This window comes from Pseudomonas sp. TH39(2020), assembly GCF_016650715.1.
Classification (GTDB): domain Bacteria; phylum Pseudomonadota; class Gammaproteobacteria; order Pseudomonadales; family Pseudomonadaceae; genus Aquipseudomonas; species Aquipseudomonas mandelii_C.
This window is the reverse complement of record NZ_JAEKFF010000006.1, coordinates 724,091-839,433: the sequence shown is the minus strand read 5'-3', so window position 1 is coordinate 839,433 and position 115,343 is coordinate 724,091. Positions and strand designations below refer to the sequence as shown.

At 58.7% G+C, this 115,343-nt stretch carries 91 protein-coding genes and 2 pseudogenes (2 of these 93 running past the window's edge); 41 read left to right on the top strand and 52 right to left on the bottom strand.

The features are described from left to right. The 6 genes from JFU47_RS11845 to JFU47_RS33110 all read left to right on the top strand — a co-directional run. Window positions 1-1,966, top strand: the 3' portion of a protein-coding gene (locus tag JFU47_RS11845; protein ID WP_201185221.1) for a CS1-pili formation C-terminal domain-containing protein. 557 nt of this gene lie to the left of the window's left edge; the window shows 1,966 of its 2,523 coding nt (coding positions 558-2,523); its start codon lies off the left edge, out of view; its stop codon occupies window positions 1,964-1,966. A 3-nt stretch (window positions 1,967-1,969) separates the two neighbouring features. Then, window positions 1,970-3,205: a hypothetical protein gene (locus JFU47_RS11840; RefSeq protein ID WP_201183097.1), complete on the top strand. Its 1,236-nt coding sequence runs from the start codon at window positions 1,970-1,972 to the stop codon at window positions 3,203-3,205. Window positions 3,206-3,255: 50 nt separating this feature from the next. After that, window positions 3,256-4,488, top strand: coding sequence for a hypothetical protein (locus JFU47_RS11835; RefSeq protein ID WP_242485113.1), 1,233 nt, complete (start codon window positions 3,256-3,258; stop codon window positions 4,486-4,488). A gap of 53 nt (window positions 4,489-4,541) precedes the next feature. Beyond that, window positions 4,542-5,282 (top strand): molecular chaperone, encoded by a 741-nt coding sequence (locus JFU47_RS11830; protein WP_201183096.1) that lies wholly within the window; start codon window positions 4,542-4,544, stop codon window positions 5,280-5,282. After that, window positions 5,279-5,773 carry a CS1 type fimbrial major subunit gene (locus JFU47_RS11825; RefSeq protein WP_342215372.1) on the top strand — a complete coding sequence of 165 codons (495 nt, stop codon included), beginning with the start codon at window positions 5,279-5,281 and terminating at the stop codon, window positions 5,771-5,773. The genes JFU47_RS11830 and JFU47_RS11825 overlap by 4 nt, the downstream gene beginning before the upstream one ends. Before the next feature lie 606 nt (window positions 5,774-6,379). After that, window positions 6,380-7,039 (top strand): hypothetical protein, encoded by a 660-nt coding sequence (locus JFU47_RS33110; RefSeq protein ID WP_242485112.1) that lies wholly within the window; start codon window positions 6,380-6,382, stop codon window positions 7,037-7,039. Between the two features lie 81 nt (window positions 7,040-7,120). Here JFU47_RS33110 and JFU47_RS11815 read toward each other — a convergent pair whose 3' ends face one another. Then, window positions 7,121-10,240, bottom strand: coding sequence for a transglycosylase domain-containing protein (locus tag JFU47_RS11815; protein ID WP_140677067.1), 3,120 nt, complete (start codon window positions 10,238-10,240; stop codon window positions 7,121-7,123). Window positions 10,241-10,579: 339 nt separating this feature from the next. On the opposite strand from JFU47_RS11815, the gene JFU47_RS11810 reads away from it, so the two are divergent. Both JFU47_RS11810 and JFU47_RS11805 read left to right on the top strand, forming a co-directional pair. Then, window positions 10,580-13,912, top strand: a complete 3,333-nt coding sequence (locus JFU47_RS11810; RefSeq protein WP_201183095.1) for a dermonecrotic toxin domain-containing protein — start codon at window positions 10,580-10,582, stop codon at window positions 13,910-13,912. Window positions 13,913-14,272: 360 nt separating this feature from the next. After that, window positions 14,273-15,691, top strand: a complete 1,419-nt coding sequence (locus JFU47_RS11805; RefSeq protein ID WP_201183093.1) for an amino acid permease — start codon at window positions 14,273-14,275, stop codon at window positions 15,689-15,691. A 72-nt stretch (window positions 15,692-15,763) separates the two neighbouring features. Here the strand turns inward: JFU47_RS11805 and JFU47_RS11800 are convergent, their stop codons facing one another. Next, window positions 15,764-16,888: an OpgC family protein gene (locus tag JFU47_RS11800; RefSeq protein WP_201183091.1), complete on the bottom strand. Its 1,125-nt coding sequence runs from the start codon at window positions 16,886-16,888 to the stop codon at window positions 15,764-15,766. A 238-nt stretch (window positions 16,889-17,126) separates the two neighbouring features. On the opposite strand from JFU47_RS11800, the gene JFU47_RS11795 reads away from it, so the two are divergent. From JFU47_RS11795 to JFU47_RS11785, 3 genes are read left to right on the top strand one after another with little or no spacing between them, the layout of a single operon-like run. Continuing rightward, on the top strand, window positions 17,127-17,501 hold the full coding sequence (locus JFU47_RS11795) for a GtrA family protein (protein WP_140677059.1): 375 nt from the start codon (window positions 17,127-17,129) through the stop codon (window positions 17,499-17,501). Further along, window positions 17,498-18,439: a glycosyltransferase family 2 protein gene (locus JFU47_RS11790; RefSeq protein WP_201183089.1), complete on the top strand. Its 942-nt coding sequence runs from the start codon at window positions 17,498-17,500 to the stop codon at window positions 18,437-18,439. The genes JFU47_RS11795 and JFU47_RS11790 overlap by 4 nt, the downstream gene beginning before the upstream one ends. 1 nt (window position 18,440) lies before the next feature. After that, entirely contained in the window at window positions 18,441-19,955 is a 1,515-nt protein-coding gene (locus tag JFU47_RS11785; protein ID WP_201183087.1) for a glucosyltransferase domain-containing protein, read from the top strand. A 25-nt stretch (window positions 19,956-19,980) separates the two neighbouring features. Here JFU47_RS11785 and JFU47_RS11780 read toward each other — a convergent pair whose 3' ends face one another. Then, window positions 19,981-21,600, bottom strand: coding sequence for an FMN-binding glutamate synthase family protein (locus JFU47_RS11780; RefSeq protein WP_201183085.1), 1,620 nt, complete (start codon window positions 21,598-21,600; stop codon window positions 19,981-19,983). Window positions 21,601-21,778: 178 nt separating this feature from the next. After that, window positions 21,779-22,579 (bottom strand): helix-turn-helix transcriptional regulator, encoded by an 801-nt coding sequence (locus tag JFU47_RS11775; protein ID WP_008147857.1) that lies wholly within the window; start codon window positions 22,577-22,579, stop codon window positions 21,779-21,781. Window positions 22,580-22,704: 125 nt separating this feature from the next. On the opposite strand from JFU47_RS11775, the gene JFU47_RS11770 reads away from it, so the two are divergent. Both JFU47_RS11770 and JFU47_RS11765 read left to right on the top strand, forming a co-directional pair. Further along, entirely contained in the window at window positions 22,705-23,526 is an 822-nt protein-coding gene (locus JFU47_RS11770) for a carbon-nitrogen hydrolase family protein (RefSeq protein WP_201183083.1), read from the top strand. Window positions 23,527-23,806: 280 nt separating this feature from the next. Next, window positions 23,807-25,132: an APC family permease gene (locus JFU47_RS11765; protein WP_123369261.1), complete on the top strand. Its 1,326-nt coding sequence runs from the start codon at window positions 23,807-23,809 to the stop codon at window positions 25,130-25,132. 124 nt (window positions 25,133-25,256) lie between these two features. Here the strand turns inward: JFU47_RS11765 and JFU47_RS33590 are convergent, their stop codons facing one another. The 6 genes and pseudogenes from JFU47_RS33590 to JFU47_RS11740 form a co-directional block, all read right to left on the bottom strand. Beyond that, complete coding sequence (locus JFU47_RS33590) at window positions 25,257-25,925, bottom strand: ATP-binding protein (protein WP_430539730.1); 669 nt, start codon at window positions 25,923-25,925, stop codon at window positions 25,257-25,259. A gap of 57 nt (window positions 25,926-25,982) precedes the next feature. Then, window positions 25,983-26,069, bottom strand: a pseudogene (locus tag JFU47_RS33585) (hypothetical protein); the annotation flags it as partial. Window positions 26,070-26,659: 590 nt separating this feature from the next. After that, complete coding sequence (locus JFU47_RS11755) at window positions 26,660-28,471, bottom strand: DAHL domain-containing protein (RefSeq protein ID WP_201183081.1); 1,812 nt, start codon at window positions 28,469-28,471, stop codon at window positions 26,660-26,662. Then, a complete protein-coding gene (locus JFU47_RS11750) occupies window positions 28,468-29,427 on the bottom strand; it encodes a cytochrome-c peroxidase (protein WP_201183080.1) in 960 nt (319 codons plus the stop codon). Before JFU47_RS11750 ends, JFU47_RS11755 begins: the two co-directional genes overlap by 4 nt. Before the next feature lie 44 nt (window positions 29,428-29,471). After that, window positions 29,472-31,346, bottom strand: coding sequence for a putative bifunctional diguanylate cyclase/phosphodiesterase (locus JFU47_RS11745; protein WP_201183079.1), 1,875 nt, complete (start codon window positions 31,344-31,346; stop codon window positions 29,472-29,474). Continuing rightward, entirely contained in the window at window positions 31,343-33,649 is a 2,307-nt protein-coding gene (locus JFU47_RS11740; protein ID WP_201183078.1) for a putative bifunctional diguanylate cyclase/phosphodiesterase, read from the bottom strand. Before JFU47_RS11740 ends, JFU47_RS11745 begins: the two co-directional genes overlap by 4 nt. Before the next feature lie 259 nt (window positions 33,650-33,908). Here JFU47_RS11740 and JFU47_RS11735 point away from each other — a divergent pair, with 259 nt between their 5' ends. From JFU47_RS11735 to JFU47_RS11720, 4 genes are all read left to right on the top strand, one after another. After that, complete coding sequence (locus JFU47_RS11735; RefSeq protein WP_201183077.1) at window positions 33,909-35,267, top strand: HD domain-containing phosphohydrolase; 1,359 nt, start codon at window positions 33,909-33,911, stop codon at window positions 35,265-35,267. 208 nt (window positions 35,268-35,475) lie between these two features. After that, a complete protein-coding gene (locus JFU47_RS11730; protein ID WP_201183076.1) occupies window positions 35,476-35,910 on the top strand; it encodes an NUDIX hydrolase in 435 nt (144 codons plus the stop codon). A gap of 24 nt (window positions 35,911-35,934) precedes the next feature. After that, entirely contained in the window at window positions 35,935-36,573 is a 639-nt protein-coding gene (locus JFU47_RS11725; protein ID WP_033057445.1) for a LysE family translocator, read from the top strand. A 1-nt stretch (window position 36,574) separates the two neighbouring features. After that, the gene (locus tag JFU47_RS11720) at window positions 36,575-37,072 is read left to right on the top strand and encodes a GNAT family N-acetyltransferase (protein WP_201183074.1); all 498 of its coding nucleotides are present in this window, start codon (window positions 36,575-36,577) and stop codon (window positions 37,070-37,072) included. A gap of 121 nt (window positions 37,073-37,193) precedes the next feature. Here the strand turns inward: JFU47_RS11720 and metR are convergent, their stop codons facing one another. Beyond that, entirely contained in the window at window positions 37,194-38,111 is a 918-nt protein-coding gene (gene metR / locus JFU47_RS11715; protein ID WP_076028480.1) for a transcriptional regulator MetR, read from the bottom strand. A gap of 119 nt (window positions 38,112-38,230) precedes the next feature. On the opposite strand from metR, the gene metE reads away from it, so the two are divergent. After that, on the top strand, window positions 38,231-40,543 hold the full coding sequence (gene metE, locus JFU47_RS11710; RefSeq protein WP_201183073.1) for a 5-methyltetrahydropteroyltriglutamate--homocysteine S-methyltransferase: 2,313 nt from the start codon (window positions 38,231-38,233) through the stop codon (window positions 40,541-40,543). 74 nt (window positions 40,544-40,617) lie between these two features. Here metE and JFU47_RS11705 read toward each other — a convergent pair whose 3' ends face one another. From JFU47_RS11705 to JFU47_RS11695, 3 genes are all read right to left on the bottom strand, one after another. Further along, complete coding sequence (locus JFU47_RS11705; RefSeq protein ID WP_201183072.1) at window positions 40,618-43,524, bottom strand: hypothetical protein; 2,907 nt, start codon at window positions 43,522-43,524, stop codon at window positions 40,618-40,620. A 34-nt stretch (window positions 43,525-43,558) separates the two neighbouring features. Continuing rightward, entirely contained in the window at window positions 43,559-44,671 is a 1,113-nt protein-coding gene (locus JFU47_RS11700; protein WP_201183071.1) for a hypothetical protein, read from the bottom strand. A 179-nt stretch (window positions 44,672-44,850) separates the two neighbouring features. Next, window positions 44,851-50,442, bottom strand: coding sequence for a dermonecrotic toxin domain-containing protein (locus JFU47_RS11695; protein WP_201183070.1), 5,592 nt, complete (start codon window positions 50,440-50,442; stop codon window positions 44,851-44,853). A gap of 187 nt (window positions 50,443-50,629) precedes the next feature. Between JFU47_RS11695 and JFU47_RS11690 the strand changes: the two genes are divergently transcribed. Next, the gene (locus JFU47_RS11690) at window positions 50,630-51,649 is read left to right on the top strand and encodes an alpha/beta fold hydrolase (protein ID WP_140893479.1); all 1,020 of its coding nucleotides are present in this window, start codon (window positions 50,630-50,632) and stop codon (window positions 51,647-51,649) included. A 118-nt stretch (window positions 51,650-51,767) separates the two neighbouring features. Next, complete coding sequence (locus JFU47_RS11685; protein WP_140893480.1) at window positions 51,768-52,433, top strand: DsbA family oxidoreductase; 666 nt, start codon at window positions 51,768-51,770, stop codon at window positions 52,431-52,433. Window positions 52,434-52,555: 122 nt separating this feature from the next. On the opposite strand, the gene JFU47_RS11680 is transcribed toward JFU47_RS11685, so the two are convergent. The 9 genes from JFU47_RS11680 to JFU47_RS11640 form a co-directional block, all read right to left on the bottom strand. Continuing rightward, window positions 52,556-52,885, bottom strand: coding sequence for a GlpM family protein (locus JFU47_RS11680; RefSeq protein WP_178082235.1), 330 nt, complete (start codon window positions 52,883-52,885; stop codon window positions 52,556-52,558). An 8-nt stretch (window positions 52,886-52,893) separates the two neighbouring features. Continuing rightward, window positions 52,894-54,222, bottom strand: coding sequence for a sigma-54-dependent transcriptional regulator (locus tag JFU47_RS11675; RefSeq protein WP_140677021.1), 1,329 nt, complete (start codon window positions 54,220-54,222; stop codon window positions 52,894-52,896). Next, complete coding sequence (locus JFU47_RS11670) at window positions 54,219-56,120, bottom strand: sensor histidine kinase (RefSeq protein WP_201183069.1); 1,902 nt, start codon at window positions 56,118-56,120, stop codon at window positions 54,219-54,221. Before JFU47_RS11670 ends, JFU47_RS11675 begins: the two co-directional genes overlap by 4 nt. A 158-nt stretch (window positions 56,121-56,278) precedes the next feature. Continuing rightward, complete coding sequence (locus JFU47_RS11665; RefSeq protein ID WP_140677015.1) at window positions 56,279-57,013, bottom strand: amino acid ABC transporter ATP-binding protein; 735 nt, start codon at window positions 57,011-57,013, stop codon at window positions 56,279-56,281. Beyond that, window positions 57,010-57,681, bottom strand: coding sequence for an amino acid ABC transporter permease (locus JFU47_RS11660; RefSeq protein ID WP_033053683.1), 672 nt, complete (start codon window positions 57,679-57,681; stop codon window positions 57,010-57,012). Before JFU47_RS11660 ends, JFU47_RS11665 begins: the two co-directional genes overlap by 4 nt. Then, window positions 57,681-58,427, bottom strand: a complete 747-nt coding sequence (locus JFU47_RS11655) for an amino acid ABC transporter permease (protein ID WP_123368456.1) — start codon at window positions 58,425-58,427, stop codon at window positions 57,681-57,683. Before JFU47_RS11655 ends, JFU47_RS11660 begins: the two co-directional genes overlap by 1 nt. Window positions 58,428-58,616: 189 nt before the next feature. Further along, window positions 58,617-59,531 (bottom strand): glutamate/aspartate ABC transporter substrate-binding protein, encoded by a 915-nt coding sequence (locus JFU47_RS11650; RefSeq protein WP_201183067.1) that lies wholly within the window; start codon window positions 59,529-59,531, stop codon window positions 58,617-58,619. Window positions 59,532-59,857: 326 nt separating this feature from the next. Next, entirely contained in the window at window positions 59,858-60,268 is a 411-nt protein-coding gene (locus tag JFU47_RS11645) for a DUF4440 domain-containing protein (RefSeq protein ID WP_140677013.1), read from the bottom strand. Then, window positions 60,249-61,616 (bottom strand): MFS transporter, encoded by a 1,368-nt coding sequence (locus tag JFU47_RS11640; RefSeq protein WP_140893485.1) that lies wholly within the window; start codon window positions 61,614-61,616, stop codon window positions 60,249-60,251. Before JFU47_RS11640 ends, JFU47_RS11645 begins: the two co-directional genes overlap by 20 nt. Before the next feature lie 105 nt (window positions 61,617-61,721). Between JFU47_RS11640 and JFU47_RS11635 the strand changes: the two genes are divergently transcribed. Further along, the gene (locus tag JFU47_RS11635; RefSeq protein ID WP_201185207.1) at window positions 61,722-62,609 is read left to right on the top strand and encodes a LysR family transcriptional regulator; all 888 of its coding nucleotides are present in this window, start codon (window positions 61,722-61,724) and stop codon (window positions 62,607-62,609) included. Between the two features lie 62 nt (window positions 62,610-62,671). On the opposite strand, the gene glpD is transcribed toward JFU47_RS11635, so the two are convergent. From glpD to JFU47_RS11615, 4 genes are all read right to left on the bottom strand, one after another. Next, on the bottom strand, window positions 62,672-64,210 hold the full coding sequence (gene glpD, locus JFU47_RS11630) for a glycerol-3-phosphate dehydrogenase (protein ID WP_201183065.1): 1,539 nt from the start codon (window positions 64,208-64,210) through the stop codon (window positions 62,672-62,674). 245 nt (window positions 64,211-64,455) lie between these two features. After that, window positions 64,456-65,211 carry a DeoR/GlpR family transcriptional regulator gene (locus JFU47_RS11625; RefSeq protein WP_027922833.1) on the bottom strand — a complete coding sequence of 252 codons (756 nt, stop codon included), beginning with the start codon at window positions 65,209-65,211 and terminating at the stop codon, window positions 64,456-64,458. A 95-nt stretch (window positions 65,212-65,306) separates the two neighbouring features. Next, a complete protein-coding gene (gene glpK / locus JFU47_RS11620; protein ID WP_123368459.1) occupies window positions 65,307-66,812 on the bottom strand; it encodes a glycerol kinase GlpK in 1,506 nt (501 codons plus the stop codon). A gap of 75 nt (window positions 66,813-66,887) precedes the next feature. Further along, window positions 66,888-67,739 (bottom strand): MIP/aquaporin family protein, encoded by an 852-nt coding sequence (locus JFU47_RS11615; RefSeq protein WP_129445064.1) that lies wholly within the window; start codon window positions 67,737-67,739, stop codon window positions 66,888-66,890. A 371-nt stretch (window positions 67,740-68,110) separates the two neighbouring features. Here JFU47_RS11615 and ybaK point away from each other — a divergent pair, with 371 nt between their 5' ends. Together ybaK and JFU47_RS11605 are read left to right on the top strand one after the other, a co-directional pair. Next, window positions 68,111-68,581, top strand: coding sequence for a Cys-tRNA(Pro) deacylase (gene ybaK, locus JFU47_RS11610; RefSeq protein WP_007971306.1), 471 nt, complete (start codon window positions 68,111-68,113; stop codon window positions 68,579-68,581). A 106-nt stretch (window positions 68,582-68,687) separates the two neighbouring features. Beyond that, window positions 68,688-69,470: a PhzF family phenazine biosynthesis protein gene (locus tag JFU47_RS11605; RefSeq protein ID WP_201183063.1), complete on the top strand. Its 783-nt coding sequence runs from the start codon at window positions 68,688-68,690 to the stop codon at window positions 69,468-69,470. A gap of 53 nt (window positions 69,471-69,523) precedes the next feature. On the opposite strand, the gene JFU47_RS11600 is transcribed toward JFU47_RS11605, so the two are convergent. Then, window positions 69,524-70,633 (bottom strand): ABC transporter ATP-binding protein, encoded by a 1,110-nt coding sequence (locus tag JFU47_RS11600; protein ID WP_201183061.1) that lies wholly within the window; start codon window positions 70,631-70,633, stop codon window positions 69,524-69,526. Continuing rightward, window positions 70,630-71,550 (bottom strand): ornithine carbamoyltransferase, encoded by a 921-nt coding sequence (gene argF / locus JFU47_RS11595; RefSeq protein WP_201183059.1) that lies wholly within the window; start codon window positions 71,548-71,550, stop codon window positions 70,630-70,632. The genes JFU47_RS11600 and argF overlap by 4 nt, the downstream gene beginning before the upstream one ends. A gap of 417 nt (window positions 71,551-71,967) precedes the next feature. On the opposite strand from argF, the gene JFU47_RS11590 reads away from it, so the two are divergent. The 3 genes from JFU47_RS11590 (at window position 71,968) to grxD (ending at window position 74,938) form a co-directional block, all read left to right on the top strand. Then, entirely contained in the window at window positions 71,968-72,258 is a 291-nt protein-coding gene (locus JFU47_RS11590) for a hypothetical protein (protein WP_046047088.1), read from the top strand. Between the two features lie 135 nt (window positions 72,259-72,393). After that, the gene (locus JFU47_RS11585) at window positions 72,394-74,499 is read left to right on the top strand and encodes a molybdopterin oxidoreductase family protein (RefSeq protein ID WP_201183057.1); all 2,106 of its coding nucleotides are present in this window, start codon (window positions 72,394-72,396) and stop codon (window positions 74,497-74,499) included. A 97-nt stretch (window positions 74,500-74,596) separates the two neighbouring features. Then, window positions 74,597-74,938: a Grx4 family monothiol glutaredoxin gene (gene grxD, locus JFU47_RS11580; protein WP_007943565.1), complete on the top strand. Its 342-nt coding sequence runs from the start codon at window positions 74,597-74,599 to the stop codon at window positions 74,936-74,938. A gap of 181 nt (window positions 74,939-75,119) precedes the next feature. On the opposite strand, the gene bfr is transcribed toward grxD, so the two are convergent. Beyond that, window positions 75,120-75,593, bottom strand: a complete 474-nt coding sequence (bfr, locus tag JFU47_RS11575; RefSeq protein WP_123368465.1) for a bacterioferritin — start codon at window positions 75,591-75,593, stop codon at window positions 75,120-75,122. Window positions 75,594-75,792: 199 nt separating this feature from the next. Continuing rightward, complete coding sequence (locus JFU47_RS11570) at window positions 75,793-76,011, bottom strand: bacterioferritin-associated ferredoxin (protein WP_123368466.1); 219 nt, start codon at window positions 76,009-76,011, stop codon at window positions 75,793-75,795. A gap of 313 nt (window positions 76,012-76,324) precedes the next feature. Between JFU47_RS11570 and JFU47_RS11565 the strand changes: the two genes are divergently transcribed. Beyond that, window positions 76,325-76,927: a peroxiredoxin gene (locus JFU47_RS11565; protein WP_064679479.1), complete on the top strand. Its 603-nt coding sequence runs from the start codon at window positions 76,325-76,327 to the stop codon at window positions 76,925-76,927. 73 nt (window positions 76,928-77,000) lie between these two features. Here the strand turns inward: JFU47_RS11565 and rnt are convergent, their stop codons facing one another. Then, on the bottom strand, window positions 77,001-77,678 hold the full coding sequence (gene rnt, locus JFU47_RS11560) for a ribonuclease T (RefSeq protein ID WP_123368467.1): 678 nt from the start codon (window positions 77,676-77,678) through the stop codon (window positions 77,001-77,003). Next, window positions 77,675-78,721 (bottom strand): dihydroorotase, encoded by a 1,047-nt coding sequence (gene pyrC / locus JFU47_RS11555; RefSeq protein WP_201183055.1) that lies wholly within the window; start codon window positions 78,719-78,721, stop codon window positions 77,675-77,677. The genes rnt and pyrC overlap by 4 nt, the downstream gene beginning before the upstream one ends. A 159-nt stretch (window positions 78,722-78,880) precedes the next feature. On the opposite strand from pyrC, the gene JFU47_RS11550 reads away from it, so the two are divergent. Together JFU47_RS11550 and JFU47_RS11545 are read left to right on the top strand one after the other, a co-directional pair. Further along, window positions 78,881-79,789 carry a flagellar protein MotY gene (locus JFU47_RS11550; RefSeq protein ID WP_123368469.1) on the top strand — a complete coding sequence of 303 codons (909 nt, stop codon included), beginning with the start codon at window positions 78,881-78,883 and terminating at the stop codon, window positions 79,787-79,789. 129 nt (window positions 79,790-79,918) lie between these two features. Continuing rightward, window positions 79,919-81,136, top strand: a complete 1,218-nt coding sequence (locus tag JFU47_RS11545) for an argininosuccinate synthase (protein ID WP_007898502.1) — start codon at window positions 79,919-79,921, stop codon at window positions 81,134-81,136. 180 nt (window positions 81,137-81,316) lie between these two features. On the opposite strand, the gene JFU47_RS11540 is transcribed toward JFU47_RS11545, so the two are convergent. Then, window positions 81,317-81,949 (bottom strand): hypothetical protein, encoded by a 633-nt coding sequence (locus JFU47_RS11540; protein WP_201183053.1) that lies wholly within the window; start codon window positions 81,947-81,949, stop codon window positions 81,317-81,319. Window positions 81,950-82,528: 579 nt separating this feature from the next. On the opposite strand from JFU47_RS11540, the gene JFU47_RS11535 reads away from it, so the two are divergent. Continuing rightward, entirely contained in the window at window positions 82,529-83,155 is a 627-nt protein-coding gene (locus tag JFU47_RS11535; protein WP_008155570.1) for a response regulator transcription factor, read from the top strand. Window positions 83,156-83,245: 90 nt separating this feature from the next. Here the strand turns inward: JFU47_RS11535 and JFU47_RS11530 are convergent, their stop codons facing one another. From JFU47_RS11530 to metG, 8 genes are all read right to left on the bottom strand, one after another. Continuing rightward, window positions 83,246-83,425 (bottom strand): PA3496 family putative envelope integrity protein, encoded by a 180-nt coding sequence (locus tag JFU47_RS11530; RefSeq protein ID WP_007898493.1) that lies wholly within the window; start codon window positions 83,423-83,425, stop codon window positions 83,246-83,248. A 106-nt stretch (window positions 83,426-83,531) separates the two neighbouring features. Next, window positions 83,532-84,170, bottom strand: coding sequence for an endonuclease III (gene nth, locus JFU47_RS11525; RefSeq protein WP_129438022.1), 639 nt, complete (start codon window positions 84,168-84,170; stop codon window positions 83,532-83,534). Between the two features lie 25 nt (window positions 84,171-84,195). Then, window positions 84,196-84,783: an Rnf-Nqr domain containing protein gene (locus JFU47_RS11520; RefSeq protein ID WP_201183051.1), complete on the bottom strand. Its 588-nt coding sequence runs from the start codon at window positions 84,781-84,783 to the stop codon at window positions 84,196-84,198. Continuing rightward, window positions 84,776-85,387, bottom strand: a complete 612-nt coding sequence (locus JFU47_RS11515) for an RnfABCDGE type electron transport complex subunit G (RefSeq protein WP_201183049.1) — start codon at window positions 85,385-85,387, stop codon at window positions 84,776-84,778. The genes JFU47_RS11520 and JFU47_RS11515 overlap by 8 nt, the downstream gene beginning before the upstream one ends. Beyond that, window positions 85,384-86,376: an RnfABCDGE type electron transport complex subunit D gene (locus tag JFU47_RS11510; RefSeq protein ID WP_201183047.1), complete on the bottom strand. Its 993-nt coding sequence runs from the start codon at window positions 86,374-86,376 to the stop codon at window positions 85,384-85,386. Before JFU47_RS11510 ends, JFU47_RS11515 begins: the two co-directional genes overlap by 4 nt. Next, window positions 86,363-87,373: an electron transport complex subunit RsxB gene (rsxB, locus tag JFU47_RS11505; protein ID WP_201183045.1), complete on the bottom strand. Its 1,011-nt coding sequence runs from the start codon at window positions 87,371-87,373 to the stop codon at window positions 86,363-86,365. Before rsxB ends, JFU47_RS11510 begins: the two co-directional genes overlap by 14 nt. Beyond that, window positions 87,370-87,939, bottom strand: a complete 570-nt coding sequence (locus JFU47_RS11500; RefSeq protein ID WP_201183043.1) for an electron transport complex protein RnfA — start codon at window positions 87,937-87,939, stop codon at window positions 87,370-87,372. Before JFU47_RS11500 ends, rsxB begins: the two co-directional genes overlap by 4 nt. Window positions 87,940-88,182: 243 nt before the next feature. Continuing rightward, window positions 88,183-90,234, bottom strand: coding sequence for a methionine--tRNA ligase (gene metG, locus JFU47_RS11495; protein WP_123368476.1), 2,052 nt, complete (start codon window positions 90,232-90,234; stop codon window positions 88,183-88,185). Between the two features lie 330 nt (window positions 90,235-90,564). Between metG and apbC the strand changes: the two genes are divergently transcribed. Beyond that, window positions 90,565-91,659, top strand: a complete 1,095-nt coding sequence (apbC, locus tag JFU47_RS11490) for an iron-sulfur cluster carrier protein ApbC (RefSeq protein WP_201183041.1) — start codon at window positions 90,565-90,567, stop codon at window positions 91,657-91,659. Between the two features lie 130 nt (window positions 91,660-91,789). On the opposite strand, the gene JFU47_RS11485 is transcribed toward apbC, so the two are convergent. Continuing rightward, window positions 91,790-92,548 (bottom strand): SDR family oxidoreductase, encoded by a 759-nt coding sequence (locus JFU47_RS11485; RefSeq protein WP_201183039.1) that lies wholly within the window; start codon window positions 92,546-92,548, stop codon window positions 91,790-91,792. Between the two features lie 166 nt (window positions 92,549-92,714). Between JFU47_RS11485 and JFU47_RS11480 the strand changes: the two genes are divergently transcribed. The 4 genes from JFU47_RS11480 to groL all read left to right on the top strand — a co-directional run bounded on the left by JFU47_RS11480 (window position 92,715) and on the right by groL (window position 96,224). Next, entirely contained in the window at window positions 92,715-93,446 is a 732-nt protein-coding gene (locus tag JFU47_RS11480) for a HugZ family pyridoxamine 5'-phosphate oxidase (protein ID WP_201183037.1), read from the top strand. Window positions 93,447-93,512: 66 nt separating this feature from the next. Continuing rightward, complete coding sequence (locus tag JFU47_RS11475) at window positions 93,513-93,989, top strand: FxsA family protein (protein WP_123368480.1); 477 nt, start codon at window positions 93,513-93,515, stop codon at window positions 93,987-93,989. A 248-nt stretch (window positions 93,990-94,237) separates the two neighbouring features. Then, window positions 94,238-94,531: a co-chaperone GroES gene (locus JFU47_RS11470; protein WP_007948593.1), complete on the top strand. Its 294-nt coding sequence runs from the start codon at window positions 94,238-94,240 to the stop codon at window positions 94,529-94,531. 49 nt (window positions 94,532-94,580) lie between these two features. Further along, on the top strand, window positions 94,581-96,224 hold the full coding sequence (gene groL / locus JFU47_RS11465; protein ID WP_008155543.1) for a chaperonin GroEL: 1,644 nt from the start codon (window positions 94,581-94,583) through the stop codon (window positions 96,222-96,224). Window positions 96,225-96,417: 193 nt separating this feature from the next. On the opposite strand, the gene JFU47_RS11460 is transcribed toward groL, so the two are convergent. Further along, window positions 96,418-97,161, bottom strand: coding sequence for a phosphatase PAP2 family protein (locus JFU47_RS11460; RefSeq protein WP_140893496.1), 744 nt, complete (start codon window positions 97,159-97,161; stop codon window positions 96,418-96,420). Window positions 97,162-97,215: 54 nt separating this feature from the next. Next, window positions 97,216-99,165, bottom strand: a complete 1,950-nt coding sequence (locus tag JFU47_RS11455; protein WP_201183035.1) for an LTA synthase family protein — start codon at window positions 99,163-99,165, stop codon at window positions 97,216-97,218. A 204-nt stretch (window positions 99,166-99,369) separates the two neighbouring features. On the opposite strand from JFU47_RS11455, the gene colR reads away from it, so the two are divergent. The 5 genes from colR (at window position 99,370) to JFU47_RS11430 (ending at window position 103,096) form a co-directional block, all read left to right on the top strand. Further along, a complete protein-coding gene (colR, locus tag JFU47_RS11450; RefSeq protein WP_201183034.1) occupies window positions 99,370-100,053 on the top strand; it encodes a two-component system response regulator ColR in 684 nt (227 codons plus the stop codon). Then, a complete protein-coding gene (locus JFU47_RS11445) occupies window positions 100,043-101,326 on the top strand; it encodes a sensor histidine kinase (protein ID WP_201183032.1) in 1,284 nt (427 codons plus the stop codon). The genes colR and JFU47_RS11445 overlap by 11 nt, the downstream gene beginning before the upstream one ends. A 153-nt stretch (window positions 101,327-101,479) precedes the next feature. Next, the gene (locus JFU47_RS11440; RefSeq protein ID WP_201185205.1) at window positions 101,480-102,148 is read left to right on the top strand and encodes a class I SAM-dependent methyltransferase; all 669 of its coding nucleotides are present in this window, start codon (window positions 101,480-101,482) and stop codon (window positions 102,146-102,148) included. Window positions 102,149-102,152: 4 nt separating this feature from the next. Next, the gene (locus JFU47_RS11435) at window positions 102,153-102,866 is read left to right on the top strand and encodes a lipopolysaccharide kinase InaA family protein (RefSeq protein ID WP_201183029.1); all 714 of its coding nucleotides are present in this window, start codon (window positions 102,153-102,155) and stop codon (window positions 102,864-102,866) included. Window positions 102,867-102,868: 2 nt separating this feature from the next. Continuing rightward, the gene (locus tag JFU47_RS11430; RefSeq protein WP_123368486.1) at window positions 102,869-103,096 is read left to right on the top strand and encodes a hypothetical protein; all 228 of its coding nucleotides are present in this window, start codon (window positions 102,869-102,871) and stop codon (window positions 103,094-103,096) included. Window positions 103,097-103,221: 125 nt separating this feature from the next. Here the strand turns inward: JFU47_RS11430 and JFU47_RS11425 are convergent, their stop codons facing one another. The 5 genes and pseudogenes from JFU47_RS11425 to JFU47_RS11405 all read right to left on the bottom strand — a co-directional run bounded on the left by JFU47_RS11425 (window position 103,222) and on the right by JFU47_RS11405 (window position 111,304). Continuing rightward, window positions 103,222-106,248, bottom strand: a complete 3,027-nt coding sequence (locus tag JFU47_RS11425) for a multidrug efflux RND transporter permease subunit (RefSeq protein WP_201183027.1) — start codon at window positions 106,246-106,248, stop codon at window positions 103,222-103,224. Window positions 106,249-106,261: 13 nt separating this feature from the next. Continuing rightward, the gene (locus JFU47_RS11420) at window positions 106,262-107,410 is read right to left on the bottom strand and encodes an efflux RND transporter periplasmic adaptor subunit (RefSeq protein ID WP_140676971.1); all 1,149 of its coding nucleotides are present in this window, start codon (window positions 107,408-107,410) and stop codon (window positions 106,262-106,264) included. 264 nt (window positions 107,411-107,674) lie between these two features. Then, a pseudogene (locus tag JFU47_RS11415) lies at window positions 107,675-108,771 on the bottom strand (DUF1513 domain-containing protein). A gap of 14 nt (window positions 108,772-108,785) precedes the next feature. After that, window positions 108,786-109,850: an imelysin family protein gene (locus JFU47_RS11410; protein ID WP_123369310.1), complete on the bottom strand. Its 1,065-nt coding sequence runs from the start codon at window positions 109,848-109,850 to the stop codon at window positions 108,786-108,788. Window positions 109,851-109,876: 26 nt separating this feature from the next. Next, window positions 109,877-111,304, bottom strand: a complete 1,428-nt coding sequence (locus tag JFU47_RS11405) for a di-heme oxidoreductase family protein (protein WP_201183025.1) — start codon at window positions 111,302-111,304, stop codon at window positions 109,877-109,879. A gap of 240 nt (window positions 111,305-111,544) precedes the next feature. Here JFU47_RS11405 and JFU47_RS11400 point away from each other — a divergent pair, with 240 nt between their 5' ends. Further along, window positions 111,545-111,874, top strand: coding sequence for a DUF190 domain-containing protein (locus JFU47_RS11400; protein ID WP_123369312.1), 330 nt, complete (start codon window positions 111,545-111,547; stop codon window positions 111,872-111,874). A gap of 49 nt (window positions 111,875-111,923) precedes the next feature. Here the strand turns inward: JFU47_RS11400 and JFU47_RS11395 are convergent, their stop codons facing one another. Continuing rightward, the gene (locus JFU47_RS11395; protein ID WP_201183023.1) at window positions 111,924-113,270 is read right to left on the bottom strand and encodes an imelysin family protein; all 1,347 of its coding nucleotides are present in this window, start codon (window positions 113,268-113,270) and stop codon (window positions 111,924-111,926) included. A gap of 207 nt (window positions 113,271-113,477) precedes the next feature. Continuing rightward, on the bottom strand, window positions 113,478-115,343 hold the 3' portion of the coding sequence (locus tag JFU47_RS11390; protein WP_201183021.1) for a putative bifunctional diguanylate cyclase/phosphodiesterase. It continues 186 nt past the right edge of the window; the window shows 1,866 of its 2,052 coding nt (coding positions 187-2,052); its start codon lies off the right edge, out of view; its stop codon occupies window positions 113,478-113,480.

Genomic DNA, 115,343 nt, shown 5'->3' with positions numbered 1-115,343 from the left:
CGGCAACTGGACCCAGAGTGTCAACCTGCAACTGGCTCGGCTCGGTGGGCCGGACGATCAGCTCTATCACGCGGTACACGAGCTCTACACCCAGCGCGAACTGCAAGGCCAGTTTCTGCGCCTGGGTTATTTCATGCCCAACTCCGAAGGCCTGAGTCGCCAGCCCCGTTCGTTCGGTGCCAGCCCGGACACCGCGGTCGGCGTGATGTACGGCAGTTCCGACAGCCTGGCGATCAACAACCCCAAGCCCAGCGTGTATCCGATCTACGTCACCGCCAACCGACTCGGCTCGGTGGAGATCTATCGCAATGGCCTGCTGATCAACACGCAACCGGTGCCCGCCGGTTTGCAAACCCTCGATACCCGACCGCTGCCCGGCGGAATCTACGAGGTCGAGGTGCGGCTGATCGAAGACGGCCAGATCACTTCGACCACGCAAGAATTGGTCTACAAACCGAACAACTGGCGCAACCACGACGAACGCTGGCGCTACAACCTGTTTGCCGGGCGCGAGAGCAAGCTGCTCAGCAACTGGGATCAACAGGCCGAAGGCGACATGACCGCCGGCGCCGCGCTCAACTACCTGCTGCACCCACGAGTGGTGCTGGGCTTGTCCGGGCGTCAGGTGCGCGATCAGTTGCAGTACGGCACGTCCGTGGACTGGACCGTGGCCAACAACGCCAGCCTGTTCGCCAACGTCTATCAGACCGAGGACCACGGCACCGGCCTCGATTTCCAAGGGCTCTACAGCTACGGCCTGGGCAACGTGGTGGTCAGCCACAATCGCAGCTGGCTCGACACTCGCAATACCTACGAAACCCTGCCCGACGGCACGCGCATTCGCCAGCGCAATGTGTTCAACGGCCAGACCAGCAACTCGTCGCTGTCCCTGACCCATCGCCTGAACAATCGCACCTCGCTCAACGGCCGGGTGGCCCACAGCGAAGGCAATGTCGAAGGCGTCGGCCTGGACCTGGGCTGGACCCAGCGCGGCAATCTGTTTGGCAACGACGCCAATTGGCGTTTCACCGTATTCGACCGGCCGGGCAGCACCAGCAGTGGCGACAAGCGTAATCGCGGTGTGGACCTGAGCGTGAGCCTGGCCCTCGGCGGTCCGGGCGAGCAAATCTCCGGCAGCATCGGCTCGCGCACTTCCCGCGATGGCGGGCGCGACAACAACGCCTCGCTGACCTATCGCAAAGACTTGCAGGATTTTATTCTGCAAAGCGTCTCGGCCACCGCGATCACCGACACCTACGGCCTCGGTGTGTCCGGCACCACGAGCTTCATGACCGACACCGTGCTCGGCGATGCCTTCGCCCAGCGCTCCTCCTTTAGCGGCGATGTCACCGGTGGTATGAACCTGGACAGCACCTTCGCCGTGGGCGGGCAGAAAATGGTCCTGACCAGTCAGTTCCAGGGCCGTGGCGCCGGGATGATTATCGACGTGGAGTCTGACGTGGACGCCATCGCCCTGCGCGCCGATGACCTCAGCGGCGGCAGCACCGCGTTGCGTCCGGGACGCAACTTTGTGCCAATCACGGCTTACAAAAGGGGCTCGGTGAGCTTCGATTTCGAAGGCAACCATGTGCCGGCCGCGAGCATTCAACCGGCACGCATGAGTTATCACCTGAACAAGGGCGGCGTGGCCTATCGCAAGGTCCAGGTGATGAAAACCGTGACCGTGCTCGGGCGCTTGCTCGATCCCCAGGGCCTGCCGCTCAAAGGGCACCACATCATCAACCACGCCAGCCGTGGGGTCAGCGAGGTCGACGGCTTCTTCTCCATGGAAATGAACGCCGGTTCACCGACCCTGCAAGTACGCCGGGGCGATCAGTTGCTGTGCCAGTTCCGCCTCGACCCGAGCAAGGCCCGCGTTGAGCAGGATGTGTTGATGATCGGTGACCTGCGCTGCACGCCGGACACCCTGGCCGATACCTCATTCACTTCTGAAACCGCAGGCTGAGTCATGTTGAAGAAAACACGACAGGTTCTGTTAGTGGCGGTGTTGGGCGGTGTGTTTGCGCTGCCGGCCCAGGCCCTGACCCAGGACATCACGGCGGTGTTTACGCCGGATCCGGCGAACCCGCTGAAGAACGAATTCATCAACACCACCCCGCCAAGCGGCATGTGCCCGTGGCACATGCCCGCGCGATGCGAACAATTGAAAATTTTCAGCATCCGGGTCGATGGTTTTCTCGCGCACACCCAAAGGCCTATTTCTCCCAACCCGAGAGACCCGCGGCAGGGCGCGATGTGGAAGGTGCCGTCGGAGTGGCGCAGTTTACAGGTGACGCACAAACGAACCGGGGAAGTGGCAACCGTGCAGATGCGCATCGCGGCGCTGGGGCATGCCACGTCTACCCGGCCGGGAACTCATGCCTGGGCGATACCGGGCAGTACCTGGCAATCGCGATGGCAGACTGCGCCATCCCCCTGTCAATCGACGGGCTTTCTCACCGCTAGCTCGAGGACGGCGCTGTTTTTCTGGCTCGTCCCGGAAAATGCAGGCGTTTGCAGCCGGACGCCTGGGATAGAGGTCGATGCATTCCAGTACAGCAATTTTGAATTCGCCTACGCCCTGAAAACCCCGAACCCGTTGAGCATGTCATCCGGGCAATACACCGGCAGCATCAAGTACAGCATGGGGCCGGGCGGGGATTTCGATTTCGGCGACAACGTGGCCGTGCTCACGGGCGGCGCGGAGTTCATCTTCAACTTCACCCTCGACGTGCAACACACCCTCAAGGTCGAAGTGCCGCCCGGTGGCAATCGCGTCGAGCTGATCCCGCAAGGCGGCTGGCAGGCCTGGTTGCAGCGCAATCGCAGGCCGGAACGGTTGTTCCGCGACCAGACCTTCAATATCTCGGCCTCCAGCCGTTTCAAGATGCAACTCGACTGCCAATACAGTGATGGCGGCAATCAGTGCCTGTTGTACGAACCGAATTCCGGTGGGGCGGTGCCGCTGAACATCAGCGTCACCTTGCCCTCGGGCCTGAACGACGCCACCGGCCAGCCTGTCAGCCGCCGTCCGTTGCTACGTGACGGCAGCGGCACCGAACTGTTCCAGCCGGGGCATTACCTCGATCGCAAACCCGGACAGTTGCACTTCGAAATCACCCGTGAACACGTCGAAGAAATGCTCACCGGGGTCGCCAAGACCTATTCGGGCAACGTCACGGTTATCTGGAATTCGGAAATCTGATCATGGTTGGCAGCCCGCGACATTACTCCTTCGGCACACGGAACATGCACATGAAAAAACCAATGACTGGCGCGAGGGTTTCCGTCGGCGTTTTGCTGTGGCTAGTCACGCTTTGCGCTGCTGCCGCCACGCAAGAGATTACGGCGGTGTTCAAACCTGACCCAAGCAATCCGATGGTGAACAAATTCGTCAATACCACGCCTCAAAGCGGGGTCTGTCCAGGGCACATGCCGGCACGGTGTGAGGCCCTCGGGATTTTCAGCATTCGTACATGGGATATCAATTTCACGTCCAATGCGCCATTGCTACTCAATCATGTTGGGCCTGGACCGGTAGATGTCCGTAAAGGCGTGATGTTCAAAGTCCCTTCCGAGTGGCGCAGCCTGAATGTGGTTTCTGACCGAGGCGAAGTGGAAACGGTGCAGGTCCGCATTGCCGGGATTGGCAATCGTTTTGATGTGGCCCGTCCCGCCACCATCCATTCGTGGTCGCCAAGAACCTTTGTCTACGCGCCGGCGCCTTGCTTGTCGACCGGAATGGGGACCGGCACCGGCCAATATTTACTGTGGTTCTGGGTTGTGCCTGAGGGGGCCGGGACCTGCAGTCTGAATCATGTTGTCGAGGTGCCAGGGCTCAGCTACGTCAACTTCGAATACGCCTATGAACTGAGAGCGCCCAACCCTTTGGGCATGTCCACGGGGCATTACACCGGATCGATCACCTACACGGTTGGGCCGAACCAGGATTTCGACTTCGGCGATGTCATGATTCCCAACGACAATGTCCTGACCTTCAACTTCAACCTGGACGTGCAACACACCCTCAAGGTCGAAGTCCCCCCCGGCGGCAACTATGTCGAACTGGTCCCGCAAGGTGGCTGGCAGGCCTGGTTGCAACGCAATCGCCGCCCGGAGCGCTTGTTCCGCGACCAGACCTTCAATATCTCGGCCTCCAGCCGTTTCAAGATGCAGCTCGACTGCCAATACGGCGATAGCAGCAATCACTGTTATTTGCGCGAACCGAATTCTGGCGACGCCGTGCCGCTGAACATCAGCGTCACCTTGCCCTCGGGATTGACCGACGCCGCCGGCCAGCCGGTCAATCGCCGCCCTTTGCTGCGCGACGGCAGTGGCACCGAACTGTTCCGGCCGGGGCTTTATGTCGATCGCAAACCCGGCCTGCTGCACTTCGAAATTGCCCGGGGAAAAGTCGAAGAAATGCTCACCGGCGTGGGCAAGACCTATTCGGGCAACGTCACGGTTATCTGGAATTCGGAAGTCTGATCATCGCTGCCGGGAAGTTCCCGGGCAGCGTTCAACCTGAGGGATCGAAAGCGATGAAACGTCTATGGGCACTGTTGGGTGCAAGCTTGTTACCGTTGTTGGCCGAGGCCGGGCCGGCGATCAATGTCGGGGTGGTTTACGACTACCTGGATGGCGACAAAAGCACCTACCTGAAACGGGTTTTCAACGGCGGTGACAGCACTGCCTTCGTCAAGATCAACATTCACGAAATCGTCTATGACGCCGAGGGTAAACCCACGGAACTGCCGATCAAATCCCAGGCTGACAGCAGCGCCCGGGACGGTCTGATGGCCAGCCCGGCGCGCTTGATTGTGCCGGTGAACGGCATGCAGGGCACCCGGCTGTTGTATATGGGCGAGCGTGAGCGCGAACGTTATTTTCGCGTGCGGTTCGTGCCGGTGGTGCCGGAGAAGGAAGACGAATTCGTGGTCTCCAGCGAGGAACGCGACGAGTACAAAAAGACCCTCTCGGCCGGAGTCAATGTGCTGGCCGGTTACGGCACGATTTTCTTCGTGCGGCCCAAGGAGGCGCGTTTCAACACGCAGATCGACGACCGAGCCGGCCAGTACGCGGTGAGCAACAACGGCAACACCGTGGTGGTGGTCGATGACTTCAAGGACTGCGCCGCCAGCGATGAAAACGATTGCCAGCCGATCACCAAGAACCATGTGTTGCCGGGCAAGGCGTTCCGCTTCGAAAAGCAGGCCGGGCGTCAGTACCGCTTCAAACTGGTGGAAGGTGCGGCGCAGAAAAATTATGAGGTGAAAGGGTGAAGCGCTCAGGTCTCAAGCGCGGGGTCCAGGTCACCCTGTGCACCGCTTGGCTGTTGGCCTGCAATCACGCGCTGGCGGTCCGTGAAGAGCAAACCTTCCACGTCTCGGTGACGATCCCCACTAGCGAGTTTTATGTGTTGCCGGTCAATCCGGGGTTTCTGGAGCGCGAGCAGGTCATGGCGTGGAATCCGGTCAGCGCCGAACTCTCGCCATTGCGCGAGCATTTCGACGTGAAAAACGCCAGCGGCAGCATTTCCGCACGACTGGTGGCCGAGCCGTTTCTGTTCAATGGCCGTGAGCGTATTGATCTGGCGGTGCGGTTCAATGGGCAGTTGTTGTCGTTGCTCGAGACGCCGGTAGTGGATGAGCAGCAGGCCCGGGTCGGTCAACGGGTGCGGTTGGAGATCGCCGCAACAACACCTGCCGACGGGTATGCCCCCGGCCAGTATTACGGGACGGTGCAACTGATGTTCGATGCGGTGAATCCATGAGCCCTTTCGGAACACGGAACCATGCACATGAAAAAACGAATGACTAGAGCGGGTTGTGGTGGTGTTTCAGTCGGCGCATTGCTGTGGCTATTCACACTTTGTGCGACTGCCGCCACGCAAGAAATATCGGCTGTATTCAAACCGGACCCGAGCAATCCGATGCAGAACAAATTCGTCAACTCCACGCCTCAAAGCGGGGTCTGTCCAGGGCACATGCCGGGACGGTGCGAGGCCCTTGGGATTTTCAGCATTCGTACATCGGATATCAATTTCAGGTCCAATGCGCCGTTGCTTCTCAATCATGTTGGGCCTGGGCCTGTAGATGTCCGTAAAGGTGTGATGTTTAAAGTCCCTTCCGAGTGGCGCAGTTTCGAAGTGGTTTCAGACAAAGGCGAGAGGGAAACGGTTCAGGTGCGCATTGCCGGCATTGGCAATCGCTTTGATACCCGCCCCGGAGGCACCCGATCGTGGTCGCCAAGAACCTTTGTCTTCGCTCCGGCGCCTTGTGTGTCGACTGGGATGAATACCGGCAACAGCCAAATTTTACTGTGGTTCTGGATTGTTCCTGAGGGTGCGGGGACCTGCAGTCTGACTCACGTGATGGAGGTGCCCGAGCTCACGTATGTCAACTTCGAATACGCCTATGAACTGAAAACGCCCAACCCTTTGGGCATGTCCACGGGGCGTTACACCGGATCGATCACCTACACGGTTGGGCCGAACCAGGATTTCGACTTCGGCGACATCATGATTCCCAACGACAACATCTTGACCTTCAACTTCAACCTCGACGTGCAACACACCCTCAAGGTCGAAGTGCCGCCCGGTGGCAATCGCGTCGAGCTGATCCCGCAAGGCGGCTGGCAGGCCTGGTTGCAGCGCAATCGCAGGCCGGAACGGTTGTTCCGCGACCAGACCTTCAATATCTCGGCCTCCAGCCGTTTCAAGATGCAACTCGACTGCCAATACAGTGATGGCGGCAATCAGTGCCTGTTGTACGAACCGAATTCCGGTGGGGCGGTGCCGCTGAACATCAGCGTCACCTTGCCCTCGGGCCTGAACGACGCCACCGGCCAGCCTGTCAGCCGCCGTCCGTTGCTACGTGACGGCAGCGGCACCGAACTGTTCCAGCCGGGGCATTACCTCGATCGCAAACCCGGACAGTTGCACTTCGAAATCACCCGTGAACACGTCGAAGAAATGCTCACCGGGGTCGCCAAGACCTATTCGGGCAACGTCACGGTTATCTGGAATTCGGAAATCTGATCATCGCTGCCGGGCGGTTCCCGGGCAGCGTTCAACCTGAGGGATCGAAAGCGATGTGACGGTGATCTGGGACTCCGAGGTTTAATTGCTCGCCGTGGCGGTCGGTGCCAGACATTCGGTGTTGCGCCCCGGTTGCAGATACGGCGTCAGGATCGGCGCCATGCCCTTGAGCACTTGCACTGGCAAGGCCGAGGTGAACTTGAACGCTTCGGCCGATTGCCCGGGCACGAACGCAGTCAACGTGCCGAAGTGACGATCGCCGATGTAGAACACGAAGGTTGCGGTGCGGTTTATGGATTTCGAACTCAGAATTCGCCCACCCGAACCGAAGGCTTCGATACGGTTATCGCCCGTACCGGTTTTGCCGCCCATGGCCAACGGTTTGCCATCAGGCGTTACGAAACTCCCGGAGACCCGTTTCGCGGTACCGGCGTCGACCACGTGGGACAAGGCTTCGCGCATGGCTGCGGCCACCTCGGAAGGCATCACCCGTTTGCCGGCAACCGGGTCATTGATCAGTTTGGTTTCGTACGGCGTGTTCGCTGCAAAATGCAGGCTGTCGATGCGCAGTGTCGGCATGCGCACGCCGTCGTTGAGGATGGTACCGATCAGCTCCGCCAAGGCTGCTGGACGGTCGCCGGAACTGCCGATGGCGGTGGCCAGCGACGGCACCAGGTGATCGAACGGATAGCCGACTTTCTGCCAGCGCTGGTGAATGTCGAGGAACGCCTCGATCTCCAGCATGGTGCGAATGCGGCTGTCGCGGGCAAGCTTGTGACGGCTTTTGAACAGCCAGCTGTAGACTTCCTGGCGTTCGAACTGGCTGGCTTTGACGATCTGGCTGAACTTGGCGTCGGGGTTGTTTAACAGGTAGCCCATCAGCCAAAGATCCAGCGGGTGAACCTTGGCGATGAAGCCCTGGTCCGGCAAGTCGTAGGCGCCAGGGCCGTAGCTTTCGTAGAGCCGTTGGAGGCGTTCGTCGGTCAGCTTCTCGGTGAGCTTGGCGCCGTTGAGGTGCGAGCGCACGAACATGTTGAAGCTTTGCTGGCTGGCCTGTGGCAGCAGATAACGATGCACAGCGGCCATGCGAATCGGGGTCGGGCGCATGCCGTCAAGAAAGGTTTCGAGCCGCGCCTGGGTGTCCTTGTTCTTGTACTTCTTCCAGAACTTCAGCAGGAACGATGTGCCTTCACGGTCGGCAAACGAGGCCAGGTATTCCTGACGCCGAGGGTCGCGGTCGTCCTTGAGCAATTCGGCGCTGCTGTTGGGGCCCGAATACGTGGTGTAGCGCACCAGGTCACGCATCAGCCGAATGAACGGCAGGTTGATCGACTCACGTATCGCATCGCGCAGCGTCGGCATGCGGCCGTTGTCTTCCTTGCGAAAGTTATGGAACACATGCAGCCCGCCACCGGTGAAAAAGGCTTCGCCGGGGCTGGCGGAGTATTTGCGGTCCAGCGCGGCGCCAAGCATGGCCGGCAGGTTGCGGTCTTTGTTCTGGATCAGGTAATCGACGGCCCAGCGACTCAGACGGTCCTGATCAGGGACGTCGACCTTCTTCAGTTCCGGGATGGTCATCGTTGCGTATTTATCGTGCAGCTCGGCCATGATCTGCAAATAGGTGGTCAGCACACGCATCTTGGCGGTGGAGCCCAGTTCCAGCTTGCTGCCTTCATTGATATCGAACGGCTGGTCGGTGCTGTCGGTCTGCACCCGCACCCGCGAGCCGTCCGGGGTCAGTTCGAACAGCGTGAAGCTGTAGCGCACTTGGGCGGTACTGGTGGGGGTGAGCAGGCGTTCGCCCATCAAGCCGATCTGCGTCGCAAAAACCGGGTCGGCCAGACGTTTGAGGTACTCGGTGGCTTTGGTTTGCAGCTCGCCTTGCAGGGTGCTGGTGGCGGAGAGATCAAGGCGGTCGAGGTCGTACAGCGGACGGTTGAGCAACCCGCCCAGACGACTGCGCGCCACGCTGATGCCCTTGTTGGTTTCGATCGGCTGAATGGTGGGCTGTGTTTGCCAGTCGCGATAGGTCACTGTGCTGGCCAATGCCGCTGCCTCGAGTGGCGCATCGATCACGCCGTTCTGTGCCAGCAGGCGAATATGGCTGTCGGTGAGGTCGGCCAGTTCCTCGTGCCCCTTGGTCAGGTAGTGGGAAGGGCGGCGCTGGGCAATCATCAAAGACAGCATCTCACGCAGGGCCAGACCTTTTTCCGACATGCTTTTCGGATCTGTCGCGTTGCTGGCCAGCTGTTTGTTGGCCTCGTTGAAGTCGGCGCCGTACCAGACGCGCAAACCTTCGGCCATGCCGTGCACTTCACCGTGCCCCGGTACTGCCGACAGGGGCACGCTGTTGAGGTAATCGCGAATCACGTTCTGCCGGGCCTCCAGGGTTTCCGGCCCGGCCTGATAGGCGCGCACGCTGGCGGAAATCATCTGGCGGATTTTTTCCGCGCCGGACACGGTCAGACCATCGGGCGAATGCCGGTACTTCTCAAGTTGCGTTGCCAGGGTACTGCCGCCCGCCGACTGGCCCGGCAGGTGCATCAATTTGGCGACCTGGGACCACGCCGCCATGCCGAACCGCGGCCAATCCACCGCGGGGTTGGCCCGGGGCTGACGGGGGTCGAGCAAGAAGCGGTTTTCAATGAACAGCAAACTGTTGACCACCACGGGAGGGATCGCTGCAAAGCTTGAATACAGTTGTTGTGGGTATTTGTACTGGTAGAGGGGTGCCGCACGGCAATCAGTGATCGACAATCCCGCCTGGATTTTCTCCGCGTAGGGCACGAAAAAGCCCTTGTCGGTGTAGTCCATCAATTTTTGGGAAAACCGGGTCTGTGACGCCACAACGTAGTCGCGCTTGATCAGGCGCGGCAGGAATTCATCCAGAGAGCTGTAGCCCAGACGCAGGTCGAAAGGACCCGCCCCCGGATAGCGAATGGCATCGCTGGGACCGGGTTTGAGCTCGTAGCTCAGGCTGGCGGCGTATTGGCTGAGTTCCCGGGATTGAAACTTCGACGTGCGCATTTCCTTGGCGGCGGCCAGCCCCAGGACAATCAGGATTATCAGCAACAACAACCAGAACGCCCACCAGCCGTGCTTTGTGCGACTGCTTCGGGGTTTTTCAGGTATAGGCGTTTCATCCACACGTTCAGTCGGAACCACATTTTTTCTCGAATCGGTTTGCCATAAAACGCCCATAGTCGACTGATCCATTTACGCAGATTGAGAGGACTTGTCTGAAGCTTAGACGGTGGTTGGCGTTGGTGAAAAAATTGTGAAGCGATCAGCCGTAGAGAAAGGGCGACGGTGAGGATGCCGCGCAAGGCGGGTGACCGGTGCTGCAGCGTCCGGAAAAGTTTCGCCTCAATATTCCATTCAGAAACACTATTTTGTAATTGCAGCGTTGGCGGAGTTGTTACTTGTTTTAAGTGGGGGAAGAAAGAGTGCTTAATTAATTTTGGTAATACTCATGTGCTTCTTTTTTTAATGTGCCTGTTATTTACTTTTTCTTCGTTTACCTAAATCAAGGATGATGTCATGACTGAGTTGTATGGTTTTCGCTCGAGTGCTGTTTCGGTTTTAGCTGGTCATGGGAAGTCCACGGTTTTTGAGCATATGGAAATCGTTAAGTCGGTAACGCCTGCGCCGCTGTTAACCATGTCGAAGCATAATCTGGACATGTTGAAAAGTTTTACTCCAATCGTGCCAGTCTGGCTTGATAAGGCATTACCGGAACAGCGTGTTGAAGCAAGACGACGGGTGGAAGCGAGTGTGACGGCGCACACTGCTTTGAACGACGCCATGGCGGGAGTCAAGGCGCTGAAAGAGTTTGCTGAACCGCTGTTGAAGAAGAGGATCAGTGAGTTCTTTAACCTCGATCTCGATGTGAATAAAACGTGGATTGAACTCACTCGACCGGCCCGGCTTTTTTCCTCCCCGCAAAGCGAATACTTCACCCTGCTGGAGGCAGCCCTTCATAATTTCGAGGAAGAGGAAGCTCGCCCGAGTCACTTTTACCGAACTGAGATTTTTACCTACGAGCCGCGAAAGACAGGGATCCGAAAACGCGTTTCGATGAATACAGGGCGTTTCATTGAACTGTGCAGGGAGCTGAATCTCGGCCGACAGTACCAGGCACATATAAAGGAGGTGCTGAAATGGGATGATGTCGTTGCCCAAGGTAAATGGAGAGACGTATTCGTCGGCTATCACAAAGCGGCACTGATGGCGGCGAGCCAAATCGCTTTGCTCAAAGACGATATCGAACCCAAGCATCACCATGCACTGATGGAGATAATAAGCGGCAACAAATCCGTGCGGGTCGACGGCAAACGCGTATGGAGCCGCAGTCTGAGTTTCATGGGAATGACGCTGCACCGCTGCATCATTTTCGAGTTGGCTGAACCCGATGATCAAAGCGCCCTGGACAAGTTGTGGCCATTAGCCGATGCCGGATCGCAGAAAGGTCTCATCGCTTATCTACCGGACGACCCCGACCATCCCGTCAAATATTACCCGTCACTGAGCGCGTTCAAAGCTCGACTGATCAGCCAGTTTTCGCGGAAAAATCCGGGTGCCTCTCAATCGTCTGAGGCTCCCACCGATTATCAGAACTTCTTCAGTCGTTTTGTGAAGCACAAAGACCGCGCAAAGTATTTCACCAGTTTCACTGAATTGGTTCCTCGCGAGTTTCCTGAGCATACGATGACCAAGCGTCGTCAAAAGCAGACACCTGACTTTCTGCTGCAGTTGCGAGTGCTGGATCCGTCGGGAGACCCATGGCATCAAGCGTTTGATATCTGGACAACGCTTTTCCGGGAATACAAGGCGCAGCTGTTGCTCGACGCCCGTAGCCAGGCGGTTCTCACGGAGGATGCCGATGCCAGCGGTCGCCAGGGGTTGGTCGTTCAACTGCTTGATATGGGCTTGACGGTGCTGACTCTGGCCTCGTTCCTGGTACCGCCCGTGGGCTTGGTGATGTTGGGCGTGACAGCTGTACAGTTGATGAATGAGGTTTTGGAGGGCGTTGAGGATCTGAGTCTGGGGGATAAGGAAGCGGGCTGGCGACACATCACCGGTGTGTTGGACAACCTGATCACCATGGGGGCAAGTATTCCGGCCTTTGAGTTGCTCACGGCGCCTGCTCACGCTGAATTCAACGCGATAGAACTGGCCAATGGGCAGAAGCGCCTGTGGAAGCCTGATCTTGCCGCTTACCGCAGTGACGTTTCCCTGGAGGGCCACGTACCTAATGCTCAAGGGCAGTACCGGATCGCCGATCGGCACTATGTCCGGGTTGAGGGCGATGTTTTCGAAAAGCGTCTTGATCCGGTGATCGGCAAATGGCGAATTCAGCACCCAAAAAAACCGCAGGCGTACCAACCGATCCTTGAAGCAGACACTGCCGGTAACTGGCAGCACACGCTGGATCGCACGGTGAATCAACCTGCGCTGGATGCATCCGTCACTGAAGTGACTGATCAGGACGCGGGCAGGGAATTGGTCGCTGAAAGTGACGTTGCGCCCCTTCAGTCATTACCGGTGTCCTCACAGGGAATCAGCAATGCCACCTATAAACGGTATGCAGTCAAGGCGTCGGATATTGCCGGACTGACTCCTTCGAAAGGCATCTTTCGAAGTACCGACGGGCAACAGTTTTACATCCGTAACATCGATGGAAAAGGCAAGGTTGCGGTCTATCCGATCAGGAACTCTTTCAATCTCAATGCCGACATCGTGGACGTCAACATCGTTGACCCCAACACTAATCGGGCTACGGAACTGCGACTCTGGCAAGTCGCCCCCGATCAATGGCAACAGCTTTCATTGAGGGGAGGTAACAACGCCGAAAGTATAAATAGTGCGCAGCCCTTTACTTCATCCGGGGTGGGTAATCTGGCGATTGAAGCTGCCGACATGATGGCGTTGAGCCGCCCCGTATTTACGCGCAAACAATTGCCGAACGGTTTATCGGAGCCTGTGATCGCCGTGGGTGAACAGCGATACCCGGGACACGTGCCGCTCGATTGGGGAAGGCCTCACCAAGGGCTGCCGTTTACAGCCGAACAGACCAACATCCGCCAAGCGCTATCGGTGCCGGAATTCAGCCGCGTCACGATCAACACCAATCTGTTTGAGGCAGGGAAGGTTCGTTATTCCTCTAGCGTTGCCAAGCAACTTGCGAATAGACAGGGGGGAAGCCGTTTTGTTTTTGAAATGCAGCGGATGAGGTATTCCGGTGCGGTGGAGGGTGAGTTCAATGCCATCAAAATCGTCGATATTGAAGCGGGTGAAATACCCGATCAATCCAACGCTGTATCGGGCTACTGGGCGCCTCAGGGCGGGTATGTCGACATACCGGTTCACCCCGGATGGGCAGAACCCGACTACGTTTTTACACCCGGTTTCGGCGGCTGTTCACTGGTGGTCGATCAACTTGAGGAGAACGTGTTGCGCGTCAGGCATGTCGAGGGCGGTAAAGAAGACGCCCAATACAACTCGCTACCCGGCGGCGAACACGGATGGGGACAGGCTGCTGCCATGGAATATTACGATTACGGCATCGCGGCGGATCAAAACAACAATGCCGACACGTTGTTGGGGGGCTTTGCGTTTATGAAGTACGACAGAAGAACCAAGCTATGGAATATTCATTACCAGTCTCTTCAGGGCACGCCGAATATTACCCGCTACTCCGTGGCCAAACCGGGATTGTTTGGCCAGTCGGACTCCTATGTGGCGGTATATGAACCGTCGAAAGTCAGAAAAACAATGGCCATACAAGTGGTCACGGCGAAGGTGCCTGTAGGCCAAAAAGAAGCTCACGCTGGCGATCCGCTGCGGATAGAGGATGCAAAGTCTTTCGCCTAGCCCGTACAGCTTGTTTGTTGCAATCGTTCACCCGGGACCCAGGTGCCGGGTGAACATGAGGGTGCATCAATGCTGTGCAATGCTCGATGCCGCTTAAAAGCGAAAAATCCTACAAAGCGCAGATAATCCTTCTCCGCGTATCGCCCTTTTGCCGAGATTTATGACTGAATTTTGTGGTTTATAGAGTGAAAATCTCTGTCGCCAGCTTTTTATACTGCACGCCCCCGCTGATCTTGAAGGTTTTGTCCTGCAAGACGGTTCTGCCCACGAAGCAGGCCCGGTTACGGGAAGCAATGGCATATCGGTCAGCGCTTCGACACTCGGTGGTCATATCCAATAACAAGACGAGGTTGTACCCCTATGCCAGGCAATCACCTGCCCAATGGCGAGACCGCTCAAGGCGGCCCGCTCAAACGCGAACTTGGCGAACGGCATATTCGCTTGATGGCGCTCGGTGCCTGTATCGGCGTCGGTCTGTTCCTCGGTTCGGCCAAGGCCATCGAGATGGCTGGCCCGGCAATCATGTTGTCCTACATCATCGGCGGTCTGGCGATCCTGGTGATCATGCGCGCCCTTGGCGAGATGGCGGTGCACAACCCGGTCGCCGGCTCCTTCAGCCGTTACGCCCAAGACTACCTCGGCCCATTGGCGGGCTTCCTGACCGGCTGGAACTACTGGTTCCTGTGGCTGGTGACCTGCGTCGCGGAAATCACCGCGGTGGCGGTGTACATGGGTGTCTGGTTCCCCGATGTGCCGCGCTGGATCTGGGCACTCGCTGCGTTGATCAGCATGGGCTCGATCAACCTGATCGCGGTGAAAGCCTTCGGTGAGTTCGAGTTCTGGTTCGCCCTGATCAAGATCGTCACCATCATTGCGATGGTGATCGGCGGTATCGGCGTGATCGCGTTCGGCTTCGGCAACGACGGTGTGGCGCTGGGGGTTTCCAATCTCTGGGCGAACGGCGGCTTCATGCCCAACGGCGTGCAAGGCGTGTTGATGTCGCTGCAAATGGTGATGTTCGCCTACCTCGGCGTCGAGATGATCGGCCTGACCGCCGGTGAAGCGAAGAACCCGCAGAAGACCATTCCCAATGCGATCGGCTCGGTGTTCTGGCGGATTCTGCTGTTCTACGTCGGTGCGTTGTTCGTGATCCTGTCGATCTACCCGTGGAACGAAATCGGCACCCAGGGCAGCCCGTTCGTGATGACCTTCGAGCGTCTGGGCATCAAGACCGCCGCCGGCATCATCAACTTCGTGGTGATCACCGCGGCACTGTCGTCCTGCAACGGCGGCATCTTCAGCACCGGGCGCATGCTGTACAGCCTGGCGCAGAATGGCCAGGCCCCGGCCGGCTTCGCCAAGACCTCGAACAACGGCGTGCCCCGTCGCGCGTTGCTGTTGTCGATCTTCGTGCTGTTACTGGGTGTGCTGCTCAACTACATGGTCCCGGAGAAAGTGTTCGTCTGGGTGACGGCGATTGCCACCTTTGGCGCGATCTGGACCTGGGTGATGATCCTGCTGGCCCAGCTCAATTTCCGCAAAGGCCTGAGCGCCAGCGAACGTGCCGGCCTGAAATACAAGATGTGGTTGTACCCGGTCAGCTCGTATCTGGCGCTGGCGTTTTTGGTACTGGTGGTCGGCCTGATGGCGTACTTCCCGGACACTCGCGTGGCGCTCTATGTGGGCCCGGCGTTCCTGATCCTGCTGACGGTGTTGTTCTACATGTTCAAGCTGCAACCGACCAATGTGTCGCAGGGTGCGGTGCGTTCGGCTTCGTAAGGCGTAACACCTGAAATGAAAAAGCCCCGGTCGTGATGATCGGGGCTTTTGCGTTTGGAGGGTCAAAAGATCTTAAGCAGCCGCCAACGACATTTGCCGATTCAACCGCTTGTTGAAATCCAGCCACGCCCCCAGCAACGCCATCACCCCGGCACCCACCAACGCGGTGAAAACCTGCATGGCAAACGCATCGTCGGTCAGGGCGTTGAGCATGTCCGCCAAGGGCGCCAACAGCACGCCGAGGCAGAAAACTTCCAGTGAGTAGCGCCCCATGCGGCAGCATTGCTGCGCCAGCCAGTTTTGCGTCCAGCCGTTGCCGGGCAAGAGCCTGGCGGTGACATAGGCCAGCGCCAGGAAGTGCAGTAGACGGACCGGCGACAGATCGGTCTTGCTGATCGGGTACAGCAGGTTGCTCAGGCTGGCTGGCATCAGGGCATCGTGTATTTCCGGCCAGCGCCAGGAGACAGTCATCACGCCGGTCACCACCACGTACACCGCCGCGCTGACAAACAAGGGCTGGCGCAACAGCGGACGAGTGTCGGGCAAACGTGGCCGCTGCCCGTGAATCGCCGCAAAGCCGCCGAGGATAAACAGCAGTTGCCAGGTGACGGGGTTGAAGTACCACACACCGTCCTTGATGGCCGCAAGGTTCCAGCCAAACCGCGGTGCCAGCAGGTACACCGCCAATGACACCGCGACGACCGCCCACGGCTTGCGCACCAGCAACGGCAGGACCAGTGGCAATCCCGCCAGCAGCACGATGTACAGCGGCAGCGGGTCCATCAGGTTCGGCTTGAAGCGCAGCAGTAACTCATCCGTCAACGCTTGCTGGGGGTTGGTGATGAAGTGATGCAGGCCCATTTCCTCCACCAGATCGCGGGTTTCCACATGACTGTTGGCGAAGAACACGATGCCCATCAGCATCGCCAGCAGGAAAATATGGACCACGTAGAGCACCCAGGCGCGCCGCAGAATCTTCACGCAGGCGATCAGGTAACCATCGCGCGCAAGGATTTTGCCGTAGGCCAGAACGGCCGCGTAACCGGCGAGAAACACGAATATTTCTGCGGCATCACTGAAACCGAGGTTGCGCAGGGTGATTTGGCCAAGGGGGTTGTGAGGCACGTGATCCCAAAAAATGAAGATCAGTGCCAGGCCGCGAAAAAAGTCGATTCGGTGATCGCGCTCAAACGTCATGACGGCGGGCTCGTGAACGGGTGATGAGATAGGGAGTAGCCGAGGCGCCAAAGATTGCGCGCAGCTCATCGGCGGCGCGCAGGGTGGCGTGATTCGCGGGTAATTGCAAAACCGGGATATTACGGGATGTCTCCTGGCAGCGCGGCGGACCTAACCGCTGGTCTGAAAGGCACGTACACCTGTGATTTCTGACAGTAGACAGGTTCAAAGTTTTATGAAGTGAAACGGGAGATTCACCATGAGGTTCTTGTGGAAAGGATTTTCCAGCTACACCGTGGTCGGGGTCGCCAACACGCTGATTCACTGGCAAATCTTCTTCCTGCTGAGCGTGGGTGCCGGCTTCAGTCAGGCGGTCAGTAACCTGGCTGCCTTCTGCGTTGCCGCTTCGTTTTCCTTCTACATGAACGCGCTGTACACCTTCGATGCCAAGGCGTCGGTCGGCGGTTATCTTCTATTCTTGGGATCCATGGGGGCGCTGAGTCTGGGCGTCGGCCATGCAGGCGACGTGTGGAGACTTCATGGCTTGCTGACGGTGGCTATTTTTTCAGCGTTGAGCCTGGTGCTGGGCTTTCTGTTTTCAAAGTACGTAGTCTTTCGCGAGCGTAGTGCATGAAAGTCTCGTTGATCGTTCCGGTATTCAATGAAGAACAGGCGATCAGCCTGTTTTATCAGGCCGTGCGTCGCGAGTTGAGGCTTGACCAGGCAGAAGTCGAGATCGTGTTCATCAACGACGGTAGTTCCGACCGCACGGCTGAGGAGGTCAAGGCCTTGGCGCAGGCCGATGATCAGGTCTTGCTGATCAACTTCTCGCGCAACTTCGGCAAGGAGCCGGCATTGTTCGCCGGCCTGGAATATGCCACCGGCGATGCGGTCATTCCCATGGATGTCGATTTGCAGGACCCGATCAGCGTCATCCCGCGGTTGATTGGCGAATGGCAAAAAGGTGCGGATGTGGTGCTCGCCAAGCGCCGGGATCGCGCCGCCGATAGTTATCTGAAACGCCACAGTGCGTCGCTGTTCTACCGTGTGCTGAACCGTATCGCTTACACCCGGATCGAAGAAAACGTCGGGGATTTCCGGCTGATGGATCGCAAGGTGGTCAACGTGATTCGCACACTTCCCGAGCATCAGTTGTTCATGAAGGGGGTGCTGTCATGGGCCGGGTTCACCACCGTGGTGGTGGAATACGAGCGAGCCGAGCGAGTGGCGGGTACCAGCAAGTTCAATGGCTGGAAGCTCTGGAACCTGGCGCTGGAAGGCGTGACCTCGTTCAGTACGGTGCCGTTGCGCTTATGGACTTACGTCGGTGGCGGTATTTCGATCTTCGCGGTGCTCTACGCGGTGTACATGGTGCTGGACAAGATTTTCTTCGGCAACAGCGTCCCCGGTTACCCGTCATTGATGACGGCCATTCTGTTTCTCGGCGGCGTACAACTGATCGGCATCGGCATCCTCGGTGAGTACGTCGGCCGCATCTACATCGAAGCCAAGCATCGGCCGCGCTATGTGGTGAAAGACATCGTCGGCGGCAAAGACCGGCTCGGGATTTAGCATGGGCAGGTTCAGCGACTTTTTCAGCAAGGAACTCGGGCGTCGGCAGGTCTGGCTGTTTTTTCTGTTGGCGACCTTGGTGTATGTGGTGCCGCTGATCCTTGCGGACTATCCGTATATCGATGACAACTGGCGATCCCTGTCGGCCGCGGCCGGTTCGGCCTGGGCAGAGCAGGGACGGTTATTCACCGAGTTGTTCTACAACCTGCTGACCTTCAGCAATGCCGCGCCGAATATTTTTCCGCTGCCGCTGTTGATCGCCACGCTGGCCATGGCCGCGGCGTTGACCAGCCTGACATTTCATTACTACCCGCAGCCGACGATTGCCTGCTGCCTGGTGCCGTTGCCGCTCTGGTACAACCCGTTCTTTCTGCAAAACCTGTCCTATCAATACGACGGGCCCGCCATGGCGTTGAGCGTGGTGGCGGTCATCTATGCGATCACCTTCCGTCATCCCTCGCGCATCGTTCATTGGCTGGTGCCCTCGTTCCTGATTGCGCTGGCGCTGGGGCTCTATCAGGTGAGCCTCAATGTGTTTCTGGGCCTGTGTTGCCTGGAACTGCTCAGGAGCGCGAATGACAAGCTGGCCTGGCCGCAGTGGTGCGAGTTGATCGGCTGGAAAATATCGCAGGCCATCCTGGGCTGGTTGATTTACAGCGTCAGTGCTTATCCGTTCATGAGTGGAAATCGCACCTTGTTGTTGAACTGGACGGCGCAGCCCCTGCTGCAACTTCAAATCAACATCGCCCGGGTGCTGGAAAAAGTCGTGCTGCTGTTTCACGGCGGATTTGCCTGGGTGTTCGCCGCACTGCTGCTGTGTGCCATTGCCGGCAGTGTCCGGCTGGGGCTGAACGTGTTGGAACGTCAGGACTCAGTGCTGAAGAAAATCCTGATCGGCTTGGTGTGTTTACTGACATTGCCGGTCGTGACGCTGCTGGTGTCGGGTGTCGCGCTGTTTTTCCGGGACTTCAATGAAGGCGCCAGGACCCTGATGGGCTTCGCGGTCCTGTTGGTGCTGTTGTTCTATTTGAGCCATCTGGCGCTGGCACGAATCCACGAGCGACTGCCGCTGTTGTTGGTGGTTCCACTGCTGGCGATGCTTTCGATTTCGTATGCCTATGGGCGCGTGCTGACGGTGCAGAAAGCCTTCGCATCCAGCGCGTTGTTAAGTCTTGAACACGACATCGCGTCGAATCGACAATTGCTCGAAGCCAAGCGCATTTACATGTCAGTGACCTATTCCGATCACTGGCTGCTGGGGGCGGCGGGCTCGTTCAAGCAGATGCCGGTGTTGCACTATCTGCTGAACATCGACTTTTTCATGCTGGCCGAAAACCTGCCGAAAGTGGGCATCACCAATGTCGTTGCAGAGAAGGAGCGACGTAACGCGACCCGGGTGGGTTATCAAGGTTATCCACCGCTGGTGGAGAACCCGTACTACCGGATTTATCTGATCGGCGATTACGGTTTTATTGTCATGAAAGAACCAGCACCGATTAAGGCGCTTCACTGGTGAAGCGCGATGACAGGGGCCGTTGGGTTCAGGCCGCTACGACCTCATTCGGCTCAAAACTGTCCGCCCGCGCCATCTGCCACATCCGCGAGTAAAACTCGCCATTCACTTCACCGGTCAACAACTCCCCCGGTTTCAAGAACACATGCAACTGCGAGAACAACTTGATCTCGGTCGCCGACATGCGCCGCACCAAATGCTTGGCCGACAATTGCGAAGGATGTTCCAACCCGGCAGCGGCGAGCATTTCGGCCAGGGCCTTGAGCGTGTTGCGGTGGAAGTTGAAGACGCGTTGGGCCTTGTCCGGGACGACGAGTGCGCGTTGGCGCAGGGTGTCCTGGGTGGCGACGCCGGTCGGGCATTTGTTGGTGTGGCAGCTTTGCGACTGGATGCAACCGATGGCGAACATGAAGCCGCGTGCGGAGTTGGCCCAGTCGGCGCCGATGGCCAGGACGCTGGCAATGTCAAAGGCGCTGACGATCTTGCCGCTGGCACCGAGTTTGATCTTGTCCCGCAGGTTCAGGCCGACCAGCGTGTTGTGCACGAACAGCAGGCCTTCGCGCATCGGTACACCGATGTGGTCGGTGAACTCCACGGGAGCGGCGCCGGTGCCGCCTTCCTTGCCATCGACAACGATGAAGTCGGGGAGGATGCCGGTTTCCAGCATGGCCTTGGCGATGCCCATGAATTCCCACGGGTGGCCGAGGCAGAACTTGAAGCCCACCGGTTTGCCGCCGGACAGTTCGCGCAGCTGCTGGATGAAGTGCATCAGTTCGATCGGTGTGGAAAACGCGCTGTGCCGCGACGGCGAGATGCAATCTTCGCCCATCAGGATGCCGCGGGTTTCGGCGATTTCCTTGGTGACTTTGTGCTTGGGCAGGATCCCGCCGTGGCCCGGTTTGGCGCCCTGGCTCATCTTGATTTCTATCATCCGCACTTGCGGCGTCTGCGCTTGTGCGGCGAAGCGTTCAGGGTCGAAGCGGCCATCAGCGGTGCGACAGCCAAAGTAGCCGCTGCCGAGTTCCCAGGTCAGGTCGCCGCCGTTTTCCCGGTGATAGGCGCTGATGCTGCCTTCGCCGGTGTCGTGGGCGAAGTTGCCGAGTTTCGCCCCTTGGTTCAACGCGCGAATAGCGTTGGCGCTGAGGGAGCCGAAGCTCATGGCCGAGATGTTGAACACCGACGCCGAGTACGGCTGCGTGCACTGTGGGCCGCCGACCGTTACCCGGAAACTGCTCGGGTCGCTCAACGGCGCCGGGCGCATGGAGTGGCCGATGAATTCGAAACCCGACTGATACACATCGATCAACGTGCCGAAGGGTTTGTCGGCGCTTTCGTTCTTGGCCCGTGAATAGACCAGCGAACGCTGAGCCCGGGAGAAGGGCAGGGCGTCGCTGTCGGACTCGAGCAGGTATTGGCGGATTTCCGGGCGAATGCCCTCCACCAGATAGCGGATGTTGCCGAGGATCGGGTAATTACGGCGCACCGCGTGAGGGCTTTGCAGCAGATCGAACAGGCCCACGAGGCTGAGAATGCCGGTGACGGCGGTGATCGGCCAGAGCCAGTCGTGCTCCAGGAAGGGCAGGCTGGCGAGGGTAAACATCACACAGAGGGCAAAGAAGGCGTAGCGGCTCAGGAGTGACAGGCTCATACGGTTTTCCTTGGTTCGGACTCAATAATTTCAACGCAGCAGGTGCATGGATACACACAGATCCCTGTGGGAGTGAGCCTGCTCGCGATTGCGGTGGTTCAGTCGACATCAATGCTGAATGAAAGACCGCAATCGCGAGCAGGCTCGCTCCCACAGTAAAAAGCACTCCGCGTTGTAATCAGGCATTTTGCGCCTGGAGAAAAATCGAAAACAGCTCTGACTGGGATTTGATCCCCAGTTTGCTGTACATGTGTTTCTTGTGGACTTTCACGGTTTCGACAGAGATTTCCAGCTTGCGGGCGATTTCTTTACTGGAGCAACCGCTGAGCATCAAGCGCCCGACATCCAGCTCCCGGGCGGTCAATTGCGCGCCTTTGAGTTGCTGCACCGACGCCTCCAGCTGCACGCGCCAGTCGACTTGCGGCGGTGCGGGTGCGAGGGCCACGACTTCGTTGATTTCGTAGGGCAGGCGCTGGCGCAACAGACCGAGCACCCAGGGCTGGATCAGCGACAGCAAGGCAATCTGCTGGCCGCTGAAACGCTGCTTGCTGCCCAGTGACAGGCACAGCGTGCGGTCGCCTTCGAGCTGGCAATTGAACTGGATTTCATCGGCCACCACATTCAGACGAAAGTAGCGCTGGTAATACTCGGTCAGCTCGAAATGCTCCGGCGCCACTTCCGACAGGCGATAGAGCCCGGTGCGCGACTGCTCGCGACAGGCGATGTAGAACGGGTCGAGCAGGTACAAACCGCGCAGATAGTCCTGGAACAACTGATCAGGACTGCCGTCCGCGCCCGGGCATTCGGCGAACACTTGCGGGTGCTGATCGGCGCTGAAAAGCAGCGCCACCCAGCTGTCGAAGGTCACGTACTGATCCAGCAACCGTACCAGCTGCGTCCAGAAATTGGGCTTGTCCAGGGCGTCGATCAGTTGCCCGACCGAGCGGTGCCACGCGATGTCGTCTAACGAGAGTGTCATGCCTCTACCCCTATCGGGTTACCCCAGCGGCGTGATTCCCCGGTCGCTGGCTTGCTGCGCATACTGGCGCACAGACACCGACCGGGCAATCTTTCTGCCAGCCTGGTTAAGAACAAGGAATACCCATGAAAGTCGAACTCGCCCAGTTGGCGGGCCGTGACAACGACACGGCTTACAACCTCGAACGCGCTCTGAAGGCGATGGCTGCCTGTGCTGCCGATACGCAGCTGATCGTGTTTCCCGAAACCCACTTGATGGGCTTTCCGACCCTTGAGGCGCTGGCCGAAGCCGCCGAACCGCTGGACGGACCCACCGTCAGCGCCATTCAGGCTGCCGCCCGTGAACGCAACATCGCCGTAGTGATCGGCATGGCCGAGAACGACAACGGCCGCTTCTACAACACCACGCTGCTGATCACCCCGGAAGGTATCGCGCTGAAATACCGCAAGACGCACCTGTGGGCGTCGGACCGCGGTGTGTTCGAGGCCGGCGACCGTTACGCCACGTGTGAGTGGAACGGTGTGCGGGTCGGCCTGCTGATTTGCTACGACATCGAATTCCCGGAAACCGCCCGGGCGCTGGCGCAATTGGGGGCCGAACTGTTGATCGTCACCAACGGCAACATGGACCCTTACGGCCCGACTCACCGCACCGCGATCATGGCCCGCGCCCAGGAAAACCAGGCGTTTGCGCTGATGGTCAACCGGGTGGAAGAGGGCGATGGCGGGTTGGTGTTTGCGGGCGGCAGTGCGCTGGTGGATCCGCTGGGGACTTTGTTGTTCGAGGCCGGGCGGGAGGAGGGGCAGTTTGCAGTGGAGCTGGACCTGAATCAGCTGACGGCGGCGCGGCAGGATTATCGGTATCTGGATGATCAGCGGCTGCGGTTGCCGGGGGAAGTGGTGGAGCAGATCGGCGGTGTTCGGGAGTTATTGATTCCTGAGCGTTGAACCAGCCCTCACCCTAACCCTCTCCCGGAGGGAGAGGGGACTGACCGTAGAGTCCTCAAGAAATATTGCGACCTGAAACACCCGGTCGAACTCAGGATTTGAAACACACGGAGATCTGCTCCCTTTCCCCCTCTCCCCTGTGGGGAGAGGGCTGGGGTGAGGGGTGGATCTTCAGGTTGACGAACATTTGAAGCCTTACCCAAAACAACAACGTAACACCCGAAATTTTTGCGCCGAACTCGGCTCTGCCATAAATCTAATAAATTCGGAGTAGTCGCTCATGGCTCGTTTGCAACGCACCCTGTCATTGGGTTCGGTGGTGCTGTTCGGCATCGCCTACATGACGCCGATCATCGTGCTCGGTACCTTTGGCATCCTCGCTCAATCCACCGCCGGCATGGTCCCGGCCGCTTATCTGGCGGCGCTGGTGGCGATGTTTTTCACTGCCATGAGTTACGGCCGAATGGCCTCGGCGTTCCCCGTTGCGGGCTCGGCCTATAGCTATGTCCGCAAGGCGATCAGCCCGAAACTCGGTTTCATCGCCGGTTGGGCCGTGCTCCTCGACTACCTGTTCCTGCCGATGGCGATCTGGCTGATCGGCGCGGCCTACCTCAACTCCGCCTTCCCGGCCGTGCCGCAGTGGATCTGGGTGCTGGCGTTCATCGGCATCACCAGTGCGATCAACATCGTCGGCCTGAAACTGGCCAACGGCATCAACGCGTTACTGATGCTGGTGCAGTTCCTGGTACTGATCGCCTTCGTTGCGCTGTGCGTTCATTACGTCGGTGGTGATGCGAGCACGCCGTTGTGGTCGGTCAAACCGTTCTTCAACGGTGACATGCAGATGCCGCTGATCATGAGCGGTGCAGCCATTGCCTGTTATTCATTCCTCGGGTTTGACGCGGTCAGCACCCTGACCGAAGAAACCCGCGACCCGCGCCGCACCATCCCGCGAGCGATCATGCTGATCACCCTGATCGGCGGGCTGATCTTCGTCGGTGTGTCGTACTTCGTGCAGATCGCGCATCCGTCGTTCCAGTTCGACAGCGTCGACTCGGCGGCCTATGAAATTGCCCGCAACATTGGTGGTGACCTGTTCGTGTCGATCTTCCTGATCGGCCTGATCGTCGGCCAGTTTGCGTCGGGCCTGTCGGCTCAGGCCAGCGGCTCGCGGCTGTTGTTCGCCATGGGCCGCGACGGCGTGCTGCCAAAATCGTTCTTCGGCACTTTGCATGAACGCTTTGGCACGCCGGTCAACAGCATCCTGCTGTGCGCCGTGGTCGCTTTGCTGGCACTGAAACTGGACGTCACCACCTCGACCTCGTTCATCAACTTCGGCGCGTTTCTGGCGTTCAGTCTGGTGAACCTGTCGGTGATCTTTCACTACTGGATTGGCGGTGAGAACAAAGGGCTGCGTGAATTCGTGTTGTTCCTGCTGTTCCCGTTTATCGGCCTGGCGGCGGATTTGTGGCTGATGGTCAGCCTCGATCACCTGGCGATCTATCTGGGGCTGAGCTGGCTGGCGATTGGCGTGGTGTACCTGGCGGTGTTGACCGGCGGCTTCCGTCGCCAGCCACCGGAGATGGATTTCCAGGAGGCCACATAATCGCCTGACGGGTGAGGACACTGTGGGAGCGAGCCTGCTCGCGAAGGCGGTGTGTCAGTCACTATCAATGTTGACTGACATGGCCCCTTCGCGAGCAGGCTCGCTCCCACATTTTGAATCGTGTTCAGGCGGCCGGTTTTGTCTGGTGCACGGGCAACTGGACCCGAAACGTGGTCCCCACGCCGACTTCACTGCGCACCGTAATATCCCCCCGATGTTTTTTCACGATGCCATAGGACAGGGACAACCCCAGCCCTGTCCCCTGGCCCACCGGTTTGGTGGTGAAGAACGGGTCGAAGATTTTTTGCAGGCAGTCCGGCGCGATGCCGGCGCCAGTGTCTTCGACCTCGATCCACACCGTTTCCGCTTCCAGCCCGGTGCGCAAGGTGAGGGTGCCGCGCTCTGGGCCGATGGCCTGAGAGGCGTTGACGATCAGGTTCATGATCACCTGATTGATTTGCGAAGGCAGGCACTCGATGTCGGGCAACGCCTGATATTCCTTGAGCACATCGGCCTTGTACTTGAGTTCGTTGGCGACAATGTTCAAGGTCGACTCGATGCCCTGTTGAAGATTGGCCCACTGCCATTCCTGATTGGAGTCCACCCGGGAGAAGTCCTTCAGGTCCTTGACGATCTGCCCGACCCGGTTGATGCCGTCCTTGGATTCCTTGATCAGCAGTGGAATGTCCTCGCGCAGGAACTCCAGCTCGACCCGTTCGCGCAGTTGGTTCAAACGCTCGACGAGCTCGCTGGAGCCGATCGCCTCTTCCGCATCCCGATAGGCGTCGAGCATTTCCTGCAGATGTTTGAAGTAGCCATCGAGGGTGCCGAGGTTGGAGGAAATGAAGCCGATGGGGTTGTTGATTTCATGAGCGACGCCCGCCGCGAGTTGCCCCAATGAAGCGAGTTTTTCCGATTGCACCAATTGGGTTTCAAGCTGTTTGCGCTCGTCGATTTCCCGCTGCAACTCAACGCTGGCGTCTGTGAGTTGCCGGGTTCGGTGCTCGACCATCTGACCTAAATGGTCCATCTGCACGCTGGCCCGTTCGGTCATGTCCCATTTGGTCAACAGGGTGTTGGCCATCTGCTGGACTTCAATGTTGTCGAACGGTTTTTTCAGAATCAGCAGCCGGTCATGCGCTTTCAATCGATCGAGCAATTCATCCCAGGAATAGTCGGAATAGGCGGTGCACACCACCACTTGCAGACGCGGGTCGGCCTGCCACAAATGTTCGATGGTCTGCGCACCGTCCCAGCCCTCGGGCATGCGCATGTCGACAAAGGCCAGGGCGTAGGGGTGGTTTTCCTGCAACGCTTCGTTCAGTTTGCCCAGGCCTTCCTGGCCGCCATAGGCCGAGTCCAGCTCGAACAGCGCACGGGTTGATTTCACTTCGTTGCCAAACAGCGCGGCCTCCATCTCGTCCAGTTCGACGGTCTGCTCCGGCATGGGCGTGAGAATCTTGCGGAAGTCCACGTGAATGGACGGGGTGTCATCGATCAGCAGAATGCGTCGGTTAGAAAGCTCGCTCATGCTTCCTCCGGTACGGTTTTCAGCGGGATCTGCAGCGTGAACATCGCTCCTTTGCCCGGTCCGTCGCTATGGGCGGTGAGGTGGCCGTTCATTTCGATGGCGGCCAGGGCGCAGCTGTGCAGGCCGAAGCCATGGCCTTCCTTGCGGGTAGTAAAACCGTGGGCAAAGATGCGCGTCATGTTTTCCTCGGCGATGCCTTCGCCGTCATCCTTGACGCTGACTTGCAGGGTCTTGTCTTCGACAATTTTGACCCCCAGGGTCATTTGTCGCGGGCGGTTGCTGAGGTCGGACATGGCGTATTTGGCGTTGCTGATCAGGTTGATCAGGATCAGCAACAGCCGGTGTTTGTCGCCCATGACCTGCGGCACGTCGCTGTATTCCTTGATCACCTGGACGTGGTGTCGGGTCAGGGCGCCAGAGTTCATGCGCAGGGCGTCTTCCAGCAACTCGCTGATGTGCAGCGGTTCCATCAGGCTGTTGGCGCCCGCGTAGGATTGCTGGGTGGCGACGATGTCCTTGATGTGGTCCACGCTTTTGGTCAGCTGGGCCAGCTCCTCGGTCATGCTTTGTTGTTCCAGGGCTATCGCGTCCACCAGTTGATTCAGGTAACCCGGTAGCAACTTGCCTTTCGCGTCCTCGGTCAGAAAGGTGCCGAGGTCGCCTGGATGATCGTTGATCAGCTGCATGGCCTTACCCAGGCCCTGCGCTTTGCTGCCGCGCAGTTTGCGGCTTACCAGGTCGGCCGAAATGTTCACGCTGTTGAGCACGTTGCCGACGTTGTGCAGCACATTGGTGGCGATCTCGGCCATGCCGGCCTGACGCGCGGTGTCGAGCAGTTCGCTCTGAGTATCCTTGAGTTCGCGGGTGCGTTCTTCAACCCGCAGCTCCAGGTCGTCATTGGCGGTTTGCAGGGCTTTGTTGACGCGATTGATCACGGTGAAACTGCGCATCAGGTGAATCGCCAGGTACACCAGCAGCAACACCAGCAGCACCGAAAACAACAGCATGTAGAAGTGATAGCGCTGGTCGACCGCATCGGTCCGTTGCTGGTCGGTGTTCAGCAGGTCGGTCATGTCGTCCAGGCGTTCGGCCACGGGAACGGCTTCGATGTTTTCCAGCAAACGATTTACCACCGGCTGCTCACGCAGGATCAGTGAAATATGGTTGCTCAGAATATCGATCGGACTGTTGAACTGTTCAGGTAGACGCTGTTTGTTCACCCCCATTTTGTTCAGCCCCAACAGGATGTCGGCGGCCTTGTCATCGGAGGTGACCTGGGCGAACTCCAGGCTGCTGAGCAACAAGTCATACGTATCGGTGGCGATGTTCTGAAGTTGCAGTTTGTCTTCGTCCGCCAACCGGGCCAGCTGTTCCTGAATGTCGTCCTCGGCGGTGGGCAGGAACGCCAGTGAGTTGCGCAGCACGGCGTTGTGAGACTTGAACTGCTCCACCAAGCGGGTCTTTTCCTGAATGGCGCTCAGGTACGCATCATGGCTGGTGCGCCAGGCGGGCGAGTCGTTGCGGCCATGGCTCGACTCCATCGTGTCGAACCGCTCCCAAAGGTTCGTTATCTCGGTCAGCGGTGTGACCAACGGATCGTAGTTGTGACTGATGGCGATCCTGGCCTTGAGGATCTCGGTTTCCCATTGTGCGTTCAGCTGCTTGATCCGGCCGATCAAGTCCCGGGATTCGGCGTAGGTCGTCGTCTGGTTCGAGCTGGATTTGAGGTACAGGAACAGCAGCACCGAAGCCAGCATCAGGGCCACGACACAAAGCAACGCCAGGTTGCCGCGGTTGGACGTTTTCATAAGGGCTTGCCTCCCCATTCACCGGTCAGGGTCTTGAGGAATTTGATGATCAGGGTCTTGTCCTCGGCGGAAGGAACACGTCCGAGCTGGAACTTGAACATCACGTCCACCGCGTCCTCGAGGGTTTTGGCCGAGCCGTCATGAAAGTACGGCGCGGTCACGGCGACGTTGCGCAGGCTCGGGACCTTGAACACGTTGCGGTCCTCTTCGTCTTTGGTGACCAGATAGCGGCCCAGGTCGGCTTCGGTGGGGTTGCCCCGAGTCTCGAAGTAGTCGCCCATGACCCCGAACTTCTGGAACATGTTGCCGCCGATGTTGACGCCCTGGTGGCAGGCGATGCAACCGTAGTCCTTGAAGCGTTGGTAACCGTATTTCTCGTCGAGGGTGAGAATGTCGGTATCGCCTTGCAGGTATTGGTCGAAACGCGAGTTGGCGCTGATCAGCGTGCGTTCATAGGTGGCCAGGGCATTCTGCACATTGTTCATGGTCACCCCGTCCGGGTAGGCGTTGGCGAACGAGGTCTGATAAGCCGCATCGGCGGTCAGCGTCTGCACCACATGCTCCCAATTACTGCCCATTTCACTGGGGCTTTGCACCACGCCGTGGATCTGGGTTTCCAGGGTGTCGGCGCGGCCGTTCCAGAATTGCCGGAAATTCAGGCTGGAGTTGAATACGCTGGGGGTGTTGAGTGTCACTGGAACGCCGTTGAACCCGATGGAAAACGCCTTGTTGTCGGCACCGCCGTTTTCGAGTCGATGACAACTGGCGCAGGACAGTGAGTTGTTGACTGACAAGCGTGTCTCGTTGAATAACTGGCGACCGAGCTCGATCCGCAGCGGATTCTGCTGGGGCACCGCCGGCAGTGGTTTGAGCGGTTCATCCAGCGGCGCGGCGCCAGCGCTCAGGCAGAACCCGAACAACGGCGCCAATAGCAGACGGTGAAAGGAAGGCGACATCTGATGATTCCTTGGCGTAGGGCCTGTGTGTCGTTGCGCATCGTTCACGTGGCGGCGGATGAAGAGGGCTTCAGCGACCCCAGATACCGGACGAAGGCGTCCGGCTCCACGGCTTTGCTGAAGTAGAAACCCTGGCCTTCCTCGCATTGATGGGCCTTGAGGAAATCCAGTTGTTCGAGGGTTTCCACCCCTTCGGCAATGATGGTCAGCTTGAGGCTCCGGCCCAGGCTGATGATGGCGCTGACCAGCGCGGCGTCGTTGCTGTCGCTGCTTAAGCCGCGAATGAACGACTGGTCGATTTTCAGCACGTCGATGGGAAAACGCCGCAAGTAGCTCAGGCTGGAATAACCGGTACCGAAGTCATCGATGGCCAGTCGTACGCCCATCACCTTGAGCCGGGTCAGGGCGTTCACCGTGGTTTCGACGTTCTGCATCAACACGCCTTCGGTGATTTCCAGCTCCAGCAAGGCCGGTTCCAGACCTGTTTGTTTGAGTGTCTGTTCGATGCTGTCGACAAAGTCCCGCTGACGGAAATCGATGGCCGACATGTTCACCGACATACAGATCTTCGGCAGTCCCGCAGCCTGCCAGGCGCAGGCTTGTCGACACGCCTCGGCCAGCACCCATTTGCTCAACGGCACAATCAAACCGCTGTCTTCGGCAATACTGATGAAGTCCGATGGGTAGACCAGACCGTGCCCCGGTTTTTGCCAGCGGATCAGCGCCTCGGCACCGACCACCTGGCCACTGACCAGGTCCAGTTTGGGCTGGTAATGCAGGACAAATTCGTTGCGTTCCAACGCCAGGCGAATGCCGCTCTCGATGCTTTGCTGATCCCGGGCGCGCTGGTTCATCTCGTCGATGAAAAAACTGAAATCGTTCGGGCCGCTTTCCTTGACGTTACGCATCGCGGTTTCGGCTTTCTTGATCAGCGCGATGGCATCGAAGCCGTCGTCCGGGTAAATGCTGATGCCCAGGCTGGCGGTCACGATCAGGTCGTGGCCGGCAATGTGCTGCGGCGCGCGGATGGCGTTCAAGAGTTTTTCGGCGATGCCCTTGGTCTGCTGGGGGTGGCGGACATCGGCGAGGATCACCACGAATTCATCGGAACCGTAGCGGAACACCGAGTCGGACTCGCGCACCGTCGCCACCAGATTGCGCCCGACCTGTTTAAGCATTTCGTCACCGGCCGGATGACCCAGGGCATTGTTGATGCGCTTGAAGCGATCGAGGCCCAGAAACATCACGGCCAGTTGCTTGTCATGGCGCCGGGACAGGGCCAGTGACTGGTTCAACCGGTCACCGAGCAACGTGCTGTTGGGCAGCTCGGTCAGTACGTCGTACTGCAACAGGTGCGACACCTTGAGCAATTCGTGGACCCGCGCCTCGATGGTTTGTTCCAGGCTCAGGACCTTCATCGCCGCGTCCTGCGCCATCTGCCATTTCCAGGTCAGGGCACTGGCCATCTGGCGGATTTCCAGGCTGTCGAAAGGTTTTTTCAGCACCAGTAACTGGTCGCCGAACTCCAGCCGTTCGGCCATGTCTTCCCAGGTGTAATCGGAATAGGCCGTGCACAACGCGATTTGCAGGTGAGGGTCGGCCTTCCACAGTTGTTCGATGGTTTCCAGGCCGTCCCAGCCCGGTGGCATGCGCATATCGGTGAACGCCATGGCATAGGGGCGACCTTCGGCCCGTGCGCGTTTGACCAGTTCGAGGGCTTCCTGGCCCTGATAGGCCGAGTCGAGCTGGAACGTCAGCCGATCAAGCTGCACGGTGCCGAACAAGGCTTCTTCAGCGCCGGCCAGGGTCTGTTCACATTCAATCTCAGGGCCGAGGATCTTGCGAAAATCCTCATGAATCGAGGGCGTGTCGTCGATGATCAGGATGCGCCGGTTGGTCCGCACGAAAGGCGTTTTCATCCTTTGTCCTCCGTGGAGTGTGGCGGGTTGTCCAGGATCGACCCGATGTCATGGTTCGGGGGCACGATGCTGCCGGCCTTCAGCAGCTCGGCGGCCTGCTGGCTGCTGACCGCTTTGCTGAAGAAGTAACCCTGGGCGTTCATCGGTGAACCGGTGGCCATCAGCGAGCTGCGCTGCTCCTGGGTTTCGACGCCCTCGGCAATGATGCCGATCCCGACTTCACGGGCGAAGTTGATGATGGCGCGCAAGGTGTTCGCGCTGGCCGGATCGCGGGCGGCGGTGTCAATGAAGGCCTGAGCGAGTTTCAGGTGATTGACCTGGTAGGTCTTGAGGTAGTCGAACGAGGAGTACTCGGTGCCGAAGTCGTCGATGGCGATCTTCACCCCCAGTTCACGCAGGCGCGGCAGCACATCGTTGTGGGTCCATTTGGTCTGGGCCAGCGTCGCTTCCGTGACGTCGAAGCGCAGGTCCCAGGGGCAGAGTTCCCAGCGTGCGGTGGTGCGCAGCACGTCATAGATCAGTTCGGGACCAGTCTTGAGTTGGGCCAGGGACAGCTTGATCGCAATCACCGGTGGCGCCATGCCTTCGTCGCGCCATTGGCGCATTTGCTGGCAGGCGCGATCCAGCACCCAGTGACCGAGCGCGACGATGGTGCCGGTCTTTTCCGCCGCGGGCAGGAACGCCGAGGCTTCCAGTAAACCGCGCTCAGGGTGGTTCCAGCTGACCTGCGCTTCCATGCCGAGGATTTTGCCGCTGCTCAGGTCTACTTCCGGCCAGTAATGCAGTTCGAGTTCTTGGTGTTCGATGGCCGCTCTCAGGTCGCTGGCGATGGTCATGCGTTCGACCACCTCCTGATTGATCTCCTCGGAGTGGAAGTGGTACTGGTTGCGACCCTTTTCCTTGGAGCGATACAGCGCCATGTCGGCCTGGGTCAGCAGACCATCGGCGCTGGTGCTTTCCGGGGTGCAGCTGCTGATGCCGATACTCACCGAGACCCGTACGTCATTGCCGGCCAGGGAGTAGGGCAGTACCAGCGTGTCGCGGATCTTGGCGGCCAGGGCCGCGGATTGGGTCGGGTCGCCGACGTCCAGCTGCAAGATCGCGAACTCGTCACCGCCGAGGCGGGCAACCACATCGTTTTCGCGCACACAGGCCTTGATCCGGCGTGCAACCTCTTGCAGCAACAGGTCGCCCACCGGATGGCCGAGGGTATCGTTGATGCGTTTGAAGTGATCCAGGTCCAGGTAAAACATGGCGAACGGTGCCGCCCCCCGACGAGCAGCGGCGAATGCCTGGTGCAACCGCTCGATCAGCGTCGCACGGTTGGCCAGTCCGGTCAGCCCGTCGGTGCGGGCCAGCAGGGCGATTTTCTCTTCGGCTACTTTGCGTTCAGTGATGTCGATGATGATGCCTTCGACTTCCAGCAAACGGCCTTCATCGTCGCGCACCGGGATGTAGCGGTTTTCGACCCAGCGCCAGGCGCCTTCGCCAGTGCGCATCCGGAATTCGATGGAAGCGCCTGCCGCATGACGGTCCAGCACCCGGGCCATGGCGGTGTCGACCTTCGTTTGATCATCAGGATGGATCAGTTCCTGGGCCCAGTTGGCCGAGGCGACCAGTTTCGCCGCAACATGACCGTATTTGGTGATGTTGTGCGAGATATACATCAACGGAAACGACGGCTCGCCGCGCAACCGATACAGAATGGTGGGGCTGTTCTGCACGATGATGTTGGCGTCGGACAGCTCTCGGGTGCGTTCTTCGACCGCCTGTTCGAGCAGCGACATCTTCAGCTCTGCGTCTTCGGTCATTTGCCACTTGGCCGTCAAGGCGCTGGCCATCTGGCGGATTTCGATGGCATCGAAGGGTTTTTTCAGAATCAGCAGGCGATCGCCCAGCTCCAGGCGTTCGTCGATGTCTTCCCAGGAATAGTCGGAATAAGCGGTGCAAAGCGCCACTTGCAGCTTGGGATCGACCTGCCACAGCCGTTCGATGGTTTCCAGCCCGTCCCAGCCCGGCGGCATGCGCATGTCGATGAAGGCCATGGCGTAGGGCATGTCGTTGGCCAGCGCCGTCTCGACCTTGTCCAGGGCTTCGAGGCCCTGAAACGCCGAGTCGAGCACAAAGCTTTGCAGCGATAGCGCAGCAGGGGTGCCGAACAGGGCATTTTCGGCGCTGATCAGGCTGTCGTCATCGATCGATGGCGGACTGAGGATCTTGGCGAAGTCCGCATGGATCGAGGCTGTGTCGTCGACGATGAGAATCCGTCGGTTGGTCCGCGCCAGCAGCGTATTTATCGACATACGCCAGTACCGGCAGCAGTTTGATGCGGTTTTCTCATAGGGGGCTTCCTTTCCCTGATCACCTGGCCGAACGTACAGATTATGGATCCGAGTCAGCTGAGCATAGTCGTCTGTCCCGCACTTCGCGCAACTCAATGAGCTGAATCATTTCCGTTGGCGGGCTGAAAATCATCTAGCCTGTAGGTCAGGCTCCGGCAATAGGGGATGTTTGCCTCGGGGCCTGCCACAACGATGTGCCCGTTTCACTTGAGGTGACGCCATGGAAGAGCAACTCCCCACGACTTTGAACGATAAACCCAAGGTGCTGCTGGTCGATGACGAGGAGTCAATCCTCAACAGCCTGCGTCGCCTGTTACGCGGCCAGCCCTACGAGGTGCTGCTGGCCACCAGCGGTGCCCAGGCGCTGGAGATCATGGTGCAACAGTCCATCGACCTGGTGATGACCGACGCACGCATGCCCAACATGGACGGCGCCACGCTGCTGGCCCGCATCCATCAGCTATACCCGACGACCACCCGGATTCTGCTCACCGGCTACGCGGACATGCCGACAATCATCAAAGCCATCAACGAAGGGCAGATTCACCGCTACATCAGCAAACCCTGGAACGATGAGGAAATGCTCCTGACCTTGCGCCAGGCCCTGGCTCATCAACACTCCGAGCGCGAACGCCAGCGTCTGGAGCAGTTGACCCGGCTGCAGAACGACCAGTTGAAGTCGCTCAACATCACCCTGGAAAAACACGTCGCCGCCCGCACTGCCGAACTCCAGCAGACCGCCGACATGCTCGACCTGGCCTACGAAGAACTCAAGCACAGCTATGTCACCGGCACCGAGGTGTTCTCGCTGCTGGCCAACCTGCGCCTGCCGCCGGCCAAGCAGACCAACCGCCAGATCATCGAGCTGGTGCGGGTCTACTGCAAACTTCATGGCCTGGACGAGGGCACCAGCCGCGACCTGGCCATGGCCGCGGCGCTCTACAACATTGGCAAACTGAGCTGGACCGACAGCATGATGACCGCGCCCGCGGACCTGCTGCATCACAGCGATCGGGAGCGCTATCGCGGTTATCCCAAGCAGAGCGAATCGCTGTTGATGACGCTCGACCCGATGAAGGACGCCGCTCGTCTGATTCTTTACCACCAGGAGCGCTGGGACGGCAGTGGTTTCCCCGACCGGCTCAAGGGCGAGGCCATTCCGTTCGGTTCGCGGCTGTTGAAACTGGCGGTGGATTTCATCGAGTTGCAACGCGGGCTGATCCTCGAGAGGCAGATGAACAGCGATGAAGCGCTGGTTTACATCCGCAGCTATGCCGGACGGCTCTACGACCCCGAGATGGTGGAGGATTTCATCCAGGTCTGTGCCGCGTACCTGAGCGATGTCTCGTTGGCCGATCCGTCGGTCAAAGTGCTGACCACACGGGAAGTGACGGCGGGCATGATCCTGGCGCGCAACCTCAATGCCGACAACGGCATGCTGCTGCTCAATGCCGGCAAGGTGTTGAATGGGCCGCTGGTGGAGAAGTTGATCGCCTTCGAAGCCATGGAGGGCGCGAAATACAGCATTTTCGTGAAGGTGCCGGAAGACGTTGCGGTTCTCGAGGCCAGTGAGGTCTAGGCGCTGTACTCGTCCAATGTGGGAGCGACGGTGCGGCGGTCCGACCTGCTCGCGATGAAGACAACGCGGTTTTTCAGGTACACCGCATCTTCGTTCATCGCGAGCAGGCTCGCTCCCACAGAGGGCTTGGTAGATGCTTTTTTCGGCGTGACGACGCACCGAGACTCATGTGATCCTTGCGCTTTTTCCCCAAGGCCAATCCTGATCCATGACCCTTTCATCCGCTGCTTCACCCCGCCTCATCCGCATCGCCGCTGCCCTGTTGATCGGCCCGGACGGTCGCACGCTGTTGGTCCGCAAGCGCGGCACCGAAGCGTTCATGCAGGCGGGGGGCAAGATCGAAGCCCATGAGCAACCGGTCCACGCGCTGGCCCGTGAACTGGAAGAAGAATTGGGGCTGGTCATCGACCCGGCACACGCCACTTATCTCGGGCAATTCTCGGCACCGGCCGCCAATGAGCCGGGTTTTACCGTCCAGGCCGAACTCTTTCAGCTGACCATCGATTCAGACGTATCGCCTGCGGCGGAGATCGAAGAGGTGCGCTGGATCGACCCGGCCACTGACGGCAGTGTCACGCTGGCGCCATTGACACGGGACCTGATCCTGCCGTTTTATCGTGCTTTGTTAACCGAAACTGCCTGATTATTCCCGGACAAAGGACTGCCCATGATCCCGCTTCAAGACTTGCTGATTTTCGCCGCTGCCGCATTGCTGATGGTGCTGACGCCGGGGCCGAACATGATCTACCTGATCTCCCGTTCGATCTGCCAGGGGCGCAAGGCCGGTGTGACTTCGTTGCTTGGTGTGGTCGCGGGGTTTTTCGTGCACCTGTTCGCAGCGGCTGCCGGTTTGACCGCGGTGTTTCTGGCGGTGCCGATGGCCTACGAAGTGCTGAAATGGGCCGGCGCGCTGTATCTGATGTGGCTGGCCTGGCAAGCCGTCAAACCGGGTGCACGTTCACCGTTCGAAGCGCAGCAGTTGCCGCCGGACTCGTCGCGCAAACTGATCACCATGGGCTTTCTGACCAGCGCCCTGAACCCGAAGATCGCCGTGTTTTATTTGTCGGTGTTTCCGCAGTTCATCACACCTGAGCATGGCTCGGTGTTCACTCAAAGCATCACTTTGGGTCTGACCCAGATCAGCGTCAGTTTCAGCGTCAATCTGCTGATCGCGCTGTTTGCCGCGGGCATCGCCTCCTGGTTCGTCAACAACCCGTCCTGGCTGGCGGTGCAACGCTATTTCATGGGGTTCGTGCTGTCGGCACTGGCGGTGCGACTGATGCTGGAACAACGACGGATGGCTTGAAATGTGGATTGAACGGCTTGATGCCAGTCATGCTCTGGATTATCGGGCGCTGATGCTCGAAGCCTATGACCTGCATCCCCAGGCATTTACCTCCAGCGTGCGCGAACGCGCCGTGATGCCGTTGAGTTGGTGGGAATCACGCCTGACCAGCAAGCTGGACGTGGTGTTCGGCGCGTTCGAAGACGGTGAGCTGGCGGGCATCGTCGGCCTGGCGTTCGAGCCCCGGGAAAAAGCCCGGCACAAGGCGACATTGTTTGGCATGTACGTGTCGGGCAAGGTCCGGCAGCGCGGGGTCGGTTATCACCTGGTGCAGGCCGCCCTGGCTGAAGCGCAGGACCATAAGGGTCTGAAGCTGATCCAGCTGACCGTCACCGCCGGCAATGACGCCGCGTTCAACCTGTACCAGCGTTGCGGCTTCATCCAGTTTGGTCTCGAACCTCTGGCGGTGCGCGTCGGCGAAGACTACTTCGACAAGATCCACATGTGGCGCGAAATCTAAGAACCACGAAGATCCCCTGTGGGAGCGAGCCTGCTCGCGATTGCGATCTGATATTCAACATCTTTACTGAATGACACACCGCATTCGCGAGCAGGCTCGCTCCCACAGGGATTGTGGTGTGTCAGCGAACGGCGCTGACGCCGTCGAGTGTCGAGAACGACGTGTCCTTGGCCGTCAGCAGGAAGTCGCGCATGTACGGCGCATCCAGCATGTCGGCGCGAATCCCGGCGTACAGCGTCGCAAACAAACCTTTCTCGCCCAGCCGCTTGGCCTTCACATAACCCCGTGAGCTGTATTCATGCAGCGCCCAATGGGGCATGCCGCACACACCGCGACCGCTGGCCACCAATTGCATCATCATCACCGTCAGTTCCGATGTGCGGACCTGCGCCGGTTCGATATCGGCCGGTTCCAGGAAACGGGTGAAGATGTCCAGCCGATCACGCTCCACCGGGTAGGTGATCAGCGTTTCGGTGAGCAAATCTTCCGGGACGATGTAGGCCTTGTTCGCCAAACGGTGCTGATTGGCGACCGCGAGCATCGCTTCATAGGTGAACAACGGCACGTAAGTGATCCCGGCCAGTTCCAGCGGGTCGGAGGTCACCACCAAATCCAGATCGCCACGGGCCAGCGCAGGCAGCGGGGCGAATGAGAACCCTGAGGCCAGGTCCAGTTCGACTTCCGGCCAGGCATCGCGGAACTGGTCGATGGTCGGCATCAGCCACTGAAAGCAACTGTGGCACTCGATCGCCATGTGCAAACGCCCGGCGGTGCCACCGGCCAGCCGCGCGATATCGCGCTCGGCGCCGCGCAGCAATGGCAAGGTCGCGTCGGCCAGTTGCAGCAGACGCAAACCGGCGCTGGTGAAACGCACCGGTTTGGTCTTGCGCACGAACAGTGGCATCCCCAGCCGTTCCTCAAGCTCCTTGAACTGGTGGGACAGGGCCGACTGCGTCAGGTGCAAGCGGTCGGCCGCATCCACCAGGCTATCGGCTTCGCGCAAGGCGTGCAGGGTCTTCAGGTGACGGATTTCAAGCACCGGGGGCTCCATGAGGAAAACTTGTGATCAACACGAAAAGGTTGAGTTTGTCTCATGTTGGGTTGGCTGTCGACAATAGCGCCATGTTTTACGACATCTTTTATAGGGAGAAACTCACCATGGCTCTGGCCCACACTCTTGGTTTCCCGCGCATCGGCGCTGACCGCGAACTGAAAAAAGCCCTCGAATCCTACTGGAAGGGCGATCTGGATCAGGACGCGCTGAAAAGCGTCGGCCGCCAATTGCGCGCCACCCATTGGCAACTGCAGAAAGACGCCGGCATCGACCTGCTGCCCGTGGGCGACTTCGCCTGGTACGACCAGGTACTGACTCACTCCCTGACCTTCGGTGTAATCCCCGAGCGCTTCGACAGTGCCAAAGATTCCCGCGGCCTGCCAACCCTCGACACCCTGTTCGCCATGGCCCGTGGCGCCACGGCGGCCTGCTGCGGCGGCGAACACAGCAAGGCGCAATACGCCCAGGAACTGACCAAATGGTTCGACACCAACTACCACTACCTGGTCCCGGAGTTCACCGCTGACCAGCAGTTCAAGCTGAGCTGGGAACAGTTGTTCGACGAAGTCGACGAGGCGAAGGCCCTCGGCCACAACGTCAAACCGGTGATCATCGGTCCACTGACTTACCTGTGGCTGGGCAAAGCCAAAGGCAATGACTTCGACAAGCTCGACCTGCTGGAACGCCTGCTGCCGATCTACGGCGAAATCCTCGGTCGCCTCGCCGCTCAAGGCGTTGAGTGGGTGCAGATCGACGAGCCGATCCTGAATCTTGACCTGCCACAGGCCTGGAAAAACGCTTTCGAACGCGCCTATCACATTCTTCAATACTCGCCGCTGAAAAAACTGGTGGCGACCTACTTCAGTGGTCTGGAAGACAACCTCGGCCTGGCCGTCAGCCTGCCGGTGCAAGGCCTGCACATCGATGCGGTGCGGGCGCCGGATCAACTCGGCCAGGTGCTGGATCGTCTGCCGACCTACAAGATTCTCTCGGTAGGCCTGGTGAACGGTCGCAACGTCTGGCGCTGCGAACTGGAGCAAGTCCTCGCTCAACTGCAGCCGGCCCAGGAACGCTTTGGCGACAACCTGTGGGTCAGCAGTTCCTGCTCGTTGCTGCACAGCCCGGTGGATCTGGATCGCGAAGACAAACTCGACCCGGAACTGAAAAGCTGGCTGGCATTCGCTGTGCAGAAGTGCGGCGAAATCGCCGTGCTGCGCGATGCCCTGAACGACCCGCAATCCCCCAAGGTACAAGCCGCCCTCGCCGAAAGCCGCTCGATTCAGGCCAGCCGCGCCGAGTCGCCGCGCATTCACAAAGCCGAAGTCCAAGCGCGCATTAACGCCATCAGCGCCAAAGACAGCCAACGTCACTCGCCGTTCGCCAAACGCATCGAGCAGCAACGTACGCGGTTGAAACTGCCGGCATTCCCAACCACCACCATCGGCTCGTTCCCGCAGACCGGTTCGATTCGTCTGGCACGCCAGGCCTTCAAGCAGGGCAAGCTGTCGGCCAACGATTACACCGACGCCATGCACAGCGAAATCCGCCATGCCGTGCAAGTTCAGGAACGCCTGGGCCTGGACGTGCTGGTTCACGGTGAAGCCGAACGCAACGACATGGTCGAGTACTTCGCCGAGCAACTGGACGGCTACCTGTTCACCCGTTTTGGCTGGGTGCAAAGCTACGGTTCGCGCTGCGTGAAACCGGCGATTATCTACGGCGACCTGAGTCGTCCGAAGGCCATGACTGTCGACTGGATCACCTATGCACAGAGCCTGACCGACAAGGTCATGAAAGGCATGCTCACCGGTCCCGTGACCATGCTGATGTGGTCGTTCCCGCGCGAAGACGTCTCGCGCAAAATCCAGGCGCAGCAGTTGGCGCTGGCGTTGCGTGACGAAGTGGTGGACCTGGAAAGCGCCGGCATCAAGATCGTGCAGATCGACGAAGCTGCCTTCCGTGAAGGCCTGCCGCTGCGTCGGGCGCAATGGCAGGAGTACCTCGACTGGGCGGTGGAAGCCTTCCGCCTGAGCGCATCCGGTGTGCGGGACGAAACCCAGATTCACACCCACATGTGCTACAGCGAATTCAACGATGTGATTCAGTCCATCGCGGCGATGGACGCCGATGTGATCACCATCGAAACCTCGCGTTCAGACATGGAGTTGTTGGAGGCTTTCGAAGCGTTCGACTACCCGAACGACATCGGTCCGGGCGTGTATGACATCCACTCGCCACGGGTGCCGGACACGGCCGAGATGGTGAAATTAATGAGCAAAGCCGTGAAGCGCATTCCGGCTGAGCGGTTGTGGGTGAATCCTGATTGCGGGTTGAAGACCCGGGCGTGGCCGGAGACTGAGGCGGCGTTGGTGAACATGGTGGCGGCGGCGCGGCAGTTGCGCAGTCAGTTGGCCTAAGCCCTCGTCATACAAAGATACTCCCGGCAAAACAAAACCCGCTGACCGGTTAACGGTCAGCGGGTTTTTACTGCTTAATTCACCTTGCTCAGATCGACCCAGGCCATGTCGTAATCGTTGCCGTTGCCGCTGGGCTGGCCGTTGTCGAGATAAAGCGTTACTTCAGGAGCGCTCGGAATGAAAGACAACTCAAGAACAATGAAGTTAAATTCGCTAATCGTCCGATTAGGCGTTGCGGCACCTGTGCTGGTACGCAAACGAAGCACCGGATAGTCGTAACGGCCATCCATTCGGGCTACGGCAAATCGGTACAGGTAGCGGGCCCCCGGTTGCAGGTTAGAGAAGGACTTTTGTAGCACCACACCATGTGAACGCATCGTATTGGTGTAGTTGTTCAGCGCGTAATAGTTCCTCCCGGCGCCCACGTAAAATGAAAAGTCACTAGCAGCACCTGCACCGCCCCAGACCCAGCCTTGCCAGGCCCTGTAATTGAAGTCCGCAGTGTCTTTCAGCAGTCCTTGCTGGACGGTGAAAGCTCGTGGCAGCGATTGTTTGGAACCATCGATCGTTCGTGCCGTGATGACATGCCTGGTCACTGCGAACCCCCGCGCAGGGACTGTCCACACGCCGGCATCTGTAACCGGGAACCGCCCGAGGCTGGCAGCGCCATCATAGACATCGACCTGCTGTCCCGGGCTTGCCGTGCCTTGAATGATGGTGTCGCTCTGGTAGTAAGTGGCGCCGTTATCGGGTACCAGGCGGCCACCGGCCGTGACGGAGGTAATGGTCGGTGTCTGCGCTTCCTGCACGGTAAAGGCCCAGATAGCGGAGGGTCGATTGGTACCGGGGGTCTGCACGGTGAAGCTGTACGAGCCCGGCGCCAGGGTGGTGAGGGTGTCTGACCAGGTGCGCCCGTCGGTGGAGGTTGGTGTGGCGACAATCACGCCGTGGTTGCGCAGTTCTACGGGGACACTCACCCCGGCAGTGCCCGTCAGTGTTGCACGGGTGGCGAATGTCTGGCTGTTGCGCGCAATGTCGTTGCCGTTGCCGTCTTTGACTTCAGTGATGTCCGGGTTCGGAATCGGCGAGCCGATGTTCAATCGCAGCCGTTCCGAGACCCGTTGGGTTTTGGTAAAGGGGTTGGTGACGGTATAGACCAGCTCGACGGTGTTGTTCCGATTGGCTCGCAGTTTCTCGAAGGGCACGGTTTGCGTAAAGTCTATGCCCACCATTGCAGGCTGCACCTCTATGGGCGGTGACGACCAGGAGTCCTGCTGGTTGGCCCCGATGAAGTCGAGCCTGATGATGTGCAGGGCGCGCATGCCGGGATAGGGTTTGATGGTGACCACGGCACCGTTGGGTACATCTTCGGGGATCAACACACCGTCTTTCGCGTCGTTGACTTCCGGTGGCGGCAATTGGGCCGTGATGTCGCCGATTTCCAGCACCAGGGTTTGAGAGCCCACGTCTTCAGTGTCTGTGCGGCGGACGGTGTACTCGACCAGTACCTTGGCCCCTTCCCATTTTTCAATATGGTCTTTGGGTACGGTGAACTCGATGTCCTTGTCCACCATGTCCTCGCCAACGATGCTGGACGTTATGTAGAGATCTTCAATGCCTGACGCTGTTATGACGTACCAGTAAACGAGAATGAGATCGTCGAGAATTATGGCGCCAGGATGGCTTTTCACGATCACGTGGGCCGGGTCGGTGTCTATCGCGACAGACCCCCCTTTGGCTTCAGGCACCTCAGGTGCCGCCAGCTTCAGGGGCATGCCGATCATTTTGGCGTAGGTCGTGCGTGAATAGCGCGGGGTGGCGGGCGTGGCGGCTTGGGTCAGGCGGTAGTCGACTTTGGCGAAACCTCGAGCAATCAGGTGGACCGGGTAATAGTCAATCATGAACGAGTGAGAGCGGGTTTGTGCGGTGGGTTTCCATTGCATATCCACGGGGACCTTGCGGCCACCAGCGCTGACGCCCCGCCAGCTCAGGTCCACCACGTCTCCTGATTCAAAACGGACCTTCGACGAAGTTACAATTGTTTCGACGTCTTCACCGAGCAGTGCATCAAGGTCGAGCTGTTGATCGCCATCCGCCTGGTCGATAACCGGGGCTTCGAGCAGCACGAGCGCAGGGTCGAACAGGAAGAAGATCGGAGGCGCATTGGCAGCGCTGTGATTCTCCACCACGTCCTGAAGGCGATAAGTGAGCAGCAAAGGATTTACGGGGGGCAGGTTTGTCAGGATGCTTTTAGGGATCGTGAACTTTATGGGCTTGCCAACCTGGCCGGTAGTGACCAGGGGTAGCTTGATCTCTATATCTCCCCACAGGACAAAAATGGTGGAGTTCTTGCGCATGTTCTCGTAGGGCGCGATGGTGATGGGCACCCCGTTGTTTTCGTCCAGATAATCCTTGGTAACGCCGTTATCGAGGATGTCCCGCTCCACCTCGATAGGCGCCAGTCCCTGATGGTAAGGCTCCTTCTCATCCGGGTCGGGTCCACCGGGCAGGGTGGTTTTGATCAGTACCGTCAGTGGATCTGAGCGTTCGTAGTCGCCCCCGACATTGCTGATTCTGCGTACGCCGACAAGCAGCTCGCACACGCCGTCGGGCAACTGATCCTTTTTGATGGTCGGGAACAGCCGATTATCCACTTGAGTGACATTGACAGTGTCACTCACAAGTGTGATCGGGTTCCCCGGCGAGTAGATCGCTTCAATAATCCATTCATCGCCTTCCGACATGCTGAGCCACGGGTCGATAACTACATTCAGCTCTGTTGGCTGGCCTTTTCCGTCCAGAAACGCGAGTCGATTGATACCACCGTGGACACCCTCATCTGCTGGCAGGTTGGGGATAAACCCGGATATCAAGAGCGGATCAATGCTATTGACTCTGATATCGCCGGGTTTTGGCAGAGGGGGAAGCAGGTCAATTTGCCGTGCTTTGACGGGGGCGTCGGGTGTGTTGAAAACGCTCATGGCGGATTACCTCTGAATAGGTGGGTAATGGGAGTCAATCGATTCTGCGGGTGTTGCCGACAATGAAGACCTGGACGTATTTCGAGCGTCGGCGTTCGCCGCTGGCGGTGACTTGCGTATACGCCACGTTGGCAAAACCACCGGCCAGGCGCTGGACCACGGCGTTGGACACCTTGAAGGTCAGCGCTGTCTGGGAGGCAACAGTCTGAGAGTCGGTGAACGGCTGGGGCAGGCCTGCACGGGGCTCGCCTCGCCAGTCGAGTTCCACCACATCCGTTGGGGCAAAGACCGAGGCTGGGGTTGCGACCGTCACGCTGACGGAGTTGGCCCCTAGCGCAGTCATGTAGATGGCGTTGTCCTGATCGGTTTCGGACACCACCGGGGCGGGCAGGCGTTCTGCGTGGTCGGCGCCCTGGATGTCGACCATCAACCCGATGGAGTGGTCAGAGGCCATGTTGCCCACCTCGTCTGTTACCCAGTACTGAAGCAAGGCCTGGCCACTACCGTCGGCCGCGATCATTTCTTGGGAAATCGTGAGCTCGACCGATTGACCGATCTCGGACTTTAGAACCTGGTGTGCGATGCGCCAGTCGACATACTGAAACGCTACGGTATCGTTGTGGCGCATGCCTTGCCAGGGCGCCACGGTGACAATGACGTCCTGTGTGCCGTCGATGATCGACGGAGTAATGACGGGGGCCCGCAATAACCTGTGGCCCGGGTATTCCGGTTGTGGGTCGATGCCCCCGGGCAGTTCGGTTTTGACGAACACCTCAAGATGCCCCGACTCCACGTTATTGACTCGGTAGAACCAGGTACTGAAACCCTCGGGAATGTCATTGACCTGGATTCTTCTCAAGAGCGGATCGCCGTTATAGTCACTTGGCACTGTGAACCAGATGATCGACAGGGCGGGCGAGGTCGGGTGGCGAATGAACACTTCCACCCGGTCACCGACGAAGACTTGTGTGGGGGGAATAACGATTGCCATACCATTGATGTTGCCACGGGCCAGCGTTCGGTTGATGCCGACATCCGCGCCTTCGATCACCGTGAGGGCGCCGGGTATATCAATCCTGCTCTCGCTCACGGTCGAGGTGGCAAACCGGGCCGGGCTATTTTCCACCAGTTGTTCGTCGGTACTCATAATGTGCTCTCGCGGCGGAGTGGGTAGCAATCCCGTGATTCGGGACATATGAGTGGTCGATTGAGAGCTTGAACGGAGAGTTTGACTACTGTCAGATGTGACAGGTCGGTGCACTTTTCGGACGAGTGGCAAGCTTCGGCCGTCCGGCACAGGGGCATTACCCCCCTGCGCCGGTGGGGTCAGAGGTCCTGGAAGTGCAGCAAGGCTAACTGCCTGCCGATGTCACCACGCCAGACAGGGTCGACCGGTGCACCGATTTGCGCCTGCGTTTGTTGCCATTGCAGGCCGAGCTGGCGTTGTTGCGCTGTTTTGAGGTGAGCTTTGACGAACTCGTCGAAGCGCGGTTGGGGCTTGTTGTAGTGAAAATGGGCATACCACAGGCGCTGTGCCGGAGTTTGCGTCAGGTCGAGCACTTCATATTCCTGCAGGAAGTCCCTGCGCCCGCCCGCCGGGCGTGCGAGCTCCGTCAATACACCGTTCTTGCGAATCTGCACCGCACCCTGTTTGAGTAGATAGTCCAGATACCCTTCTGTTGGCGTCTGGCTGATGAGGGAGTGCTGGATGCGCAAGTCTCGTCCTTTGCGCGTCAGTTCGGCAGCCTTGTCGCGCAGTTGCCCGATGAGGGGAGCCTGGGGGGCGAGACGTTCGATCTGGCTGGCGCGCAGGCGAAGCTCGGCGGCTTCAGTGAGCATCATGTGTTCAAGGTCGACGGGCAGCATTTTTTGCCGGGCGTAGGCTTCGACCTTGTTCTGGTAATCCGCCTGGGTGTTCAAGCGACTCCTTGCCTCCGTCAACAAAGGCCCGACATCAGTGTGGAAACGCTGTTGGCTGACCCGCACGGGATTATCCTGCAGACGGTATTTGCCGTGTGACCCTGGCAACCAGTTTTCGGTATAGCCATCGATGCCATTGAGCGTGAATCGATCCTGGCCGCTGATCACGTCACCGATCAACAATTGACCTTGCTCGGTTTCAAAGATCTTTTTCACGACAGGCCCGGCCGGCCGCGGCACAGATGTTTGTCTGATGGCCTGGCGAGCTCGTTCGGCGGTTTTTTCTATGCCGTCCAGGAGCAGCGGGACATAGGTGAGATCGAAATGTTGGGGGTAGCTGGCCGTCCATGCGGTCAGCTCCTTGCGAAATTGATCGTAGGCCGCGAGACAGTCTTCAAGAAGCTTGTTGCGTTCGGCGTGGCGGGCGTTCACTTGGGGAAGACTGCGCTGGGTAGACAGGACCCGGTCGATCCTGGCCCGTGCGTCAGCCATCTGGGTTTGCAGATAGAACCAGGAGACATCATTAACCGCTTCAAACCGACTGACGACTTGCAAGTATTGACCTGTTTTCAGGTACTGCCGGTTCTCCGGCAGCAATGCGTTTGTCAGTTTGTCTTTTTCTGTCGTTACGATTTTTCGTTGAGCGTCATTGGTGATGCGCCTGCTCCATTCATCAATCTGTGCGCTGGCCGCGTCGATTAATTCCATCTCCTTGATTACCCCTATCCGCACATTTTTGCGCTGTTGCAGAAGGCTCAATATGGGTTTGTAGTCTGTACTGGGCAGAGCATCCGCCTGGTTCGCAAGGTCTTCCAGTTCGTCCAGGTGCTGAGCGATGCGCCTGGCGCTAAACCTCACCCGGTGCAGTGAGCGGTCCACTATCATCCAGGCCACTCGACTTTTTGCGTCTTTAATATCTGCCCGCTTGTTGCCATGGCTCAGCGACAACAGTTCTTCGAGTTCCAGGTAACTGGTTTTGGCCTGTTCTATTTCTTGCAAGCAAGCAGCGTCCAGTCGCTGGATTTGTGCCGTGTGGGTCTCAGGGGGGCTGCTTTGGTAGCGCTCCAGCGCCTCATTTGTGCGCTTGCTCAGGGTATTGAGTTGCTCAATCCTGGCATCGCAGCTGGCTGTCAGTGCTTGTTGGCGCCGAAAAACCCGATCAACCCACCAACGCGGCAGTCGATCGCGGATGGCCGTCGGCCAGATCGGATCAAGCCTGTTGGCCAGGTAACTTTGTACCCCACCCCCTCCCGCCAGGCCGCCATTGAAGGCTGTCCCGTAAACGGCGAAGTGAGTGTTCCATTGCCCGCTGGCATCGAGGGCTATGGGTTGTTTATAGCTTTTGAGCCGAGTCCCGCTCAGCCGCCAGGCCCCCTCATGCAATTCCACCTTGTAGAGGATTCCGTACCTGACAATGAAGTCACCGTCGGCGTGACGATAGACATTGCGGTAGACGCCGTGCGTATCGGGTTGAAGGCCCGCCAGGGAAACGTGTTTTTCGTAGTGGTAGCCAGCGAATCGGGCCGCGACATGCCGGGCCTCTCGTGCCGATATCTGAGGAGCGGACGAGGCGGCAATGCCTCTGAACATTCTGCTCCACTGGCGATGAATCGTTCGTGTGCGGATTGCGCTGAGCCGCAAGTTGAAACCCGAAAGAAGGTCCACGCCTGCATCGATCAACGCCTGCAAAACCATGGTTATTTCCGCCATGCCACGCACGTGATCACCTTTGCGAAAGGCCGCGACGGCTTGATTGGCGCTGTTCCAGGCGTCATAGAGGCCGACACCGGTACCGATGATGGGCAAGACGCCAATGGCCATTTTCAAGTAGGTGAACACCTTCTCGCCGTTGACTGCGTATTGCTCCAGAAACAGTTCGCTGTTGGAGCGTGAGGTGTTGCGGTGAGCCAGGATCAGGCGGCCCATCTCGGCATCCAATAGATGGGCTGGCAATGAAGTGCTCTTGGGCCACGGGCGCCCAACACCGATGATCCCATCGAAGTTTTTCAGCACGGCCTGTGTGATGCGGGTCAGGTGATTCGCCTTTAGGCCGTCGAGGGCGCGCTCTGCCAGATAGTTGGCTATTTCACTGCCAAGGCACAGATCGAACAACGCCTTTCGGGCTTGCTCCAGACTGTTGTATCGGCGCAGGAAAACGCCGTCCGGGGTATCGGGCAGGTACAGCAGCGTAAGACCGCTGATTTGCTCCTCAATAAAGGTAATACCCGACAGGGTGGTTGGCTTGTTGTCCGTATCTTTGCCCCCCGCGCTCAAGCACGCGGGCAGCAGTACGATCTGCTGGCCATTGGCGGACCAGGCCTGCGGCGTCGCAGCTTCAATGGCGATGCTCAGGATTTGCCACTCGGTGGCGTTGATTGCACCTCGCAGGAGGGCAAAGCGTCCCTGAATGGCGAGTTGCAAGCGGTAGGGTTCGAGCAGGCATTCGTGGTGGTATTCACGTTCGAAGGCCGATGCTGTCGCAGGTCCGCTGTAGGTGCTGCGTATCAGCTCTTCGTAGTGCTGCGCCAGATCAAGTTCCGGCACGAGGGCGCACAGGTACGACAGCGTGATGCCTTTGACCAGCGCATCGCGCTCGGCATCGGCGCTGGCGGTGACTTCGACACGCATGAAGCTCAAACGCTGCTTGATACTGTCGTCGATGTTCAGCAGCGCCAGTTCATGGATCGACAGTTTGCTGCGGCTTTGGCTGGCGACCCACACGGTTTTGGTCGGCGTTCCCGGTGCGCCTGGGGCCACTATGAAGTGTTGTTCGGATGTCACCGCATCAGGAAGGTCCAATTGCACGGAGAAGCTGTGCTTGAGTGAGAAATCCTCGCGCAGCCGGGCATCGACGCGTTTGGCTGAGAAGCTACTGACCAGCGGCAAAGTGAGCTCGTGTAGCGCGTGGGCGCGTTGCAAGGCCGGTACATAGCGTTCAATCAATGCATTGAGCTGCAAGCGTTCACCCTGTGACGCCTGGGTGAGCCATTGGGGGAGCTGGCGGGTCAATTGTGCGCTTAGGTTTTGCTCGACGATCTGTGCGTAAGCGAGGTCCCGGTTCTGGTGGCTGGGCACCAGCAGGGCGGTAAGCGTCTGCTCGCGTAACTGTCCCAGTGCGTTCGCTTGTTGTGCGGGGTGGGAACTGATGGGGTATTGCAGCCGGATCTCGGCTGCGCGGCGTTCGAAGGTCGAGACTTGTTGATGCAAGCTGTACTCGAAAGGGTCGGTGTTGATCAGGGTCAGTTGCAACGCCGCGTGCCCGCCAGCGGCGTGCAGTTTAAACAGGGAACACTCCATTTCCCGGCGATTGGCGAACCGTTGCAAGCCTCCGCCAGCACCGGTGCAGTAGAGCAACAGGCTTTGCGTTGAGGACGGGTCTTGCAGCGTCGCTGTGTCGGCGAAAACCAGCAGTCCCTCCAGCTCCTGGCGCTGCGAAAGGGTTTCAATTTCGCGGGTTTCGCTGACCGATAATGTTACGCAGGCAGCGGCGCTGTGATCAGAACGATCGGCGCTGGCAGGCGTTTTCAACACCGCTTCAAGCAGGCTGTGTTCGGCGGTATTGATCTGATCCAGTTTGAGTTGGATGTTGGCCTCGGTTTGCAGGGCCTTGAGTCTCGCCTGGTAGAGTGCGGTGTATTGGGTGTTGATTGTCGAGGTATCGAAAACGCGCTCGCGCTCCAGCAAGGCGGATGCCGCTGTCATGGCGGCTTGCTCGGCCTCGTCCAGGGATGCAAACAGGGTCTTGAGCTCTGTCATTCGTGGATTGTCAGATGTCCCCGGATCGTTTTTTTTCAGCATGTTTTCGATGGCGCTGTATTGCTGTTTGAGTGCGGCCTTGCGCACGAACAAAGAAAATTCGTGCCCCGGATTACCGAGCGGGAAGGACGGGGCGAGCGCCTGATCATCCTGCTCGGGTACCGGTGCGGGGAGGTCTGGCGCTTCGGTAAAGCCCCCCGTTGCGCGGCGTTGTGCGTCGACTTGATCGACAGCGAGCAGTGCGTAGGCCGCCTGTTCGGCAATGTCATCGCCAAGGCCGGTGCTTGCGCTTTCCAGTTGAATGGCGTGCAAACGGTCCAGTAATTGGGCCGCACCTGCCTCCAGCGGGGCACTCGGGTTGTTGTAGTCGACGACGCTGTGACCGTCAGTCGTGACACTCCAGGGGATAGCGTGTTGATGCCTGATCAGCCAGCTGTCCAGTTCGCTGCGCTGACTAAAGTGCAACAGTGCGGGCCGGTGGGTGGGTAGATACAGCAACTGGTCGGTGGATTGTCCCCCGTAGAGACTGATGGCCAGCACACCGGGAAGTTTGGCAAAACGATTGTCACGGCGCTGCAGGGCCAACTGTTCGGCCGTGACCCGCTGGCCTGCCACTTCGGATTTTCCATCGACGGGATCGAGGACCGCCAGCAGCGGCTTTAACTGCTCGGCACTTAACGCACCCTCGGCGAGGGCCAACTGGCCTGCAGCGTCAATGTGTGTGCGGTACAACCGGGCGACCAGATGCCGTCTTGATAATGGCGAGCCAATTGCCCGGCCGTTCCAGTACGTGTTCCAGCCGTCCGTCAGGCACTGCTTCAGGTCCAGGGCTTTGAGTTGTGTGAGCAGTTCGCCGGCAGCGGTGGAGACGTGTCGATGGCTGCGATCGATTCCCGCCACCTGACAGGGCGGGATACGCCGCGGGTCCAGATCCGGTTGTTGCAGGAGGAAGGCGCAGGCTTGCGTCAGGCTGCAACGGCGCGAAGAGCGCTCGGCGGTGGCCGGAAAAAACAGGCCGACCCTCTCGCCATCCAGATCCAGTTGCTGCTTGAGCGTTTGCGTCAACAGGTTGCGAACGCTTGGGGAGTTCGCCATGAGCTTGAGCATTTGCTGCTGGCTGTCTTGCCAGCGCTGCGAGGCCTGGAGGAACAAATGTTCATTCTGGATCGCCGGGACGGCGCCGGGTGCGAGGCCAAAATCGCTGAGGGTGGAGAGGTCGGGGTTGTGATGTTGTTCGAGCATGGTTGCCTGCTTCAGGGTGGACGGTTGGCAGGCATTGAATGCGAAGGGGCTCGGGAGGTGGTGGTACATAGTTATCGCATTGACCGCTCAGCGATCTTCATCAAACTGTCACGTAACTGTGGCAGCGCGCTTGAACAAACTTCATCAGACTCGCGCTCTACTGGAGTTCTGCGTTTCGGTGTTTTTCATGCGTGTTTTCTTTTTTCTGGCCGCGCTGTTGTTCGGCCTGCCGTCCTTGGCGGCATCTCGTTGCGATATCAATGTTCCGACCGAGCGGGTCGATCTGGCACAGGTGAGCCTGGCGTACCAGAGCATCGGTCGTGCGTCGGACCCTGCGTTGTTGCTGGTGATGGGCTTGGGCGGGCAGTTGATTCACTGGCCGGACGAGGTGGTGATTGCGCTGTGTCAGCAAGGCTTTCGGGTGATTCGCTATGACAATCGCGATGTCGGGCTCTCGACCTGGCGGCAAACGCCCGTCGACGCCAACCTGACGTTCGAAGTGCTGCGCTACAAACTCGGTTTGCCGGTGTCGGCGCCGTACACCTTGACCGATATGGCAGGCGATGCTTTTGGCTTGATGGATGCGTTGCATGTCGAGCAATTCCACGTGTTGGGCGCGAGCATGGGCGGGATGATCGCCCAGCACATGGCAGCGATGGCGCCGCAACGGGTCGAGAGCCTGACCCTGATCATGACCAGTTCCGGGGCCGAAGGCTTGCCGGCGCCGAGTGCGGCGTTGGTGCAACTGTTGTCGCGTCGTGGGGCGCCCAATCGCGAAGTGGCGCTGGAGCAGCAAGCCGATTTGCTGGCGGCGCTGGGAAGCCCGACGGTGAGCGATGATCGGCAAGCGCTACTGCATCAGGCGGCGCAGTCCTATGACCGGGCATTCAACCCCGAGGGCGTGAAGCGCCAGATCATGGCGATCCTCGCCGAGCGCAGTCGTGTAGCACTGCTCAATCAACTGCGCGTACCGACGCTGGTGGTTCACGGCACTGCTGATCCGTTGCTGCCGGTCATGCACGGTGTGCACCTGGCGGCGCATATCCGCGGCAGTCAGCTGAAGTTGATTCCGGGGCTGGCGCATCGATTCCAGGAAGCGTTCAAGGCGCCGTTGCTGGCGGCGGTATTGCCGTATTTGCAGGCCCACCGCGAAGACACCTCGCATTGGGCGCAGATTGATCCGGTGGCTGAACACAACCTCCTGTAACACCAGAATCCAATGTGGGAGCGAGCCTGCTCGCTCCCACATTGGATCTGCTGCGTGCTCAGGCCAGACGGGTGTATCGTTCGAACTTTCCGGCGCGTTCCAATCTGCGAGGTGTGTGATGAGTCCCCCCCTGAAAATCGATTTCGTCAGCGACGTGTCCTGCCCCTGGTGCGTCGTCGGCCTCTACGGCCTGACCCGGGCCCTGGATTTGCTGGGCGACGAGGTGCAGGCCGAGATCCGTTTCCAGCCGTTCGAACTGAACCCGAAGATGGGCCCGGAAGGACAGAACATCACCGAGCACATCACCGAAAAATATGGCTCGACGCCTGAGCAATCCCAGAAAAATCGCGAGATGATCCGCGCGCGCGGCGCCGAGGTCGGGTTTGCGTTTCGCACGGACGGCAACAGCCGCATCTACAACACCTTCGATGCCCACCGTTTGCTGTTCTGGGCGGGACTGGAAGGGTTGCAGTTCAATTTGAAAGAGGCGCTGTTCAAGTTGTATTTCACCGAGGGCGGCAATCCGTCCGACCATGGGCAGTTGGCGCAGATCGCCGAAAGCGTGGGGCTGGATCGGTCGCGAGCCGAGGCGATTCTGGCGTCGGACGAGTTCGCCAAAGAGGTTCGAGAGGAAGAGCAGTTGTGGCTGTCGCGCGGAGTGAGTTCAGTGCCGACGGTGGTGTTTAACGGGCAGTACGCCGTGAGTGGCGGGCAGCCGGTGGACGCCTTTGTCGGGGCAATTCGGCAGATCATGAGTGAAGCGAAGGGCGGGACGGTGAGCTGATCCTGTGGCACGCGCGGTCACTGTGGGAGCGAGCCTGCTCGCGAAGAGGGAGTGTCAGCTGGCATTAATGTTGACTGAAACACCGCCTTCGCGAGCAGGCTCGCTCCCACAGTGATTTGCGCTCAATTCTGGAAGTGAACCCAAACCGAAACCAACACCGTAGCCGCCATCAACCAAGCCACTGCCGCTACAGCGAGCGAAGCCTCCAGCCGCATCCGGTCCACCATCACATACAACGTCGCCAGGTAGATGAAGTAAGGAATGATCGACCACATCCCGAACACGATGGTGGTCTTCAAGTCTTCCAGCGAACGGCCCTTGCCGACGATGTAATGCGCAATCAGCGCAAAGGTCGGAAACAGCGGCACCAATCCGGCGATGTAATAGTTTTTGGTCTTGGCCAGTGCGGCGAGGATCACCACCACGGCCGCGCCCAAGGTTGCTTTGAGAATCAGGTCCATCAGTGGCTCAGCCCGTACTTCTTCACTTTGTCGAACAGCGTGGTCTTGGCCATGCCCAGTTCCAGGCTGGCCTGGGTCAGGTTGCCGCCGCTGCGCTGCAAGGCGTCGTTGAGCAAGTTGCGTTCGAAGGCTTCCACCGCTTCGGCGAAGGCCAGGCCCTGATTGCTGCCGCTGGCACCGGGCTTCTTGAAGGCCGGCAAGCCCAGGGCGAACCGCTCGGCCACGTTGCGCAATTCCCGCACGTTGCCCGGCCAGTCGTGGCTCATCAGGTTGGAGAGGGTCTGGTTGTCCAGATCCGGCACTGTGCGGTCGAAGCGCAGGGATGACTGCTGCAGGAAATGTTCGAACAGTTGCAGGATGTCTTCGCGGCGTTCGCGTAGCGGCGGCAGTTCCAGGGTGACCACATTGAGGCGGTAATACAGGTCGCTACGAAATTCGCCGGTCTTGCTCGTCGCGTCCAGGTCGGATTTGGTCGCCGCGATCACCCGGCAATCCACTGCCACGCTCTGGTTCGAACCCAGGCGTTCCAGAGTGCGCTCCTGCAACACCCGCAGCAGTTTGATTTGCAGCGGCAGCGGCATGCTTTCCACTTCATCGAGGAACAGCGTGCCGCCGTCGGCGTGTTCGATCTTGCCGATCCGCCGCTTGCCGGCGCCGGTAAAGGCGTTGGCTTCATGGCCGAAGATTTCGCTTTCGAACAGGTTTTCCGGCAGGCCCCCGCAGTTCAGCGCGACGAACTGCTTGGTGTGCCGCCGACTGAAGTCGTGCAGACAGCGTGCGACCAGTTCCTTGCCGGTGCCGGTCTCGCCTTCGATCAGCACGTTGGCCGACGTATCGGCAACGTTGGCGATCAATTCCCGCAGGTTCTGCATGGCGGGCGAGCGGCCGATAATCCGGCCTTCGAGGGAATCCCGCTCCGCCAGTTGCCGACGCAACGAAAAGACTTCCCGCGCCAGGCTGCGTTGCTCCAGCGCACGGCGCGCCACATCGACCAGACGTTCGGGGGAAAAAGGTTTCTCCATGAAGTCATAGGCGCCTTTCTGCATCGCGCCGACAGCCATGGAGATGTCGCCGTGACCGGTAATCAGCACCACCGGCAGGCTGCGGTCGCGGGCCTTGAGGCGGGTCAGCAGTTCCAGGCCGTCGATGCCCGGCAGGCGGATGTCGCTGATGACGATGCCGGCGAAGTTGTCGCCGACCCGCTCCAGCGCCTCTTCGGCGCTGCCGACTCCCTCGCAGGGAATGTCTTCCAGTGTCAGCGCCTGTTGGCAGCCGAGCAGCACATGGGGGTCGTCTTCGACGATCAGCACACTAAGGTCGTTGTTCATATTGGCTCGGCGTGAGTGGGGCTTACCAACGGTAAACTGAGGACGAAGGTGGTACCACCGCTGGCCGGGTGCTCGACACCCAGGTGCCCGCCGGTGGCGGCGGCCAGGCTGGCGGAAAGGGTCAGGCCGAGGCCCAGCCCCTGTTCGCCGGGTTTGGTGGTGAAGAACGGTTCGAACAAATGCTTGCGCGCTTCGGCGTCGATGCCGTGGCCGTTATCGCGTACACGAAGGCGATATTTGCCATCGAACTCTTCGCCTTCGAGCCACAGTTCTGGCAGCGGTTGTGCCTGCATGGCGTCGAGGGCGTTGCCGATCAGGTTGACCAGAATCTGCTCCAGACGGGTCTGGTCGATCTGCACCTGCAGATCGGCGAAGTCTCGGTGCAGTTGCAGATGCGCGCTTTCCACGCGACCACCGAGCAGCTGCAAGGCTGCATCCACCGCTTTGCCGAGGCTGGCCTGACCTTTGTCGTCTCCGCGGCGAGCGAACGAACGCAGGCTGGCGGTGATCCGGCCCATGCGGTCGATCAGTTCGTTGATGGTCTTGAGGTTGGTGCTGGCAACGTCCAGTTGACCGCGTTCCAGAAACCGCACGGTGTTGCCGGACAAGGTCCGCAGCGCTGCCAGTGGCTGGTTCAATTCGTGGGCGATGCTGGTGGACATCTGGCCGATGGCCGCGAGTTTACCGGCCTGCACCAGTTCATCCTGGGCATGGCGTAGCGTCTCTTCGGCCAGACGCCGTTCGCGGATCTGCCCCTTGAGCCGTTCGTTGCTGGCGCGCAGATCAGTGGTGCGTTCGGTAATCCGACGCTCCAGTTGATTGTTGGCTTCCTGCAAGGCCTCCCGGGCGGCGAGGCGCGTGGCAATGACCTTGCGCCGTTCGTTCCAGGCGATCAGCAGGAACGCCACGAGGGCAAACGCCACCGCCACCAGAATCCCCTGATTGATCGCTTCGCGCCGCAAATCCTGCAGGGGGGTGAGCAGGGTGAAATTCCACGGGGTATCGCTCAGTGGGCGGGTTTGCGACAGGTAGCTGATGTCCTCTTCATCTGATTCCACTTCACTGTTGGCGGGGAAGGTGAGTTTTTCCTCGCCTTCGGCCAGTCGTTCACGGGCCAGCGGTTGCAGTTCGTTCAGTGGGAACCAGTAGTACTGAAGGCTGCGGGCCAGTTTTTCCTTGGTCTCGTCGCTCAGCGGCACAACCGATTTCAGGCGCCGTGCCGGATCACTGGAAAGAATGATGATGCCGTTTTCATCGCTGACGAAAGCTTCCAGCCGCGCGCGTTGCCAGCGTTCTTCCATGGCCTCGAGGCGGACCTTGACCACCGCGACGCCAATGATCTTGCCGTGTTCTTCCAGGCCATGAGCCAGGTAATAACCGGGCTCGCCGTTGGTGCTGCCGATGCCATAGAAGCGCCCCGGCTGACCGCGCACGGCATTCTGGAAATAGGCGCGAAAGGACAGATCTTCGCCCAAGTAACTGTCGACATCGCGCCAGTTGCTGGTCGCCATGACACGACCGGTGGTGTCCATCACGTAGATAGCCCGACTGCGGCTGCGCCGGTTCAGGCCTTCGAGGTATTCATTGACCGTCTGCCGGTGTTCTGGCGACGGGTCGGCCAACAGCTTCGAAACACTGGATTCGAGTTCCAGCAGGCTGGGCAGGTAGGTGTACTTGCTGATTTCGCTCTCGACAGCGCGGGCGTGCAGTTCCAGCTGACGCTGGCCGTTCTCGCTGAGGCTGCGAATTCCGTAGTGTTCACTGACCCAGAAGCCGAGGTAACCCAACCCGATCATCAGGGCGATGACCAGCGGCGGCAGGAACAGATGGCGAATCAGACGGGGTTTCACGGCGAGTGATGGCGGCGCGGCGCGATAGAGAGTGGGGTCGCATTTCATCACAGATGCCTTGGGTCAACCACTACAAGCCCTGAGGAACCCCCGTAGGAGCTGCCGAAGGCTGCGATCTTTTGCTCTTGATCTCCTGGGATTCTGCAAGAATCAAGATCAAAAGATCGCAGCCTTCGGCAGCTCCTACAGGGGCGGCCGTGTAGCTTTTAGTGCTGCAGAATCTTGGCGAGGAAATGCTGCGTACGCTCGGCGCGAGCGTTGATGTCGCCGAAGAACTCCTCTTTCTTGCAGTCTTCGATGATTTTGCCCTGGTCCATGAAGATCACCCGGTCCGCCACTTTACGGGCGAAGCCCATTTCGTGGGTCACGCACATCATGGTCATGCCTTCGTGGGCCAGTTGCACCATCACGTCGAGTACTTCGTTGACCATTTCAGGGTCCAGCGCCGAAGTCGGTTCGTCGAACAGCATGACGATCGGGTCCATCGCCAGCGCTCGGGCAATCGCCACACGCTGTTGCTGACCACCGGAGAGCTGGCCCGGGTGCTTATGCGCATGGGCAGACAGCCCGACGCGCTCAAGCAGTTGCAGGCCTTTCTTGGTGGCTTCTGCCTTGCTGCGGCCCAACACCTTGATCTGCGCGATGGTCAGGTTTTCGGTGATGGTCAGGTGCGGGAACAGTTCGAAATGCTGGAACACCATGCCAACGCGCGAACGCAGTTTCGGCAGATCGGTCTTCGGGTCGGCGATGGACGTGCCATCGACCACCACGTCGCCTTTCTGGAACGGTTCCAGGGCATTGACGCATTTGATCAGGGTGGATTTGCCGGAACCGGACGGCCCGCATACCACAATCACTTCGCCTTTTTTGACCTCGGTGCTGCAGTCAGTCAGTACCTGGAAGTCGCCATACCACTTGTTGACATTCTTGATAGAGATCATACGGCAAACCTTTTTTGCAGACGCTTGACCAGCAGCGAGGCGGCAAAGCTGATTGTGAAGTACGTGAGACCTGCAAAGATCAGGAACTCGTTGGAGCGACCGATGATGTCGCCACTGGCACGCGAGGCATTGAGGAAGTCCACCAGACCGACCGCGTAGACCAGCGAGGTGTCCTGAAACAGGATGATGCTTTGTTGTAGCAGCAGCGGGGTCATCTTGCGGAACGCTTGCGGCAGGATGATCAAACGCATCATCTGGCCATACGTCATGCCCAGGGCTTGGGCAGCACCCATCTGACCCTTGGAGATCGATTGCACGCCGGCCCGGACGATTTCGCAGAAGTACGCCGCTTCGAACATCATGAACGCCACGATGCACGAGGCGAATGCGCCGATCGGGGTGTCTTCGCCGGTGATCCAGCGCAGTACGAACGGCACCGCCAGGTAGAACCAGGTGATCACCAGCAGCAGCGGAATCGAGCGGAAGTAGTTAACGTAGGCGCCGGCAATGTTCGACAGCAATTTGCTGTGGGACAGGCGCATCAGCGCCAGGATCGTGCCGAGGATGATCCCGCCGACGACGCCCAGCGCCATCAGTTGCAGGGTCATGACCATGCCGTTCCACAAACCCGGCAGGGACGGGATGATGCCCGAGAAGTCGAATTCCATCATTTACCCCCTACGGAGATCAGGCCCGGTACGGCCACTTTCTTCTCGACCATGCGCATCAGCAGCATCAGGCCCATGTTCAGCGTGAAGTAAATCAGCGTTGCCAGGGTGAAGGCTTCGAACAGGTTGGCGGAGAACTCGGCGGTCTGTTTGGTCTGTGCGAGCAACTCCATCAGGCCGATCAGCGACGCGACGGAAGAGTTCTTGAACACGTTCAGGAATTCCGAGGTGAGCGGCGGAATGATGATCCGATAGGCTTGGGGCAGCAGCACGTTCCAGTAGATCTGCGGCAGCTTGAAGCCCATGGCGCGAGCGGCGGCTTCCTGGCCGCGAGGCAGCGCCTGGATGCCGGTACGCACTTGTTCGCATACACGAGCGGCGGTGAACAGGCCCAGGCAGACGACGACGCTCAGGTAGGCCGAAGTGGTCGGGTTCAGGTCCTGCTTGTACCAGTCTTGCAGGTTCTGAGGCAGCAGATCGGGCACCAGGAAGTACCAGATGAACAGCTGAACCAGCAGTGGCACATTACGGAAGAGTTCGACGTAACAGGTCGCGATGCCCGATACGATGCGGTTCGGCACGGTGCGCATGACGCCCAGCATCGAGCCCAGCAGCAGGGCAACGATCCAGGCCACGACGGCGATGGCGATGGTCCAGCCCAAACCGGAGACGTACCAGTCGAGATACGTCTCGCTGCCCACTCCGGTGGACTTGAAGAACACGCCCCAGTCCCAGTTGTAATTCATTAGGGTCTCCCCTCAGATCGATCGATGTACAAGTGCCCGCCTGGGGAAGCTCCGTTCCCGCCCGTTGAAGACCGGGCACACACGAGCGGCTCGACAGCCACCGGTTCGAGTGTTTCCAAAAATGCCAGCAGGGAGTGACTATCCCCCGAAAGGGCAGTGGCCCTCTCAGGAGATAAGGTTAGTCAGAAATCAGGATTTCTTGTCGTCAGCCGCTTTATCGGTCGGATTGGCGATCAGGGCCTTGAGCTCGTCGCTCATCGGGAACATCAGGTTCAGGTTTTTTGGCGGGATTGGCTGCATGAACCATTTTTCGTAGATCTTGTTGATCTCGCCGGACTTGTAGGTCGCAACGATCGCGTCATCCACGGCCTTCTTGAACGGCGCGTCGCCCTTGCGGACCATGCAGCCGTAGATTTCGTAGGACTGTGCAGTACCGGTCACGGCCCAATCGGTTGGCTTCTTGGCCTTGGCCATTTCACCCGCCAGCAAGGCGTCGTCCATCATGAAAGCAACGGCGCGGCCGCTTTCCAGCATGTTGAAGGATTCGCCGTGGTCTTTGGCGGAGATGACGTTCATGCCCATCTGCTTGTCGGCGTTCATCGACTTGAGGATGCGCTCGGACGTGGTGCCGGCGGTGGTCACGACGTTCTTGCCTTTCAGGTCCGGGAAGTCTTTGTAAGGAGAATCTTTCTTGGACAGCAGCTTGGTGCCGATTTCGAAAATGCCGACGGAGAAGTCAACTTGCTGCTGACGCTCGACGTTGTTGGTGGTGGAGCCGCACTCGACGTCCACGGTGCCGTTCTGCACCAGCGGGATACGGGTTTGCGAGGTGACCAGGTTGTATTTGACCTGAAGGTTCGGCAGGTCGAGGTCTTTCTTGATGGCTTCAACGATTTTCAGCTGGATATCGTGGGAGTAGCCAACCGGTTTGCCGGAAGCGTCCGCGATGTAGGAAAACGGAATGGAAGCGTCACGATGCCCGAGGGTGATAACGCCGGACTCTTTGATCTTCTTCAGGGTGCCGGTGAGTTCGGCGGCGAAAACTGGAGTGCTGATCAGAGCGGCAGCAATGGCTGCGCCCAGGAGATGGGGAACGATGCGCATCAAATTTTCCTCGACATTGTTTTTATATGGAGCCAGTTCATCGGCCCTTTTTTGTGCTTCGAATGCTTGCCGGCTCCTGAAGGGTTGGCTCAGCGGACATTCGTCCAAGAGTGTAGAGCATGACTCGTGCCAGGCCAGGCTGAACAGATCAACTTATTGATTTATAAGGTGATTAAATATTTATGGCGCAGTTTTTGACGTTGGAGAATCCGGGTAACCGAATCGACTGACAGGTCGCGTTCGGAAAACCGAATGGTGTTTGGGGTCGCTAACGTCCTTTCGGCCAGATAATAGAAGAGCCAGTGATCATGCCGTTCATATGACAATCAGCCTCCCTGGCTTAGCGGCGTTTCATGCAGGTAAATCCACTGGGCGTTGTGGTGATGGATGCCAATGATTGCCACCGAAACCCGTGAGCTCTCGCTTTGGTTTAGACGATGGGTTTCCTTGTAGCGGATCGCCACGCTGTTGCCTTCCTGCCAGACCGTCTGCAGGTCGCTGATGACGATCTCCAGGCCTGGCTTGGCGCCGACTGCACCTTTGAACATCTGTTCGACCGTCGCCCGGCTGACAATGGCGGCCGAGGTGGTGACCATGGTGAAGTGCTCGGCAAAGGCCGACATCAGCGGTTCAAGCGCCGCCTGCCCCTTACCGTTTGCGTCGGTGAACAGGGTGTGTATCAGCTCGTGCACGTGATGAATGCTGTGGTGCGCCTGTTCAACTATTTTGTTGTGCATGACAGTCCTTTTGAGTGTTCAACTGACTCAGTTGAAAGAGTGGGAATAGGCCCACCAGCGCGGCGATTGCAAAGGTCACGTGGTAGGCCTGGGTGGTATCGAAATGCTTCAAGAGCAGGTTGAAAACCATCAGGAAGAGGGCGGCGCCGATGCTGAATGACATCTGTCGGTTGATGTTCCAGATGACGCTGGCCTTGTGGGTGTCATTACCCTCGAAGTCCATCAGCGACGTGGTTTGTGCTGTGTTGGCACCGATGCCGCCGCCGATCCCCATCAAGCTGTAGGCGATGACAATCACCAAAAAGTCTGAGGGATCGTTCACCAGTAACAGGGTGGCGATGCCGGCGCTGTGCAAGAGCATGCCGAGGGCAAACAGCCGCTTCGCGCCCATCCGGTTATAGACCCGGCCACAGATCAGCATCGCGATGAACGCGCCGATGGCGTACAGGATCATGAACATCCCTGTCAGTCGGGCGCTGAAGTGCAGGGTGTTTTGCAGGAAAAAGATGCTCATCAAGTTGACCCCCGTGAACACACCGGGAATCGCGTAATAGATAAAGATGGAGGTGCTGAGTTTTTTGCTTTTGAGCAGGCTCAGTTCAATGATCGGGTTTTTGCACGTGCGGTAGTGCAGCCCGTACAGCACGACGAAAGCAACGCCGGCCATGACGAAGAGGGCGGCTACCCATGCCGGAGCGTCGCCGCCATACAACGACATGCCCATCAGCAGGCTGCCGAGCGCCGCGCTGACCAGTAGCAAGCCCTTGATGTCGGGCCTGGGCAAACTCGTCGGGCGCGCTTCGTTGATCCAGAACCAGGACAGCAATGCCGCGATCAGCGAAAACGGGATGTTGCTGTAGAACACCCAGCGCCAGGAGCTGCTGTCGACGATGACACCGCCGATGGTTGGTGAAATGGCTGGCGCTATCAGGGCAACGGCCATGACCAATGTGGATATTTTCGCCCGCTGCTCGCCCTTGAACAGGTTGAACGTCAGCGCCTGGCCGACAGGAATCAACAGTCCGCCGCCAACCCCCTGGACGAAGCGCCAGATCACCAGTTCGTTGAAACTGTTGGCCAGCCCACACATCCACACGGAGCCTGTGAACACGATCATCGAGGCGGTGAGGATTTCCCGGCTGCCAAAACGACCGGCCAGCCAGGTGCTGACCGGGATAATCAGCGTCAGCCCGAGAATATAAGCGTTAGCCACCCAGGCAACGTCTGAAGTACTAACGTGTAGCGCCGCTGATATACTCGGTAATGCGACCGCCGACATAAAGATGTTAATGCAGTCTATAAAAAAACCGATCAGAAATATCAGCGCAACTTTGTAGCGATAGGTCATGTTGTTTCCCCTTTGTCGCAAAGCATAGGGGCGGTGGACTTGAACTGTCGATACGACTATCCTTGAAACAATGTTTGACGGGATTTAACAGTGAACCATATTGCTATGCACACTCATCTTAATCGGGTCCAGACATTCCTGGCTGTGGTCGATTTTGGTTCTTACACCAAGGGTGCCAATTACCTGAGCATCAGCAAAGCCATGGCCAGCCTGCATGTCAAGGCGCTGGAGGACGTGCTGTCAGCGACGTTGTTGATTCGAAATACCCGAAATATATCCCTCACCGAAATCGGTCAGGACTTTTATGAAGAATTCAAAGGTATTGTCGCGGACATCGATAATGCCTTCGATAATGTATTAAAAGGGCATAATCGGGTGTCCGGCAAGTTGCGCTTCAGTTCCACCAGTGAATACGGCGAGGCCTATATTCTTCCGTTGATACCGCAATTTATAGAGCGCTATCCGGAAATAAAACTCTGTTATAACTTCAATTCGTCACTCAATGATCTGGTGGCGGAAAAGTTAGACCTGGTTATCCGTTTAGGCAACTTGGCGGACTCGGCTTTCAAGAGCCGTAAACTGGCGGATTATGAAATTGTCCTGGTGGCTACCGAGACGTTTCTTGCACGTCACCCGGTGCAGAATCCTCAGGACCTGAATTCGGTGCCGTGGATCGCCAACAGCAACCTGCAGGCACCGACCCAGTGGTCGTTGCGCCATCCGCAATTGGGGGCTGTCGAGATCAACGGGATCAATCAGTTTGAATCCAATTCTTCCACGGCCATCCGTTCCATGACGTTGTCGTCGCTAGGCGTCTCGGTGCTGCCCGCCTGGGTGGTCAAGGACGACATCGCCAGCGAGCGGCTGATCCGGTTGTTGCCCGACTATTCGCTGCCCTCGCAGTCCGTCAGCGTGGTGTTTCCCAACAGCCCGCATTTGCCCCACAAATCGAGGGCGTTCATCGATTTCCTATTGCTGCATCTGGCGCAGTAAGTTCCCAAAAAAAAGCCCCTGAATCGTGAGATTCAGGGGCTTTGGTTTAACCGGATTCCCGATCAGGCCGCTTCGATCTTGCTGCGGTTCTGCTCGACCTTGCTTAGGTAATCCGCCAGTTTCTGCTGTTCATCCGGGGTGGTGAACAGCCCCAGCTTGCTGCGGCGCCACAGGATGTCGTGCGCGGTGGTTGCCCATTCTTCGCTGCACAGGTAATCGACTTCACGGGTGTAGAGCCCGCCGCCGATGTGTTCGCCCATATCGCCGAGATTCTGCACGCCTTCCAGCATGCGCCAGGTGCGGCTGCCGTAGGTGGTGGCCCAGCGGCGGGCGATTTCGGTCGGCACCCAGTCGAACTTGTCACGGATCAAGGCGCACAAGGCTTGCGGGGTGGTCATGTCTTCACCGCCCGGCAGGGTAGCGCTGGCGGTCCAGCTTGGCTTGATGTGCTTGAAGTAAGGAGCCAGTTGCGCCAGTGCCGACTCGGCCAGTTTGCGGTAGGTGGTCAGCTTGCCGCCGAATACCGACAACAATGGCGCTTCTTCGCCAGTGCCCGACAGCGCCAGGGTGTAGTCACGGGTGACGGCCGACGGGTTGTCGGATTCGTCGTTGCACAGTGGGCGAACACCGGAATAGCTGTGCAGGATGTCGTCGCGGCTGATGCGTTTCTTGAAATGGGAGTTGACCACTTTCAACAGGTAATCGATTTCGCCTTCGGTGATCGCAACTGCAGCCGGATCGCCGGTGTACTCGCGGTCGGTGGTGCCGATCAGGGTGAAGTGGTTCAGGTACGGAATGGTGAACACGATGCGCTGATCTTCGTTTTGCAGAATGTGCGCGTGTTCGCCTTCGTACAGTTTTGGAACGATCAGGTGGCTGCCCTGAATCAGGCGGATGCCGTACGGCGATTCCATCTTCAGGTCGTCACGAATGAACTTGGCGACCCATGGGCCGGCAGCGTTCACCAACGCCTTGGCGCGGATCGAAAACAGACTGCCATCGGCGCGTTCCAGATGCAGATGCCACATTCCCTTGGTGCGACGGGCGCTGACGCAGCGAGTCTGGGTGTGAACGTGGGCGCCTTTTTCGCGGGCGGCCATGGCGTTCAGCACCACCAGACGAGCATCGTCGACCCAGCAATCGGAGTATTCGAAGCCTTTGGTGATTTCGCTTTTCAGCGGGCTGTCCGGGCCGAACTTCACGCTTTTGGAGCCTTCGAGTTTTTCCCGCTTGCCGAGGTGGTCATAAAGGAACAGACCGGCGCGGATCATCCAGGCCGGACGCAGGTGCGGACGGTGCGGCAGCACGAAGCGCATCTGCTTGACGATGTGCGGGGCCTTGGCCAGCAGCACTTCGCGTTCGGCCAGGGCTTCGCGCACCAAGCGGAATTCGTAATGTTCAAGGTAGCGCAGGCCACCGTGGATCAGTTTGCTGCTGGCTGACGAGGTGTGGCTGGCCAGGTCGTCCTTTTCGCAAAGAAACACCGAAAGACCGCGACCGGCGGCATCCGCTGCGATCCCCGCGCCGTTGATCCCGCCACCGATGACGGCGATATCGTAGATCTCAGCGAGAGGGGGCGTAGGCAAGGTAGAAGTGGGCATCGGCTGGCCTCGGGCTTTTATGATTTTCGGTATTGGATTTCGAACATTAATGTTCATTTGCGAAAATGGTAGCCCATAAAGTCGCCCACAGCCAGTTAACTTCGATTGAAAATACTGATCGAAGGGCCGTGAAAGGAAAATTTTCGAACATTAAAAGCAAAAGATCGCAGCCTTCGCCAGCTCCTACAGGGGCGAGTGAACCTGTAGGAGCTGCCGAAGGCTGCGATCTTTAGAGGCTGAAAGCCTTAAACGACTTCGAGCCGAATCTTGTGCTGACTCAACAACTGCGCCAACGCCGGCACAGGTTGCTGATCGGTCACCAGGCAATCAATCAAACTGATCGGCCCCAGACGAATCATGGCGTTGCGCCCGAATTTGCTGGAGTCCGCCGCGAGGATGACCTTTCGGGCATTGGCGATGATCGCCTGGGACACCCGAACTTCCTGATAGTCGAAGTCCAGCAGGCTACCGTCTTCATCGATACCGCTGATGCCGACCAAGGCGAAATCAACCTTGAACTGGTTAATGAAGTCGACACTGGCCTGACCGACCACGCCACCGTCACGCCGCACATTGCCACCGGTCAGCAGAACGTCGAAGTCGTCCTTGGCGCTGAGCATCGAGGCTACATGCAGGTTGTTGGTGATGATCTTCAGGTGATTGTGATTGAGCAACGCCCGGGCGATGGATTCGGTGGTGGTACCGATATTGATGAACAGCGAGGCGTGATCCGGGATCTGAGCCGCAATGGCTTCACCGATACGCTGCTTTTCATCGCGCATCTGATCCGCACGCATGGCATAGGCGGTGTTTTCGACGCTGGAATCGTAAGCTGCGCCGCCGTGGTAGCGACGCAACAAATTAGCTTCCGCGAGCTGATTGATATCGCGGCGGATGGTTTGCGGTGTAACGACGAACAGCGTAGCCATTTCCTCGATGCTGACATAGCCGCGTTCGCGGACCAGTTCGAGGATTTGCTGCTGACGGGGAGGCAGATTCATGGGGCTTCCTTTGGGCTGCCGTGCAAAATTTGCCCATGATGCCGCAGGAATCTGCTCCCTACCAGTTACATACAGATACGAGTACTCAGCTTGGCTTATTCAGCGCCTTCATGCGGTTCCCAGTCGCGGGTGCGGCTGACGGCTTTTTTCCAGCCGGCGTAGAGCTTTTCCTTCGCGGTTTCGTCCAGGGTCGGTTCGAATTCGCGCTCGATCACAGCCTTGCCACGCAACTCGTCCAGGCTGCCCCAGAAGCCACACGCCAGACCGGCCAGGTAAGCCGCGCCCAGTGCGGTGGTTTCGCGCATTTGCGGACGTTCGACCTGAGTGCCGAGGATGTCGGCCTGGAACTGCATCAGGAAGTTGTTCGCGACTGCGCCGCCGTCTACACGCAGGGATTTCAAGCGTTCGCCGGAGTCCTGTTGCATGGCGTCGAGAACGTCGCGGGTCTGGTAGGCAATCGACTCCAGGGCTGCACGAATGATGTGATCCACGCGTACGCCGCGAGTCAAACCGAACAGTGCGCCACGGGCATACGGGTCCCAGTACGGAGCGCCCAGACCGGTGAAGGCGGGTACCAGGTACACGCCGTTGCTGTCCTTGACCTTGTTGGCGAAGTATTCGGTGTCGTGGGCGTCGTTGATGATTTTCAGTTCATCACGCAGCCATTGAACGGTGGAACCACCGTTGAACACGGCACCTTCCAGCGCGTAAGCCACTTCGCCGCGAGGGCCGCAAGCGATGGTGGTCAACATGCCGTGCTTGGATTTCACCGCTTTGTCGCCGGTGTTCATCAGCAGGAAGCAGCCGGTGCCGTAGGTGTTTTTCGCCTGGCCTGGTTCGACGCACATCTGGCCGAACAGGGCCGCTTGCTGGTCACCCGCGATGCCGCCGATGGCGATGCCGCTTTTGGTGTGGCCGTAGATTTCGGACGAGGATTTAACTTCCGGCAGCATCTCGCGCGGAATATCCAGCACCTCCAGCATCTTCGCGTCCCACTCCAGTGTGTGGATGTTGAAGAGCATGGTGCGCGAGGCGTTGGTGTAGTCGGTGACGTGCACCTTGCCGCCGGTAAATTTCCAGATCAGCCAGCTGTCGATGGTGCCGAACAACAGTTCGCCATTGCGCGCACGTTCGCGGCTGCCTTCGACGTTGTCGAGGATCCATTTGAGCTTGGTGCCGGAGAAGTACGGGTCGGTGACCAGGCCGGTGGTGTCGCTGATGTATTGCTCGTGACCGTCGCGCTTGAGTTGCTGGCAGATCTCGGTGCTGCGGCGGCACTGCCAGACGATCGCGTTGTAGATCGGGCGGCCGGTGGTCTTGTCCCAGACCACGGTGGTTTCGCGCTGGTTGGTGATGCCGATGGCGGCGACCTGGTCGTGATGCAGGCCGGCTTGAGCCAGGGCCTCGACCATCACGGCGCTTTGGGTGGCGAAGATTTCCATCGGGTCATGTTCAACCCAGCCGGCTTGCGGGTAATGCTGTGCGAATTCGCGCTGGGCGGTGCAGACCACGTTCGCGTCGCGGTCGAAAATAATCGCGCGGGAGCTGGTCGTACCCTGATCGAGGGCAATGATGTAGTTCTTATTCTGAGTGTCGGTCATGTCGATTGCCTTGGACGAAAAAAGGGAGTGAGGTCCGGCGAGCGATCTTAGGGGCAGGATCACACGCCAACGGTATCAAGAAGTTCTTGGTTTGCCGTCAATGGCCGGTGCTGCGTCCTTTGTAGCAGGTAGGGCGCTGGGCAGATGACGGGCAATCAGCCCGCGATAAGCTGCAGCACCGAGGCAGGCACCGACAATCGGTGCAAAAATCGGAATCAGGAAATACGGGATATCGCGCCCGCCGGTGAAGGAAATTTCACCCCAGCCAGCAAAGAAAGTCATCAGTTTAGGACCGAAGTCGCGCGCGGGGTTCATCGCAAAACCGGTCAGCGGACCCATCGAGCTCCCAATCACGGCAATCAGCAGGCCGATCAGCAGCGGAGCGAGCGGCCCCTTTGGCAAGCCATTGTTGTCGTCAGTCAGGGACATGATCACGCCCATCAGGATGGCGGTGATGATCACTTCAACCAGGAAGGCTTGTGCCGTGGTCAAGGCCGGGTTGGGGAAGGTGGAAAACACCGATGCCAATTCAAGGCTGGCCTGAGTACCACGAACCATATGGTGAGTTTGTTCGTAATCGAAGAATAAATTGCTGTACAGCGTGTAAACCAACAACGCTCCACAGAAGGCCCCGGCGATCTGGGCGAGAATATAAAAAGGCAGTTTGCGCTTTTCGAAGTCAGCGAAAATGCTCAGGGCAATGCTGACGGCGGGATTGAGATGAGCCCCGGAAACCCCGGCGGTCAGGTAGATCGCCATGCTCACGCCGATCCCCCAGATGATGCTGATTTCCCAAAGACCGAAGCTGGCACCCGCGACCTTGAGCGCGGCAACACAGCCTGTACCAAAAAAGATCAGCAGCGCAGTCCCCAAGAATTCGGCCATGCATTGGCTTGAGAGCGACGGTTGTTGTAAAGCAGTTGTCATTGAAAACCTCGTTTTTGTTGTTGTCTGGCGCTTTTGCATCATGGTCAAAAGCGCGATTTTCACCGAGGCAGGATCCCCATCCTGTTCTCGGCCTACTGCTGGGTGTTGCGATAGGAACATTCGTACAGTATTCATATTCGAAAAAATATAGACAAGAAACGCTGATGTCAAAGGTCGAAAGTGAACCATCAGTCACAATCGAACTATTAGTCACATGAATGACCGCATCGTTCACGCGGCAGGCCGAAGGTGGACGAACGGCATAAGGCGTCGCCAAGCCTTTGAAATAGCGCCGCAATAGAGCCTTTTATTGATCAATGACCTAGAATCCAGCGCAGTATTTTTCTACTGTCGCCCAGTCTGGAACTGTCATGACCCCCGCATTGGATTTGTTGAAAAAAGTTCGTGCCGAACATCGCGTGCACAGTTACGAACATGATCCGAAGGCAGCGTCCTATGGGCTGGAGGCCGCGGAGAAGCTGGGGCTGGATCCGGCGCAGGTGTTCAAGACCTTGCTGGCGGCCAGCGAGAAAGGTGAATTGCTGGTGGCCGTGGTGCCGGTCGTCGGAAGTCTGGACTTAAAGGGCCTGGCGCATGCTGCGGGTGTGAAAAAAGTCGAAATGGCCGATCCTGCCGCTGCGCAGCGATCCACCGGTTACCTCTTGGGCGGCATCAGTCCGCTGGGACAGAAAAAGCGCTTGCGCACCTTTATCGATAATTCAGCTCAGCCCTTCGCCAGCATTTTTGTCAGTGCGGGGCGGCGAGGGCTGGAAGTCGAATTGGCACCTGCGGTGCTGGCCGAACATACCCAGGCGAAGTTCGCTGATATCGGCCGTGCCTGACGCGGACTATCAGCCCGGCGCTGTATGGTGCAAATTGACGGGCTCTGTCACTGGTGCCGCGTTGTCGGCAGCTTCATGCTCGGTGGCCTGACAAAGGGAGAAGGTTATGCAGCTTGAGTTTCATCAGGTCGATGCGTTCAGTGATCGGCCGTTCAGTGGCAACCCGGCGATGGTCTATCGCCTCGATGCCTGGCTTGCCGATGAGTTGATGCAGAAGATCGCCGCCGAGCACAACCTCGCCGAAACCGCTTTCGTGGTGCGCGAAGGGCAGGGCTGGCACATCCGCTGGTTTACCCCGGCCACCGAAGTGCCGTTGTGCGGTCATGCGACCCTGGCCAGCGCTTACGTTCTGTTTGAAATCTATAAAGAACCGGCCGAGCGACTGGACTTCATCTGTAAGTCCGGCCCGCTAAGCGTGAGCCGGGAGGGTGAGCGCTTGTGGCTGGATTTTCCGGCGCTCATTCCGTCGGAAGTGGGCGTGACCCTGGATGTCGAGCGCGCGCTGGGTGTCGAAGCGGTTGATGTGCTGGGGTCGAATGAGTTGTTCGTGGTGCTGGAATCCGAGCAGGCGGTGCTCGAATGTCAGCCGGACATGGCGGCACTGGCGAAACTGCCGTGGCCGGGGGCAATTGTCACGGCCAGGGGCAGCAAGCATGATTTTGTTTCCCGCTACTTCGCGCCGGCGATCGGCATCAACGAAGACCCGGTGACCGGTTCGACCCATTGCAGCCTTATCCCGTACTGGTCGAAACGGTTGGGCAAGTCGAGCCTGACGGCTTATCAGCGCTCGGCTCGAGGCGGGGAGTTGTTCTGTCGGCTGGAAGGGGATCGGGTGAAAATCGGCGGGAATGCGACGCTCGTTGCAAGCGGAACGCTAATACTGGGTTAACCGAAATCTATTGTGGGAGCGAGCAGGCTCGCTCCCACATTTGTCCGTGTGTATCAGCTAGCAGTGCTGTGGCGGCGGACACCGGACTCGACGACCGGAATCTGCGCCGCCGTACTGCCCGACGCCTGAAACAGCACCAGGTGTTCAGCCGCGACACGAATGCCGACCTCTGCACCCACCTGATGATCGGCATGGCTCGGGAAAATTGACTCCAGCTGCGCGCCGGTCGGTAACTGCAAGCGATACAAGGTGGACGCACCCTGGAAAGACTTGCCGATAATCCGGGCCTTCAACGTGCTGTCCGGTGCATAAACGATATCGTCCGGACGCAGCAATACATCCACCGCACCGCCAACCGGCCAGGTGTACGCACGATTACCGCGTAACTCACCCAGTTCGGTCTGCACTGACTCGGGGCTGCTCAGCTGACCGCGAATGAAATAACCCTGACCGATGAAACTGGCGACAAATGGCGTCAGCGGTTCGTGATACAGGTTGTAAGGCGTGTCCCACTGCTCCAGGCGACCTTCCTTGAAAACCCCCACATGATCACTCACCGCGAAGGCCTCTTCCTGATCGTGGGTTACCAGAATCGCGCTGGTACCACGGGCCTTGAGGATATCGCGCACCTCATGGCTGAGCTTGCGTCGCAGCTCGCCATCAAGGTTGGAAAAGGGTTCGTCGAGCAGCAGCAATTGCGGTTCCGGCGCCAAGGCACGGGCCAGTGCGACGCGCTGCTGTTGACCACCGGACAGCTCATGCGGGAAGCGCTTGCCGAGGTTTTTCAGATTGACCAGTTCCAGCAATTCTTCGGTGACGCGATCCTTTTGCGGGTGCTTGCGGATCCCGAAGGCGATGTTCTCGGCCACGCTCAAATGCGGAAACAGTGCGTAATCCTGGAACACCATGCCGATCCGGCGTTTCTCCGGAGCGAGGGTGAAGCCGGCGCGGGAGATCGTCTCGCCCGCCAACTGGATTTCACCTTCGTATACCGGTTCGAAACCGGCAATCGCCCGCAGCGTGGTGGTTTTGCCGCAACCCGAAGAGCCCAGCAGGCAACCGATGTCGCCGGCATTCAAATGCAGGTTGAGATTCTGCACGACGCGCTGGTCTTGATAGCCGCAGGCGAGGTTACGCAGGTTCAGCAGTAATGGATGGCTCATGCGTGGTGGTACGCCGGTTCGACGAGAAACTCGAGCAGGGCCTTTTGTGCGTGAAGACGGTTTTCGGCTTGATCCCACGCGACAGAGCGCTGGTCATCGAGCAAGTCGACGCTGATCTCTTCGCCACGGTGGGCCGGCAGGCAGTGCATGAACAGCACGTCCGGTGCCGCCAGGTCGAGCAGGGCGCGGTTGACCTGGAACGGCGCGAACAGTTTCAGGCGCTTGGCGGTTTCCTCTTCCTGGCCCATGGAGGTCCAGACGTCGGTGCTGACCAGGTGGGCGCCGCGTACGGCATCCTTCGGATCGCGGACGATGGTGACCCGATCACCGGCCTTGGCCACGAATTCAGGGTTGGGTTCAAAGCCTTCCGGGCAAGCGATGCGCAACTGGAAGTCGAACTGGATCGCCGCTTCTATATAGCTGTTGCACATGTTGTTGCCGTCGCCGATCCAGGCCACGGTTTTGCCCTGGATCGAACCGCGATGTTCGAGGAAGGTTTGCATGTCCGCCAGCAGCTGGCACGGGTGCAAATCGTCGGACAGGCCGTTGATTAGCGGGACGCGTGAATTGGCGGCGAATTCGGTCAGTGTGCTGTGGGAAAACGTGCGGATCATCACCGCATCGAGCATGCTCGACATGACAATGGCGGCATCGCCGATCGGCTCGCCACGGCCCAGTTGGGTGTCGCGTGGCGACAGGAAGATCGCCTGGCCACCGAGCTGGATCATGCCGGCTTCGAACGAAATACGGGTGCGGGTCGAGGACTTCTCGAAAATCATCCCGAGCACGCGGTTTTTCAGAGGCTCGAACAGTACGCCGCGGTTACGCAGGTCTTTGAGCTCAACGCCTCGACGGATCACGCTGACCAGCTCTTCGGGCGTGCAATCCATCAGGGAGAGAAAGTGCCTTGCGCTCATCATTGACTACCTTTTTGCAACAGACCGCAGATACTCAAAGCCTTGTTTAACTGAAAAACGGGCGAGACCTGCGGCGTAAGCCGCACGGGGCGACGAAATAGGGGAAGGCGCGATCTTATAATTAAATGTCGCGTCTTACCAATAGGGCTACGGTTTTTAGGGGATTTCAGAGGGGCTACGGGATGACCGCAGTAGCGCTTTTGAAGCCTGTTTCCTGACAGCAGCCCGTCATTTGTACACTGGGGTCACGGGGCTTTGCAATCAAACGGGGCGGGGAAGGCGTAGTAACGGTCGGTTTCTGACCTGTCATTCGAAACATTTGTACTCAGGATTGAGGGATGTGTCTGGTCTGAAACATTTGCTAAAGCAAAGTGGCGGGTTATAACTAACGCACGAACGACGCAGGAAGCCTTCGGAATGGAATCGAAAGAACGACAGTTAATGGAATTACTCGGCCTCACGGCTCGCTCGCTAACCCACCTCACCGCGTCCATGACCTCGATGTCCTTCGAGTTGATGCGCAGTGAAGACGAAGTGACCAAGGCCGCCGGCCGGCGGATGATCGACCGCATGGCAACCATCAGCACCGGGCTCGACGAGCACTGGCGGCTGATCGGCGAACTCACCGGTGTTCATCTCGCTCAAGAGCAGATCGAAACCATCCAGGAGATCCAGTTGCAGGCGCCGCCGAGGCTGCCGCCGAACTGATCCCCCAACGGTCATCGGCTGGCCTGATGGTCGCCAATTCACAAGACGAACGTCGCTGGCGCAGTCGTGGGTCTGGCGCCATAGTTTTGTTCCCGCGGCCGATATTGCCCGCCCAGAACAAGACAGAGACTGGCCATGACCAAGACTCTCCATCACCGTGCGTGCCACCTGTGTGAAGCCATTTGCGGCCTGACCATCGAAACCACCGAGGTCGAAGGCGCGGTGCAGATCACTTCGATCAAGGGGGACGCTCAGGATACATTTAGCCGCGGGCACATCTGCCCCAAGGCCGTCGCCTTGCAAGATATTCAGAGCGATCCGGATCGTTTGCGTCAGCCGATGCTACGTGTGGGCAGTGAATGGCAACCCATCGAGTGGGAAGACGCCTTCAACCTCGTAGCCGAACGGCTGGCGGCGATTCAGGCGCGTCACGGACAGAACTCGGTGGCGGTCTATCAAGGCAACCCCAGCGTGCATAACTATGGGCTGATGACCCACAGCAATTACTTTCTCGGCCTGTTGAAAACCCGCAACCGGTTTTCCGCGACCTCAGTCGACCAGTTGCCCCATCACCTGACCAGCCATTTGATGTACGGCCACGGTTTGCTGTTGCCGATCCCGGACATCGATCACACCGATTTCATGCTGATCCTCGGCGGCAATCCGCTGGCCTCCAACGGCAGCATCATGACCGTGCCGGATGTGGAGAAGCGCTTGAAGGCGATTCAGGCCCGCGGCGGCAAAGTGGTGGTGGTCGATCCGCGCCGCAGCGAAACCGCGGCGATTGCCGACCAGCATCTATTCGTACGCCCCGGTGGCGATGCGGCGTTGTTGTTCGGACTGCTCAATACCTTGTTCGCTGAAGGTCTGACCCGCGACAGTCATTTGCCGGTAGACGGTCTGAATGAGGTGCGGGAGGCGGTCGCGAATTTCACCGCCGAGGCCATGAGCCCACTGTGCGCGGTGCCCGCCGAACAGATCCGCCAACTGGCGCGGGACTTTGCGGCGGCGCCGACAGCGGTCTGTTACGGCCGCATGGGTGTCTCGACCCAGGCGTTCGGCACCTTGTGTCATTGGGTTGTGCAACTGATCAATCTGGTCACCGGTAATCTTGATCGCGTAGGAGGGGCGTTGTGCACCGAACCTGCGGTGGACCTGGTGGCGTCCACCTCAGGTGGGCATTTCAATCTGTGGCAGAGCCGGGTCTCCGGGCGTCCTGAATATGGTGGAGAACTGCCGGTCTCGGCACTGGCCGAAGAGATGCTTACCGAAGGGGAAGGGCAGGTCCGCGCGCTGATTACCGTGGCGGGTAATCCGGTGCTGTCGACGCCCAATGGCCGACAACTGGAACAGGCGCTGGATGGGTTGGAGTTCATGGTCAGCATCGACCTGTACATCAATGAAACCACGCGTTATGCCGACCTGATCCTGCCGTCCACCTCGGCCCTGGAAAACGATCATTACGACACGACTTTCAATATGTTTGCGGTACGTAACGTCAGCCGGTTCAATCGCGCGATCCTGGCCAAACCTGAAGGTGCGTTGCATGACTGGGAAATCTTCGTAGGGCTGGCCAAGGCCTTTGCTGCGAAGACTGGCAAGGAACTGAAACCGACGATCCCGCCAGCGCAAATGATCGACCGTGGCTTGCGGATGGGGTTGTATGGCGATGCTTCGGAGCAGAAATTGTCGCTGGCGACCTTGTTCGATCACCCGCATGGTGTCGATCTCGGGGCGCTGAAATCCAACCTGGCGCCACGCCTGAAAACCGCCAACCAGCGCGTCCAGGCTGCGCCGCCAGCGATCCTTGCCGACCTGGCGCGTTTTGCAGCCTTGCAAGCACCAGCGGCCGATGAGTTGTTGATGATCGGCCGCCGTCATGTGCGCAGCAACAACTCGTGGATGCACAACTATCATCGTCTGGTGAAGGGCAAGCCGCGCCATCAATTGCTGATGCACCCGGATGACCTGGCCAGCCGTGGGCTCAACGACGGGCAGCGAGTGCGGGTCAGTTCGCGGGTCGGTGTGATTGAAGTTGAAGTGCTCGGCAGTCTGGATATGATGAAAGGCGTGGTCAGCCTTCCGCACGGCTGGGGCCATGCGCGGCCAGGTGTGCAGATGACCATTGCCAGTGGTCAGCCGGGTTCCAGCGCCAATGACTTGACCGACGAGTGTCAGCTCGATGAGTTGTCGGGCAATGCGGCGTTGAACGGTGTGCCAGTGACCGTGGCGGCGGCTTGATCAAGTCTGTCGGGGAGACCGAGCAGGGTGCTCGGGTTTCCGTTACAATGCGCCACCGTGCCGACCCCTGAGTCGGAAAGTTCAGCCGAGGTGCTCCATGGATATCATCGAAACGATTAAAGAGCAGATTGCTAACAACACCATTCTGCTTTACATGAAAGGCTCGCCGAATGCCCCGCAATGCGGCTTCTCCGCGAAAGCCGCGCAGGCCGTGATGGCGTGTGGTGAAAAATTTGCTTACGTGGACATCCTGCAGAACCCGGAAATCCGCGCCAACCTGCCAAAATACGCCAACTGGCCAACCTTCCCGCAACTGTGGGTTGGCGGTGAGCTGGTCGGCGGTAGCGACATCATGACCGAGATGGCTGCAGACGGTTCGCTGCAAACCACCATCAAGGCTGCTGTCGAAGCTGCTGCTGCCAACAAGACCGAAGCCTGATTCGCTCCTGTAGGAGCTGTCGAGTGAAACGAGGCTGCGATCTCTTGATCTCAGCAACTAAAAAGCCCCGCCCTCGAAAGAGGAGCGGGGCTTTTTATTGCGCTTGATAAGTTATGTCGATGTCGCCGCTGCCATCGCCAAGATCGTAGCCTCGTTGCACTCGACAGCTCCTACACAGCTCCTACTCTTCGCCCATCTGCGATTGCAGATAGTTCTCAAGACCGACTTTATCGATCAGACCCAGTTGGGTTTCCAGCCAGTCGATATGTTCTTCTTCGGATTCAAGAATATCTTCAAGCAGTTCACGGCTACCAAAGTCGCCAACAGTTTCGCAATGAGCGATAGCCACTTTGAGATCCGCATGACCGGTGCGTTCGATACGCAGGTCGCACTCAAGCATTTCCTTGGTGTGTTCGCCGATCTGCAGCTTGCCCAGGTCCTGGACGTTCGGCAGGCCTTCAAGGAACAGGATGCGCTTGATCAGCTTGTCCGCGTGCTTCATCTCGTCGATGGATTCGTGGTATTCGTGCTTGCCAAGCTTGTTCAAGCCCCAATCTTCGTACATGCGTGCATGCAGGAAGTATTGATTGATCGCGACCAGTTCATTGGCAAGGATCTTGTTGAGATGCTGGATGACTGTAATGTCGCCTTTCATGATGGGGTCCTGCCCTTTATTAGCTGTCTATGAGGCCGAGTTTGAGCCGCGTAATTAAGAGTGTCAAACCTAAGTTATTGAAAATTAAATGAAAATTAATCGGAATAAGAATGTTTGTGTTCCGCGTCTAGAGCGTAAGCGGTTGATTTTCAGGTATAAAAAAACCGGACATCAAGTCCGGTTCTTTGAAATACGGTAGTTACGCGGCAGTAAACTCTACAGGATAGGGAATTGCAGCCTGGGCCGATTGCAGTTTAGTCAGGGTTTCGCGGACCACTTCCTTGGCAAGGCAGGCGCATTTACCGCATTGGCTGGCAACGCCGGTGGCCTGACGGACGTCCTTATAGCTGCAGCAACCTTCATAGATTGCTTCGCGGATTTGACCGTCGGTGACGCCAGTGCAGAGGCAGACATACATAAGTGAAAACCGTCGCTGGTTGTGACTCAATTGCGATGGATCTTAATGTTAACGAGAATGATTGTCAAAGTGCTTTCTGAAAGCTTCGCGTTATAAGCGGGCGTGACTGACGAACGGTTTCACCAGGGCAATCTGCCAGTAACCGTGGCGGCGGCATTTTTAACCCGCCTGCGAAAAACCGTTGAGGACAGCTCAAAAACGCCGTGTATGATGGTCGGTCCTTGCGAAGGGGTTCGTGTCACAGGGCTGTCGCTTGACGGTGGCAGGCTGATGCGAGCCCGGTTCTTCACGTTATTACACCAGGAGATATCCAATGAGCGTACTCGTAGGCAAACAAGCCCCTGACTTCACCGTACCGGCCGTACTCGGCAATGGCGAAATCGTAGACAGCTTCACCCTGTCGTCGGCCATCAAAGGCAAATACGGCCTGGTGTTCTTCTACCCACTGGACTTCACCTTCGTTTGCCCGTCCGAGCTGATCGCTCTGGACAACCGCATGTCTGACTTCAAGGCACGCAACGTTGAAGTGATCGCCGTTTCGATCGACTCGCACTTCACCCACAACGCCTGGCGCAACACCCCGGTCAACAATGGTGGTATCGGCGAAGTTCGCTACACCATGGCTGCCGACCTGAAACACGAAATCGCCAAGGCCTACGACGTTGAGTCCGAAGGCGGTGTGGCTTTCCGTGGCGCGTTCCTGATCGACGACAAAGGCGTTGTCCGCTCGCAGATCATCAACGACCTGCCGCTGGGCCGTAACATTGAAGAGCTGATCCGTCTGGTTGACGCTCTGCAATTCCACGAAGAGCACGGCGAAGTTTGCCCTGCCAACTGGAAAAAAGGCGACAAAGGCATGACCGCTTCGACCGAAGGCGTCGCGGCTTACCTGACCGAGAACGCTGCTGCGCTGTAAGGCACGTTTGAGGCATAAAAAAACCGGCCGTTGAGGCCGGTTTTTTTATGGACGGGATAAACCTGACGACGGATCAGTCGTTGTAGTCTTCCCAGCCGCCCATTTGTTTCCAGCGATTGACGATGCCGCAGAACAGCTCGGCCGTCTTCTCGGTGTCGTAGCGAGCCGAGTGGGCCTCACGACCGTCGAAGTCGATATCGGCGGCCTGACAGGCCTTGGCCAGTACCGTTTGGCCGTAAGCCAGACCGGCGAGGGTCGCAGTATCGAAGCTCGAGAACGGATGAAACGGGTTACGCTTCATGTCCAGGCGTGCGACAGCGGCGTTGAGGAAACCCAGATCGAAGCTGCTGTTGTGCCCGACCAGAATTGCCCGTTTGCAGCCATTGGCTTTCAGTGCCTTGCGGATGCCGCGGAAGATGTCGGTCAGCGCTGCTTCTTCACTCACTGCCATGCGCAGCGGGTGATCGAGTTTGATCCCGGTAAATTCCAGAGCGGCCGCTTCGATGTTCGCGCCTTCAAAAGGCTCTACGCGAAAGAAGTAGGTGTGGTCGGCGTACACAAACCCTTTTTCGTCCATGCCGATGGTGGTTGCGGCAATTTCCAGCAAGGCGTCAGTGGCAGAGTTGAAACCACCGGTTTCAACGTCGACAACGACTGGCAGGTATCCACGGAAGCGCTCAGCCATCGGGTGGCGCGAACCACCTCCGCCGCCTTGACCGTCCTGTTCGTCGTCGAAATGGTCTTCACTCACGCGTGTTCCTCCAGCAGGCGCCAGCGCAGTTTTTCACCGGCGCGCAGCGGGATTACGGTCAGCTCGCCAAATGGCAGGCTGGTTGGGGCGGTCCACTCTTCGCGGACCAGGGTGATGCGATCGGTGTTCACCGGCAGGCCGTAGAAACGAGGGCCGTTCAGGCTGGCGAAGGTTTCGAGCTTGTCCAGCGCGTTGCGCTGTTCGAAGGCTTCGGCATACATCTCGATCGCTGCAAAAGCGGTGTAGCAACCGGCACAGCCGCAAGCGGCTTCTTTGGCGTGCTGGGCATGGGGCGCCGAGTCGGTGCCGAGGAAGAACTTGTCGCTGCCGCTGGTGGCGGCGTCGAGCAGGGCTTCCTGGTGGGTGTTGCGCTTGAGAATCGGCAGGCAATAGAAGTGCGGCCGAATCCCGCCCACCAGCATGTGGTTGCGGTTGTACAGCAGGTGATGCGCGGTGATGGTAGCGCCAACATTGGCCGAAGCCTCGTTGACGAACTGCACGGCGTCGGCGGTAGTGATGTGTTCGAACACCACTTTGAGGCTCGGGAAGCGCTCGACCACACGACGCATGTGCTCATCGATAAAGAATTTTTCGCGATCGAACACGTCGACATCGCCACGGGTGACTTCACCATGAACCAGCAAGGGCATCCCGACTTCGGCCATGGCCTCAAGTGCAGGGAAAATCTTGTCGATGCTGGTGACACCAGAGTCCGAGTTGGTGGTCGCGCCGGCCGGGTACAGCTTGGCGGCGTGAATGAAGCCGCAGGCCTTGGCCTCGCGAATTTCTTCGGGCTGGGTGCGGTCGGTCAGGTACAGCACCATCAACGGTTCGAAGCGGCTGCCAGCCGGGCGTGCAGCGAGAATCCGCTGGCGATAGCCGTCGGCTTCAGCGGTGTTCCGCACCGGAGGTACCAGGTTGGGCATGATGATGGCGCGACCAAAGGTGCGCGCGACATCCGCGACTGTATTGGGCAACACAGCACCATCGCGAAGATGAATATGCCAGTCGTCGGGACGCAGCAGGGTCAGGCGGTCGGACATGAGGGGATTCCAGGCGGGTCAAACTGAGGGGAATGCTACCGGAAAAGACTCTTCCAGGCACTCGCTATCAAGTTTTGCAGGAAGCTTCCGATATCCAACAGGTATGCCGTAAACATCTGTGTGTCGGTCTTTTTGTTGTAGAAGCCAGTGGAGCCTCCCGTGCGCCAGCGTTATTTAGCCTTGCTCAGCGTGTTTGCCAGCCTTCCTGCGATGGCGCTTACTTTCCAGACCCGTCTGGAGAGCATCGAGTGGACGGTCGAAGGAGACAAGTTCGAGTGCCGCCTGACTCAACCGATCACCGATTTTGGTTCGGGCGAATTCGTGCGTCGCGCTGGTGAGCAAGCGACGTTCCGTCTGAAGGCCTATAACTCGATGATCGGCGGCGGTTCCGCCACCTTGCTGGCGGCGGCTGCACCCTGGCAACCGGGGCGTGGCGACATCAACCTCGGTTCTGTGCGAATCGGCAGCGGCAATGTGTTGTTCAACAGTTCGCAAGTTCAGGCTGGCCGCTTGATCAGTGGCCTGATGGATGGCCGCAGTCCGGTCGTTCGACATTACTCGGGCGATGGCCGGGTGTCGGAAGTGCGTCTGTTGCCAGTCAAGTTCAGCAAGGCATTTAACGACTATCAGGGCTGCGTGGCGAAGCTGCTGCCGAAGAATTTCGAGCAGGTCAAGCAATCGCAGATCGGCTTCCCCGGCGAAGGTATCGATCTCGACGCGCAGGCCAAGGCGCAATTACAAGTGATGCTGGAGTTCATGAAGGCTGATCCGACGGTCAACCACATCGAGCTCGATGGCCACTCCGATAACAGCGGCAACCGCCTGACCAATCGTGATTTGTCGCGGCGTCGGGCCCTGGCCGTCATGGAGTTCTTCAAGGCCAACGGTATTCAGGAATCGCAGATCACCGTGCGCTTTCACGGCGAGCGTTATCCATTGGCGCCCAATACCAATTCCGCCAACCGGGCGAAGAACCGTCGGGTCAATGTGCACCTTGCGCGCGTTGCGCCCACTGAAAAGCCGGCCCCTCAGGCCACTGCATCGGCGAGCGCCGCGTCCACCTCCTGAACCCGCTGTTATCGTCGCTCACTCGACATAATCTGTCGCTTCGTCGTCATAAGCTGTCGCGCCTCTGTAAATTATCCTGCATGACCGGTAGACTTGACGGCTTTCCGTAGAACCCCGTGGAGTGATGGCATGGCGGACGTAAACAAGGTCGTTCTGGCGTATTCCGGCGGCCTGGACACTTCGGTGATCCTCAAGTGGCTGCAGGATACTTATAACTGTGAAGTCGTGACCTTCACCGCTGACCTGGGTCAGGGCGAAGAGGTCGAACCTGCACGCGCCAAGGCACAGGCCATGGGCGTGAAAGAGATCTACATCGACGACTTGCGCGAAGAATTCGTGCGCGATTTCGTTTTCCCGATGTTCCGCGCCAACACCGTTTACGAAGGCGAGTACCTGCTGGGTACTTCCATCGCTCGTCCGTTGATCGCCAAGCGCTTGATCGAAATCGCCAACGAAACCGGCGCTGACGCCATTTCCCATGGTGCCACCGGCAAGGGCAACGACCAGGTTCGTTTCGAGCTGGGCGCCTACGCCTTGAAGCCAGGCGTGAAAGTGATTGCTCCGTGGCGCGAATGGGACCTGCTCTCCCGTGAAAAGCTGATGGATTATGCTGAAAAGCACAACATCCCGATCGAGCGTCACGGCAAGAAAAAATCCCCGTACTCGATGGATGCCAACCTGCTGCACATCTCCTATGAAGGCGGCGTGCTGGAAGACACCTGGACCGAGCACGAAGAAGACATGTGGAAATGGACCGTCTCCCCGGAGAAGGCTCCAGATAAAGCGCAATACCTGGAACTGACCTACCGCAACGGCGACATCGTTGCACTGGACGGCGTCGAAATGACCCCGGCTACCGTGCTGGCGACCCTGAACCGTATCGGTGGCGAACACGGCATCGGCCGTCTCGACATCGTTGAGAACCGTTACGTGGGCATGAAGTCCCGTGGCTGCTATGAAACCCCAGGCGGCACCATCATGCTGCGCGCCCACCGTGCGATCGAATCGATCACCCTGGACCGCGAAGTGGCTCACCTCAAAGACGAGCTGATGCCTAAATACGCCAGCCTGATCTACACCGGTTACTGGTGGAGCCCTGAGCGTCTGATGCTGCAACAGATGATCGACGCGTCCCAGGCCCACGTGAACGGCGTCGTGCGCCTGAAGCTGTACAAGGGCAACGTGATCGTCACCGGTCGCAAGTCCGACGAATCGTTGTTCGATGCCAACATCGCGACCTTCGAAGAAGATGGCGGCGCCTACAACCAGGCCGACGCGGCGGGCTTCATCAAGCTCAACGCGTTGCGCATGCGTATTGCGGCGAACAAAGGCCGGAAGCTTTTCTGAGACCTTTGAAGCGGTAGTAGAACGACCTTAGTGGAACGAGAGTTGTGGCCTTGTCGGTGACAAGGCCACAATTTCTGAATAGGGGGGAGTTTTCCTGCCGGACATCGTGTTATCAGCACTCTTTATGTTGTATCTGTAATACCTTCCTTCTGTTTCCTCTCTCTGAATGCTCTTCAAGCGTTACCTGCTACGTGTCAGGTAAAAAGAGTGATCAAGAATCGTCAGACCGTGCGAATTCAAATTGTAAGCAATGCAAAGCGTTGGTCCGCTGCGATTCTTTGCCTGTTTTGATTGCTTGCTTGCGCTTTCCTTCAGTAGTGCCTCCGAATCGGTACAGGTGAGAAATACGATCACTTGTGCAGGACTTCCCTGTGGGTGCCGGTTTTTTTCAATCCAGGCACCGAATTCCATTTTCTTGTTTAACCAGCGCGCATCGATGATGTGCAGGTTTTTTAGCTGCTTGGCCATGCAAACGTGCTGTAGGGCCGAGAGGCCCGTCTGGATATCGATCCGGGTGGGAGGGTCCTTCAGGTTTTCGGGCCGCTGACTGCGTTCAGCGTTGTCCATCACTTCTACAAAATGCTTTCCCTTGCCGTAATCGGATGGCGCGTACAGCGACCGGTAGTTGAAGTTGAGTGTGGCGAAGAAAAGAAAAAGCAAATAAAAAGGAAAACTGATCAGAAACCAGACATAAAGCTCCCGCTCCTGGTTGTCGAGAAAGGGCAGCGAGACGGCGGCCGATGTTTCAGAAATAGCGGCAAATATCGCAATGACTGTCATGGGATTGATGATTTTGTTCTTTTGTTTGTTCATGTTTTCTGCTCATGGAAATATTGTCTTTTCTCGATTGATTAGTGTTTTTGGTTTTAATTTTTGATAACTAAGTGGTTGGTGTTTTTGTTTGTGTGGCACTCCTTTAAATGTTGGGTTTGAATAGTATGATAGTAGCGTTATTAAGTGCGGGCTGAGTATCCCTGTTCTTGATGTTTTAGGTAATGTTGCGTTAAATGTATTTTTAAGTATTGCCTGGTGTGATTTTTTTCTTGTTCCTTTATGTGTGATGTTTGTGGTGTGAAATTTAAAGTGGTAAATGTCAGTTACTTTTAAGGGTAGCTCAATAGTCGGTGTTCGTTTGAATGCTTGCGACGAATTCTGTTTTTTGGGTTTCTGGTTGTAAGTAGAAACAAAAAAACTGCGGAGCATTGAAATGTTTTCAGGTTGATAAAGTTTTTACCCTGCCGGTATTTTTGGAAATTTTGTAAGACTATTCGTTAATGTCTGTAGGGAATGTCTCTCGGTGCGGGTGGCCGAGGGGGGCGGCATGCCATGGGTGAAACGACTAGGCTATTGTGCGGGCTCTAAAAATTCGAACAGCGAAAATTGGACTTGCCCATGAATAAAGTGCTGATCGTGGATGATCACCCTGTCATTCGTCTTGCGGTACGTATGCTAATGGAGCGTCATGGCTACGAAGTCATTGCAGAGACAGATAATGGCGTGGATGCGTTGCAACTTGCCCGTGAGCATATGCCGGATATTGTCATCCTGGATATTGGAATACCGAAACTTGATGGGCTGGAAGTCATTGCGCGTCTGACATCGACAGCAATGCCCATGAAAGTACTGATATTAACTTCCCAGGCGCCTGGGCATTTTTCTATGCGTTGCATGCAATCCGGGGCCGCAGGATATGTTTGCAAACAACAGGATCTCACTGAATTGCTCAGTGCAATAAAGGCAGTGTTATCGGGCTATAGTTATTTTCCGAATCAAGCCTTGCATACCGTACGTTCCAGTTTGGGGAACGCCAGTGAAGCCGATATGGTGGATCGACTGTCCGGACGGGAAATGATGGTCTTGCAACAATTGGCCCGAGGCAAGACCAACAAGGAGATCGCCGACGGAATGTTCCTCAGCAATAAGACCGTCAGTACTTACAAGACGCGTCTGTTGTTGAAGCTCAATGCTCGCTCCCTGGTCGACCTGATCGAATTGGCTCAACGCAATGGTCTGGTGTGACTGCCTCAGCGTTTGATGAGGCGCGATGAACGGGGGGTATCAGGGGTTGGCGCTTAGTAAAAAGCCTCCGTTTCGGGAGGCTTTTAGGTGTCATAGGTCAAAATCGTAATCGGCCAATTGCTTTTGCAGTCGGCGCTCCTCCAGCAAATTGTCGATGGTGCGGCGTTTGCTCAGGTTGGTCTTCGCCACTTCAACCACCGGTTCAGCATCATCAGCCTCAACAGGGGTGAAGTCGTCTTCTACGTCCAATTGCTCTTTGCCAGTGCTCATAGTGTTACTCCAGGCTAAGGCTGCCTTTGGCGCTCCTTATATCGATAATCTCCCGGCGGGTAAAAAAGATTTTTTCAATCGATAAATTGAAAAACCTAATAGCGCCTCAATCGTCCGACGTCTTTTGCTTGTATTCGCACAAGTCTTCGATCCGACAGCTGCCGCAGCGAGGCTTGCGGGCCAGGCAAACGTAGCGTCCGTGGAGGATCAGCCAGTGATGGGAATCCAGCAGATATTCCTTCGGCACGAACTTCATCAGTTTTTGCTCAACCTCGACCACATTTTTGCCTGGAGCAATGCCGGTACGATTGCTGACCCGGAAAATATGCGTGTCCACGGCCATGGTCAGCTGACGAAATGCGGTATTGAGCACCACGTTGGCAGTCTTGCGGCCGACGCCGGGTAACGCTTCCAGCTCTTCACGGGTTTGCGGCACTTCGCCTCCATGACGTTCCACTAGTAAGCGACAGGTCTCGATCACGTTTTTCGCTTTGCTGTTGAACAGGCCGATGGTCTTGATGTATTCCGACAGTCCCTCGACACCCAAGGCATAAATCGCCGCCGGTGTATTGGCCACCGGATAGAGTTTCGCAGTGGCCTTGTTGACGCCGACATCGGTCGACTGGGCCGAGAGAATCACGGATATCAGCAATTCGAACGGCGAGGAGTAGGCCAGTTCGGTCTTCGGTTCCGGGTTGTCTTCGTGAAATCGGCGAAAAATTTCCAGACGTTTTGCGGCATTCATGGGCAGTGCGTTTCCTCGAAGGCGGTCAGTGTGGGGGCGTCGAGCGGTTCCAGGCCTGATGTGCGGCGATCAGCAGTCCCAGCAGAATGAATCCGCCAGGGGCCAGGGTGGCCAGGCGCAAGCCACCGTCGGCGGTCAATGCCCAGCCTTGCCAGTCCGCTTGCGCAGTGCCAGCCAGCCATGGGAGATGGCTTCCGAATGTTCCGTTGCCGATAAATTCGCGCAGCACGCCAAGGCCCGCCATCAACGCGCCGAACAGGCCACACAGGCGCAGGCGATCACGCCAGGCGCTCTGGAAAAAACCGGTGTGTTCCAGCACAACACATTGCAAGGCAATCAATCCCGCATAGAACCCTACATGTTGGTGCCATTGCAGCGACCAGACTTGCGCGGCGAGTTCCGTGCAGCTGGTCAGTGTGGCCGCCAGCAGGACGTTGGCAAGCAAACGTGTCGCCGGGACAAGTCGGCATCGCAAGGCTCCCATGCTCACTCCAAAGACACTGATCACCACGATGAACATCAGCCACAAGCCCAGAGCGGACACCAATGAATCCGTGGCACCGATCAGCGGTGCAAGCATCAGCGAATTCTGCAGCGTCGATGACTTATTCATGAGCGCTGCTCCCGATCAACTGTTGCTGATGTTCGTCGAAATAGCGCAACGCGTCATGGATGGCATTGATGACCGCTCTCGAAGTAATGGTCGCCCCCGCCATTTGATCGAATTGCCCCTGATCCTTTTTCAAGGCCCAGCCATTGTCGGCAGGTTCGGTTCGGGACTTTCCGGAAAAAGCCTGAAGCCAGGTATTGGGCCAGTCGGCGAGTCGACCGCCCAGCCCCGGAGTTTCCGATTGCTTGAGCGTTTTTACGCCCAGCACCTTGCCGTTTGCGCCGATGGCGATCAGCAATTCGATGGAACCCTCGTAACCCAGGGTTTGGCTGCGCAGCAACACGGCGCTGGTCTGGCCTGTTTTGGTTGCCAGGTAGCCACCTAGCAGCGTGCTGTTGGCCAACCCAGTGTTTTCGAGAGCGAGTGGTTGTTCCAGCGGCTGATTGTCGTAGCTTTCAGCAGGGAGCAGGTCCAGCAGGTTACGACTGTCGATCAGGCGCTGTTCGGCCGCAATGCGCGGCGCGCTGGTGTGCTGCAGGAGGTAAGTCGCACCAATCCCCAGGCTTGCCAGCAACACCAGGATCACAACGCTCGACGCCCGGCTCATGGCGCACCCCGTTCCAGTCTCGAGGCGGCAAACCGCTCCAGCGCCGGCACACAGAGGTTCATCAACAGCACGGCAAAGGCTACGCCGTCCGGATAACCACCCCAGGTACGAATCAGGTACGTCAGCAGCCCGACGCCCGCGCCGAACAGCAGCCGCGCGCCGGGGCTTTTTGCGCCGGACACCGGTTCCGTAACGATGAAGAATGCACCCAGCATGCTCGCACCAGTGAGCAGATGAAACAGCGGCGAGCCATGGGAGTCGGAGCCCGAGCCGTTCCAGCACAGCAGGCTAATGATGAACAGGCTGGCGAGCATGCCGACTGGCGCATGCCAACTGAACACCCGTCGTTGTAACAGAAACGCGCCGCCCGCCAGAAAGGCCAGGTTGACCCATTCCATGCCTCGGCCGCCGAAATGACCGAACGCCGGGTTAGCGGCAAACAGTTCATCCATGGTCAGGCTTTTGTTGATCCGCAGGCTGTCCAGCGCCGTGGCCTGGACCCAGGCATCAGGCGTCTGACCGAGGGTGAACCCGAACACCTGCTGCAAACCGCCGATCAGATCCAGTCCATGGAATGACGGCCAGTGGGTCATCTGTTGGGGAAAGGTCACCAGCACCAGGGCGAAGCCCAGCATTGCCGGGTTGAACGGGTTCTTGCCAACGCCGCCATACAAGTGTTTGCCGAACACCATCGCGAACGCCGCGGCACAGACCGTCAGCCACCACGGGCAATAAGGCGGCAAGGCCAGCGCCAACAGCGTCGCGCTGACCAGTGCGCTGCCGTCGCTCAAGGTCGGCTTGAGCGCTCGCTTGCGCAAGCGCAACACGGCCGCTTCAACGGCCAGTGCGGTAACCCCCGTCAGAATCAGGTTGATCAACACTCCCCAGCCATACAGCCAGAAAAACACCAGCATCCCCGGCACAGTGGCCAGCAATACCAGCTTCATGGCCTGCTGAAGACGCTCGTCGACCGATTCAAGGGGCTGCATAGGCATCCACCTGACGCTCGGCTTCATTCACCGCGAGTTCCAGTGCTTCGATCTGCTCAGATGGCGCTTCGCGGGCTTGGGCTTTCTTGAGTTCGGCGCGGCGCATGGCCAACTGGATCTTTGCCCGATTCAGCTGCGCATTTTTCGCCACAGTGACGGGTGCCTCGGCTGGCGGTGCAGTACTTTCCAGTGTCGCCAACGCCTGTTCGGCAACCTCGAACTGCTGTTGCAAGACGATCAGTTGCGACTGCTGTTCGAAGGTCGGCGGATGCCCGAACGCCTTGAGTGACTTGTTCAGTTGCGCCCGACTCATCGCCAGATCGATCTTGGCCTTTTTCAACGCCGCATCGGCATTGGCTGCCTTCTGTGCGCGGACTCGCTCAAGAGCGGCCTGAACCGGGTCGAGCGTCGCTACCTCACTGTGCTGGACGGCGCGCTGGGCTCGGGCCTGACGTTCGGCGATTTTCTGTTCTTCTTCGCGATGCAGGCGAGCGTTGCGCTGTTCAAATCGGCGCCGTGCGTGATTGCGCTTGGCCGCCCGGGCGCGTTGTTCCTCAAGACTGAACGCCAGGCCGCCGACAATCGGTAGCACTGTGTCCAGCTGCAACGGCCGCATCTCGATGCAATCCACCGGGCAGGGCGCTACGCACAGGTCGCAACCGGTGCATTCATCGACGATCACCGTGTGCATCAATTTCGCCGCGCCGACAATGGCATCCACCGGGCAGGCCTGGATGCACTTGGTGCAACCAATACACTCCGCTTCACGAATATAGGCGATCTGCGCCGGGGCCGAACCGCGACTGACGTCCAGTTCCAGCACCGGCACTTTCAACAGCTCGGCCAGGGCGGCGATGGTTTCGCTGCCGCCCGGCGGGCACTTGTTGATCGGTTCGCCGCTGGCAATGCCTTCGGCGTACGGTTTGCATCCGGGGTGGCCGCACTTGCCGCATTGGGTCTGCGGCAACAGGGCGTCGATGCGTTGAATCAGACTCATGTTTTGATCAGTCCGCTGAATCCGAGAAAGGCCACTGCAATCAGTCCCGCGCCGATCAGGTCGATGGGCAGGCCGCGAAAGGGCAGGGGGATATCATTTTCGATGGTGCGTTGGCGCAAGTCGCTGAACAGGCTCAGTACCAGCCAGAATCCCAGCCCGGCACCCAGGCTCAGGGCCATGGCGTGGAAGAAGCCTTTGTCCTCCTGAGCGTTGAGCAGCGTCAGGCCGAGTACGCCAGCGTTGCCCAGCAGCAGGGGCCAGAGGCCATCGAACGCAAGCTTTGGAAGTAACCGGGAAAGCACTTTCAGCAGCGGGCCAATCAGCAGAACGCTTAATGGCAGGAAGACGAAAAGGCGCAGCGACGTCAGCTCCAGCGGGACCAGCAACCAACGGTAGACCGAGTAGCCCAGCGTGCCGACAATCAGCATCAAACATGTGGTCGCAAGGCCCAGCGCGTGGACCTGCCGATGCTCGTTGCCCAGCAGCGGATCGACGCCCAGCGGCCAATGCAACACGAGGTTGTTGATCAGGGCAGTGCTGATAAGCGTAAGAAGCAGTTCGGTCATGATCTGTCTACCTGAAGCGTCCGTATCCACACATCGTTGGGCTGCTGGGTAAATCTGTAGGAGCTGCCGCAGGCTGCGATCTTTTGACTTTGTTTTTTGAAGACAAGGTCAAAAGATCGCAGCCTCGTTTCACTCGACAGCTCCTACAAGGTGAGTCCGGAGCTGAGAGATAGTATGGGCCAGACATGAAAATCCCACAGTCGCGCCAGGCACGACTGTGGGATCGGTCCAGCGGATCGAGCCTTACTTGATGCGCTGACCTGGCTTGGCGCCGCTGTCAGGGCTGAGCAGGTAGATTTCTTCACCGCCAGGGCCGGCCGCCATCACCATGCCTTCGGAGATGCCGAACTTCATTTTCCGTGGCTTGAGGTTGGCGATCATCATGGTCAGACGACCATTGAGCTTGGACGGATCCGGATAAGCGCTCTTGATCCCGGAGAACACGTTGCGTTGCTCGTCACCGATGTCCAGGGTCAGGCGCAGCAGTTTGTCGGCGCCTTCCACGTGTTCGGCCTTGAGGATCAGCGCGACGCGCAGGTCGACAGCGGCAAAGGCATCGAACTCGATTTCCGGCGACAGCGGATCCTTGGCCAGTTCGCCATTGCCAGCAGGCGCAGCGTCGCCGGTGTCGGTAGCGCTGGCGGTCAGGTCTTCTTTCGAGGCGTCGCTCATGGCTTGCACTTTTACCGGGTCGATACGAGTCATCAACGGTTTGAACTCGTTCAGCTGATGATTGCTGAGTAAGGTGGCATGGTCGTTCCAGGTCAGCGGCGCGACGTTCAGGAACGCCTCGGCGTCGGCGGCCAGCAGTGGCAGCACCGGCTTGAGGAAGATCACCAGCTGGCGGAACAGGTTGATGCCCAGGGCGCAGATGGCCTGGACTTCGTCTTGCTTGCCTTCCTGTTTGTTCAGCGACCACGGCGCCTTGTCGGCGATCCAGGCATTGGCACGGTCGGCCAGGCCCATGATTTCGCGCATGGCACGGGCGAAGTCGCGAGCCTCGTAGGCTTCGGCGATGCTCGGCGCAGCGGCGAGGAACGCTTCGGTCAGTTCCGGCGCGGCATTGCCCGCCACCAGTACACCGGCGTTGCCTTTGTGGATGAAACCGGCGCAACGGCTGGCGATGTTGACGACTTTGCCGACCAGGTCGGAGTTGACCTTCTGCACGAAGTCTTCGAGGTTCAGGTCCAGGTCGTCGACGCCGCGGCTCAACTTGGCTGCGTAGTAGTAACGCAGGTATTCCGGCGACAGGTGGTCGAGATAGGTCCGGGCCTTGATGAAGGTGCCGCGGGACTTGGACATTTTCTGACCGTTGACGGTCAGGTAACCGTGTACGTTGATGCCGGTCGGTTTACGGAAGCCGGCGCCTTCGAGCATGGCTGGCCAGAACAGGGCGTGGAAGTTGACGATGTCCTTGCCGATGAAATGGTACAGCTCGGCGGTGGAATCCTTGCCCCAGAACGCATCGAAATCAAGTGTAGGCGTGCGGTCGCAGAGGTTCTTGAAGCTGGCCATGTAGCCGATCGGCGCGTCGAGCCAGACGTAGAAGTATTTGCCTGGCTCGTCGGGGATTTCGAAACCGAAGTACGGCGCATCGCGGGAGATGTCCCATTGTTGCAGGCCGGCGTCCAGCCATTCGGCGATTTTGTTCGCCACGGCTTCTTGCAGGGTGCCGCTGCGGGTCCAGGCTTGCAGCATTTCCTGGAAGTCCGGCAGCTTGAAGAAGAAGTGCTGGGAATCCTTGAGCACCGGGGTGGCGCCAGAGATCGCCGACTTCGGATCCTTCAGGTCGGTTGGCGCGTAGGTCGCACCGCATTTTTCGCAGTTGTCGCCGTACTGGTCTTCGGTGCCGCATTTCGGGCAGGTGCCCTTGATGAAGCGGTCGGCCAGGAACATTTTCTTTTCCGGGTCGAAGTACTGAGTGATCGAGCGCGTGGCAATGTGCCCGGCGTCGCGCAGCTTCAGGTAGATCTGGCTCGACAGCTCACGGTTTTCTTCGGCGTGAGTGGAGTGGAAGTTGTCGAAGTCCACCAGGAACTCGGCAAAGTCGGCGCTGTGTTCAGCCTGGACGTTGGCGATCAGTTGTTCCGGGGTGATGCCTTCCTTTTCCGCGCGCAGCATGATGGCCGAACCGTGGGCGTCGTCGGCGCAGACATAAATGCATTGATTGCCGCGGTGCTTCTGGAAGCGCACCCACATATCGGTCTGGATATATTCCAGCATGTGGCCAAGATGGATCGAACCATTGGCATAGGGCAGGGCGCTGGTGACGAGGATCTTGCGTGGCTCGGACATGGGGCTCGGCTACTTGATGAAACGGAGGTCGGCCACTATAAAGCGCCAGCGCATATTTTTCACCCCCGCGACCTGTATCCACGGTCCATGTAGCAGCTGGCGAAGCCTGCGTTCGGCTGCGCAGCAGTCGTGAACCCGGACAACTCGGACTACCTGAAATACCGCGGTGTCTGGTTTTACGACTGCTGCGCAGCCGAACGCAGGCTTCGCCAGCTGCTACAGGTTGCGTCTGGCCATGGGATATTTGTGACATCTTGAAAGCATGCCGTCCGGGCGACAGAACGGTTAGGATACCCGCCTGATTTTCCAGTCTTGCTATCGGAGTTGCCCATGAGCGCCGTCAATCGCGCAGCGGTGGAAGCCGTCCTTCGCCAATACACCGACCCTTACTTGAACCAGGACCCGGTCAGCGCCGGGTGCGTACGCAGCATCGACATTCAGGGTGATCGCGTCAGCGTCCAGCTGGAGCTGGGTTATGCCGCCGGCCTGTTCGAGAGTGGCTGGGCGCAGTTGCTGCAAATGGCCATTGAAGGGCTGGACGGCGTGACCGTCGCCCGCGTCGAGATCACCAGTGTCATTGCCGCGCATAAGGCTCAAGCGCAGATCCCGGGGCTGGCCAACGTCAAGAACGTGGTGGCCGTGGCGTCCGGCAAGGGCGGGGTGGGCAAATCAACCACCGCCGCCAACCTGGCTCTGGCCCTGGCCCGCGAAGGCGCCAAGGTCGGGATTCTCGACGCGGACATTTACGGACCGAGCCAAGGCATCATGTTCGGCATCCCTGAAGGCACCCGACCCAAGGTCAAGGATCAGAAGTGGTTTATTCCGATCGAGTCCCATGGTGTCGAAGTCATGTCCATGGCGTTCCTGACCGATGACAACACGCCGATGGTCTGGCGCGGGCCGATGGTTTCCGGCGCCTTGTTGCAACTGGTCACTCAAACCGCCTGGGGCGACCTGGATTACCTGGTCATCGACATGCCACCAGGCACCGGTGACATCCAGCTGACCCTGGCGCAGAAAGTCCCGGTGGCCGGCGCGGTGATCGTTACCACGCCACAAGATCTGGCATTGCTGGACGCACGCAAGGGCGTGGAGATGTTCCGCAAGGTCAACATCCCGGTGCTGGGCGTGGTGGAAAACATGGCCGTGCACATCTGCTCCAACTGCGGGCATGCCGAGCATCTGTTCGGTGAAGGTGGTGGCGTGAAGCTCGCCAACCAGTACGGCGTCGAGCTGCTGGCTTCGTTGCCGCTGGCGATGGCCATCCGCGAACAGGCCGACGGCGGCAAGCCAACGGTGATCGCCGAGCCTGACAGCCCGATTGCGATGGTTTACCAGGAACTGGCCCGCCATGTCGGCGCGCGGATCGTGTTGCAGGAAGCGGTTTCGCCCGCGATGCCGAACATCACCATCAGCGACGATTGATTCACTGAAGAAATACAATCCCCTGTGGGAGCGAGCCTGCTCGCGATAGCGGTGTAACAGTCACCATCAATGGTGAATGATATGCCCTCATCGCGAGCAGGCTCGCTCCCACATTTGTTTTGTGTTGACCCTAGATCCGCAACCCGCCATCCAACTCCAGAATCCGACCGGAGAAGTAGTCGTTCTCGAAGATGTAGGCCGCCGAATGGGCGATCTCTTCAATCTTGCCCATGCGTTTGAGCGGAATCGCGGACGTTATCTTCTCCAGCGCCTCAGGCTTCATGCTCAGCGTCATTTCGGTTTCGATAAAACCCGGTGCAATGGCTGCCACACGAATACCGTAGCGTGCCAATTCCTTCGCCCAGGTCACGGTCATCGCGGCGACACCGGCCTTGGCGGCGGAGTAGTTGGTCTGGCCGGCGTTGCCAGCACGGGAGATCGACGAGATATTAATGATCGTGCCGCTGTTGTTCAGCTCGATCATTTTGGCCGCGACTTCACGGGTGCACAGGAATACGCCGGTCAGATTGACGTCGATGACCGACTGCCACTGAGCCAGGCTCATCTTGGTCATCTCGCCGTCCTTGACCTTGATGAGCAAGCCATCGCGCAGGATCCCGGCGTTGTTGATCAGGCCATGAATCGCACCGAAGTCTTCGGCCACCTGGGCGGCCATATGAGTCACTTGCTCTTCATTGGCGACATTGCACAGATAAGCGCGAGCCTCGACGCCTTTAGCCTTGCAAGCGGCGACGGCGTCGTCGAGCTTTTCCTGGTTCAGGTCCACCAGCGCCAGCTTCGCGCCTTTACCGGCGAAATACTCGGCCATGGAACGGCCTAAACCCTGGCAACCGCCGGTGATAATGATTACTTTGTCAGTGAGTTGCATTCGCATGCCCCAATAGCAGGTCAAAGGAGTGGTTTCCTTTTAGAGAGTAGCCTCTCGATCTGCACCTGATGGCCTGGCTGCACATGAGAACTGCCCCGATGGCGTACTGGAACTTATCCCCAGGCGCCTGTCCGTTTTTTGACGGATTCTAATAAGGAGTCATAAATTGAGCGTTGAAGCGGCCAAGAATGCCCGAGAATTGCTTCTCAAGGAATACCGTGGAGTGCTCTCGACACACTCCAAGGCGATGCCCGGTTTCCCGTTTGGCTCCGTGGTTCCGTACTGTCTGGACGAACAGGGCTGGCCGCTGATCCTTATCAGCCGTATCGCCCAGCACACCCACAACCTGCAGAAAGATCCAAAATGCTCACTGTTTGTGGGTGAGCGCGGGGCTGAAGATGTGCAAGCCGTTGGTCGGCTGACCTACCTCGCCGAAGCAGAAAAGCTCGAAAACGAGGCCGCCATCGAAGCGGCAGCTGAGCGTTACTACCGCTATTTCCCGGATTCGCAGAGCTACCACAAGGCCCACGATTTCGATTTCTGGGTGCTCAAACCGGTACGTCACCGTTACATCGGCGGCTTCGGTGCGATTCACTGGGTCGATCAGTTAACACTGGCCAACCCGTTCGCCGGAAAAGCCGAAGCGAGCATGGTCGAGCACATGAATGCCGATCACGCCAAAGCCATCGCCCACTACGTCGAACTGGCGGGCCTGCCGAAAACCGAGCTGGCGCAACTGGCGGGTATCGACACCGAAGGCATGCACCTGCGCATTGGCCAGGGGCTCTATTGGTTGCCGTTTCAAGCGCCGTGTAATACGCCGACACAAGTGCGCGAAGCCTTGGTTTTCCTGGCTCACGCCGAACATTGGCCGAAAAATGAAGTGGCCGACGCTTGAATTCACGAATCGGCGACGTCATCTAGGGAAGACTGGCAAGGCATTCTTGCGTTGAGGAACCATTTGATGCGCCCTTTTTTATTGCTCTTTGTACTGTTTCCGGTGTTGGAGCTGTTCGTATTCGTCAAGGTCAGCGGGGCGATCGGGTTTTTCCCGGCCCTGCTGCTGGTCATTCTCGGCTCGATGCTCGGCGTGTTCGTGCTGCGTATCGCTGGTCTGGCAACCGCATTGCGTGCTCGTGAAAGCCTGAACCGCGGCGAGCTGCCGGCCCAGACCATGCTCGAAGGTTTGATGCTGGCACTGGCGGGTGGTCTGTTGATCCTGCCGGGCTTCGTCACTGACGCGCTGGGTCTGATCATGTTGCTGCCGATCTCTCGTCGACTGTTGGCCAATAAAATGCGCCAGCGTGCCGAAGAGGCGGCAATCCGTCAGCGTGCATTCGCCGACGACCTTCAGCCACGTGGCGGCCCTGCGACCCGCGAGCCGCTGGGCCGTGAGCCCAACGTGATCGAAGGCGAATTCGAACACCGCGATACCAAGTAATCCACACCACCGGCACGGCACCTTCGGGTGCCGTGTTCGTTTGTGGGGCAGCAACCTGAAAAAATTTGCTTCCTCGCCCTTGTAATAAGCTTATGCGCCCTTATGTAACGGTCACCGCAAGGTTTCTGGCGATTACGCCAGACAGACTTCCGCGGTTCGCTCGACGAACCGCACCCGGCATCGCCGGATTTGTTAAACCCGCCGGGAATACACCGGCCGATGAAAACCACAATTAGGAGAGATCGACAATGAAGCTTCGTCCTCTGCATGACCGCGTCGTCGTCCGTCGCAGCGAAGAAGAAAAGAAAACCGCTGGCGGTATCGTCCTGCCAGGTTCGGCTGCTGAAAAGCCAAACCAGGGCGAAGTCCTCGCTGTAGGCCCGGGCAAAGTCCTGGACAACGGTGAAGTGCGTGCGCTGTCCGTGAAAGTGGGTGACAAGGTTGTGTTCGGCCCTTACTCCGGCAGCAACACTGTGAAAGTTGACGGCGAAGATCTGCTGGTCATCGGCGAGAGCGAAATCCTCGCTGTTGTCGAAGGCTGATTCCCCGCTCATTTTCCCGCTACTACAAAGTATTTAAGGAATATCGATCATGGCTGCTAAAGAAGTTAAATTCGGCGATTCCGCCCGCAAGAAAATGCTCGCCGGTGTCAACGTCCTGGCTGACGCAGTAAAAGCGACCCTGGGCCCTAAAGGCCGTAACGTGATCATCGAGAAGAGCTTCGGCGCTCCGACCATCACCAAGGACGGCGTGTCCGTTGCCAAAGAAATCGAGCTGAAAGATCGCTTCGAAAACATGGGCGCGCAGCTGGTCAAAGACGTTGCCTCCCGTGCCAACGATGACGCAGGCGACGGCACCACCACCGCTACCGTTCTGGCTCAATCGATCGTCAACGAAGGCCTGAAAGCCGTCGCTGCCGGCATGAACCCGATGGACCTGAAGCGCGGTATCGACAAAGCGACCATCGCTATCGTCAAAGAGCTGAAAGCCCTGTCCAAGCCTTGCGCTGACACCAAGGCCATCGCTCAGGTCGGCACCATCTCGGCCAACTCCGACAGCTCCATCGGCGACATCATTGCCGAAGCCATGGAAAAAGTCGGTAAAGAAGGCGTGATCACCGTTGAAGAAGGCTCGGGCCTGGAAAACGAACTGTCGGTTGTTGAAGGCATGCAGTTCGACCGTGGCTACCTGTCCCCGTACTTCGTCAACAAGCCAGAGACCATGACTGCCGAGCTGGACGGTCCGCTGATCCTGCTGGTCGACAAAAAGATCTCGAACATCCGCGAAATGCTGCCAGTTCTGGAAGCCGTTGCCAAAGCCGGCCGTCCACTGCTGATCGTGGCCGAAGACGTTGAAGGCGAAGCCCTGGCGACTCTGGTTGTGAACAACATGCGCGGCATCGTTAAAGTCGCAGCCGTCAAGGCGCCAGGCTTCGGCGACCGTCGCAAGGCCATGCTGCAGGACATCGCTGTTCTGACTGGCGGTACCGTTATCTCCGAAGAGATCGGTCTGAGCCTGGAAAGCACTACCCTGGAACACCTGGGTAATGCCAAGCGCGTGATCCTGTCCAAAGAAAACACCACCGTGATCGACGGTGCCGGCGTTGAGGCTGACATCCAGGCTCGCGTTCTGCAGATCCGTCAGCAAGTGGCTGACACTTCGTCCGACTACGACCGTGAAAAACTGCAAGAGCGTCTGGCCAAACTGTCCGGCGGCGTTGCAGTGATCAAGGTTGGCGCTGGTTCCGAAGTTGAAATGAAAGAGAAGAAAGCTCGCGTTGAAGACGCCCTGCACGCTACCCGTGCAGCCGTTGAAGAAGGCGTGGTACCTGGCGGCGGCGTGGCACTGGTTCGCGCTCTGCAGGCTATCTCCGAGCTGAAAGGCGACAACGATGACCAGAACGTTGGCATCCAGTTGCTGCGTCGCGCTGTTGAAGCGCCACTGCGTCAGATCGTTGCCAACTCCGGCGACGAGCCAAGCGTAGTGGTCGACAAGGTCAAGCAGGGTTCGGGTAACTACGGTTACAACGCTGCTACCGGCGAATACGGCGACATGATCGAAATGGGTATCCTGGACCCGGCTAAAGTGACTCGTTCGGCTCTGCAAGCGGCTTCGTCGATTGCCAGCCTGATGATCACCACCGAAGCCATGATCGCTGAGATCAAGGAAGACGGTCCAGCTGGCGGCGGCATGCCAGACATGGGCGGTATGGGCGGCATGGGCGGCATGATGTAAGCCAGCCTTACCCCTATAAAAAAACCCCGCCTGCGCTAAGCAGGCGGGGTTTTTTATTGCCCGGATTTCGAGGGTCACCTCGGTCCATTGTGGGAGCGAGCCTGCTCGCGAAAGCGGTGTAACAGTCGCCAGAAATGTTGAATGTTATGGCCCCTTCGCGAGCAGGCTCACTCCCACATTTTTTTATCGGTGTTCAGGCGCTGACAGGTTCTGCCTTGGTCACCCGATCAGCCTTGGAAGCTGGCCGATACAGGATGTAGTAATACGACCCCAGACAAATCAGCCAGCAGAAAATCGCCGTCCACACATTGTGCGAAAAGAAGTGCGCGCCCTGCATCATCCGGCTGATGGAAAACACCGTGCCCAACGCGAAAGCAAACACAAACGCCTTGCGTGCCAGACGCGGACGACGATCGCGCAAGACAAAGAACAGCGCAAACAGTGTGAAACCGGTCGCCGCATGGCCGCCTGGCCAGCAACGGCCGGGTTTATCTGTGTGCGGGCGAGGGCTGAGCAGTTCGCTATAGGTTTCGTGACCGCCAAACTGCTCAAGGCTCCACGGGCATTGAACGGCTGTCACTGCTTTGACTGGGGTGACAAAGGATGTAGCCAGAGCCAAAGACAGCACCAGGCAGCCCAGTTCCCGTTTGATCGGTTTGAGCCTGTCCATGAAAAAGGAGGCGATGAAACCGAAGATGGCCAACACCGAGAAGGCGATGACCACTTGCTTGGCACGGTCATGCAGGATGTCTTCCAGGAAGTAACTGTGCCGCCCGATGAAATCACCCGCGACCGGGTCATACAATAGTTTGGCAAGGTCCATGTCCAGGGACGTGAGTTCGAGCAACACCAGAGTGATCGCCGCGATGGCGGGAACGCCCAGGCACACCCAGAAATTGAGCGGGCGGGAGGCGGGACGGACAGCAATTGATGACATGGTGGATCCTGAACAAAGGAAAAAGCCCCGGGGCATCAGCCCGGGGCGATTCGATTAATGTGCGCTGACTTGGCCTGTGCCCTCCATGGGCGTCTTCCAGCCAAGCAGCTGTTGCTTGAAGCCATAACTGGCGGTTTGGTAATAGGTAATAGCACGGACAATCAATGGGTCGCTGGCGGTGGCCCGGGATTCGCGGCTCTCGGTCAGCGCGTCATCATGGCGCCGCAGCCCTTGGCGAGGGCTCAGGATCGCCAAATTCTTGCCGTCGAACAAGCCCAGATGCTGGTAATTGCCAACGACCACGCGAGGCGGCAGTGGATTGTCCTGCAGCAAGTTGCGGCCAAAGAAGGTCGATTGATAATCCAGGTTCAGCAAACCCAGCAAGGTTGGCGCCAGGTCGATCTGGCTGGCCAGTTGCGCGGTTTCCCGTGCATCGATCAGCTTCGGTGCATAGATGAACAGCGGAATCTGATAGTTGCTGATCGGCAAGTCTTCCATGCCGGCGCTGCCGGCCGTGTGGTCGGCGACGAAGACGAAGATTGTATTGTCAAACCACGGCTTTTGGCGCGCCTGATCGAGGAACTGACCAATGGCATAGTCGGTGTACTTCACCGCACCGTCACGACCGTTGCCGGACTTGATGTCAATCCGGTTGTCGGGGTAGGTATAAGGACGATGGTTGGAGGTGGTCATCACTTGCAGCAGAAACGGCTGCTGTTTCGCGTAGTCAGCGTCGGCCAGTTTGAGGGTCTGCTTGTAGAGATCTTCGTCAGCCATGCCCCAGGCATTTTTGAAGTGGATTTCTGATTCCTCAACGCTGGTCTGGTCCACCACACGGTAACCGTTGCCACTGAAAAACGCGTTCATATTGTCGAAGTAACCGCGTCCGCCATAGACGAACACGCTGTCGTAACCCACGGCGGTGAGTTGCTGGCCGAGGCTGGCGAAACCGCTTTCACGCCCCACACGCTTGACGATCGAACGCCCCGGGGTTGGCGGGATCGCCAGGGTAATGGCCTCAAGGCCGCGATCGGTGCGGGTGCCGGTGGCGTAGAAGTTATTGAAGTACAGGCTCTGCTTGCGCAAGGCATCGAGATTGGGGGTCAGGTTGCGGGCGTCGCCGTTACTGCCCATGTACTTGGCGCTGAAGCTTTCAATCGTCACCAGCACTATGTTGGGTTTGCGCGCAGTGCCCGGGTTGTCGATCATCCGGCGAATGTCCTGCGGGTCCTCGCCGATGAACCGCGCGTTGGGCTCACTCAGTTCGGCACGAATCTGCTGAGCAACGATTGCCGGTGGCAGGCTGCTGTAGAACTGCGGGTAATCCAGTTCGTTGTTACGGAATGCAGCGAAGAACTGATAGGGCCCATTGCTCGCCAATTCGTTCTGATAGGCGTTACCGCCCTGGGCGCGCGGCGAATCCTGACTGAGCAGTTGCAAGCTCAGCCCCGCGACAATCAACAGGCCCAGCGCATTCAGCAGGCGCCCGCGCAGTGGCGGCAACGGTGCGTCCAGCGCAGCATTGAAAGGTTTGCGCAACGCAAAGCTCAAGGCGACGGCCAACACGGCAAGGATGCTCAGCAGCGTACCGATCGGATAAGACTCCAACAGGTTGTTCAACACCTCGTCGGAATACACCAGGTAATCGACAGCGATGAAGTTGAAGCGCACACCGAACTCATCCCAGAACAGCCACTCGGCTACCGCGGTGAACAACATGGCGAACAGGCTGACGGTCAGCAGTCCCTGAAGGAACCAGCGGTGCCCGCGGCGACGCCACAAGGCCGGTGGGCAGAGCAGCAAGTAGAGGCCCATCGGCAGCGCTGCGTAGACAATGAAGCCCAGGTCGTAAAGCAGGCCGATGCCAAACACCGACAGAAATCCGCTACCGGCCTCATCCAGATGGGTGAGCAGCAAAACCATGCGGGTCAGCAAGAAAATGACCAGCCATGTGCCGGTCACGAGCAGGAGAAAGCGCATTGGCGCAGTCTTGAAGAAGTCCATTGTGTGTGCATTCCTTAACAACAATTGCTTGGGATTCTCGCACCGCCACTGTAGTCGGCTTGTGAATCGATAGTGAAAAACATGTTAACGCCATAATGTGGTTGAGCGAATCGATTCCTAGGCCCGTAACCCTAGCCCTCAGCCACACTTGGCCTTAAGCTGCGCGGGCCAAGACGGCCGTTACTGTGTACGCAGGAGAGACCCATGCGAATTCTATTGGTTGAAGACAACCGCGATATCCTGGCCAATCTGGCCGATTACCTGGGGCTCAAGGGTTATACCGTGGATTGCGCGCAGGACGGTTTATCAGGCTTGCACCTGGCGGCCACCGAGCATTACGACTTGATCGTGCTCGACATCATGTTGCCTGGCATCGACGGTTACACCCTGTGCAAACGTCTGCGTGAAGACGCGCGCCGCGACACGCCGGTGATCATGCTCACCGCTCGCGATCAATTGGACGACCGGCTGCAAGGCTTCAAATCCGGCGCCGATGACTACCTGATCAAACCCTTTGCGCTATCTGAATTGGCGGCGCGCATCGAGGCGGTCATGCGTCGCGCCCAGGGGGGCGGCCGTCGCACCTTGCAGGTCAGCGATCTGATCTACGACCTCGATACCCTGGAAGTGACCCGCGAAGGTCGTCTGCTGAAACTCAACCCGGTGGGACTGAAGTTGCTGGCCGTGCTGATGCAAAAAAGTCCTCATGTACTGCGCCGCGAAATTCTCGAAGAGGCGCTGTGGGGTGATGACTGCCCGGACAGCGACAGCCTGCGCAGCCACGTCCATCAGTTGCGCCAGGTGATCGACAAGCCTTTCGACAAACCGTTGCTGCAAACCGTGCACGGTGTGGGTTATCGCTTGGCCGAGGGCCGTGATGGAGTTTAAGCAGAGCCTTGCTCAACGGATCATCATCGCCTTTGCGCTGATGAGCGCATTGGTCGCGGGAGCCTTTGCCATGGGCATTGTGGCGACTGTGCACCTGGTGGAAGAAAAACTGATTTCGGCAGGTCTGGGGGGAGATTTACAACGGCTGTTGCTGATGGACAGTGTCATGGACTGGAACCATCGTCCTGAGCCGGACCAACTGTTCTATTTCAGCGGCGGGCCGGGCGATTTTCAGTTACCCAAGGATCTGCGACATCTGGACCCGGGTTTTCACGAAGTGTTTCGTGAGCAGTTGTCGTATCACGCGATGGTCGAAATCGTCGACGGCCGGCGTTACGTGCTGTTGCAAGATCAAAGTGATTTCGAAGAGCGCGAGCGGGTGCTGTTTGCCGTGGTGCTGGTGGGCTTCATCCTGAGCCTGGCATTGGCGGTGTTTCTCGGATGGGTATTGGCTCGCAAAGTGATGGCGCCCGTGGTGCGGCTGGCCCGCCAGGTCCGTCACCGTGATCAATTGTTAGGTCTGGCGCCACCACTGGCGCCGGATTACGCCGCCGATGAGGTCGGTGAGTTGGCCGTGGCCTTCGATGCCACCCTTGGGCGCTTGCGCCAGGCGTTGACCCGCGAACGGTTGTTCACCAGTGACGTCAGCCACGAACTGCGCACGCCATTGATGGTGCTGGCCAGTTCCTGCGAGCTGCTGCTGGAAAACCCCGGCATCGATCAGCGTGGTCGTGCTCAGGTCGAGCGAATCGCCCGCGCCTGTGAAGAGATGCGCGAGCTGGTGCAAACCTTTCTGATGTTGGCCCGCAAACAACGTGAAGACGCCAGCATGTCGCCCCAGCAAACCCTGAACCAGGTCGCCGATGGACTGCTCAATCTGTGGCGCGAGCCGATCGAGTCCAAGGGATTGACGCTGATCTTTGAACCGGGCAATCCGGCAAACTCCTGCTACAACGCAACCCTTCTGCACGCGGTCATGGGCAACCTGCTGCGTAATGCGCTGCATTACACCGAGCACGGGTTTATTCGCCTGACGCTGACCGCCACCGGTTTCATCGTCGAAGACAGTGGGGTGGGTATTCCCGAGGAAAAACGCGAGGCGATGTTCGAGCCCTTCGTGCGGGGCAGCGAGAAGCGCGGCGAAGGCCTGGGCCTGGGGCTTTCGCTGGTGCAACGGATCTGTGAAAACCAGGGTTGGAGCGTCAGCCTGACGAACATGGAGCCCAATGGTTGTCGTTTTCAGGTGGAGTTGTTTACGTCGGATGTGAGTTGATCGGTCGCAACGGCCCAGAGCCATCGTTGCCTCCCTGCAAAAGCTCGAAATAATTCGGGGTTTTACATGACATTTTTTTCACAACGGCATGACCTGACGCTGACACGGCGCTACCTATCGTGGGAGCCATCAGCAGCTCAGGAAACCTTGATGATGGACGGCCCGATCAAACTGGATTTTTCCGAAAAATACGACGATCAACACGCTCAACAATACCTGCGCAAACACAAGGATGGCCTTGGCCGCCGCCTGTCCCACTGGCGTGACGAGCAACTGGCGCGCAAGGCGTTGGCACTGGCTGGTGAGCCGGGGCTGATCCTCGATTTGCCCTGCGGTGCGGGGCGCTTTTGGCCATTGCTGGCGGAAAAAACCAATCGTGCGATCATTGGGGCCGACAACTCTGAATCCATGCTGAAGGTTGCCATGCAGGCGCAACCTGCCGCGGTAGTGAAACGGGTACAACCCTTGCACACTTCTGCATTCGACATTGCCTTGCCTGATAACGCCGTCGACAGCATTTTCTGCATGCGTTTGCTCCATCACATCGGTGAAGCCGAGCATCGACTGGCTATTTTGCGTGAATTCGAGCGCGTCACGCGTGATAGCGTGATCCTTTCTGTGTGGGTGGACGGCAATTTCAAAGCGTGGAAACGCAAGCGCGCCGAGAAAACCCGTGGGCAGGAAGGTTACCAAAATCGATTTGTGTTACCGGCTGCTACGGTTGAAAAGGAATTCGAGCAGGCGGGTTTTCATATTCAGGAACAACTCGACTTTTTACCGCTCTATGCCATGTGGCGGGTCTACGTATTACGCAAGAGGTAACAGAATGGCAGTGCAATGTGCAGCAGAAACGGAAGTCGCTCCTCAGGACCGCTTCGATTATTTTTGGAATCAGCGCGGTGAGTGGGTAGAAGAACCCAACGTCCGTCGCGGTGGAGAAAGCGGCGTGCAGCGCGTCGTGAGCAGCAATGGACAGCTGCTTTACGTTAAACGTCAGACCGGGCATATCCATCGCAGCTTGCTGCACCCGTTCGGTCGGCCCACGGTGTTGCGCGAGCGCGATGCGCTCATCGGCCTGAAACTGCTCGACGTTCTCGTTCCGGAAATCGTTTTCTGCGGTGCACAGCGTGATCCGGTGCATAAATGGCGCGCATTGCTGATCACCAAGTCGCTGGACGGCTTCGAGGAAATCGAACACTGGTACGCTGGCGGCGGTCGCGAGCATCACGGTGAGGCTGTGCATGATCGAGTGTTGAAGGAACTGGCCGAGAGCCTGGCCCGGATGCACAAGGGCTGCTGGCAGCATGGCTGCCTCTACTTCAAGCACGTATTCGTGCGCATCACCGGCGAAGGCGAGGCTGCCAAGGTTGAAGTGGCCTTGATCGATCTGGAGAAAGGCCGGCAGCGTTGGACCTCCCGGCAAGCGGCGATTCATGACATGAAGCAACTGCGTCGCCACTCGTCGTTCAGCACGACGGACTGGCAGAAACTCGTCTACTTTTATAAGACGGCGTTTGGCAGCGCTATCAAGGGTTTATAGCAATGAAACTCGAAATTGCACGAGGTGTATTTTTAATAGGAGCCTTGGCAGTTGCTTCACTCGCGGTGGCGGCTTGGGAGCAGCCCCGCACGCAAGTCCTCAGTTCAGTGAACGGCGGCGCACACTGTCCATTGCCACGTGTTGCGAAGGCATCCGTGGCATCCCAACCCGATCATGATTTTTTGCTGTTCATGTTCGGACTTTCTCAAGGATTGAGGCCACAAAGTTGAACAGATTGAAGCCCAAATAAAAGGCCTCGCTAATGCGAGGCCTTTTTTATTCCCGTTGACCAAGGTCGTACATTAACCATTGTGGGAGCGAGCCTGCTCGCTCCCACAGGGTTGTGCTGCATTCCCTAGGGTTTATCGGGTTTCGCCAAAAGCGTGTACACGCACGGCAGCACAAACAACGTAAACAACGTCCCGATCGACATCCCTGTGGCGATCACCATGCCAATGTCGAACCGGCTGACGGCGCCCGCCCCCGTGGCGATGATCAACGGCACCATACCGAACACCATCGCAGCAGTGGTCATCAACACCGGACGCAGACGAATGGCCGCTGCTTCCTCCACGGCTTCGCGCGGCGTCAGGCCTTTGTCCTTGCGTAACTGGTTGGCAAATTCGACGATCAGGATTCCGTGTTTGCTGATCAGCCCGATCAACGTCACCAGACCGACCTGGGTGTAAATGTTCATGCTCGACCAGCCCAGGAACAGCGGGATCAGCGCACCACAGATCGACAAAGGCACGGTCACCAGAATCACCAGCGGATCGCGGAAGCTTTCGAACTGGGCCGCCAGTACCAGGAAAATGATCGCCAGCGCCAGGGCGAAGGTGGCCCACAGCGCACTGCCTTCCTGGACGTATTGCCGTGATGCGCCGGCATAGTCGAAGGCATAACCCACCGGTGCCTCTTCCCGAGCGATCTGGCGCACAGTGTCGATCGCTTCTCCCATGCTGACCAGCGGCACCCCGGACAGGATGGCCGAGTTGAGTTGCTGGAACTGGTTCAACTGCCGTGGACGCGCCCGGTCGGTCACGGTGATCAGGGTCGACAGGGCCAGCAGTTGGCCTTGGGTGTTCTTGACGTAATAGTTATTCAGCCAGTCGGGGTTATCCCGGAAGGGCCGTTCGACCTGCGCGATGACTTTGTAGCTGCGACCTTCAATGGTGAAGCGGTTGATCTCCGCCTCACCCAGCAACGTCGCGAGCGTCCCGCCCAGGTCCTGCATGGAAACACCCATCTGTGCGGCCTTGGCGCGATCGATATCCACCACCACTTCAGGCTTGTCGAACGCCAGGTCGAGGTCGACGAAGGCGAATTTGCCGGACTCCATTGCCCTTTTTTTGACTCGGTCGGCCACTTGCAGCAGCGAGTCGTAATCGTTGGCGGAGTTGATGACGAACTGAAACGGCAGCCCCTCGCCGGTACCAGGCAGGGAAGGCAGGTTGAAGCCGAAGATCTGCAGCCCGGAAATGCTCTCCAGTTTGCGCTGGACCTCGGGGAGGATCGCCATCTGAGTGCGGCTGCGTTCGTTCCACGGTTTGAGCAGGAAGCCGCCGATCCCCGATTGCACGCCGTTGAAGCCATTGATCTGGAACGACGAGTAGTACTCGGGAAACGTCTTGAAGATCGTGACGAACTCGTCGGTGTACGCGCTCAGGTAGTCGAGGTTGGCCGGTTGCGGGGCGCTGGCTATCATGAAAATGATGCCCTGGTCCTCGTCCGGCGCCAGTTCCGACTTGGTGAACTTGAGCAGCACCGGAATCAGGCACAGCACGATCACCGCGAACACCAGCACCACCGGCCGGGTATTGAGGGTGCCATGAAGCATGCTTTGGTAGCGGCGCTTGAGGCCTTCGAATATCCGATCCAGGCGATGGGCCAGGCCGCTGGGATTTTCGTCGTGGCGCAGCAATAAGGCGCACATCATCGGCGACAGGGTCAGGGCGACGATACCGGAAATCACCACCGCGCCGGCCAGGGTCAGGGCGAACTCCTTGAACAGCGCCCCCGTGAGTCCCGTCAGGAAACCGATCGGCGCATAGACCGCCGCCAGCGTGATGGTCATCGAGACCACCGGCATGGCGATTTCCCGGGCGCCTTCGATGGCTGCATCCAGCGGCGTCTTGCCTTCTTCGATGTGCCGGTGGATGTTTTCAACCACCACAATGGCGTCGTCCACCACCAGGCCGATGGCCAAAACCATCGCCAACAACGTCAGCAGATTGATCGAGTAGCCCATCATCTGCATGAAGAACATCACGCCGATCATCGACAGCGGGATGGTGACTACCGGGATCACCACCGAACGCAGCGCGCCGAGGAACAGGAACACCACCACGATCACGATCAGCACCGCCTCGAACAAGGTTTTGATCACCTCGTTGATCGAGGCCTGGATAAACAGCGTGGCGTCGTAGGCGATTTCACCTTTGAGGTTCGGCGGCAGCTGGGCTTCCAGGTCCGGCATGATCTTGCGCACTTCCTTGATCACGTCCAGCGGGTTGGCGCCGGGCGTGGCCTTGATGCCGATGTACACCGAAGGGGTGCCGCCGAAGGAGCTGATCGAATTGTAGTTTTCCGCACCCATTTCAACCCGCGCCACATCGCTGAGCAGCACGCGACTGTCGCCCTCGACCTTGAGCGGAATCGCGGCAAAGGCTTCGGCGGATTTGAGCTCGGTATTGGCGTTGATGCTGGTGACGACGTACTCGCCTTTCACTTCGCCGGCGGCGGAGAGGAAGTTGTATTTGCGCACGGCATCGGTCACGTCGCTGGCACTCAGGCCGAAACCGGCGAGCTTGACCGGGTCCAGCCACAGACGCATGGCAAATACCTGGTTGCCGAGAATCTCGGCTTCGGCCATGCCCGGCAGGGTCGCCAGTTTCGGCTGGATGACCCGCGACAGGTAGTCGGTAATCTGCGGGTTGCTCAGTTCCTTGCTGAAGAAGCTGATGTACATCAGTGCCGAGGCGTCGGCAGCTTCCTTGCTCAGCACCGGGTCTTCGGCGTCCTGAGGCAGTTGGTTCTTCACCTCGTTGGCTTTGGCCAGCAGTTCGGTGAACAACCGGTCGCTGTTGGAGCCGATGCGCGCGTAGATCGAGATCACCGAGAAGTTCTGGCGACTGACCGAGGTCATGTAGTCGATACCTTCGGCACTGGCCAGACTTTGCTGCATCGGTTGGGTGATGTAGCCCTGAATGGTTTCGGCGTTGGCCCCGGGATAAGCGGTGGTCACCGTGATCAGGGCGTTTTCCATTTGTGGATATTGGCGCAGCGGCAACTTGCTCCAGGCCTGGAAGCCCAGCAGCACAATCAACAGGCTGACCACGGTGGCGAGCACCGGGCGACGGATGAACGGGTCGGTAAAAGCCATGGGGATTCCTTGATCAGTCCGCGCGCGGCGGGCTGTTCTTCTCGGCTAAGGTCTTGTCGTCGCTGATCGCAATGTGTGCGCCGTTGTCCAGTTTGATCTGGCCGGCCGTGACCACTTTTTCGCCGTTCTGCACACCTTTTGTGATCATCACTTGCCCATCGCGGCGCTCACCGGTTTCGATGAAACGCCGTTCGGCGATCAGGATCGGTTGGCCCTTGTCGTCTTTTTCCAGGCTGCCGTCTTCGGCTTTTTTCTGCGCAACGACATAGACCGAGTTGCCGTACAGCGTGTAAGTAATCGCGCTTTCCGGCACGACGATGCGCGGCTGCGGGTCGGGCAACAACACTTGCAGGCTGGCGAACATCCCCGGCAGCAGTTTGCCGTCGGGGTTGGCCAAGGTCGCGCGGACCTGGACATTGCGCGTGCTGTTTTCGACTTTCGGGTTGATCGCGCTGATGGTGCCGGGGAAGGTTTGTGTCGGGTAGGCCGCGACAATGATCTGCACCGGTTGGCCGAGGGCGATTTTCGGTACCGACTGCTCGGGCACGAAGAAGTCTACATAGAGGCTGCTGAGGTCTTGCAGGGTGGCGATCATGGTGCCGCTGGCGAGATAGTCACCGATGTCCACCTGACGAATACCGATGGTCCCGCTGAACGGTGCGAGCAAGCGTTTTTTGGCCAGCGCCGCTTTGAGCTGATTCACCGTGGCCCGGCTCTTTTTCAACACCGCCGAGAGCCGGTCGAATTCGCCTTTGGAAATGGCCTGGCTGCCCACCAGTTGACTGCCGCGACCGTAATCGAGCTGCGCCAGCCCCAGGTCGGCCTGAGCGGTTTCGAGCAGGGCGGTCTCTACCACGCTATCAAGCAGAAGCAGTGGTTGGCCGACCTTGACCTTCTGCCCTGACTCGAACTGCAAATCGATGACGGTGCCGTCGGTCTCCAGGCTCAGGTCCACGCCTTGCAGCGCCTTGAGCGTGCCGACGGTAGGCAGGCGTGCTTGCCACGGCCGTTCGGTGGCCGTGGCCACGGCGACACTGATCGCCGGTTTCGGCGCAGCAAAACCCTGAATCATCGTATAGATGGAGAAGGCTTTGTAACCGGCCAGGACCAGCACGATCAGCAAAACAACACCCAACATGATCAGCATGCGGCGACGCAGCATATTTCCACTTCCTTGGAGAAAATCAGGTGAGACAGTCGGGCACATTACTCTGAGTGGGAGGTTGATTCCAACTGGCAGAACTTACAGGTAGGCATCGCCCCCGACCTGTAGCAGCTGGCGCAGCCTGCGTTCGGCGGCGGAGCCGTCGTGACATCATGCACCTCAGTGTGCCAGGCAAACCACGGTGTCAGGATTTGCGACTGCTGCGCCCGAGCGCGGACCGAGCCGAACGCAGGCTGCGCCAGCTGCTACAGAGGGTTGTGATTAGATGAGGTGAAGGTGGTTGTCCCAAAGCCCTGCGGGAAGCTCCAGCGGTTTTGCAATCAAATCTGTCTGACGGCAATCGTAGTACCGGCATCGCCCTTGACCCGAGGTCACGACAAAGCCATCGGCTACCGCGCCGACCCCGGCGCAATCGGGAAGCGGCGCGTCCAGGCGCACTTCACCGCTGTCCAGGTCCCAGATGAAAAAGCGGTTGCCCCGTGGCGCGGTCAACGCCACCAGGCGCAGTTCGCTGTGCACCGCGACGCTGGCGGTGTAATGCCCCATGGCTTGCAATTGATGCTCAGGCACCGGGAAGGCCACGAACGGCTGGCCGGGCCGCTTGATCGCCAGCAGCTCCGACGACTCGTGAGACGGCCCCATGAACTGCTGACCGGCGACGATGGTGCCATCGCTGGCAATCCCCAAATGACGCACGCTGTTCATCTGCTGGGCGAGGGTTTCCTTGCTCAGCAGGGTGCCGTCGCGTTGCATCAGGACCAGGCTCGGTTCCATGGCGTTGAGGTTCATCTCGACGCGGCTTTCGGCCTCGGTGCGAATGCCGCCGTTGGCCACCACCAGGGTTTCACCATCGGGCATCCACGACACCTGATGCGGGCCGACGCCGTGGGTCGAAATCTCACCGCTGTGCACCAGCCGCTCACCTTCGAACTTATACACACCGAGCAAACCTCGACCCGGATCGGAGGTGTCGTTCTCGGTGGCGTACAGCCAGTCGCCGCTCTTGTGAATCACCGCATGACCATAGAAGTGCCGGTTCGGCAACGACGTCACGGTTTGCAGCAGCGTGCCGTCGCGCAGGTCGATCAGGTAGCTCTCGGTACCCGGACGACGGGCGACGAACAGCGCAATCGGCAGCGTCGGGTGGTTGATGATGTCGTGGCAACGCTGGCCGACCTGGGTGGCAAACACCCGGGTGCCGTCCAGCCGGTAACCGACGGCGTAGTGCTTGCCGTCGGTATCGTCCCGCGCCGAAAGCAGCAGCGGGCTTTTGTCTTTTGCTTGAACAGCGTCCAGCCGCCCAGCGTCACCGCACCCAGCAGCAAACTACCTAACGTCAGAGCCTGGCGTCGCAGCATGGAACTTGCCCTCATCAGTCACCATCGTTGGCGTTGAAGCCCAGTTGGATGCCCAGCGCCTTGGCCAGCTCGCCTTCGTGCAGGCGGTGGACGACGTTGAGGCTGTCGTAGAGGTCGTTGAGTTGCTGGCGACCGGCGTCGTCATTGAGCATCTCGGTCAGCGAGCGCTGGTTGCTGGCGAACAGTTTCAGGGACGCGGCGTAAGCGGCGTCGATCTTGTCGGCCAACGCTTTCTGCTCGCTCGGCAACAGGCCGCGCAGGCCTTTGTTGTCGACGCCTTCCCAGACCGTTTTGGCGGCGGCGAGGCTGGCTTCGAGGCCCGTCAGAGACGACTGGCTGCGCCATGCATCGGCCTGGAACGGCTGCGGCACACCCTTCGTCTGACGGCCCATCGGCGTGCCGAGTTTTTTCTTCAGGCTGTCGAGGGCGGTGACTTGCACACGCAGCAGATCGGCGATGGCTTCGTGGGAATCGGCGTAGCGCTGGTTCGGGAATTTGCTCATCTGCGCGAGCATACCGTCGGTGTTGTTCCAGCTTTTCAGAATCTCTTCGGCCAGTTGTTTCTGACGCTCGCCAATCGCGATCAGCAGCGGGCAGTACTTGGCTTTCTGTTCAGCGTTGGCCACATCAGGCTTGCTGTCGAACAGGATGTATTCGTAGGCGGACAGGCCTTGCACCACAACGCTCGACTTGGCCAGAGCGGCGGCATCGATCTGCGGCTGTGCGGTGACCAGTTGCTCGACCTGACGGCCGACGAGGTTTTTCTTGTCCGGCCAGAACTGCACCTGCCAGGCGCGATTGCCTTCGGCCAGTGGCCCGATCAGCAATGGTTGCAGCTCGGCCCAGGCTTTCTGCGCATGCAGGAAGTCGGCGCGGGCGGTGTCGAGGTTTTGCTTGCCTTCGCAGTAGGCCAGAGCGCTGACGGCCAGTTGGCGGTCGGCTTCAACCCAGCGCGTGTAGGTCGGCAGGATCACCGACTTGGCGATCGCCGCCGAAGTGACGGCCTGCGGATCCTGCGGTGAACAGGCGCCCAAGGCGAGTGCGGCAAGGCTGGTGAACAACAATTTGGGACGGAACATGTCGGGCTCCCGCTATGGAATACGTATTAAAGAGAATTCAAGAACGCCAGCAACGCAGCGCGCTGCTCGGCATTGAAAGACAAAACCTGTTGCTGCGCCGCTGTGGCTTCGCCGCCATGCCAGAGCACGGCTTCGAGCAGATTGCGGGCGCGGCCATCGTGCAAAAACCGGGTGTGGCCACTGACCGCCTGCGTCAGGCCGATGCCCCACAACGGCGGGGTGCGCCAGTCGCGGCCGCTGGCCTGGAATTCGGTACGGTGGTCGGCCAGACCGTCGCCCATGTCATGCAGCAGCAGATCGCTGTAAGGGCGAATCACTTGATTGGCCAGTTCAGGTTCGGCGGCGTTGGCGGCGGTGGTGTATTTCGGGGTGTGGCAGGACTGGCACCCGGCCTGGAAAAACAGGGTCTTGCCGGCCAGCACCTCGGGGGCGCTGACATCGCGGCGGGCCGGTACGGCGAGGTTACGGCTGTAGAACAGCACCAGACGCAGGATGTTGTCGCTGACTTCCGGCTCACCCTCCGGGCCATTGCCATTCGGTGCCTGTTTGCAGGCGGTTTGCGCGGCGGTGCAATCGTCGACGGTTCTCAGGCTCGTGGTCAGACCCATATCGCCAGAAAACGCGTGAACATTCTGTTGATTGAGGTTCGGTTGCCCGGCCTTCCAGCCAAATCGCCCAAGGACGGTTTTTTGCTGCGCGTCATCCCAGACCCGGTTCGGCCGCCCGGCGATCCCGTTCTTCGCTTTTGCCTGAGCGTCGGCATTGGCCAGGATCGCCTCGTCGGGGATCGCTTCGAGCAGGCCCAGGCCAATCATTGGCGGGGCGACCCTGGCCGAGAAACGCGTGTCAGGGTGCATCGGGCCGTAGCCGAGCTGGGTGATCTGCAACGTCGGTTTGCGCAACTCGACTTCGGTGCCGTCCCTGAAGCGAATCGGAACGGGCGTGTAATCGACGCGCACTTTGCCTTCCGGCACGACACCCGGCACGGACATGTCCTGGAATTGTCCGCCGTAGACCGGCTCCGGGACGACACCGAGTTGCTCGATGACCTTGGCATAGGCCGGCGTATCGGGAATCGACAGGCGTACCAGCATCGACACGGCGTTCTGCGCATCAGGCATGGGCGGATGACCGCGGCCGTCCTTGATGTGGCAGTTCTGGCAGGCGTTGGTGTTGAACAGCGGGCCGAGGCCATCCCGGGCGGTGGTGGTCGACGGAGCGATCACCCAGGGATTACGGAAAAAGCTGTTGCCGACACTGAAGTCCACGCGCCGTGATGGCGGCAGGTTGGCGGAGGGCAGGGAAAATGAGTTCTGATCGGTCTTGCGCACGGTTGCGCTGCCACCGGACCGGGCTTCACCGGGTTCGGCCTCGGTAAAACGTGGGGCGTCATCGCAGGCACTCAGGCCCAGGGCCAGCAACAGTGCGGACAAGCGAAGAGGCAGCGAGGGCATCAGACATCCTGCAAGACGAGCAAAACAAGGGCGCAAAGTCTAACAGGGCAGGGGAGATTGAATAAGAGGAATTATCGTTTACTTGATGTGAGGCAATGCATCCGCAAGGTATCCGCGCCTTTAAGCGTTCAGTCCCCGGTTATGCCCGGCTGTCAGTACGCGGACAGTCGGGTCATCCTGCGAGAGTCAGCGAAGCTATGCTGAACCTGTAGGTTTTGCGCATTCTGCGGGAGGTCAATCATGGACGGTTTTCTGGTGATTTTTTTTACCCAACAGAGTCGCCGTCATGAGGGCAGGATGCTTGGCGAGTGGATAGTCGATCAGGCCAAGGAACTGGGTTTGCGCGGCGCGACAATGACCACTGGCATCGAGGGCTTTGGGCATTCCGGACAGTTGCACTCTTCGCATCTTTTCGAACTGGCCGATCAGCCCATTGAAGTCCGCCTGGCCCTCACGGAAGACGAGCTGACATGCCTGTTTCAGCGTTTGGATGCCGAAGATATTTCCCTGTTTTACATCAAGACGCCGATTGAATTGGGCACCTTGGGCCAAAAAGCCAGCCAGCCCTGAAATGAAAAAAGGCGACCCGGAGGTCGCCTTTTTATTCAGCCAGCGTTGATCAGAATTCGTGATCAGCGTTGTCCGGGTTCAGGTCGCTGATGCCCAGTTTTCCAGCCGCGGCTTCGATCGAACCGGTCTGCTTGACCAGGGAGGCGATCGCGTCGCGGATGATCTGGTTGCCAGCGGTGTTGCCGGCGGCGATCAGTTGGTCGTAGTGCTCACCCTTGTTGGCGTGATCGACGATGACCTGCAACTTGGCTTCGGTCGCCGCCAGGTCGGTTTTCAGCGCAGTATCGGCAGCCGGGTCAGCCTTGGCCACCAGGGACGACAGGCTGGCGCCGGTCATTTTGGTACCGTCGACACGGGTGTATTCGCCCAGGTACACGTTGCGAATGCCTTTGGCATCGTAGAAGTGCGAGTTGTGGGTGTTGTCGCTGAAGCAATCCTGTTCGTCTTCCGGGGAGTTGGCCTCCAGGGAAACCTTCATGCGCTCGCCCGCCAGTTCGCCCAGGGACAGGCTGCCCATGCCGAACAGCATTTTGCGCAGGCCGGATTCAGCTGGCTCGGCTTCGAGGGTGGCGCGGTAGTTGTCGGCCACGTTCGGTTTCCAGTTACCGACCATCTCTTCCAGGTCGCTGACCAACAGTTGGGTCACGGACTTCATGTAAGCGCGACGACGATCGTTGTGACCGCCGGTTGCGCCTTTGCCTTCCAGGTAGTCGGAAGCTGGGCGGTTGCCGGCGCCAGGGCCGGTGCCGTTCAGGTCCTGGCCCCAGAGCAGGAATTCGATGGCGTGGTAGCCGGTGGCGACGTTGGCCTCGGAACCTCCCAGCTCGTTCAGGCTGGCGAGTTTTGCGGGGGTGATGTCTTTCACTTCGACCTTGTCTTCGCCGACCTGAACTTCAGTGTTGGCGATGATGTTGGCCGTGGCGCCCGGGTTACCCAGTGCGTGCTCGTAGGATTTGTCGACGTAGTCGATCAGGCCTTCGTCCAGTGGCCAGGCGTTCACCTGACCTTCCCAGTCGTCGATGATGGTGTTGCCGAAACGGAACGCTTCGCTCTGCAGGTAAGGAACGCGCGCAGCAATCCAGGCAGCCTTGGCGGCTTTCAGGGTGTCGGCGTTTGGTTTGGCAAGGAAGGCATCGATGGCGGTTTGCAGGGTCTTCGCGGTGGATTCGGCATCGCTGTAAACGGCGAAGACCATGTCGGCATAATGCGCGACAACGGCTTTGGCGGCGGCTTCGTCGACTTTACTGGCAGCGGCAGGTGCAGCCGCAGGGGCCGTGGTGCTGGCGGCCGGAGTCGGTGCTTGCGCAGCGACAGCTTTGTCTTTGCCTTCGCCACAACCGGCGAGGGAAATAGCGATGGCCAACAGACTGGCGGTAGCCAGAGGCATACGAATCATGGCGAACATCCTGCTTCGAGAGGGGTGGAATGGCGCAGCAAGCGCGCAAAGCTGCGACATAATGCAAATCTTTCGCATTATCTGTAAAGGGTTGTACCTGGAAATATTTCTTATTCACGGAGACCCGTGAGGTAGATCAAAAGATCGCAGCCTCGTTTCACTCGACAGCTCCTACAGAGTGAAACGAGGCTGCGATCTTTTGATTTTTTACAAAATAGCCGCGTTGCTGCGTTGGGCCTGTTTCAGATATGCGCTCAATTCCCGCGCCGGCAGCGGCTTGCTGTAGAGATAGCCCTGACCTTCGTGACAGCCCTCGGAGATGATGTAGGCCTCTTGCTCGGCGGTTTCCACGCCTTCGGCAATCACCTGCATGCCCAGGCTCTTGCCCAGCTGGATGATGGCCCGAACGATGGTCGCATCGTCGTCGTCATCGAGCAGGTCTTGAACGAAGCTCTTGTCGATCTTGATCTTGTCCAGCGGCAGGCTTTTCAGATAACTCAGTGACGAGTAACCGGTACCGAAGTCGTCGATCGCGATCAGCGCGCCGGAGCGGCGCAGGCTCAGCAGGTGCTGGGCGGCCGTGCTGATGTCTTCCATCAGACCGGTTTCGGTGACTTCCAGCTCCAGGCTGCGCGGTGGCAGGCGATACATCTGCAGCAAATTGTTGACCACCCGTGGCAACTCGGCGTGGTGCAGCTGCACAGTGGACAGATTCACCGCCATGCGCAGGTCGACGAAACCCTGGTCATGCCAGTCGCGCAATTGCTTGCACGCCTGATCCAGCACCCATTCGCCGATGGCGATGATGGTGCCGTTCTGCTCGGCCAGGGGGATGAACAAGTCCGGCGGCACCAGCCCGTGCTCGGGATGCTGCCAGCGAATCAGCGCCTCGACACCCACTACCCGGTGATCGCGATAGCTGATCTGCGGTTGGTAGACGAGGTAGAGCTGATCGCGGGCCAGGGCGTCGCGCAGGTCTTTTTCCAGCTCGCGACGGCGGCGCATCTCGGTGTCGACGCTGGCGATATAGAACTGATAACGGTTGCGCGAGCGAGTCTTGGCCAGGGTCATGGTCTGCTCGGCTTTTTGCAGGAGTTTCTCGGTGCTGTCACCGTCCTCGGGGAACAGGGTGATGCCGATGGTGGCGCGCAGGCGAATCTCCTGATGGTCGAGGGCAAATGCCGCTTCCAGGTCATCGAGAATGCTTTGGGCCAGTTCGGCCGCTTCGTAGGGTTGTTCGATGTCGGCCTGAACCAGGGCGAACTGGTCGCCGCCGAGGCGGGCGAGGGCGCCAAGGCGTCCGCTGTGAGCTCGCAGGCGATCGGCCAGAGCCAGCAGCAGTTGGTCGCCGGTCTGGTAGCTGAATTGTTCGTTGATGCCCTTGAAGTCGTCGAGGCCGACCACCAATACCGCGACCCGACGTTGCAACTTGCCAGCGTCGACCAGGATTTTGTCCAGTTGTTGCTGTAATTGCTGGCGGTTCGGCAGGCCGGTGAGGAAGTCGTACTGCGCCATGCGTAGCAGGCTGTTTTCCGCTTCGTGGCGCAAATGGGTGTTGCGCTCGATGGACTCGAGCAACTGGTTGGCGGTGTTGATCCAGATCCCCAGTTCGTTCTTTTCATGCCCCTTGAGCAGCGGGATTTTGTGTTCGCTGGGGCGATCCGGATTGATTTCCGTGAGGTGCTCGATGATCCGCGACAGCGGCTTGGTCAGCAGCCAGTGATAGACCAGGTACAGCACCAGCCCCATGGCCATCGCACGCAACACGCCGGAGATGAAGATGATCACCGAACTGACGATGAAACCCTGGCCGTAGGTGGCGGTGTCGAGGGTGATGCTCAAGTCGCCGTAATACTCGCTGTAAGGGCCGCGACCCACCAGCTGGGTGGTGAAGGTGCGTTCCTTGCCGAGGATCAGGTCGGTCAGCCAGCGACTGTCGGAATGCTGCAGCTCGCGAGACTTTTGCGCGAGCATGGCTTCGCTGGGATGGCCAATGGAGGCCTTGCGCACAGCGTCGTCCTGAAACAGGCCTTCGATCACCTGCATACCCATTTCCCGGTCCAGGCTGTAGAC

Bases quoted from the DNA above. Each gene is read 5' to 3' on its own strand.
- JFU47_RS11840 (WP_201183097.1), top strand. From the start codon at position 1,970: ATGTTGAAGAAAACACGACAGGTTCTGTTAGTGGCGGTGTTGGGCGGT.
- JFU47_RS11835 (WP_242485113.1), top strand. From the start codon at position 3,256: ATGAAAAAACCAATGACTGGCGCGAGGGTTTCCGTCGGCGTTTTGCTG.
- JFU47_RS11830 (WP_201183096.1), top strand. From the start codon at position 4,542: ATGAAACGTCTATGGGCACTGTTGGGTGCAAGCTTGTTACCGTTGTTG.
- JFU47_RS11815 (WP_140677067.1), bottom strand. From the start codon at position 10,240: ATGGGCGTTTTATGGCAAACCGATTCGAGAAAAAATGTGGTTCCGACT.
- JFU47_RS11810 (WP_201183095.1), top strand. From the start codon at position 10,580: ATGACTGAGTTGTATGGTTTTCGCTCGAGTGCTGTTTCGGTTTTAGCT.
- JFU47_RS11805 (WP_201183093.1), top strand. From the start codon at position 14,273: ATGCCAGGCAATCACCTGCCCAATGGCGAGACCGCTCAAGGCGGCCCG.
- JFU47_RS11800 (WP_201183091.1), bottom strand. From the start codon at position 16,888: ATGACGTTTGAGCGCGATCACCGAATCGACTTTTTTCGCGGCCTGGCA.
- JFU47_RS11795 (WP_140677059.1), top strand. From the start codon at position 17,127: ATGAGGTTCTTGTGGAAAGGATTTTCCAGCTACACCGTGGTCGGGGTC.
- JFU47_RS11790 (WP_201183089.1), top strand. From the start codon at position 17,498: ATGAAAGTCTCGTTGATCGTTCCGGTATTCAATGAAGAACAGGCGATC.
- JFU47_RS11785 (WP_201183087.1), top strand. From the start codon at position 18,441: ATGGGCAGGTTCAGCGACTTTTTCAGCAAGGAACTCGGGCGTCGGCAG.
- JFU47_RS11780 (WP_201183085.1), bottom strand. From the start codon at position 21,600: ATGAGCCTGTCACTCCTGAGCCGCTACGCCTTCTTTGCCCTCTGTGTG.
- JFU47_RS11775 (WP_008147857.1), bottom strand. From the start codon at position 22,579: ATGACACTCTCGTTAGACGACATCGCGTGGCACCGCTCGGTCGGGCAA.
- JFU47_RS11770 (WP_201183083.1), top strand. From the start codon at position 22,705: ATGAAAGTCGAACTCGCCCAGTTGGCGGGCCGTGACAACGACACGGCT.
- JFU47_RS11765 (WP_123369261.1), top strand. From the start codon at position 23,807: ATGGCTCGTTTGCAACGCACCCTGTCATTGGGTTCGGTGGTGCTGTTC.
- JFU47_RS33590 (WP_430539730.1), bottom strand. From the start codon at position 25,925: ATGCTCGACGCCTATCGGGATGCGGAAGAGGCGATCGGCTCCAGCGAG.
- JFU47_RS11755 (WP_201183081.1), bottom strand. From the start codon at position 28,471: ATGAAAACGTCCAACCGCGGCAACCTGGCGTTGCTTTGTGTCGTGGCC.
- JFU47_RS11750 (WP_201183080.1), bottom strand. From the start codon at position 29,427: ATGTCGCCTTCCTTTCACCGTCTGCTATTGGCGCCGTTGTTCGGGTTC.
- JFU47_RS11745 (WP_201183079.1), bottom strand. From the start codon at position 31,346: ATGAAAACGCCTTTCGTGCGGACCAACCGGCGCATCCTGATCATCGAC.
- JFU47_RS11740 (WP_201183078.1), bottom strand. From the start codon at position 33,649: ATGTCGATAAATACGCTGCTGGCGCGGACCAACCGACGGATTCTCATC.
- JFU47_RS11735 (WP_201183077.1), top strand. From the start codon at position 33,909: ATGGAAGAGCAACTCCCCACGACTTTGAACGATAAACCCAAGGTGCTG.
- JFU47_RS11730 (WP_201183076.1), top strand. From the start codon at position 35,476: ATGACCCTTTCATCCGCTGCTTCACCCCGCCTCATCCGCATCGCCGCT.
- JFU47_RS11725 (WP_033057445.1), top strand. From the start codon at position 35,935: ATGATCCCGCTTCAAGACTTGCTGATTTTCGCCGCTGCCGCATTGCTG.
- JFU47_RS11720 (WP_201183074.1), top strand. From the start codon at position 36,575: ATGTGGATTGAACGGCTTGATGCCAGTCATGCTCTGGATTATCGGGCG.
- metE (WP_201183073.1), top strand. From the start codon at position 38,231: ATGGCTCTGGCCCACACTCTTGGTTTCCCGCGCATCGGCGCTGACCGC.
- JFU47_RS11705 (WP_201183072.1), bottom strand. From the start codon at position 43,524: ATGAGCGTTTTCAACACACCCGACGCCCCCGTCAAAGCACGGCAAATT.
- JFU47_RS11700 (WP_201183071.1), bottom strand. From the start codon at position 44,671: ATGAGTACCGACGAACAACTGGTGGAAAATAGCCCGGCCCGGTTTGCC.
- JFU47_RS11695 (WP_201183070.1), bottom strand. From the start codon at position 50,442: ATGCTCGAACAACATCACAACCCCGACCTCTCCACCCTCAGCGATTTT.
- JFU47_RS11690 (WP_140893479.1), top strand. From the start codon at position 50,630: ATGCGTGTTTTCTTTTTTCTGGCCGCGCTGTTGTTCGGCCTGCCGTCC.
- JFU47_RS11685 (WP_140893480.1), top strand. From the start codon at position 51,768: ATGAGTCCCCCCCTGAAAATCGATTTCGTCAGCGACGTGTCCTGCCCC.
- JFU47_RS11675 (WP_140677021.1), bottom strand. From the start codon at position 54,222: ATGAACAACGACCTTAGTGTGCTGATCGTCGAAGACGACCCCCATGTG.
- JFU47_RS11670 (WP_201183069.1), bottom strand. From the start codon at position 56,120: ATGAAATGCGACCCCACTCTCTATCGCGCCGCGCCGCCATCACTCGCC.
- JFU47_RS11665 (WP_140677015.1), bottom strand. From the start codon at position 57,013: ATGATCTCTATCAAGAATGTCAACAAGTGGTATGGCGACTTCCAGGTA.
- JFU47_RS11660 (WP_033053683.1), bottom strand. From the start codon at position 57,681: ATGGAATTCGACTTCTCGGGCATCATCCCGTCCCTGCCGGGTTTGTGG.
- JFU47_RS11655 (WP_123368456.1), bottom strand. From the start codon at position 58,427: ATGAATTACAACTGGGACTGGGGCGTGTTCTTCAAGTCCACCGGAGTG.
- JFU47_RS11650 (WP_201183067.1), bottom strand. From the start codon at position 59,531: ATGCGCATCGTTCCCCATCTCCTGGGCGCAGCCATTGCTGCCGCTCTG.
- JFU47_RS11645 (WP_140677013.1), bottom strand. From the start codon at position 60,268: ATGCACAACAAAATAGTTGAACAGGCGCACCACAGCATTCATCACGTG.
- JFU47_RS11640 (WP_140893485.1), bottom strand. From the start codon at position 61,616: ATGACCTATCGCTACAAAGTTGCGCTGATATTTCTGATCGGTTTTTTT.
- JFU47_RS11635 (WP_201185207.1), top strand. From the start codon at position 61,722: ATGCACACTCATCTTAATCGGGTCCAGACATTCCTGGCTGTGGTCGAT.
- glpD (WP_201183065.1), bottom strand. From the start codon at position 64,210: ATGCCCACTTCTACCTTGCCTACGCCCCCTCTCGCTGAGATCTACGAT.
- JFU47_RS11625 (WP_027922833.1), bottom strand. From the start codon at position 65,211: ATGAATCTGCCTCCCCGTCAGCAGCAAATCCTCGAACTGGTCCGCGAA.
- glpK (WP_123368459.1), bottom strand. From the start codon at position 66,812: ATGACCGACACTCAGAATAAGAACTACATCATTGCCCTCGATCAGGGT.
- JFU47_RS11615 (WP_129445064.1), bottom strand. From the start codon at position 67,739: ATGACAACTGCTTTACAACAACCGTCGCTCTCAAGCCAATGCATGGCC.
- ybaK (WP_007971306.1), top strand. From the start codon at position 68,111: ATGACCCCCGCATTGGATTTGTTGAAAAAAGTTCGTGCCGAACATCGC.
- JFU47_RS11605 (WP_201183063.1), top strand. From the start codon at position 68,688: ATGCAGCTTGAGTTTCATCAGGTCGATGCGTTCAGTGATCGGCCGTTC.
- JFU47_RS11600 (WP_201183061.1), bottom strand. From the start codon at position 70,633: ATGAGCCATCCATTACTGCTGAACCTGCGTAACCTCGCCTGCGGCTAT.
- argF (WP_201183059.1), bottom strand. From the start codon at position 71,550: ATGAGCGCAAGGCACTTTCTCTCCCTGATGGATTGCACGCCCGAAGAG.
- JFU47_RS11590 (WP_046047088.1), top strand. From the start codon at position 71,968: ATGGAATCGAAAGAACGACAGTTAATGGAATTACTCGGCCTCACGGCT.
- JFU47_RS11585 (WP_201183057.1), top strand. From the start codon at position 72,394: ATGACCAAGACTCTCCATCACCGTGCGTGCCACCTGTGTGAAGCCATT.
- grxD (WP_007943565.1), top strand. From the start codon at position 74,597: ATGGATATCATCGAAACGATTAAAGAGCAGATTGCTAACAACACCATT.
- bfr (WP_123368465.1), bottom strand. From the start codon at position 75,593: ATGAAAGGCGACATTACAGTCATCCAGCATCTCAACAAGATCCTTGCC.
- JFU47_RS11570 (WP_123368466.1), bottom strand. From the start codon at position 76,011: ATGTATGTCTGCCTCTGCACTGGCGTCACCGACGGTCAAATCCGCGAA.
- JFU47_RS11565 (WP_064679479.1), top strand. From the start codon at position 76,325: ATGAGCGTACTCGTAGGCAAACAAGCCCCTGACTTCACCGTACCGGCC.
- pyrC (WP_201183055.1), bottom strand. From the start codon at position 78,721: ATGTCCGACCGCCTGACCCTGCTGCGTCCCGACGACTGGCATATTCAT.
- JFU47_RS11545 (WP_007898502.1), top strand. From the start codon at position 79,919: ATGGCGGACGTAAACAAGGTCGTTCTGGCGTATTCCGGCGGCCTGGAC.
- JFU47_RS11540 (WP_201183053.1), bottom strand. From the start codon at position 81,949: ATGAACAAACAAAAGAACAAAATCATCAATCCCATGACAGTCATTGCG.
- JFU47_RS11535 (WP_008155570.1), top strand. From the start codon at position 82,529: ATGAATAAAGTGCTGATCGTGGATGATCACCCTGTCATTCGTCTTGCG.
- JFU47_RS11530 (WP_007898493.1), bottom strand. From the start codon at position 83,425: ATGAGCACTGGCAAAGAGCAATTGGACGTAGAAGACGACTTCACCCCT.
- nth (WP_129438022.1), bottom strand. From the start codon at position 84,170: ATGAATGCCGCAAAACGTCTGGAAATTTTTCGCCGATTTCACGAAGAC.
- JFU47_RS11520 (WP_201183051.1), bottom strand. From the start codon at position 84,783: ATGAATAAGTCATCGACGCTGCAGAATTCGCTGATGCTTGCACCGCTG.
- JFU47_RS11515 (WP_201183049.1), bottom strand. From the start codon at position 85,387: ATGAGCCGGGCGTCGAGCGTTGTGATCCTGGTGTTGCTGGCAAGCCTG.
- JFU47_RS11510 (WP_201183047.1), bottom strand. From the start codon at position 86,376: ATGCAGCCCCTTGAATCGGTCGACGAGCGTCTTCAGCAGGCCATGAAG.
- rsxB (WP_201183045.1), bottom strand. From the start codon at position 87,373: ATGAGTCTGATTCAACGCATCGACGCCCTGTTGCCGCAGACCCAATGC.
- JFU47_RS11500 (WP_201183043.1), bottom strand. From the start codon at position 87,939: ATGACCGAACTGCTTCTTACGCTTATCAGCACTGCCCTGATCAACAAC.
- metG (WP_123368476.1), bottom strand. From the start codon at position 90,234: ATGTCCGAGCCACGCAAGATCCTCGTCACCAGCGCCCTGCCCTATGCC.
- apbC (WP_201183041.1), top strand. From the start codon at position 90,565: ATGAGCGCCGTCAATCGCGCAGCGGTGGAAGCCGTCCTTCGCCAATAC.
- JFU47_RS11485 (WP_201183039.1), bottom strand. From the start codon at position 92,548: ATGCAACTCACTGACAAAGTAATCATTATCACCGGCGGTTGCCAGGGT.
- JFU47_RS11475 (WP_123368480.1), top strand. From the start codon at position 93,513: ATGCGCCCTTTTTTATTGCTCTTTGTACTGTTTCCGGTGTTGGAGCTG.
- JFU47_RS11470 (WP_007948593.1), top strand. From the start codon at position 94,238: ATGAAGCTTCGTCCTCTGCATGACCGCGTCGTCGTCCGTCGCAGCGAA.
- groL (WP_008155543.1), top strand. From the start codon at position 94,581: ATGGCTGCTAAAGAAGTTAAATTCGGCGATTCCGCCCGCAAGAAAATG.
- JFU47_RS11460 (WP_140893496.1), bottom strand. From the start codon at position 97,161: ATGTCATCAATTGCTGTCCGTCCCGCCTCCCGCCCGCTCAATTTCTGG.
- JFU47_RS11455 (WP_201183035.1), bottom strand. From the start codon at position 99,165: ATGGACTTCTTCAAGACTGCGCCAATGCGCTTTCTCCTGCTCGTGACC.
- colR (WP_201183034.1), top strand. From the start codon at position 99,370: ATGCGAATTCTATTGGTTGAAGACAACCGCGATATCCTGGCCAATCTG.
- JFU47_RS11445 (WP_201183032.1), top strand. From the start codon at position 100,043: ATGGAGTTTAAGCAGAGCCTTGCTCAACGGATCATCATCGCCTTTGCG.
- JFU47_RS11440 (WP_201185205.1), top strand. From the start codon at position 101,480: ATGGACGGCCCGATCAAACTGGATTTTTCCGAAAAATACGACGATCAA.
- JFU47_RS11435 (WP_201183029.1), top strand. From the start codon at position 102,153: ATGGCAGTGCAATGTGCAGCAGAAACGGAAGTCGCTCCTCAGGACCGC.
- JFU47_RS11430 (WP_123368486.1), top strand. From the start codon at position 102,869: ATGAAACTCGAAATTGCACGAGGTGTATTTTTAATAGGAGCCTTGGCA.
- JFU47_RS11425 (WP_201183027.1), bottom strand. From the start codon at position 106,248: ATGGCTTTTACCGACCCGTTCATCCGTCGCCCGGTGCTCGCCACCGTG.
- JFU47_RS11420 (WP_140676971.1), bottom strand. From the start codon at position 107,410: ATGCTGCGTCGCCGCATGCTGATCATGTTGGGTGTTGTTTTGCTGATC.
- JFU47_RS11410 (WP_123369310.1), bottom strand. From the start codon at position 109,850: ATGTTCCGTCCCAAATTGTTGTTCACCAGCCTTGCCGCACTCGCCTTG.
- JFU47_RS11405 (WP_201183025.1), bottom strand. From the start codon at position 111,304: ATGCCCTCGCTGCCTCTTCGCTTGTCCGCACTGTTGCTGGCCCTGGGC.
- JFU47_RS11400 (WP_123369312.1), top strand. From the start codon at position 111,545: ATGGACGGTTTTCTGGTGATTTTTTTTACCCAACAGAGTCGCCGTCAT.
- JFU47_RS11395 (WP_201183023.1), bottom strand. From the start codon at position 113,270: ATGATTCGTATGCCTCTGGCTACCGCCAGTCTGTTGGCCATCGCTATT.